Origin of the sequence: Kribbella sancticallisti (assembly GCF_039530625.1) — a bacterium.
GTDB lineage: Bacteria > Actinomycetota > Actinomycetes > Propionibacteriales > Kribbellaceae > Kribbella > Kribbella sancticallisti.
Map to the genome: position 1 here is coordinate 1 of NZ_BAAAOS010000066.1, position 97,816 is coordinate 97,816.

Consider the following 97,816-nt stretch of genomic DNA (forward strand, 5'->3'; position numbering starts at 1 on the left):
GTTCACAGCGCCGACGAAGTCGGCTCCTTCACCGGCCGCAGGCCGGCCGGGATCATGTCTGTAAGGGAGAGCGGCCCGCCGTCGTCAGCCCAGCGTTGAATCTCCGATCGGGCCACGGATCTACAACCCCACGTGCACCTACCAGCTGACGTGACCACCACGCGGCAGCTCGGAGCTGAGGGGCTCAATGCCCCGAAGATCCGAAACCGCGCGGTCGAGAGGGCTCGATGCCCCTCTCGGCCGCGGTACCGCCGCGCGATCTCGCCTCAGCGAACGGGATCGGCGGTGGTTGGTCGACGGCGTACCGCAAGGGCCGGGGACACTTCGGATGCCCCGGCCCTCGTGGCTACCTACTTCGCGGCGGCTGCTGCCAGCTGCATCGCTTCGACTCCCTGCGACTCGACCTCGGCGGCGACGTCGGCGTTGGTGATCGTCTGCGCGTACGACGTCACGGCCTGCATCACACCGCCGGCGGTGGTCTGCCCACCCTTGATGAAGTGATCGAGGATGCCCTCGATCTGCTCCTCCGAGAAGGCGAGCTTCTTCCCGACCGCCCGTACGACCTTGTCCGCTCCGCTGACCGGAGCGCCGGCGGTGACCTCCAGGCGCGCGATGGTCCGGTTGACGTAGTCGACGTTGAGGAAGGTGCGAACCGCGTCGCGCGCCTTGATCCGCATCAGCTCAATCTCCTTCTCTCGGGCCTCGTCGGACCAGTCGATGACTCCCTCCGCCATCCGGCTGCCAAGGTGGATGGCCTTCACGACATCCATGTTGATCGTCATCCCGTTGTCGCAGACCTGAACAACGAGCTGCGGAGTGATCGTCGAGGCACCGGCGCCCACCTCGCTGTTGGACACCAGGATCCCTGCGAAGACAGTCGGGTTCTCATCACCGGTTTTCCCGGTGAACGGGCTGCGGTAGTCCTTCAGGAGCTGAGGCGCGTAGGCCTGGATGCCCTCGGCCTGGATCCGCACATACATGCGGGACTCGGTCAGGTCGCAGCCACGAACCTCGATCGGCACGCCTGCTTCCTTGATGCCGTCGAGGGTTGCGAAGAGAGCATCGAGGTTGTCGAACCGCTTGTACTTGTCCGAAAGCAGCGCTCGGCCCAGACCAGGGCCTTCCTCACCTCGGAATGTCCGCATAAAGAACGACCTGTCATCGCCCGGCACCGCCTCACGGATCAGCTCGGCCCGGCCATCGCGCTGCCGAACCTTCGCCTTGCGCCCATGCAACCAGCCGTTCACGTTGGCATCGAACAGATCCGGGCGGGTCCGGTGCATACGCTTCAGGTAACCGACCGGCACGTCGAGCTTGCTGGCCAAACCGGACAGGAAGGTGTGGGTCGGGCGGTACTCGCCGTCGATCTGGGTCACACCGTCTTCAGACAGCTTCGCTTCAACGCCCTTGACGACGATCACGCCCTCCTCGGCGCGGATGGTTGCCGCCGGAGCGACAAAGTCCGCCTTCTGCACCTGCTGACGCTGCAGCATCGCCGTAAGAGTCTTCAGATCCTGGTTGCGCAGGGTGGTCTCGTCAGCGCTGGGGGCGGTCTGCTCGATAGTCATGGATTGCAAGCTCCGATCTGCCAGCAGCGGGGCCGTCAGCCTTCGGCCGACCGTTGTTCGCCCCCTCCTGGCGACGGAACTTCGGACCTGTAAGCGACTGCGGAACAGCCTCCAGCTGCGCGCGTGGGCGGAGCGCAGCGAAGAACACGCGCCTGGGCAGCTGGAGGTTGTGGAGCAGGCGTGTCGGGTCAGAATGGAGTGCCAGGAGGGGGAGAACAAACGCTGTTCACAGCGCCGACGAAGTCGGCTCCTTCACCGGCCGCAGGCCGGCCGGGATCATGTCCGTAAGCTGCCGCCGACCAGCCGACCCGAACCCCCCGCAGATGAAGAGTTACTTGCTGTACTGCTGACGCAGAGATCGAGCAGCCACCAGAGGGTCGTCGGCCGGGTTACCGCCGGCCGTGCCCGTCGACCTCACCGGTCACCGCCAGCGGTGACCGCGGGGTGACCGGCGCGAAGCTCGCGCAGGTCCGGAATGTGGTTGTAGAGGGTGCCGGGGCTGACGCCGAGCAGTTTCGCGATTGAGGTGATCGAGTGGGCAGGGTTGGGCAGCAGGTCGCGGGCAGCGGCGATGATGTCGGCGTTGACCACCGTCGGCCGACCGCCGACGCGGCCGCGGGCCCGGGCGGCGGCAAGGCCTTCATGGGTGCCGGCCACGATCAGCTCGCGGATGAACTCTGCGAGCGCGGCGAAGACATGGAAAATCAGCCGGCCGCCGGGGGTGGTGGTGTCGAGGTTCTCGTGCAGCGAGGTGAACCCGACGCCACGGCTTCGCAGGTCGGCCACGGTGGTGATGAGTTCCTGCAGCGACCGCGAGAGCCGGTCGAGCGCCGGTACGACGAGGGTGTCGCCGGGCTGCATGAACTCCAGCGCGGCGGCCAGCTCGGGGCGGTCGGCGTCGCGCCCGGACTTCTTCTCGGCGAAGATCCGCCGACATCCGGCTGCGGTCAGGGCGTCGAGCTGTCGCTCGAGCTTCTGCCCACCGGTGGACACTCGGGCGTAGCCGATTCGGATCTCGGTCAGGACGACCGGCTCGGCGACCAGAAGCTCACCGCGCTGATCGAGCCGGTCGGGTACGGGGCCGGGTCGCTTCGACATGCCTCGATGTTGTCAGAAAACGGTGGTGGGTCAGTTATTGAACACACCTGTTTTTGAAGGGGTTTTTGAAGGACCAGGCGGGCTCACCGCGACCTGGTGCTCCAGGTCTTCAATAAACGAAGGTTTTTTGAAGCCAACCGGCCAGGAGTTAGTCCTTCCCGGCTCACCGGAGCCGGAAAACCCGTTGCCGGTGCGACCTGCAGGGACGTGTCTGCGAGCCTCGCTCACCGGAACCGGGAAACCCGGCTTCGGTCACTGATGATGGGAGCAAGCACGAACACGCTGATCGATCGCCAGGAGACGCCCGATGCCGACTACGCTCTCTGGGCTGCTGCTGTTCGTCGTCTTGCTGCTGCCCGGGTTCGCGTACCAGGTAGGCAAGGAGCGCAGAGGGGCCGAGCGGGCCATTTCGGTGCTGCGGGAGACCGCCGCCGTTGTGGCCGCAAGCGTCGCTAGCGAGATTTTCGTGGTCGCTGCCATGTCGTGGCTGTGGTCGCGGCACATCGATTTCGGGCGGCTGGTCAGGGAACCGGGCAAGTATTGGCTAGACGACCCAGCGACCTTCGCGGGGTGGGGGATTGGGCTGTTGGCCGGTGCATGCGTACTGGCCTATCTAGTCACGCTGTTACGTGGGTGGGAGGTCCCTGGCTGGGGGCACCTGGTCGCAAAGGGCCTCAAGCGGGTTCGGATCAAGAAGCGCCGGCCGATCTTCGCCGCTGTGCGTTGGGTGTGGCGGCAGCTCACCTACGTACACCCGTCGACGCTGTCGGCCTGGGGCACGGTGTTCCGGGAGGCCAAGCGCTCAGAAGTCCAACTGGACATCACGCTCACCAACGGGGCCTACATCCGCGGCATGCTCATGAGCCACAGCACGGTCGGCGCGGACACGCCTGACCGGGACCTCATTCTTGGACCGCCGATCAAGTACCGAAATCCAGGGAGCAAGAACACGCACGACTACCCTGCCGGTGCTGTGGTCGTCTCAGCGCGGCAGATCGCCGTCATGTTCGTGACGCGGGAGGACAGCTAGAAGTGCGGCTGGCTGCGGGCCGTGGGGGTTGGTCAGTCGGCCGGCAGTTCTGGGGGGAGCGGCATCGGCGGGAGAACGAGCTTGTCGGAATCCTGCCCGGGCCGCGGCGCGTCGCCAGCGGGCAGGACCTGCTGTCCCTTCTCCTCGGTCCCCTTGAGCGGCCCCAACAACTTCTGGCCGTGCTTCAAGCTGTCGTCACTGCTGTCGACCATGTTGATCCTGTCGGTCACTTCGGTCCCTTCATCAAACTGGCCGGGCCGCTCTCCCCGGCCGGGAGGTCGTTCACCGCGTACAGACTGTTCTGACGGTAGCTCCTGCCCCCGACAAATCCTGGCCTATCGGTCAGCCGGCCGGGTGCCGTCTACTCCCGGGCACGATCGGCGCACCGGTCGACCGCCGTCGTATGCCAGCTGCGTCCAAGACGTTCGCGATTTCGCGCCAGGCCCTGTCGGTGAGTTCGCCGATCTCGCGCAGCGAGAGGCCTTCGTCGTACTTCGCGACCACGAACGCCGTTAGCTCGGCGGCACGTCCTGGTGGCAGCCACTGGCCAGCGGTGCCTTTGAACTGCGGGAGCGGATCCCGTCGCGGTCTGGCCGGGTAGGGCATCCCACCATGATCGTCGACGACCGGCCCGAGGCCGGAAGAGCTTGTTCGAGCGGCTTCGCCGCGCTGTAACCGGCGCCTCCGGCGCCGGGTGGTGCCCGGGTACTACACCGCCACTCGACCTCAAGGGTGCTCCGCATCGCCTTCGGCGACGGCCGCAAGCGTCCGCCCTTGACCCCGAGCCTCCAGCGGCGCAGTACCCCGGCAGTTGCCGGCAGGCACACAACGCCTGCCGACCCCTAACGGCCACCACAAACCCCCGCCGGAGGTACTCGTCATGATCAAGCGCCGCGCGATCACCACCATGGTGCTGGAAGCCCAGAGCGCTGGAGCAACCCACCTGTTCGTTGCCAAAGACCAGCTCGACCCCGAGCGGCTGTACGGGATCCGGGTCATGCCCGGTGAGAACCTTCGAGAGGTTCACGATCACAGCGACGACTGGCTGGTGGAGTGCTACGTGCTCAACGACGACACGATCCCGGTGCACCTGCAGCTGGCCGAGTCCCGGGCCTGGCACATGGGGCCGCAAGAACCTGCAGTTGAGCCGGCCGACCCGGTGTCACCCGAGCTCGTCGCCCTCCAGGACGTCGTCGCTGACTACCAGAAGGTCCGGGCGCTCACCTTCTCTCCGGCTAACCAGCCGCCGCGCTATGACCGCTTCGAGGCTGCTCGGCGCCGGCTGGTCGATGCTGCGCGGACGGCGTACGACGAGGGTGTGCTGACCGCGTTCCAGATCCGCCGTACGACCGGGCTGAGCCGAGCTCAGGTCGCCGTGGGTCGCCGGGGTGGCGCGGAGCTGGCGCCGGGCCATGCGCAGGATGCCCGGTAACGGCGTACTGGGGGAGTGCGGTGGCCGCGGTTGTGCGCTGCAATGGACTCATGAGCGAACCTGCAGAGGAGTCCGCGGCCGCCGAGCACGTCCTGAGTGACGATCCCGCGCTCGACGATGCGATCTGGGAGACGCTGCAAAGTGACATCGGTTCCGAGGACTAGTTAGCCGGTCGCAACGGCACGCGCCCTGCGTCAGCTGGGCTGCCAGGTGGTGCTGCGCCGGGCCAGCTCGTACAGCTCGTCGACGTCGGTGCGACTGAGGGTGCGGCGCCGGAACAGCAGCCACACCAGCAGATGCGACTTCGGCATGATCTCTACCCCGGCGCTCCGCGAGCCCCGAACGCTCTTTGCGCCCACGATCACCACAGCCGACAGGACGGTTACCGGGCGGCCGGCGGCAGCCGTGAGCAGCTTCGCGGCCCGGTTCGCCTCGTACTGGGCCGCCTGCCCGTACCTCTTCGCGGCCCCGCCGACGAAGACGACCTCGGGCTTCGCCCGGACCTTCTGGCCGGAGTGGTGCTTGGTGTTGATCGTGATTACGCCCGCGGGTCCGATCAGGACGTGGTCGATGTCCGATCCGCGAGCACCGACCGGTACGGCGTGCAGGACCCTCCACCCTCGCAGCCGGGCCCACTGGAGTGTCCGGGCAACGATCTGCTCGCCCTCGGCGCCGATGCGCCACGCCTGGTCCTCGGTCCGCATGCCCATGGCTCGGCCCAGACTGCGCCACCAGGTCGAGCGTTCCTGGGCAGCGGCGTATGCCGCGCTGCCGGCGCGGTTCTTCGCCAGGTCAGTGCCGGCGTTGGATCGCCGTCGCTGCGACTTGATGCTCAGAGCAACCGCTGGCTGTTGGTCGTCGTCGCGTGATCGGTCGATGCGGTCCAGGAACTCTTGGGTCGTGATCTCGTCGCCGCGCTTGCGGGGCTTCAGCTTGACCCGCAGATGCCCGAGCCCGTTGCTCGCCAGCCACTGCTGCACCATCCCCTCGATGGGGGAGGGCCAGCCGGCTGGGCTGGTCACCTTCACCCGGCCGGTCTTCAGGTCGATCCAGCCGATCTTCCTCGAGCCCGCGTTCACGTAGAGCCGGTCGTGGCCGTAGCCCTGCCAGCGGTTCAGGTTGTACGTCATTGCTTCTCCTGCCGGCCGATCATCCGGCGAGCTGGGTGTATCCCATCAGGGTCCGATCGCCCCTCAGCGCCGGTTCCAGCTGAGTGGGATCGGTGATCTCATGCGGGTCGACCGCATGGGTCATCAGCACCACCGCGCCACCCTCGGCCGCGACCAGATTGCGGGCCTCGTCGTTCAAGTTCACGTCGAACGGGCCCATCAGCCCGCTTCGGAAGCCGATGACCAGCTGGTTCCCGCGCAGCTCGACGACTGCTCCGGGTACCGGGGTCGACGTGAGCGGAGGGGGAGCGAACCCGGCGTCGACGAAGGCTCGATTGGGTTCGACTGCCCACTGCCCAAGGGCGGAACGAGCAAGGTAAATCATCTCCAGGCCGGGATTGACCAGGACGAAAGGCTTGCGACCTTCTTCGCCGTTGTCGCCGTAGGCGACTGGGAGGAGCGCGCACAAGGTGTGATGCGAGACCGTTTCGCCGGCTGCCGCTCGGATCTGGTCAGTCTCGTTCCAGGCCGACTGTCGGCACTCATGATGGTGGAGCGTCGCGCTGGCGAAGATGCTGAAGTCGTCCACGCTCAGCGCTGGGCGCCGGCCAGGCAACGGCTGGTTGCACGTCTGGCAGTCGATGGCCCACAGACTGTCGAGGATCTGCTGCAGGCTCGGTCCGAGCTTGTCGCGGACCGCAGCTGACACTACGACGTTTTCACGCACCGTCATGACCGTCCCTTCCTGTAATCACTCCAGGTCGAACCGTAGTGGCTGCTGGGGACAGTTTGCGGTGGGTCGCGGCGGGTCGGCCGCACGGAGCGTTGGTCGAGCCTTCGCCTTTCCACGTGCCAGTTCTGCGAGGCTGGACGCCATGCCGAAGAGCCACACGCGGAAGAAGAGTAAGGACGCGCGGGGTTCTATCCCGATGGCGCCCCAGGACCCTAGCCCCCTCGTTTCCTTACTGGGCAGCGATTGGAAGGCGCCGGGCGCAAGCTTCGCGGCCGCCATGACACCCATGGTTTCTCGGCCGGCAGCGGTCGACGACTCGTTCGATCGGGATTTTGTGATCAGGATCGGTCACCGCACGATCCGCTGGGAGTTCTGGCCTCAGTGTGTTGCCGCAACACGTTCCGGTACCCGCTGCCTGCAGACATCCGTCGTAGACAACCCCGGCCGGTCTCGCGACGGGGCCTACGACATCGAGAACCGCGAGACCTACGGATCGTGGGCAGCCGAAGCGCTCCGGCGACTGCTGACCCAGCGCTGCCATCTTCATGACAACTCGACCCCGGCCGCGGTCGAGTTTGAAGGCCAGGTTTCAGCCGGCAACGAGGACTGGCGCGGCGAGCTGCAACAGGTCGCGGCCGCCAACGCGATCCGGGCCGAGCAGACCAGGGAAGCCAACCGTCAACGACTCATCGCCACCAAGTGCCCCACCTGCGGGGTCGTGGACGCGCTGAAGTGCGTCCAGAGCTCGGGCCGGCCGAAGCTCAAGGGCTTCCACATGCCGCGCCTCCAGGCCGCCTTCGGCGAGACCAACCAGGGCCGCCTCCCGATTGTCTAGACCACACCAGGGCCAGCCAGTTTGCGGCGATCGCACAGGCGCCAGCAAGTAGGTGGGGTCGTCAGACCTTCGCCGATCCGGCGGCTTGTCCGCTGGCGGGGAGTGGCCTCGGCCGGGACGGACTCGCCGCCGGCCGGTACCGCTTCGCCGTCGGTCAGACGTCAGACGCTTGAATTCACCGCAGCTGCAGGTCGGTACGACGTACCGAGTTCCAAGCTGAGCACTTGGAGTCTTCAGCACCTCACGCACCGACAGGACGGGAGTTTGTCTCGGCGGGCAGACACGCGGGCGGGTCACCACTTCGTCATACCTGTGACCTACATCACCTTCGAAGGTACTCCAGGCGTACCAGCCGATACCTGCGGGCACGGCTATCACTCTCCGTAGATATGCGACCTAGGTAGGCAGTAACCCTCCGGAGTGGCGGAATGCATTCTTGGCGGCTGAGTAAACCGGCAGCCTAAGCCGTCGTATATCCTTATCGAAGGTGGTCAACGGTGACTGGGAAACCAGGATCCGGATCAACTCAGAATCGCAGTCACGCGCCCCCTTTGGGGCGAGCGCCGGCCTTGAGCTTCTCAAGCCCTGGCGCTCCTTCAAAGGAAAGGTGGTGATAATCGATGACCGAGGTGGTCGACCCCCCGTCAGACGATCCGGACAGCGAGAAGCCGTCCCGGTGGCGCCGCGCTCTTGAGCTAGTGACTCAAGCGGCACTTGCCGGAACGGCTCTCGTAGGCCTCTACGCCGCGATCCGTGGTCTATCTGGCTAGTAGTGCCTGTCGGGGGCCTTGCTCGATACCAGTCGAGCAGGGTCCTTGGCTTGCCTAGGCGCCCCTAGATGGCTCCCGACAAGTACTACTGTACACACCCTTAGCATTGCGCCATAGAAACTGGCGGAAAATTTTGCGGTTATTGCGCAGCATAAATTGCCACTGCTAGTGCTGCTGGAAGTGCGAAATATGACGCGAGTTATTACCTCTCTTGGTAGCGCGAAAGATGCCAGCTTTCTCAAGAGATGCTCACACGTTCTTAGCGTGGCGAATCTCCGAAAAATCTCAGCTCGCCCCTAGCAAACTTGTGGCTCGTCGCGCGTGAGGTTCTTGAGGCTCGAATCACGCCCCAGACCACCTTCAGGCTCGCCGGTTGCTGACGCTGCGCAACGTCGATTGAGCCTCAGACTGACCGCCGGCCAGGCGTTCCGACAGCACCGGCTGGAGGTTCAGTCCTGCGTGGCAGCGGACCTGGGGGAGTCGATCGAGCGCGGAGCGCACCTTGCCCGCGGACGACGGAAATGCCTGGAGTGGTGGCTTAGAGCACTCCGCAACTGGAGTCATCCCCACGCTGCCGAAGGGGTCGACCTTTCTGGAGTGAAGGGGTCGACCTTGTCACCACTGATCTCGGAGAGGAGCCCAGCAACCTCTCAAAGATATTTTATCCGCCGTTTCAGCGGGTGTAATGGCGACCAAGTCACCTCCCCCTTCGGTGTTACCGCGACCTACCTTTATCAAGCGGACCTGCCCCACATACGTGGATTGGCGGGTCTAGCTTTTTTAGGGCTAGATCTGTACTGGCCCGCCGTTGACGTCTGCGGCCTGCAGGTACTTGTCGTACCAGCCCCAGCAGCGCTTCTTCCCGGGATGCTTCAGCAGCGCCTGGTTCGCCGTCCACGCGATCACGTCTGCCATCTGCACCGGCTGCGATGCGTGCGACGCGTGGAAGATCGGGTCCTCGATCAGCCGGCGATCCGCCAGCTTGAGGTTGCGGTGTGCCCGAAGGTAGCTCAGATCCGTGCCGTCACCGTCCATGAAGATCAGGCCGTGCTCCCCGGCCGCAGCGAACCGTTGCTCCAGATAGGCGACGAAGTCGGCGTAGAACGCTTCCTTCTTCGCGCCGAAACCCTTGCCGGCCGCGACTCGGCGCCAGACAGTCCCGATTCGCAGCTCGGGGCAGTCGGCCATCGCCTCGAGCGCCCGTTTCACCACGAGAGCGAGGGCTGCCTTCGAGTCGTTGACCTGCTCGTTGTTGGACGGCCGGGACCGACCACCCATGAACTTGGTGGAGTGAATCTCTGTCGTGATCGGGATCTGGAAGTCCCGCACGACCTCCTTGCGGTAGTCGAGCCAGCGGCGCAGTACGGGACCCCAGCTCGCGGGTGACACCTCCAGCCACGAGTAGACCATCAAGCCCGTTTCGTTGGAGCCTGAATCGTCGACGTAGAACATGTTGAACGGAGCCGTGGCTGTCACTGCGTGGCCTTCCTGCGTGTTGCGGCCGCGCTTCCGCGCCGGCGGGTGGACATGCTGGGACTGGACTTACGTGGTGAGGCGCGGCCGGGCGCCTTCTGCCGGGGCGCGAACGGTGGGAGCAGGCGGTACTCGTTCACCTTGGCCAGGCCCGTAGGGCTGAGCGGTGCCTTGACGAGCCTGGAGTCCTTGCGCAGCAGGTTCGCGTCGACCAGCTCCGCGAATCCCCGTTCGGTGGTGTCCGCTGACCAGCCGTACCACCGTGGTGCGTGCTCGGCGGGCAGCCGGAAGCCGGGTTTTTCGTGGAGCGCGACGAGCAGCATCGCGATTCCGGGTAGATCGAGTTCCTCATGCCAGCCTTCGGTCCAGTAGTCGTTGCTCAACGCCAAGAAGCGATCCTGGTTCCCCGTGCCAGGCCGGGTATAGGGCTCGCCCGAGCCATCTTCACGGAGCAGCCCGACCTGGATCTGACGCTCTCGGCCGCGACGGGCGCGAGTGATGAGTTTTCGGTCTTCTAGCCGGGTGAGTACCTTCGACGCGGCCGCGGTGGCCGACGGTCCAGTGGTGGTGAGGTCGGTGTCAAACGCTCGAGCCCACACGGCCAAGGGGAGTCGTGTGTTCGGTCCGCTGGCGCCGGGGCCAGAGTCGCCGATGGCCAGCAGTAGCAGGTAGGCGTTCAGTGCGCGTTTGTCGCGGTGACTCACGAAGCCACTCAGTACCGAGGCCCGCTGGGGAGACCCCGGCGGCAGCTGGACGAACTCGCGGCGAATGAGGGCGATCTGACGCTTCGACCGCTCCAGCAGAGCGGCACGTGTTTCGTCGCCAGTGGCGGGTTCCACTTCCTCCGCGTCAGAGTCTGCCTGCTGAGTCATACGTCGATGATGTCACCCAGCAGCTGGTGAAGCGAGCCGGATACGCATCTAACAACCGGCACATGACGTTGAGCTGATTACCGTACTGGCGGGTCTATGTCTTCGGCTGACGTTCGAGGTGATGCCTCAGGTCGCGGGCTGAGGCCCAGTATCGCCAAAGCCTTCGTACTGGTAGACGCGGGTATTGCTGAGCCGGGAGTAGGTCCGCGGCGCTGGATGTTCTTCACAGGCATCTCATCAACAACGCCCGGTCAGCGGAGCTCATCACCAATGGGTTGCCGGTACACCGAGGGCAGGATCAAGTCCCGCAGCCCTGCGACTATCTGCGGCGCCACCGGGACTACGTGCTCGATGGCCATCTCGAGAATGAGGCTGGCCGAGGCATCTTGCAGCGCGTTGACGATGGATTCTGGTTCGGCAGTCGGACTGCTTGCATCGAGCAACCGCCTGATCGCCTCGGCAGCAGCTTTCAACTTTGCAGCTGTCGCCTCGTCTTCCGGCCATTCCGTCAGCGTTGAGTCGAATTCGCGCAGCGCTGCGGCGAGGTCGCGCTGGGAAGCTTGCGGCAGCGTCTTGTGCGCGCGGACTGCCCGCAGCGCTCGAGCCTCGAGTCCGGCACCAACGTCTGTAGCAGCCGAGTCGATGCGGCTCTGGACGGCTGTGGCGGTGCTCCGCGCGACGTCATCACCGCTGAGGGCTTCGCGGAGACCCTTGGTGATCATCGTGTCCACGCGGTCGCTGCCATTGGCAGCGCGTACGAGTATCCGTGCGACTGCGAGTGGGTCGACCGGGGGAGGCTGCTGCAGCACCCGCAGCCCGTGACCGACCAGTCGGTCGTGGAAGCGAGGGTGTGACGCTGCCATGCCATCGTCGACCAGGTCCAGCGCGAGCTGTGGGCCAATGGGGCAGATCGCTCCGAGACGCTGCGATGCGTTCATGTCGACGTTCTCTACGAGTTCCACGAGAGCGTCGTGCTGGTGCGCTTGCGGTTCGGCGAAGACGCGGCCGGCGGCGAACACCCAAGTGTTGCGCCAGTGCGGGCTAGGGGCAGCCTGCGCGAGGCGTGAGAGCACCGATTCGAAAGGACCAGTTGTGAGGTACATGGCTGCCATCAGCTCTTGTAGCGTCCGGACGTCAAACCCGAGGCCTTCGTCTCCTCTCGGAGCAAGAAGGACCAGCCGATGTGTGGCTGATGTGATGAACCGGTCGAGAAGATCGGCATCGGCGCCTGATGGCTTGAAGCCGGCGTCGTTCAGCACCTGCCATGTCAGATCTCGCAGCTCCTCGCGCGTCATCATGGCGGCAGCTCCGTCGCCTGTCTCGCTGCGTACCTGCAGCTGGAACCCGACGCGCTGATGCAAGGTGAGGATGTGCGGTGAGTTCTCCTGCAGCAGCCGGCTGAACGGTCCTGGCTTCTGTCGCTCGCGTTTGAACACGGTCTCGTAGTAGCCCCAGAAGAGGCTATACCGATCGGGTGAGAGCTGTCCCGAGCTCTCGACGATGATCGACATGATCAACACCTGCAGAGGGGTCTGCATCAGGTGCCGTAGCGCCTCGTTGTCACCAGCCTTCTGGAGGTGTCGTTCGACCCGTTCAACACGATCTGGGTCACCTTTCAGTCGAACGCGGACGGCACGGACGCCGTACTCGACGGCCTGGGTGACACTGAGTTGGGCCATGTCGATTCGTTCGAACTGGGTCGGAGCAATGTTTTCGGTGTAGCCCATCGGCCGAGTTGTAACGACCGCCAAGAGGTCGCACTTGTCTGCATCGGCCTCGGTCACGAACTCGGTGATCTGCTCGATGAGCCGCTTGCGCACAGTCGGTTCGGTGACTTCATCGAGCCCGTCGAGGACTAGCAGCCATGGCCATTGCTTCTGCCACGAGTCGAGCGCTCGGGGCGTCACCTTGCCGAGGACCAGTCGCTTCGACACCTTGTGTGAGATCCAGCGCAGCAGAGTGGAGTCCTCGGTTAGCCCACCCTCCTCGACGTACTCCGCCAAGTCGATCCGGATTGGCCATCTGCGGTGCTTCGGCAGGTCAGTCCCGAAGCGTTGCAGCGCAGCCCTCGTGCCCTCGATCACGGCCTGGTGGTCTGCGCTGAGGTCCTGACCTCCGTTGAGGAGTGCGGCGCGGTAGGCCTGGACCAGGAACTTCGAGATGGTCGTCTTGCCGTTTCCCGGGGCGCCGGCCACGACGATGTGTCGGGGCCCGGGGAAGAGGCCGAGCCGGGGATTGAGAACCCGTTCTCCGCGTTCGAGGATGTACCGGATCGCGCTGTGCCGCTGACCCGCTTCTCCGACCGTTACGGGCAGGTCGACGACCACTTTCTCGATCGGTGTACCGGCAGTGTCGGCATCGCCGGCCTCGTCGAAGTACAACCAGTGGTCGTTGATCAGTGATGCGCGCGCGTGCTTGCGGAGTCCCGTCTCGAGTTCCTGTAACGGGAGCTGGTCGGTGAATTGCCCCAGGTGCGCGAAGACGTCCGCCGCGGTGAGGAACGCGCTGAAGCCCTTCCGGACGCTGTCATGCGTAGTCAGTAGGGCGTCGAGCTGGTTGCCGTCCCAGATCCGCCAGGCCTTGAGACGGGCCATGCGCGTGCGCTTCGCCACGCGCGCCGCGGTGCTAGAAGCATCCACGTCACGTTTGCTGTCGTCCAGTGCCTCGATGTACTCGGCTATGTTCTTGTGCAGCATGGCCAAGCCGCCTGTGTGAGGGGTGGGCGTCAGGGGCACGTTGGTGATGATGACGAGATGGTTTGGCACTGGGTTCCGGCCCAAGTTTGTCGGGTCGGCCCACTTCTCCAGCTCTGCTCTCACTTGAGTCCATAGCCAGGCAGCGTTGTCCGCGGGCCGGGCCTCGAGCCGTTCCTTCTGCTTGACCTGGAAGACCGTGTAGCCGTCCCAGACTTCAGCTGGCACTTGGTCGGAAGCAGACCACACCAGGACGCCGTTGCAGTACATATCTCGTCCGCCATCACGCCCCGACCCCAGGACTTGGATCCGCGGACCGAACGTCGCGATCGTCAAGGCCGCGGCCAGATCCTGAAAACCGGATGACCCCAACTGTTCAAGGTTGTGCTGCACGCCTCGATGGTCTCAGGGATCACAGACAATCTGTGCCACTTGGGGGAGCAGCAGTCACATCCACGCCACTGTCAGTTGTTCCGCCGATAACGGGGTTCTATGTCGTCTCCACAGATCTAGCAACGGACGTCGTACTCCTGGACAATCGGCGAGAGCGGAGGGTAGCTGTGCGGAAATTCTGGTGGGACCTCGGTATTGGAGTTCTGGCGACAGGGGTGGCCGCGCTGATCGCAGGCGCAGCGCACAACTGGGAGGCGGCAGTGGCGCGGAGCGGCGGCCTGTACAACCTGATTGCCCTCTCTGCCATGGTTGTCTGCACCAGCGCGATCTTCTTCTGGCTGAGTGCGATCAGCATCCCGAGGCCGGGCAGACCTGACCAAAACGGTGATGAGAGCTGGGGAGCCGTGGCCGGTTGCTTCATCTTCGCCTCAACATGTTTAGGCGGTCTCATGTGGTGGATCCTCTCCGCTCCCGATTCAATCCGGTAGCTGGATGTTCCGAGGACTGTGAACCCCTCCCTCTGACAGGCAGGAACCGCGGCCGCCGATAAGTTATCTTATGTCAGGTGCTAAGTCTGCTTTTACTCCTGACATTAGTCCCGCCGGTTGTAGTAGAAGATCTGCTCACCCGGCTCCGGAAGTACGCCGCCATTGATGCCGAAGACGACGTACAGGTCCAAGGGGTGGCCGCTCGGCAGGACGGTGAAGCCATGGCCGCGGTAGAAGTCCGCGAGGCCACTGTCGGTGCGGAACTGACCGTAGAGGTAGAGGTAACGGCAGGCGAGATAGATGTCCTGGAACCGCGCGAGCAGGCCAGTGCCGATTCCGCGGCCGTGCCAGCCGGGGTCGACGGCGAGCGCCCGCAGCTTCGCGAGCGTCATGATGCCGCCGGCGATCGTCATCATGTTCTCCTTGTCGCTCGCCAGCGGCTGGGCGTTCAGGTACTGCTCAATCACATTCGGCGGTGGGTATGCGAGCAGCGCGCCGACAACGTCGCCCTCTGGTGTGACCGCTACCAACGGCAGGGTGGCGGCGAGGGTCGCGGCCTCCGGGCCTGTAGAACCAGCGAGCCGCCTGGCGAGCTCCAGCTGGAACCGCTCGTGACCGTGCTCGGCGCCGGCCAGCACGGCGGCGGCAAGATCATCGGAGTGCAGCATCTCGCCCAAAGAGTCGTCCGCATCGGCGCCGGTCAGGCTGATCAGGGCGTCGAACCGCGTCAGGTCGTCGGGGCGGGCCAGACGGGCCGTGATGCCAGGGCTGATCTCGGCCGCCAGATCCACCCGCCGCGCGATTCGTGAAAACGTTGGGAGCGAACCCGCCGGACTCACCGTTCGCCGGGTCGGCCGGCGCACGCGGTTCGGCTCCTTCTTGCGACCTCTCGACTTCGGCATGGTGGCCCACCCTCTTCCAGCGATCTCATCTGACCTGCAGGCGATCACACTACGTTTCGGCGCGGACACTTCCTGATAGCGCACGACCGAGGTTTGGCTGTTGTGATCGGCAGGCCTGCCCTGCTCGCCTCCCGCCGTACGCCGGAAGGCGCAGAGTCCAGGCCGGCAAGCGTGTCGGCCGTCGCTGGAGGCGATGCTGAGTCACTTACGCCGGTTCACGCATCGCGGACCCGGAGAGCGACGTTGCGCGCCTGGACCTGCCGAGCCAGCGCGGCCGCGGGCCGCAGGGCGTCGAGAACTTCGTCCCGGTACTTCGGCTCGCGTTCAAACTGATCCGCGAGCTCGCCGAACAGCAAGCTCAGTGAGGCGGCGTCGCCACTGCAGACACCACTGCATGCCGCCAACAGGTCGGCTTGCCCGTCGTCGTCGAACGTGACGGCTTCGATGAGGTCCAGGTCGAAGTGCTGCTCCAGCAACAGTGGAACCACCTCGGTCATGTCGGGGTCGAGCATGCTCGCGGTCCTCCGGAGATCAGTAGCGGCAGTGGGGAGGCCTCGGCGATCGGCAGCCAGTCGCGCACGCCGGACCAGGTGAAGCTTCTCGATGCTGAACTGCCAGTACCCCGCAGCGTCACGTTCGGCGGGGATCCGCTCCTTCGCCGCGAGTCGGCGCGCAGTTCCGACGCTGACCCTGAGCAGTTCCGCGGCACCGCGAAGGTCGGTGTAGCCAGCGGGCATCGGGTCCGGCCGGGGACGACCACGTTTGCGTTCTGGCACACCCCATGCGGCTGCGAGTTGCTGGACCTCCCGCAGGTACACCGGCCGGCGCGAACCTTGCACTCCGGTGAGCTTGCCGTCGGCAACCAGCTTCCGGACATCGCCGGTCGAGCAGCGCAACAACCGAGCGGCTTCCTTCAGCGGGATCGGGTCGCCGAGGTCCCGGTGATGTTCCACATCGGATAGGCGCAACTGCCAGGAGCTGTGACTGACGCCGGCGGTGGGAAGGCGTCCGAGTCTCATCAGCCTGTACACATAGGCGACCGGCTTGCCCAGGACGACTGCAGCTTGAGCAGGAGAGATCCGGGGATCGTCAACCATCCGCGGCTGGCCCAGTAGCGGGTCGACCGCCTCCTGCTCAATCTCGTCACCGAACGTCATGTCGACAAGCCTCGCATCCGAAGCTGGCGAGGGCGCGCGTGCGGGACCCGACTGAGCGGCTTCCCGGCAAGTAGAGTCGGTGCGTGACTCTGGTTCTACCGCCGGGTCCCCTCGGACCTCCCGGGCCAGCTCAGTACGACTGGTTGTTCCACTTCACCGGCCGGCCTGTGGGCTTGGCCGCAACTCCATCCCTCCCGGGGAACATCCGCGACCTCCATCCGGCCGCGCGGCTCGACAACATCCTGTGGGAGGAGCGGCTGCGTGGCTTCCCACCATTCAGCAGACCGCCGGTGACATCGCCGATGTTGTCCTTCGCGGAGAGCCCGCTCCCGCATGTGCAGTGGCTGATCGGACAGCGCCAGTGGCCCTCCTGGGCCCTGGTGGTGTCCCGACAGCACATCTACGACCTGGGGGGAGGTCCCGCCTTGCACGCGCGGACACCGCTGTACAACACGTTGAGCGACGAGCAGCGCGCCTGGGCAGTACGGCTTGAGACGAACAGCATCAGCCGCTCGGACTGGTTGCACGAACGCGAGTGGCGATTGCCGGTGCCGCCGGATCAGCCATGGCTAGACCTCAGTCCGTATCCGCGGCCGACGCCGGCGGCCGCGGTGCTCCTGGGCGATCCGAACTGGCAGCCCAGTACGCGGCTCGCGCCCTTCAGAACCGGGAGGTTCTTCAACGGCGAGACCGGCGAAGAAGTAGCCGGCGACCACCCGAACGCTCATCCCTACATGGAACAGCGCTGGGCGCTCCCGCGGATCTGGCCAGGGCTCCTGAAGCTGTACTACAACCCCCAGACCGGTGAAATAGTCCCGTTGGCCGGCTAACGCACGTGTCTCGGTCGACCCCAACGCCAAGCGGTTGCTCAGTTGGGATAGAGAAGGCCGCGGTTCTTCTCCCACAGCGTGCAGCACGGTGAGTCGGCGCAGGCCTGCGGCGGCGCGATCGGCCTCGGTGATGACGAGTTCCTCAGCGAGCTCGCGCACAAGGCGATCTCGGTCGTCGGCGCTCATCAGCCGACTGCTGGTGGGTTGCTGTCGCGGTCAGCGGTGAGCGGGCCGTACTCCTCGAGCAGGTTTGGCCACACGCGGATGCTTTCGATGTCGTCTGCGCTGTCGGCGTTCCTTGCGCGGTCGCGGTCACACATGCGGTAGCAGCCTTCGCCGGCGGCGGGCTGTTGCTCCCAGACATCGCCGTCGAGATCGGTGACCTGTTTAGGTGGAGGGTCGGGTAGGGCATCGCCTGGTCCGTAGGTGGGTCGCTGTGGTGAGCGTTCGTTGCGTACGACTGCCACGAGTTGCCGGGACACTCGACCGGCGGCTGGCGTGTCCAGACCGGCGGAGCGAAGCGGGTCCATCATCAGCGCCCACAGCCGTGAGTCGTTGAGCCTGGTCATCGGTCCCTCCGGGCAAGTCGTCTAGAACAGAGTCAGGTGGAGTTCGCCCTGAAGCTACGTGAGAGGTGGCCGTTATGCGCGGCAGGCCCCGCCTGCCCGCTTCTGCCGTACGCCGTGCCGGTCGAGGCTCGGGGACCAGGGCGGGCCGCTTGCGGCCCGTCGACGGAGGCGATGCGGAGCACAACCCTGGACGCTGAGTCCCGGCATGGTAGGCAGGCCAGCTCGCCTCGCCAGTCGACGTCCGGCACGCGGAGTTAGGCCAGTCGGGCGCGTAGCTCGGCGATCATGGCCAGGTTCTGTTGGTCTTGCTCAGGGGTGGAGAGCTCGTTGTCCGGCTCGGCACCAAGCGCCTCCAGGGCGGCCAGCTCGCTGGTTGCCTCGAGCGACGTGTGCATGCGCTGCAGCTCGTCGAGGCTCCAGCTCACGCCGGACGCCCGGTAGGGGGCATCGCCTGGGTTGCTGTACCAAAGGTCCAGGGCAGCGGCGGCCCGGGCGAGCTGGTCATCCGACAGGTTCATCGGCAGCACACCCATCCCGGGCCTTTGCCGCGTACGTCGGCCAGCTGGCGCCAGCCCCGGTCCGTCAGTGCCTCGGCGACCACCACCGGCAGGTCGGGCTCGCTGGCGATCGCAACTGCAGCCAGCTCGCCGGCCAGGAGAGGGCCGTCGCGGCAGATGCCGCAGGCAACGAGATACACGGTGCTCGGGCGGCACTGGCCGCAGTACTTCTGCTCCGTTGTCATCGTCGCGGGCTCGACCTGGCCGAGCGCCCACCACTCAGTCAGAAGCTCGTCTTGAAGCAGCTTCTTGTCCTCGGCCGAGTCGGCTTGCCAGCCGCAGGATGGGCAGTTCGACGGCAGGCGTCTCGATGCACCGGTACGACGGGCGTGTGCTCGGCGCGTGATCACTCCGGCTGCTCCTTCCCTCGGCGGCGGCGCGGTCCCTCCGGCTCCGGTCCCGCGGAGGCCTGCAGCTGCTGCCGGGCGGCAGCCAGGGCCTCGGTGAGCGTCGCAATCTGTGCCGCGCTCGCTTGCTTCAGCTCCGTCAGCTGGATCTGGTGGTCGGACCGGGTCTCTTCGCGAACCACCCTCGCGTCCTCGCGCAAAGCGGCCAGCTCCTCGCGGTGTTCTCGCTGAGCTGCGGCGAGCTGGGCGCGTAGCTGCTCGACCGTTTCCCGGTCGACCGCGGCTGCTGCCTGGGCGGCATCGCGCTCGGTCTCGGCCCTGGTCGATGCGGTACGGGCCTCGTCGCGTTCGGCCGTTGCAGCAGCGATCCGCGCCTCGGCGGCGCTGTCCGCCTCGGCGATCCGGCGGTCCGTTTCGGCCCGCAGCTCGGCGGCCGCCCCGGCGGCCTGCCGCTCGGCGGCCGCGATCGCTTCCCGGGCGCCGGCCTCGGCGGCCGCGACCTGTTCAGCGGCCTCCGTCCGGACTCGCTCCAGGTCGGTCCGGGCCGACTGTTCCGCGGCCAACGCCGCCTGCACCTGCTGCGCGGCCGTCTCCACGGCGGCCGCCGCTTCGGCGCGGACCTGCTCGATCTGCTCGGCTGCCTCGGCCTGGATCTGCGCGATCTGTGCTGCGGTCTCCTCCCGCAGCCGCTCCGCTTCGGCGATCGCCTCCTCGGCGGCGTCGTCGGCTTCTTCCCGCGCCTCGGCGGCCTGCTCGGCGCGCTTCTCAGCCTGGCGGGCACGACGTTCCGCTTCGCCTTGAAGCCGCTCGGCTTCCGCGACCGCCGCGCGGGCCTCGGTATGAGCCTGTTCCACCTCAGCGGCGGCCGCCTCGACGTCGTCAATGGTGTCCAGCCGCTCCATCACGGTACTGAGCGCCGTGTGCATGCCCTGCAGCTGATCACGCAGGTTCGGCAGCTGCGCGGCGAGTGACGTACTGGACGCCGTGACCGGGCGCTTGTCGAAGAGCTCCGCCGCGTCGTCCGGCGTACCGGCGTCCGACCCAGCACCGGCCGACGCCTTGACCTTCGCCTTGCGCTTGGCCTTCCAGGCGTTCCCCCGGTTGTGGATCGGCGCGCCCGGGGCGTCGGCCTGCTCGCAGTACAACGGCCTGCGGCCGGTCTTCGGGTCCGGCCGGCTCGGCCGGGGACACGGCTCATCGCCGGGGAACTGACACAGACCCGCCCGCTGCTCGGCGTCGGATCCATCCACCGGTACGCCGGACTCGCCACTCTCGTCGGTCGCCATGTCCCGGATTCTAGCGGCTTTCGTATCTAAAGTCACTAACGTAGCTTCAGTGACTTTCGTAGCGATGGATGCGAAACTAAAGATACGAAAGCTGGAAATGCACCCGCCGGACTGTCGGCGCGGCCGTGGACTATCGGAGGCATGACTGTGAGCAATCAGCCCGGTACGGCGGCCCGGCCACCGAAGAAGGCGCGCAAGCCTGCGACTCTCGGGCCTCTGCAGGTACTGGGGCACACCGGCCTGTCCGCGTGGCAACTGGCGGCCGCCGTCCGCGAGCAACTGGTTCCCGATGCTGGTCCCCCGTGGCCGGTCGACGTCGCCGACGGGATCCGGGACCGCAGGGACGAGATCGTCGCCGTGCTCGGCGAGGACCCGCCGATCGGCGGCCACCGCGCTGCACACCGGCTCGCCGCCCGGACTGAGCTGGCGGTGGAGAAGTGGGACGTCGGGGCGCTCGCCGCCGCCGGGCACCTGGCGATCGACTCGTACTACGACGAGTGGCCGATCTACGACTGCCGCGCTCTGGACGCCGTACCGGTCGACGTACTGGCCGCGATCGTTGGCGATCGGGTGGCCTGGTTCGACGCATCCGTCCACGTCGCCGACGCCGCGGGCTACCTCGGCTGGCGCCGCGACGAGTTCCGCCGGGTCGCTGCCGAGCGCGACCTGACCCCGGACGACTACAACCGGATCGGCAAGGCCGAGCTGGACGCGCTGGCCGGTGACGAGGACCTGGCCGAGCAGCTGCGCGTCGACCGGCTACTGACCACCCAGCAGGCCACGGAGAAACTGGAGCTGCGCTCAACCGACTTCAAGTACCTGATCGCGGCCGACCTGCTCGCACCGAAGACCTACACGTCGGTGCAGGTCAGCCGGTACCGCGAGGTCGACGTACCGCTGTACCGCGTCGGCGACCTCGAGGAGCTGCGGTCGCACCCGGCGATTGACTGGGAGGCGCTGCACTCGGTCAAGCCCGGTGACCCCTCTCCCCTGCGCGAGCTCTCGAACCGGCCCGTCGACCGGGCAGCCGCGATCCGGCGCTGGATTGCCCGGCTCGGCCAGAAGCACGAGATCGAGACCTGGGCCTGGTGGCATCCAGGCGCCGGCCGCTGGGAGATCGACTTCGAGCGCACCGGCGCCCTCACGGTCGACGACGTCCGGGCGGCGATCGCCGCCGACGAGACCATGTCGCAGTACGAGGACGACATCGCCGTCTCGACGCACGCTGGTGCCGCGCTGCGCTGGGCGCGTGTGATGCGCGAGCCGGGCGCCGCGGTGATCCTGGACACCGAGACCACCGACCTGGACGGGTACGTCGTGGAGATCGCCGTGGTCGACGCGGCCACCGGCCAGACGCTGCTGGACAGCCGAGTGAACCCGCGCTGCCCGATCAGCCCCGGGGCGCGCTGGATCCACGGCATCAGCGATGACGACGTCGCCGACGCTCCGGACTGGAGCGAGGTCCTCCCCCAGCTCCTCGCCGTCACTGCCGGGCGCACGGTGTTGGCGTACAACGCCGGCTTCGATCATGGCGTGGTCGTCGGCCACAGCGACCGCGACGGACTCGACCCCGCGCACCTCGCCGACTTCGCGAACTGGGCCTGCCTCATGGGCCGCCGTAGCGACTGGCAGCTGCGCCGCCGGTGGCTTCCCCTCAACGGCAGCCACAGCGCGCTCGGCGACTGCCAGTCGGCGTACGAACTCCTCCAAGCGATGACCAGCCCGTCACGCTGATTCGGTGCTCCGGTCGAGGCTCCCTCCACACCTGTTTTAGCTTGCTAAATAACCTTTAGCTTGCTATATTTCTGGCATGAACACCGAGCTGCCCGACCGGCAGCACGAGATCGTTGATCGGAGGCCAGAAGTGAAAATCACGATGCGCAGGGACGGGAACGCCCGGATTACGATGCGCCCACGGTTCGACCTGGACCTGCGGATGCTGACCGCGCTCGTGGCTCTGGCCGAGGACGAGGGCCAGGAGATCAGGTCTCCTTCGGCCCTGCGCGCGTGGGCTGAGCTGGAGCTGACCGCGCACGGGACCGACCGAATCGACTACGTCGGCGACACCGTCAGCGAAGACGACCGCCAGGCGGCCGAGCAGCACGTGCGGGAGATCTTCTTGGATACGACCTGGCACAGGTCGCCGGCGTAGTCCTCGCCGGGGGCAGAAGCTGCGGGGGCGCTGCCCCCACTCCCCCGGCCCTCGTTCTGAGAGTTGTCACCGGCAACGATCTCGCGTAACCAGGCGGGCAAGCCTGAGCACAGCGACAGAGACCCTGTCCAGACTCGCCGAGCTCGACCGAAAGGCAACTGGACAAGGACATTTGCCGCAGCGCGCACCCTGCGGGACGCCTGACCGACGAGAGATCTTCCCTCACCACCCGAGGCTGATCTTTAGATTGCTAAAGCAAATTTAGAACATTAAGGTCTTGGTATGGGTAAAGAGTTGACCGAGCGACAAGCCGAGCTGCTGCAGGCCGTCCGACTGATTTCCGAGCACCACAAGGCCGTCAAGGCCCAAGAGGCTCAACTCAAGATCTTGTACGACGCGGCGATCCGAGCTGCGGCCGTTGAAGGAGTACGGCAGACGCGAATCGCGGACGCCACGGACCTCAGCGACGGCCGGATCTCCCAGATCGTCAAGCGGCCCGACGTCAAGCTCTGGTGGAGTCCAGATCGCAACGGCATCTCTCCGCGCGACGAGTGGCTCGCCTGGCTGGACAAGCACCCTGAACCACCGCAGTAGCTCACCAATTCACCGCATCACCCAAGCGGTGACCGGACCCCGATTTTGCAGACCCGGGCCCGGCCACCAGATCCCACCACTGAGGCAGGAGCACACCATCATGTCATCGACCACGAACGCCGGGCCGAGCCATGCCCGGAACGCGCAGCGGTACGCCTCTGGCTACCGCCGCGCCGAGCAGATGCTGGCCGGCCACAGCCGCGACCAGCTCCGCGGCTACAAGCGGACCTTGAAAGCGCGTCTTCTCCGCGCCGAGTTCGGCAGCCCAACCTACGCCGTGGCGCTGGGCGCCTGGACCTACATCAATGACCGGCTCAACACCGGGCCTGGCCGGCGCACCACCCGAGCGCGTCGTCGCATCGCGCGGCGCTACCCCGTCCGCGGCTCCAAGTGGTGACGCCGCAGCGTCGCCGGCACCCGGCGAACGTGTCGGTGCTGGCCGGGAGCCTGAAAGCCACGACGAAGGGGAGGACGACATGACCGACGCCTCTGCTCTGGGCCCAGTAGACGAGCTGCTGCTGGCCTGCGCTACCTGGGAGAACCTCGTTGAGCAGCTCGACGGAACAGGCCTGGTGGCCGAGCTCGGACAGTTGCGGCGCGTCGATCTGGGGAAGGTGGTCGACGCCCTGAGCAAGACGCTCGGCGCGACCCAGCAGATCGCCGAGCTCGTCGCCGACCAGGTCGACCAGTTCAACGCGCAGCCGCACGAAATGGCTGAGGCGATCAGCGCGCTCGAGGGTGCCGGGATGTGTCTGTACGAGGTTCACCGTGAGCTCGACCCGCCCGCCGGCCCGAGAACTCGCTACTGACTGAGTGCGGCCGGGGCCGCCAGTAGCGTTCCCCGGCCGCCTTCTTTCCCGAGACTACGAGAGGCACCGAAATCTATGAACGAGATTCAGCCCAGTGACGAAGTACGGCAGCTGACCCAGGAACTCGGTGAGCGACTGGACCGGGGCCGGCAGGCGGCAGCTGCGACCCGTGGTGCTGCCGGCGTCCGCGCTATCGAGCTGTGGCGCCAGAGGGAGCTCGTACGGCGAGCCCGGGACAACTCCCTGGCCACCGATGATCCGACCGCAGCCCAACGGGTGCACGGGATCCACCTGGTCGAGATCGACATTGAACTGACGGAACTGCTCGATCGCGGCGTGCCTCCCCACGCTGCGCAGTCCGTAGCGCTGGCAGGGTCCGCGTCCGCGCTGCTGCGCGACCTTGTCACCACACAGGGCGTCGAGTCGCGGTCGGTGAATGAGTGGCTGGCCCGTTTCGACAAGTGGATGGCGAAGTACGGGGAGATCGAGCCGCCGCCGGAGTCGGCAACTGATGCTGGGGAAGCCGATGGTCGATGACGACCTCACGGCCCTCGAACTGGCCATGCAGCTACGCTCCGGCTCGCCGGCGGCTGTCGACCTGCCCGACGAACTGCGGTTGCTCGTGACCGCACCGGTTCGTGAGGCGATCGCCGCTATTCTCCTGGGCGAGCTCGCACAGCGGATCCGCCGCGAAACCACCACCGCTGACCTTCAACAGAACGGATATGCCTGATGCGACCGACCATGGCACCCGAGGTCGCCGAGCACCTCGGTGACGCCGCTGAACGGCACCTGGCGGAGGCCGAGGTGGGCGTCGGTATGTGCCGGGACTGCTCTCAGCCGATCGAGACCAGCAAGGAGGCCTCGTCCCTGGTATTGCTGATCTCCGACCCGGACGAAGCACCGGGCGAGCTCACCGCGCTCGCACTCACCCACGCCACCTGCTCCGGTTCAGAGGTGCGGCACCTCCCGCGCGCCGAGCTCCGCAACTACCTCGACGCGGCCGACCACCCGGCTCAGTCCGTCAGCGCGATGAGTGCCATTCTCCAGCTCCCGGGCGGGCCGGTACGTCCGGTGCTGTTCGTGTCGAACCACGGGGAAGTCACCCTCGTCACCGACGACGGACTCCGGATCGACGGTACGTCGGCGGCACTGTTCGACGCCGGCTGGGAACAGGTCACGCAGGTCCAGAAGGAGAACCCCGCCGCCCGGGTGGAGACGCGGGTCCGGTTCACGCCCATCAGGATGCAGCAGCCGTTCGTCCTAGGGCGTCTGGTGCTCAGCACCGGCCTGTCGGTGATGGCCGATCTGGAACTGGCCGTACACCCGATCTGGGTCCAGCTGGTGGCCGAGCACGGCCAGGTTGCCGTGTACTCCGGCCGGCTGTCGATCCAGCACTGGACCGGGATCGACTGGGACCGGATCGACCGCGAGATCAGCGCTGGGTTGCTGGCTGGCGCGATGCTCCCCGCCGACATGATCTTGTAGAACGACCACAACTGCGAGGGGTCCCCGGCGCTCGGCCGAGGACCCCTCTTTGGTGGCCCGAGAGATCCGAAGCAGCTCGGGACACGGCTCATGGTGGCTCAGTACATCGAGACGTGCACGTGGTTGAAGTGCCCGCCGTTGGGGTCGTTCGCGTCGTAGACGCCGCCGCCGCTGTACTTCTCCCACGTCCCACGGCTAGCCGACCAGATCCGGCCGTACCAGATCACGTAGCGCACGCCGGTCTGCCTGGCGGTACTGAGGGTCCAGGCCGCGATGCGATCTCCCTTAGCCTTCTCCGCTGCGTTCTTGCGGGCGTCACGACCGGTCATGAGGTCGCACGCGCGTCCACGGGGATGGTCGCTGGTCGGGTTCCACGCGTGCGCGTCCCAGCAGCTCATGCCCTGTCCTCGAAGGGCGGTCCGCGCCTGCATGATCCAGGCAGCGGTCCGCGGGGTGACGCAGCCACGCCCGTTGCTGGGGTCCGGTACGACGCTGCAGGACTCCTCGGGCCATGTTCCGTCGATCGGCCCGGTATCGCCGGGTCCAGTGCAGGGGTTGAGGATCGGCGCGCCGGATGGGCCGGTGGTCGCGCCTGGGCGAGATGGTCGGCCGCCGTAGGGGTCGCCCGGCCGGTCGAGGTTGATGCCCGCTTCGGCGGCGAGCTTGAGAGCGGTGCCTTCGTGGCGGGCGTAGGCGTCAGGGAAGGCCGAGACCTGCACGGCCTGAGCCGCTTCGGTCAAGGGCATGGTGTACCAGCCGTCGATATCGATCAGTCCTGGCGGCGGTGGGTCCTGGGGGCCGACCCCGAAGAACGCGCGGGTGGCGTACTCCTCGGTCTGGAGCTGCTGCTTGCTGCCCCAGCCGGTACTGGGGCGTTGCTGGAAGATGCCGACGGAGTCGGCGTGACCACCGGGCAGGTTGCGGATCTGGGATTCCTGCAGGGCCGTCATGATGGCGACCAGCGTCGCGCGGCCGGGCAGGTTGTTCTCGACGGCGATCCGGTCGAACATCTTCACGTACTCGATCTGCTGTGCGTGCAGTGGCCCGTCGGTTTCAGGCTGGTCAGTCCCCGAGCCGGGAACCTCGATCGAGCACCCGGCCGCGACGGTGTTCGTCTTGGCGGCGGGAGCGAGCGCGAACAGGGCGATGATCAGTGCGAAGGCGGCGAGGATGCCGACCTTGACCATGGCGCCTCGGCCGAGCAGCGCTGCTCCGGCGCTGCCGGCCTTGGCGAGGTCGCGTTCGTCGTACATCAGCCGGTCTTGCCGGCGATTGAGCTGATCCTCCAGCTACCGCGATCGGGCACCACCGTGACCAGCGCTCGCAGCTCGAACCGGGCGGGGCGTTTGCCGGTCACCTGAATCTGCGCGACCAGGAGGCGCGTGACTCTGGTCGGGGTGTCTGCCGGCGCGCCGCCAGTCGCCGGCGGTGCGGTGATGCTGACCTGCCGGACACGAGACGCTCCCTGATCGGTCGCGAGCGCGTCGTACGTCGGGTCACCGGCCTCCTTGAGTGATTCCTGCACATCGTCGGTGAAGTACGGCTCCATCCGGTCGACCAGGGCGTCGTACGTCTCGACGGCCGGTTGGCGGGCGTAGAACTGCTTCGCCCATGTCTGCAGGATGCCGTCGACCTGGGAGGCCTGCAGCACCGGCGTCGACGTCGTGGGCGAGCTCGTGACGCTCGAAGACGGCTGGACAGTCGGGCCGCCGGTGGCGGCCTCGGTCGGCCGCAGAATCGTCACCCCTCCCCCGTCGTCACTGCCTCGAGCAGGCTCGTCCTTGGTGAACCATTTCGGTACGACGTAGGCCGCGCTGAACACCAGCGCGATCACGACGACGACAGCACCGAGCATGGCCCCTGGGCTGACCGGCTCCTGGTTGCGGCGTTCCTCGCGGATCCAGGCGGCCCGCTTCTGCCGGTCGGCCTTGCGCCAGCGCCGCTTGTTGCGGCGCCGGCCTCGGCCCGATTCGGTATCGAGGATCTCGTCGGAGTAGTCGTAGTCCGGATTCAGCAGGTCACGCCAGTCGTTGGGGCGCTGCGGATCCTGCGTCATGACGTCCTTTCCGGGATCCGCTCACGAGGAGGCGGACCACTGGGCGGCTCGGCGTTGTAGACACGGAAGGTCCGCTGCTGGGGGCGCACCGGCCGTAGCCGGGCTCCGGGCGGCGGGGGTCCTTCGCGCAGAGTCGGCGTGCTCGGCCGCACGGTCTCGTAGCGCGTCGTCGCCCGACCGGGCCGGTAGGCCTTGGCCGGTGTGTGCGTCCGCTCCGCATCGCCCGGCCGAGTCGTGCCCCGGCCGGGACCTCGCGACGGCGTGTGCGTCCGCTCCGCATCGCCCGGCCGAGTTGTGCCCCGGCCGACACCTCGCGACGGCTGGTGCGACGGGAGTCGATCGCCCTCGGTCTTGCGGCGCTCCGACTTGCCGTCGTCACCCGGTGCGGGCTTAGAGGTCGAGGCGGTGGTCGAGACCGGGGTCACCGTGGCCGGGGGAACCGTGGCCGGCTTCGCGGCGATCTTGTCGGGGTCGCCGACGGTCACCGCGTGGCGGTCCTTGCCCGCAGGCTCGGCTGAAACTGTCCGTGGCCGGGGCACATTGATCTGCTCTTCGCGCTGAGCTGGGTCCTTCGGTACCTCGGCGCGCGCTGCCTCGGGCTGCTGACCTGGCCCGTCTCCCGGCCGGCCTCCCGGCTGGCCACCCGGCCGTGGCCGGGGTCCGCGGCTGTGCTGCGGTTCTTGGGGCGGCATCGGCCGTGGTGGCGGTGGCTTGATTCCATCCTCGTCGCCAGGGAGCCGCTCGGACTTGGGCCGGTCGCCGCCGTCTCGCCGCGACTTCGGCGTTCGCTTGGTCTGGCCGCGGCCGGTGGACCGAAACAGGCTGCCGATCCCCCGGGTGACCTGGCGCAGTGCCATCGCGCCGACGAGTCCGCTGCTGCCGTACCCGGGCCGCATCATCTGTGTGATGCCTTCGAGCATCCGCCGCAGTCGGAACGCCGCGAACAGTACGACGATGGCCAGGCCGTTGGTCGGCAGCCAGCCCATCGTTCCTGACAGGGAGTAGATCGCGGTCACCAAAGACAAGGTGGTGCCGAAGACCAGGAGGGCGAGGATCGACTGGAGCACAAGGCCGATGAGCATCTCGAACCAGTTAATGCCCCATTGCCGTGGCCGGCCGGGGATGACCCACAGACAGGCAAAGAAGACACCGGTGACGAGCAGGAGCAGTGCGCCGATGAAGGCCATCAGCGCGGCAAAGCACAAGGCGATACTGAGAGCGGCGAAGATCGCCGCGGCGATCATAGCCAGGGACATGATGCCGATGCGCTGGATGGGGCTGTTGCCCTTGGTCCACTGCACCGTCGGGCTGTCATCACCGCCCTCTGCCCGCTTCAGCTCGTCGTTGATGTACTTCTTGCGCTTGTCGGCGTCGGTGCCGCGGTCGAGGATTGCCTTGCCGTACCGCTTGCAGGCTTCGAGGGATCCGAACTCGGCCAGGCACCACGGTGTGACGACGAAGGCGCGCCAGGTGGCATCGGCCGATTGCCGCAGCAGCTTGTCACGCTCGCTCCCGCGCTCGTACGAGGGCGCCGGCGTCTCGAAGGGCTCCGTGCTGTTGCTCGTGATCGTCCTGGTCGACGCGTCCATGACGGCGGTCGCGCCGAGCTGCCGCGCGGAGTCCAGTCCGTTGACCCATGTCGCGGCGCCGATGGTGAAGCTGACGGCGAGCAGCCCTGACGCGATCACCCAGAGCACCTGCGAGAAGCCACCGCCCTCTCGGGAGCCGCGGTGCCGGGCGAAGGCGAGCACTGCACCGAAGGCCAGCGCCGACGGCAGCAGCCAGCTGGTCAGCGCCGAGCTCGCCGAGGTCACGATCCCGGACGTCGCATCGCTGACGGCCTTGATGTCGGTGAAGCTGAACAGCCACCAGCCGACCGTGATCGCTGCCCGGGTGATGGCCACCAGGTAGAACAAGAGCAGGTTCGCGTAAGCGTTCAGGATGCCGTTGATCCCGTCCGGAACCTTGCCTTCGTCGGTGTCGAGGCTGTAGCTCATGGCGCTGTAGGCCTCGAACATGTTGCGGGTGTCGCCGTGGGTCAGATCCGGTGTGGGCAACAGATCGCCGAGGCCGGTCGGGGTGGTCTGGGTCGGCTGCGGGTCGGCAGCGCCGGCCGCGTACGCCGTGCCGGCGGTGGCGATCGTCGCGGCGATCAGCACGGTGAGAGCTAGGCGTTGTCGGTTCACTGTGCTGCCCTCCGTTCGCCGAGTGCGGTCAGGATCGGGTCGTCGGTGGCCATGGTTGCGGCGTCGGCGCTTTCGGCCTGGTCGATGAGCCACGTTCCGTCGGGCTGCTGAAGCATCCGCAGGGCGTCGTGGCTTGGAGTGTCGCCTCCGGTGGTGAGGTGGTACTCGACCAGCACGCCGGTACCTTCCGCGAGCTGCCTGGACCGGATCACCTTCGGCTCGTCGGCTTTCACGTTGCGGTCGCGTAGGTACTTACGGTCTTCCGCGCACTCGGCGACTGAGTCGTCACCCCGCTGACGTGCCGTCTCCAGGCGGCAGACCGTCTCCGGGTCGCCGGCGTTGATGGCGTTGACGTAGGCGATCGCGGCTTGGTCGCGCTGGTCGGGCGTCGGCGTCGTCGACCCGTCCCCCTTGCTACCCGAGGCCGCGATGATCACGATGACGATCACCGCGATGATCAGGGCCAGGAGGGCGATGCCAATCAAGAGGCGTCGGCGGCGCGGGTTCTGGTCCGTGGGCGGAGCGGGGGTCATGCAACGCCCTCCTCGTCGGCGTACTCGTACTCGTCGAAGTACTCGTCCTCGAGCTCGTCCTCCGGCTCTCCAGGCCGGCCTTGGCCCGAGGTGGGGCTCGTGTTGAGTTGGCGCGCGATTTCGGCGTTCGGGTACTCCCACTGCACTGAGGCGACTTCGTCGCGCCGGTCGCGCATCAGGCAGTGACCGTGCCAGATGGAACGGTCGGGCTTGGTGTTGATGTTGCGGATCATGTTGTAGGTGCTCGGGTGGTTGGGCAGCCCAAGCAGCTCGGCTGCGCCGACGAGCTGGTCCATCGACCGCAGCGAGAACACGAAGATCGTGCGCAGCTGCTCGACCAGCCCCGGGTTGTTTGCGATGGTCTCCGAGTCCTGTGTGTCGAGCACGAGGGACGTACCGAAGGCGCGGCCCATCCGGGCACTGCGGTCGAGGTAGGAGGCTCCGTCGTTGGTCTTGGCCAGCAGGTGGACCTCTGGGATACCGATGACCTTGGCCTGACTCCGGATCAATGGGTTGCCGCTGGTGTTGATGAGCCAGGTCAGGAGTCCGCGCAGCGTGGCCATGCCGACGCGCTCGGGGGGTGTCCACTGGTCGGGGTCGCTGGTCGGTGTGGGCAGGCTCAGGTTCGGCAGCTGGACCAGCCACAGCCCAGGTTCGGTGCTCAGCGGATCCGCGACGTCGGTCGGCGGCCCGGCAACGATGCTGCCGATACCGTCCTGCGTCAGACCCCACAGCGCCCGGCCGAGCCTGGATGCCTGCGTGTCGTCGCTGCTCATGAGCCGCTGAATCACGCCGTTGGTCGTCGGCCGCGTGCTCTCGGCGGCCTCGGTCCGGACGGCCTCGACGATCAGCGATTCGGCGCCCGCTCGGAGCTCCCGCGGCGCGATCAGCATCAGCTGGGCTGGAATCTGCAGCACCGCCTGATCGGTGGCAAGGAACCGGAACATGTCGGCGGCCCCGGAGTACTTGGGTGAGATCTCCGTGACAGCCGAAGGAATGCCGTAGTCCTTGGCCACGTCGACGACGCCGGCGAGGTCGCCTTTCAGGTCGAGGATCACTGACCAGGCGCCGCTGATCGCTGCATCCAGGCCCATCAGCATGAGGGCCGTTGACTTACCTCGGCCCGAACGGCCGATGAGGGCGGTGGTCGTGGCGTCGTTCATGCTCGCGCCGGCCGCGACGTCGTACCGCACGATGCCCGGCGTGCTGCCAGTCAGGATCCCGATCGCCGGGCCGGTGTCTTCCCCGACGCGGCTGCCGCACCAAAAGGAGCTGCCGAAGAAGGCGCTGGCCTCGCGTACGTGACCCAGGTCGGTCACTCTGAGCCGGTCCCCTGGCATAGATTCGAGCCAGAGGTCGCGCTGCTCGTTCGCGCCGATGTTCACGGCGATGCCGCGCTCGGCGTAGTGCTGGATGACAGCGTCGATGTGGATCTCGAGTTCTTCGATGGAGCTGCCGGTCACGACGAGCCGCGGGTGGTCCTCGACCAGCGTGATGCCGTCTCGGCGGATGTCGCGCTGCAGCAGCGACATGACGTCTTCGGTTTCGGCGACTTCGTCGGACGGTGTGCCGGCCGAGCTGCGGCTGGCGCTGCGCGCCTGCTCCTTGGCCGATCTCTTCGACTCGCTGACGATCTTTCCTGCGTCCTTGGGGCGCAGCACGGTGAACCGCACGGAGGCATCCACGTTCACGCTGCGTTCGGTGCCTTCCCCGGTCACGTAGGAGACCTCGGACAGGGTCCGAAGCCACTCTCCCGGGCCCGGCACCTCCAGGACCTCGTCGAACTCGTCCATCGTGAGCACACAGGCATAGGCCGATACCTGGTCGCTGACGTCGAAGATCTCGATGTGGTCGCTGTAGGGCACGATTTTGCTGGCGACCAGCCGGCCGAGGGGTGCGCCGGTGATCAGGCCGGCGCGCGGGATCCCGACGGCGCCGCGGTGCATCTCGCGCGAGATCATCCAGGAGATCTCCTCGACGCTGGCCATGCGCGCCTGCCACGGCGACTTGGCCAGAGCCTGGCCGATTTTGCGGACCTGCTGTGACAGGTGGGCCATCTCTTCTTTTGGTACCTGCTTGGTCGTCGTACCGAGCGCCTCGGCCAGTACGCCACTCTTGCCGGCGCCGCGCGTGTTCCGGTCGGCCAGCTTCACGCCAAGGAGCACGTAGCGCTGAGGCAGGTCATCGGCGTCGATTCGTGCACCGCGCTGCTCGGCCCACGCTTCGCCGTCGCCGTTGACGAATCGGCTCGCGACTTCGGCGGCGTAGTCCATGCCCGAGACCCGGCCCCACACGACCTTCAGGTGGCATTCGCGGTCGACCAGGTACCGCATGGCGAAGCGCACGACGTTGTCGAGCTCGGCGTCACGTGCCGTCTCGGTGGCAAGGTCGGTGTTCGCGGTCGGGATCAGGAACCAGGCCTCGGCTTTGGTCTCGCTGACCAGGAGGCCGGGCGCGGCCGCGATCAGCCGGGTCGGCGGTTCGGATCGATCCTTTCCCAGTCCAAGGCTGGCAAGGCCTCGCGTCAGCGTGCGGTTCATATCTCAAGCTCCTTGGGGGAGGTCTCGGCGCTGCTTGGTGAGTTTGCGGACGGTGCTGTCCCGGGCGGCAGCGATCTGGTCGGCGTCGAACAACCGGACGGTCTGGTAGATCTCGACCGGCGCGGACGCCGGGCGCCGCTCGAGCTTGGTGTGGCTCTTGGTTCGTCCCCACGAGGTCCGGGGACCCTGACGGAAGTCCAGCACCTGCCACACCGTGTCGAAGGCGATCCGGTCCCTCAGCGGAATCAGCTCCGCCGAGGTGGGCTGGCGCGACCCCAGCGAGATGACCGGACGGTGACCGCTGACGGTGTAGCGCAGCTGCAGCAGCCAGTCGGTCAACCGTCGTCGACGCCCATCGTGGGTCGGGCTTTTCTGCCAGGCGAACCAGGCAAACACCATCGGCGGGACGATGTAGATCGCGGCCTCCCACCGGCCCGGCAGCCCCACGATGGGAGCCATGAGCAAGCACCAGATCACGAACGAGACGGCCGTGAGCGCTACCTGGCGCCGCGGGGCCCCTTCGTTCAGGTCGATCCCGAGGATGTCGTACTGCCGGGTTTCGAGGTTGAGGTGCTTGGTCAGCGTCCTGCCCTGCCGCATCAGGACGTCCCGAGGATCAGCTGGCCGATCTCCTTGAGGACGTTCACGAACGCTCCGGTGGCAAAGCAGATCACCGCGACCACGACGCTGACTCCGATGTGGCCGAAGAACGTTCCCCACTCCCTCTGGGCGTAGTACTGCAGGGATCGCAGCACCAGGATGACGGAGAAGAAGATGCCGGCCACCGTGATGATCCAGTCCCTGAACGCCGCGCCGGTCGGTGCAGCCAGGGACACCATTTCGATCAGCATTTCCTATGTGCTCCTTGCTAGTTGTTGGTGATCTCGGCGACCTGCCAGCGCTGCATTCCGTCAGCGGCGGTCGATCGGATGAGGATGAGGGCGTAGTTCTGGGTCAGCCGGGTCGTGCCACCGGGCAGCTTCCATGTCACGGTGGCCTGTGCGGTCCGTCGGTCCCCGTCACCGGCATCGACGGTCCAGGTCTTCAGCGACTCCAGCTCCACCGCCTTGTTCAGGCTTCGGATGCCAGAGCCGGGTGCGGTGATCGCCGAGGTGGCCTCGTCGCTGGTCGCGTAGGCGGAGAAGAACGCGCGAGCGTCCGACTGGGTCGTCGCCGTCAGCGCCTCGTCGGTTGCCGCCGGGCCGGAGGCGTTTTCCCGCCCGATGGCGGGGCCTTCGGGGACGTAGGCCGGTGCTCCGCTGACGACGACGCGCGCTGGGCCGACCTCGATCGGCACCGATAGCCGCTGCCAGATGGCCGGCTGCGCCTTCCAGGTCTGTCCGGATCCCTTGAAGGGGATGACCCGGGCCAGGACGACGACGTGGCCTTCGTGGTCGTTGTCGGTCTTCACCGCGCCCGGGTAGACAGCTGCGACGCTCTGCACGCCTTCCCCGCTCCACCCGGCCGTGACGTCGAGGCCTTGAACCAGATCGAGGCTGATCGCCGAAGCTCGGCTGTCCCGGTTCCGCTCGTCCCAGGTCAGGTACGAGGTGGTGAACCGTGCCGCGACCTGGCTGGCCTCGGCCGCAGGGAAGGATGACAGCGCTCCGCTCGTCGTCACCGGCCCGGACCGGCCGAAGCCGTAGGGCCAGATGATCGCCCGGACGCCGGTCACGCACAGCAGGATCACGAGCAGCAGTAGCAGGTACCGCAGTACCTTGGCCGCCGGGCTGGCCTTGCGCTCTTCCACGACCGGGAACGCGTGGCCGAGTTCGCGTGCCGACCCGGCATGGGCCTTCGCCGGAGTCCCCGCTTCCCGGGCGGACTGCTCTTCCAGTGGTTCGACGACGGCCTCGATCGTCCCGTCAGGGTAGAAGGTGAGGGCGGCCGAGCCGAGGTGCTCTTCGACGTTCACCAGGACGGGCTGGTCGATGGTGCGGGCCCATTCCAGGACCTGCTGGCGCGCGTTGGCTCGCCGGGTGTCGACGTCGGCACCTTCGAGAGGGTAGGTCTTGCCGGCGATCTCCATCCGCGGGTGAGGCTCCTCGAGGTAGACCTCGACAGCGGGCGCAGCGGCTTCGCTGTCCGCGTGCTCTTCGCGCGGCGGCATGGCCAACACCTTGCGCACCACGCTCATCGCGTTCACCGTCCCGGCCTCCTTGCTTGTCGCGTGCCGCAGGCTGCGGCGGCTGCCCGGATGTGTCCGGGTACCTGGGAATTGCGCAGGGAGGCGAGTACGCCGTGACCGGCGCCCTCCTGCCCCGGGTGCCTCACGCACCCGGTCAGGCCGGCTGACCGCTTCCCCGTGGTCGTTGCCTTCATCAACAAGACGTTCCTGCTGACCATATGTGGTGGCACCGACACTGTCTGGCTGTTTTCCCACGAACTCGTTCCCCCGTTCGGATCGTGCTGGGTCACGCCGTCACCGACTTCGGATCGGTGTCGGGCTTCTGGCGGTAGGGGTCCAGGTCCTGGGCGATCAGTTCGCCCCACCCGTCGTAGCTCACCCGCTGCTCGGCCTCGGCGGCGACTCGGTCCAGGTCGATCGTGTTCTTCGCGATCTCCGCACCGATCGGGTCCTCGGACCTGTCCACGATCCGCGCGACGATCGCATCGCCGATCGCCTTGAGGCGTGCCCTGCGGCGTTCCGCGGCTTCTTCTGCCTCGAGCTCGGCTTGGCGTTCCGCGGCCTCGGCCGCGTTGAGCTCCTTCGCGTGGCGCAGTGACTCGTAGGTCCCGTAGCCGAACTCGACCGCCAGACGGCGGGCCTGCCATGTCAGTTTGAAGTCGCGCAGCCACTGGCCGATCCCGTACACCGGTGCCGGCCGAGACATCATCCCTGCGTCGCGCAGTACGTCCCGTCGACGGGCTTCGGAGTACAGCAGCCACAGCACGAACGCGAACACCGACAAGCCGGTGAAGCCGATCGCGGGGAACCACTGTCCCCAGTGCCCGACCAGGTTGAATCCGGCAGCGACCGTTGCAGCACCGAACGACATCATCCGGAACCCTGTGGCCCGCTCCCCCAGGCGCCGGCGCAGGTCCGCCGCGTACGCCGTGACGACGCCGCCGAACTCGACCACGGCGAACGCCGGAGCGACAACCGCGATCTTCCACCCGATCGGCCAGCTGGCAGGGAACGGGATGTGCTCGACACCCGCCCAGACCTGACCCGTCAGGGCTGCCGCCGCCGCGACGCCGTAGAAGCCGTACATCAACCCTTGCAGCCATGTGTGGTGCGCGCTGGTGATCGTCGCGGCCAGGACCTCGGTCCGGGCCTCGTCCTCGGCCGCGCGGCGTACCGTCGGCGCGTTTTCGATCGCCTCTGCGACGCGTACCTCGGCCTCGGCCCGGACGCGATCGGTCTCGCGCCGGGCTTCGTCCAGGCGGGCGTCAGCCTTCTGCTGCAGCTCGGCCAGCTGCTGCTCGTGCTCGGCCTGCAGCCGCGCGGTTTCCGCTGCGGCCTGTTGCTCGCTCAGTCGTACCCGTTCGGCCGAGGCGCCTTCGAGGCCGGCCAGACGCCGGGTCGCCTCCTCTGTCGCCGCTGCTGCCTCGCGCTGCGCGCGCTGCACCTGCTCATCCGCCTCCTGCCGAATCTGGCGGATCTGCTGCTCGTGCTCGGCCTGCAGCCGCTGGACGGTTGCCATGGACTGCCGCTCGGATCCGCTGAGTCGTTCGGTCAACGCGCCTTCCAGCGCGGCAACGCGCCGGTCAGCTTCCGCACGCACCTCCGCAACCGTCCGCTCAGCCCGTTCCTGAATCCTTGCTGCGTTGGCCTCTGCCGCCCGCTGGGCATTCAACGCCTGCTCACGCTCTGCCTCGGCCCGCTCGACGTCGGCCGTCAGCTCGGCGAGCGTGTCCACGGTCTCTCCGGTGCCGTCGTCGGCGATCAGCCCTCGCATCCGCATCTCTTTCATGAGATCGCGGCCCCATCCGCGGGACTTGCCGTGCTCGTCGCCCACCTCCTGCTGGGTCGGCTGGCGACGGTGACGCTCGATGTAGTCCAGGACCCAGCGCTGGCCGGCTTCCTTGAGTTCGGCGGAGGTCATCGCGTCGTAGTTCTTCGCTCCCGGTTCAGGTACGAGGGAGATGTCGGCCTGGGCCATGAACAGTCCTTGTCTCGCTTTGGTGAAAAGGCTCCTGCGGTCGCTTCGCAGTTCTAGGCGTCGGCCCACTGCGGATCCGCCACCCCGGTCGGCGCCGGCCGCGCGCTCTGAGAGTTCGTCGTACCTGGCTGCGCGGTGTGGCTTCGCGGCTGGTCACCCAGCGCCGGGCCGACGTACCGCGCCTGGATCAGGCGCCGGCTCTTCTTCTCCTTGGTCTGCGGGTCCTCCCATGCCTGGTTGCGCAGTTCGCCCACGACAATCACCTTCGAGCCGGTGCGGAGGTGCGCCTTGACCGCTTTGGCCGGCTCTCCCCAGATCTGGACGGGCCAGTAGACGGGCTCGGTCTCCACCCAAGCGCCCTGGGCGTCGCGGTACCGGTCGCTGACAGCGATCCGGAACTCGGCCACGGACTTTTCGGTGGTCGTCGTGCGCAGCTCGGGGTCGGCGGTCAGGTTGCCGACGAAGTGGTGCTCGGTCATGACGGAGTCCTCTCGGAGTAGCTCGCTGGCTGGTGGTGAGGTGTGGTGGAGCGGCCGCGAGTAGTTCCGAGGTGGTCGGTGGGGACCTGTACGGCTACTCCACTGCCTTGCCGGGTCGGGGCGCTCGGCCTCGTCCGCGGCGATGTACCGATTCCGGCGGCGGCGGGAACGGCCGGCCGCCGTTGCGTTTCTTCTCGAGCCGGGTGACTTCCTTCATCACCGACTGCACGATGAAGTCGCTCAGGTCCGCATAGCCCTCGAGCCGGCCGACGGCCGCCTCGCAGTTGCGGATGCGTGAATCCTCGGTCTCGTCGTAGATCCAGGCCTGGATCCGCCACTTGTCGCGCGTCTTCTTCGCGTCGGGCGGGGTCTCGGAGTCGTCGCTCACGGCGGTGGATCTCTCTAGTTGGAGTGCGCGCCGGCACTCGGTCTCTTATTGTCTCCATTGTCTCTCTTTGTCTCCTGACAGATTGGGACGCTAGCGGGTGTCGCAGGTCCTGGTCGCGGTTTTTTGGACGAATTGCAGGTTGTTGCAACGGCCTGAGCTCTGGCTCGGCGGGCTCGCCGGTGGTACTGCGGCCGGCGCGGGAGGCTACGGCACCGCGCCCCCTCTCCCGAGCTGTCCGGCAGCTGACCGGCGAAGCCAGCCACCCGCGGGCCAACTCCTGAAGGTGCCTTTCCTTCCAGGTGGTGCTTCTTCGGCCGGTCGCTTTCCGACCAGGCCGGCCACCGCGCGACAGCTCGGAGCTGAGGGGCTCAATGCCCCGAAGATTCGACTACCGCCGCGCTGGGTCCCCTTCTGAGCGCCCCTCACGCCGCAGCCTCCTCGGTCTCGCCGATCGCCTTGAGCCGCACCACGGCGGCAATCTCAGCCTTGGCGGCGGCTATCTCGGCTTGCGCCGAAGCCAGCTCATCGCGGGCGGACCTGATCCGGCGCGCCCGCTCGGAAATCACCTCGCCGACGACGGCACGCGCGGCGTGCAGCCGCAGCGCGTAGTTTTCGGGCAGGCTCAGCCAGTGGTAGGCGAGGGCATCGACCACAAGCGCGGTCCGGCGGGTTGTCGCCTCGGGGGCACGCCCCGGCCCGGCGGCCCGGCCGACGTACATCCTTTCGCCGGTGAGGCGCTCGCGGCGGAGCTGCTCCAGGTTGACCCCGACGGTCCCTAGCAGCTCAACGCCGTTCACACATGGCAGGTCGGCGCGGTGCCGGTGGTGGCTGTAATACGGGTCGCCACCGTCGCGGCGGCCGAACTCGACCCGCAGCCGCTCGGAGTCCTGATCGATGAGCGCCGACCCTTCACCCGTGCGCGGCTCGATGCCGAGCACGAACACACCGGAGACCCATGCGGCGTTCACCCGGTAGGCGGTCACGCCGTACCGCCAGTCATGGGCGAACTCGGCCCGGATCAGTCCGACTTCGTCGGCCTGGATGTTCACGCGCTCCACGGTGTGTTCCTTTCTGGCACGTGGCGCGCCCGGCCCCGTGACCGGGCGCGCCTGGGATCAACGGACGGTGATGGTGGGGACCTGGTCGGCCTCGCCGGTCGGACGGGCGGCTCGTCGGGCCGCGCTCTCGGTGGCCTTCACGACAGCGATTGCGGCGATCTCCTGGGCGAGCTTCGACAGCACCTCGGCCGAGTCGGCCGCCTCGGATACTGCGATGCTGGCGGCTTCGTGGTCGACCTCTACCGCGCCCGTCGGGAACACGTCTTCGGCCCAGATGCTGACGTTGTAGCCGTAGCGCTCGGCCTGGTCGGCGAGACTCTGAAACAACGTCACCTCGCCCGCCTCGTCGGCAATGACGTCGGTCTCTTCCGGTCCCTCGGTCTGGGAGATCTCAAAAACGGTCATCACCCGGAACCGGGTTTTTCCGCCTTCCTCCTCCCCGGCTGCCTCCTCGCGTGGAAGCACAATCGCTTCTACCGCGTCGGCCTCGTTCGGCTCCTGGCCTCCGTCGCGACCGCGCGGCCGCACGATCTGAAGCCCCTTCTCTCCCTTGCGGACCTGGCGGCCCCGGCTTTGCCAGCCCTTGAAGGTGTCGACCTCGTGCAGGGACATCCCCCGCTCGGCGGCCTGCTTCATCAACAGGGCCTGATTGCGCAGGCTGTATGACAGCAGGCGGCTACCGCCGCCCAGCAAGGCCGCGACCCGCGCGCCGAGCTCCGGATCGGTCAGCGCTGCGTCAGCCTCCGCCGCTAAGGCGGCGTGACGCTCCTGGAACGCCTGGCGCTGCTCGTCGGTGTAGGTCTTGCGAGTCTTGCGACGGGTCTTGGTGGTAGCCATCTCTGGTGATCCTTTTATCTCTTGAAGTCTCTTAAATCTCGTGGGCAGATTCTTGTTCGACCGCTTCGCGCGCCCGACGGACTTGACCCAGCAGTAGGAATTCCTCGTACGCCAGCTCTTCACCGCGCGGGCAACGCACGCGGTGCTTGCGCATCCCCTTGCGCGTCCGCTTCAACTCGCGCTCCAGGACCGCGAGGTCCTTTTCCGCTTCCGTCCTGCGGGTGAACAGCCGAAGCCGCCTCACTGCTGGCCGTCCTGGTCGTCGGCCTCGTCGTGCCGGGGGGTGCCGTCCTGCCACTGGTCGGCCTCGTAGCGCTCGGCACCTTCGGTGAACCCGGAGACGTACGCGCAGCATTCGACTGCGGCGTCCGAGTACCTTTCCCAAGCGCGGCGCGCGGCCTCGTCGGCGAGCGACTCTCCGGACTGGCCGTAGGCGGCGGCGTAGTTGGCGGCGCTCCAGCCTTCGTCCATCCCCCGGGCGTAAGCCTCGGTACGTGCCGTCGCGGTCTCGTCGGTCTGCAGCATCTCGGGTCTCCTTCGTCTCTTGTCTCTTATTATCTCTTATTGTCTCTTAAAGGTCAAGCTTGGTTTCAGGGGCTATCCGGTAGACGTAGGCGAGATCTTCGCGGCTCTGCAGCCGGTGTGATCCGCCGATCTCGGTCACGAACGGCCGCAGTTGGTCGCTGGGCTCGGTCACGGCTTCGGTGCTGACCCACTGCACGACGCGGCGGCCGCGCAGCTCCTCGCCGCGAGCGATCACCCGGAATTCGGTGTCGTGCTCGGTGACGATGTCGCCCGCGCTCAGTTCGGCGTAGTGGACGCGCTGAGCCTTGGTCTGGCCGCGCAGGGCGGTCACGAACTCGTCCAGCAAAACCCGGGCCTCGGTCTCGTACCAGGACAGTTCCTCTTCGTACCTTTCCTGGCGGTCGTCGTCGCCGTCGATGGCCTCGGCCATCGCTGCCAGCTTCGCCCGGTCGGGCTGTAGCGCGTCGTAGGACTTGAGGCAGGCGGCGAGCGCTGCGGGGTCGTGGGGCTGGAATGGCTCGGGCTCCGGTGCGGACTGGGTGTCGCGGTGGCTCGCCCAGGTCGCCCAGCCGAACGCGAATCCGGCGCGGTAGTCGGCCGCCAGCGGCCCATCGGGGTATCCCCCGTTGCCGTGTTCCTCGGCGAGCTGGTCGCGGACTGCGGCGCTGTCGGGTCCGGCGGTTCGGGCCGCGTGGTGTCCGGCCGCGCGACCGTTGGCGTCGGCGTCAAGGCTGGCCCGGATCTGCTTCTCACGCTCGCCGTGCGCCCGCTCGGCGGCGGCCCAGGTGCTTTCGGTCTCGATTCGGCCGGCCTGCTCCACTCCCCCGGACATCTGCGTCTTGGTCACCCAGGTCACGAGGTGGCGCAGTTCGCGCACGTCCCGGTTGCCTTCGGCGTGGCCGATGTCGGCGAGTAGTTCACAGTGGTCGACCGCGCGGCCTGCCGCGAACGCGCCCAGGACCCGCCCGGCCACACCGGCCAGGACGGACGACTGGAACCAACCGGCGATCGTCACCGCAGCGGCGTCCGAGATGTAGCGCTGCTGGCCGTTCTCGACCTTCCACAGTTCGGTTTCAAGGTCGGTGGTCAGGAGGTGGGTTTCACGTACCTGGATCTTCATTCTTCATCGCCTATGCAGTCGGTGGGGGTACAGATCAGAAGGGGTCGCGCGCGCCGAGCCGGACCGCGATGGCCTCGGCTACCGGCTCGCCGGTTGTGTCGTGGATCCATGCGGCGAGCTGGCCAAGATCGGCGGTGGGGGTGATGCTGGCTTCCCGGCCGATCGCGTCGACCAGTTGGTCAACCTCGACCTCGCAGCCGGAAGCGAAGGCGGCGAACACCGCGCCGTATCCCCCGGAGGTCTGGTACCAACTCGCGATTGCTAGCGCGTGGTCGTCGCTGATCTCGGCGGCTTGCAGTCGCTCGGCTTCCATGCCGCTGGACAGGAGCTGGCCTCCGCGAACCTGGATGGTCAGTGGTGCCGCTTGCTCCTCGCAGGTCCTGGAGCAGAAACCGGAGCTTGTCCGTGCGCCGCCGGGGCGGTCGCAGACGGGGCACTCACGGCCGTATCCGTCTTCGATGCAGCTTGCACACAGGCGGCTTTCGGGACTGGAGGCGGGCCGCTTGCTGCTATGGATGTAGCCGTCTTCACACCATCCGGTCGACGGCTTGCCGGACTGCGGGGCGTCGGTCCAGCGGTTCTCGGTGCGCTGCTGCTCTGTGCTCATACTGAAAGTTTACCTCACTAAAGATTCTTTAGCAAGCTAAAACTCCTTTAGTGAGGTTACTCACGATGGGTTTTTCGTGGTACGGCTCGGGCGCTATTTGAGGTGTGTCTCTCGTTGGTCAGGTGCCCACTGGGGACCGCGCCGAGTGGTCGCCCGGAAAGGGTCTGCCCGACGCAGGAGGGATCGAGCTTGCTCGACCCTTGGAGGGTGGCCGCTCGGTGTGGTCGGCTCTGCCCACCTGACCAACGAGAGACACACCGGCCCTTCCCAGGCTCTCAGCAGGTTAGGGCGGGGTCCGGGGCAGAGCCCCGCGTCTTTCGCCGCCGGTGGTCACGGCATGTGGGGCATCACCCTCGGTCCGATCACCGGTCAGGAACCGCGCGGTCATGGTGGGATCGCACCACAGTTGAGCAAATGACAGTGTCAGGAGCACAAACGTTCGCTGTCGGCCTGGCCTGCGGCGCCGGTCTCGGCCCCGGTCGACTCCCCTACTTGAATTCCTGGGCCGGCGCCATACAGCGTCGTACCAGACCCTCATCCGGCGGTATCAACACTGCGGTCAACGGCAAGAGCATCCGTCACCTCGAGGACCACCAACGCCTGCTGGTCAGCGCGGACAGCCGCGCGGTCACTGCATCATGCGAGACCGCTGGGACAAGGCCGCCACCGTCCAGATCTCGACCCATTCGAGATCCGTAACCCGACGGCGTACCAGCGCCTGCGCAGCTGCTGTCTGAGGGGCAGGTCGCGATGAGTTGGTGGAGATCGTTGCGGAACGCACTTGCGTCGCGGATCCCGGTCGACTTCTCGATCACGTTCCGAACGCCTTGCACGGACCGCACCACTTGCCCAGAAGTTCGCCACCCCTCGCTGACCTGCGTGATAAGGCGCCGAATGCTTGACGACACAGGTGGATGGAAGGGGTCGTCCTCCTCTACGGTGCGTTCGGGGCCTCGACATGGTCGACGTCCCACCGCGAGCCAGCCGCCTGAAAAAGATCGGTTCTCGGCGCGACGTTAGCTATCGGGCCGGGGCATGTTCCTGTCGTGGCTGCAAGCAGAGACACCCACTCTCACCAGGAGCTGTTCGACCGCGGCTGTGTCACTCTGCGGCGTACCGTCGCCGCGGGCGGAGCACAGTGATGGCAAGTGAGGTCGTAGGAGCTGCTTGTTGTACCAGAGCGCCGAAGAAATCTCGGGGCTTGTTGTCACAGAAGGCCGGCTGGGAGGGCCTTCTCCGGATATCAGCGGAAAGAAGGTGTGGCGTTCGTGCTGGACATGACTATCAGATCGCCTGGTGGCTGGCGGGTCCGATAGTCGGTGCGCAGATGGAGGAGGCGGTCCGGGGTGCGACCCGAACCGCCTCGATGAACAACCAGTCCCCGGAGTCATTCGAGAACGGAGGTTCACTCGTGAGCCTAAGTCCAAGCCCGCCGGACGGGCCATCACGTCGGCCGGTTGAGTTGCTGCTCATTCTGGCCGCGACCGTGGTCGGGTGGGCGGCGATGGTCGTCAAACCCGAGGCGGCCGCGGAGATCGGTGCGACCTGGGCAGCCACGTGTGGCCTGCTGGGAACGCTCGCGCTGCGCCGGCGTTGACCGCGCAGGTCGGGCGAAGCGACGACGGGCGGTCCCCTGGTATGGAGACCGCCCGCGTGAGGTCGAGGCCCGGCTGGCTGAGCTGCTGGTGGCTATTTCGGTGGTTCGCCGAGGTCTTCGTCGTCGCTTTGGACGACGTCGCCGAACAGCTCGGCGAGCTCTTGCGCTGTCAGTTCGTCGTCATCCACTCCCCCGGCTTCGGGTTCCGTCGGCGAATGAGCCGCGTCCTGGACCCGAACCGGGGGGCCGGCTTCGCGGTCGGGCAGGGGCAACATGTCAGCCGCCGGGTGAACTGCCGGCACCGGTGAAGGTGGGCTGGGAGCTGGAGGCAGGAGCGTTGGTGCGGGTGGCAGTTGTGGCGGCGGGGCGATGTCAACGAGCGCTTCGGCCTTGGCGGGGTGGCCCATGACGATGATCGCTTTGCCTCGCTCGAGGGCTTTGATCTGATTCGGGTGGACGATGAATTCGTCGACGGCGCGGAGGCTGCCGACTCCGGTGGCGGCTGTTTTGGTGCCGAGTACGTCGGCGTCGTCGGCCACTTGGAGGGTCTCCTTGTAGACCTGGCGGGTGCCGATCCACTTGGCCCAGTCGTCGGCGGCTTCGCCTTTTTGCTGGTGGAGGATGATGACGTTGCCGTTGGTTTTGACGGCTTCTTCGAACTCGGGCGACACGACGCGGAGGTCGGCGACGCTCTGGGTGGAGATGGCGGCAATGATGCCGGCGCCTCTGGCTCGGGCGTAGAAGGCCTCGAGTGCGGAGCCTCCGAGGGCGGAGAACTCGTCGACGACGACGAAGCAGCTGCGGCCGGTGTTGCGGAACTGTTCCGCTTGCATCCGTCCACCGATGCCGGTGAGGTCTTGGAGGGCGAGGTTGCCGATGCGGCGTGCGGCGGCCTTGTCGGTTGCGGCGTCGAGGCTGAATACGACGTAGTCGCCGGCCTGGATTGCTTCGTACAGGTCGAGCCCGTCGGGCTGGTCGACCATGACTGCGCCGGCTGCGCTCTCGGAGATGGCGGCGTAGCGGTGGTAGATGCCGCTGAGAGATCGGGCGAAGTCCTTGTCTTCGCCGCCTTCGACGACGATGAAGTTGTGGATCAGTGCGGCGACCGGGGCTGACAGCTCGGCGGTGATTGCTTCCATCCGTACTGGGTGGAGCAGGCGGACCAGGTCGGGCAGGTCGCGCCGCCATGGGCGGCGACGCCGCAGGCCAGGGTCCATGAGCTGGACCTGGTGCTCAACGAGGTCGGTCAGCGCCCGGCAGGCCAGCTGGAGCCACCGGGTACCGATGGCGCGGTAGTACGGCTCGGAGAACCCGCCATCGGCCGAGGCCTCCTCGGACTGCATCAGCTTGTTGGCGATCTCGTCGGGGGTGCCGTGCTTGAGCGGGTTGTACGTACTGGTCGCGTTGCGGCCGTCGAGGGTGATGACGTGCAGCCGTTTCCCGGCGGCGGCTGCCATCCGGCGCCGGTCCTCGATCACGTCGACGTCGCCCTTGAGGTCGAACATGATGTGCGAGTTGCGAAGGTGCCGAGCCGACTCGGCCCCGGTCAGGACCCAGGTCAGCCGGTTGATGGTGGTCGTCTTGCCGAACCCGGTGGGGCCGATCACCAGCATGTGGAGCTGGACGGCTGCGCCGGCCAGCTCGAACACCGAGGCGTCGGAGGCGCGGCCTCCGATCCGCAGCCGAAGTTCGGCCGTGCTCTGCGCCAGCGGAGCAGGCGTAGCACCCGGAACGGGCTGGTCGATGGTGGCCACTGTGGCTGCCACCTCGGCCTGCTTGGCCAGCGGTGTCACCTCGCGGAAGTCGGCGTTGTAGCGCTGCCGGCGCCACAGAACGAACAGCGCGATCGAGATCGCGCCGACGATCGAGATCGGCAGCTGCTGCAGCAGCCAGACCGGCCAGCGGTCGGCCGCGGTCGCGCCGAGCGCCTCCAGGTGGCCGCCGACGCCCGCGCCTTCCACGCCGCCGATCAGCGGCGCGGAAAAGCTTCGCCAGGCCTCGATCCAAGGCTGCAGGTAGAGCCGGTACACGGTTCCCAGGACGACCACCGTGGCCGGCAGGACGGACCAGAAGAAGAGCTTGCGGGCCGGCAGGGCCCGAAGCGCTGGAACGCGATTGGCAGCCACGACGGCTGCCACTGTCAGCACCCCGGCTACCGGGTTCAGCAGCGCGAGCACGATCAGGAGGCCGCGGCGGATCGCCTCGACATCGGTGGTCTCCTTGTCGGCCACGGTGCCACGGCGTGGCAGCCGCGGCCTGTTGTCAACCTGCCCCCGCAGTTGATCACTCACTGTAGGCATCCTCTGGTGGTAGAGCCCGCCCCCGCGAGGTGGAGGTCGCAGGACGAGGAGAGATGTCGCGCCACGGCTGGACGAAGATCTTGCGTGGCCGGCCGATCTCGGCGGCGGCCGCGTTGGCCTCGGCCGCCGCGGCCTTCACCGTCGCCTCAACTTGGGGCACGGCGTAGTACCGCACGCCCGTGATGTGGTCAGCGTAGATGTAGGCCATCATCAGGCGGACCAGCCGCCGGCTGTCCTTCCTGGAGGCCTCCAGCTCGTGGGCCCAGGTCTGGCCCTCGGGTGAGACGCTGACGAGGTCGGGGTAGAGCCATCGCAGGGACCGGCCGGTCCCCATCATCCGGACGGAGTATTTCGGGTCCTTCAGGACCCCGCCGTCGGGGGTCTCCAGGCGGCGGATTTCGCGTTCGGTGACCAGCTGGTGGCTGGGTTTATCCACAGCCACCTGACGGGCGATCGCAATCACTTCGTGGTCGTGGCGGAAGTCGGCCAGGCGGGGCTTCAGAACGCGGCCGGCGACGCCGGCGACGTTCATTCCCTCGCGGGTCAGGGACCAGGCGCTCGGCAGGTCGTGGACCATCCGGTGCATCTCGGCCAGGCCGATCTCCTTGAGGCCTCGCAGGCGCCGGTCGACCACGGTCTTCGGGGCGGACTCGCCGCGGCCAGCGAACTCTGCCGAGACCTGCACCGACGTTGCCCCACGCCATCGGCCGATCCACGCCAACCAGGCCACATCCCGCTCCGTGACCTGCCACCGCTTACTCACACCCTGCATCCCGGCCACCTATTGCACCTCCGCTCTCCCAGCCCACCTACGCCACATCACTAAATCTCTAATCTTTCCTTCCTTCCCTTTGTTTTCCTTCCCTTTGTTTTCCTTCCCTTATCTTTCCTTCCCTTGCTTTCCTTCCCTTCGTCTTTCCCTCCCTTTCTCTAACTCCATTCATGTACTTCAACACTCACAACAACTTCACTTCTCTGACTCACACCCACCCCCGTCTCTCCTCGTTCAAGACCGACACCTCCGTCCTTGTCGTTGGAGGAGGGAGGTGTCGGTCTTGAACGAGGTTTGCCGCAGGTAGAGACGGGGGTGGGTGTGAGTCAGAGAAGCACCCTAGAAACACTCTAGAAGCACCCTACAGCAGCCCGGGACCTGTGGTCACGGGCTCTTTCAGTTCAATTTGACGCGCCTAGGCGGCGCGTGTTTCTAGGCCGCGAGCATCACCTCGCGGTCGTGCAGCTCCGCCTCGGCCCAGCGGGAGCGCAGGAGTTCCTTCCGGCGATACTGGTCGTACGGCGTGAGGCTGTTGTAGATCTCCTTCCAGACCCGCTTTCTGAAGGTTCGCTCGGCCTCGCTGAGGCTGTACCACCAGCGGGCCCGGCGGAGTCTGTCGGCCGAGGCGCGCTCCAGCTGGCAGCGCTCACGGCCGGCCGCCCACTCCTCGCGGTACCGGGTCCTGTCAGCGGCCCGGGCGGCGCGGAATTCGGTCCGCTCGGCGGCGTACTGCCGTCGGCGGCCGCGCCACTCGGACCAGCCCCGGGCGGGCGCGGCCGGGGCTCGCCGGGACAGCCGGAGCTCCCACCGGCCCTGGCGGGTGGCCAGCAGCCCGCGGTCTCTCAGTTGGTCCATCCGGCAGGTCAGTAGCTGGCTCTGGCGGGTGCTCAGGTTGCCGTTCTTGGGTTCCTGGTAGCCGGCTGATCGGCGGAGGTCTGTCAGTTCGGAGGGACCTTCGAGGACCGCACTTATCCACAGGCTGAGGCTGCCGGGGGGAAGGCCGATCCAGAGGGGGTGGGCCGGGGAGGGGGTGTGACTGCTCGGTGGGGGAGTTTGTGACCCGGTGGCGAAGTTCAGAGCCAGCAGGTTCGGTGCGTAGGTGTTGGCCCCTGCGCCTTGTCCGCGCTCTCGGCTGTAGTCGAACTGGTCGACCAGCACGAGCACGTTGGCGCTGCACAGGCGCCTGAGGGCCTCTCTGCAGGTCTTGCGGTCCAGGCCGGTGTCTTCGGACACCGATCGCTCCGCGGCGGGCACAGCGGCCAACGTGCGGGCAGCGGTGAGGTACTCGCTGACGACAGCCGCAACCTGTTCGCCGCTGTGGCGTTCTCGGGTCGACCAGCTCCCCCAGGCCGACCGGACGGCGCCGGCGACGGGCAGCGTCAGCCAGTGCCAGTCGTAACCGTCTGTGAACGTCCTGGGCAGGCGTGGCTGGCTGCCAGGCTCGACCGGAGTGGCAGCCGTGGCTGCCGACCAGACGTAGGTTTCCCACCAGTGGCGGCCCTTGCGGCGGGCGCGGCTGCCAACGACATGGGTCGGGTCTGCCAGGACCTTCCAGGCCTCCGGGCCGGTGTAGCCGGCGGCTTTGAGCTTGGCAGTCACGATGAGCTCGGCGCCGGACCGGTCGGCCCTGTACGTGGGGCCGGGGCAGCGAAGGCCGTCCCAGAAGGCCGGCGAGAGCGCGATCGGCTCCCCCGCTGACTCGGCTGTGGCAGCGAGCACGGCGAATGGGCGAGCTCGGCGGGGGGCAAGGACGCCGAGACGGTGGATCCCCCGCCGCTGCAGGTCTGTCAGGAGCTCTGGGAGCTCCGCCGGTAGGGGTACCTGTCCGGCGGCGCGGTGGGGCGCGGACAGCGGGCGAAGTGTGGCCCGCCAGTCAAGCTGGGTGGCCGATAGGCTCCACTCCTGGCGCAGCTCGAGGACAAGGCTCCGAAGTATCGGCAGCAGCTCGCCGGCGGCCGCGAGCAGGTGCCAGCGGCCGGGGCCGCCGCCCGAAGGGCGTGAACACCACCAGACTGAGTGGTCATCGCACCACTGCGCCAGGTGGTAGAGCAGGGCGCTGGCAGTCTCGTCGTCGTCCAGGTCGACGTCGACGGCAGCCACGCCGGGTGCCAGCTCGGCGAAATACGACGCGCCGAGGCCGGCTGCCACCGCCTGCTGAGCGGCTTCCAGGGTTCTCACGGTGGCCACGAAGTCGTTGGCCGAGTCGATCAGGCGTACTGGGGTACGGAACAACAGGCGATCTAGCTCGTTGGCTGCCGACACGTCGGCAGCCAAAGCTTGCGATTTCAGGGTCTCGTGAGAGACTGAAACCGCCGCCCGAGCAGGCGGCAGCACAAGACGGCCCCCCTTCAGGTGGGTCGAACGGTGGAACCGAGCGAGGCAAGGGCTGGTAACTCACACCTCGTTCGGAGACTTCATGTGGGGCGGCTGCCAACGAGCAGCCGCCCCTATGTAGTTGTCAGCCAGTTGCTACCGGCTTGACTCCCTTCTGGCTTCCTCGTGGCTGCCGCTGGCTGCCACGGACTGAGTGGGGATGCGAAAGTCCAGGACGTCGGCCGACTGGTCCGCGGAAGCCGACTGCTCCTCCTCGAACCACGTGGGGAGCGCTCCACCCTCTGCGAGATCACGGAGGATGAGTTCACGCATGTACCACGAGGCTGATCGGTTCATGGCCTTTAGTCGCCTGATGACCTCAGGCATGACTTCGGGCTCGATACTGGTCGCGACGCGGTGCTTGCCCTTGTCGCTGGGGTCGTACTCCGCGAAGGCGCCCGGTGTCGGGCGCCCGGCTGGTCTGCCTCGTCCTGGGCGCATGCCGAGCAGCATTTCAACATTCCAGAACAAAAATCTCAGCGGCGCGCCGATGTTCTGGAACAAAAAAAACGGGGGTCTCTGAGACTCAGATTGAGGCTGGCGAGGGCCAGACATGGCAGCCGCAGAATGCGGCGCAGTGACATCCCGGGGACACCATGGCTGCCGCCTCGCAGTGCTGCGGCTGCCGGTGCGCGGCCTACGTCCGCCACTATCCTTTTCGTCAACCGCCGACTTATCTCACGGACTATCTCACGGCACATCTCAGGAGATGTGTCACGAGATATCTTCCGAGAGCTGTTATGACACGTGGCACGCGCTGGCTGACAGCGGCTGCCGTGCCGCTGCTTCCTGGTTGCCACCCGCTAGGCGTCGCGCAACACGTCCCCCGGCTGGCTTCGCGGTTCGCCGCCCGAGGCTTCATGTCCTTAGCCCCGGGGCCTGCTGCCCGCTGTGGCATCGTCGCTCACACACGTTCGCCAGCGTGTTGCTGTAGACATCAGCTCACCCGGGCCTCTATACAAGGTGGGTTCACTCATCCGCCGCATTAGGGGATACGCCGCCGTGACCGACCTATCAGCCCCTGCCGGCAGCATCGCGCCGACCAGCCAGCCATCCGTCCCGGTCTCCGAGCTACGTCGGATTGAGCGCCTACGTGCGTGCGGCGTCGAGCTTCCTGACGGGCAACTCGCCGATCTGACACGCCGACTCATTATCGCCATCCACGCGGGCAAGGGCGGGGTGGGCAAGACGACCACCGCTCGCGAGCTCGCTTGGATCTTCGATGCCGTCCAGCTCGATTTCGACTGGGACGAGGGCGGCCTCTCGGGCCTTTGGGGCTACCGGCACGAGACGCGCGTAAACGCTCCGTTGTTGGACGCTCTGGAGACAGGCAAGGTGCCGCGGCCTCTGAAGGGGGATGCCTTCCGGGCGGACCTCGTCCCGGGCCATCCGGACCTGGTCGAGAATCAGCCGTCTGCAGACACCACAGCGTCTCTGCTCGAGAAGTGGGTGCAGCACTGGCAGCGGCCGGTGGTTGTCGACAACCATCCGGGTGGGGGAAGCATGGCGTACGGCGCCATGGCCGCTGCGCAGATAACGGTCATGCCAACGCCGCTGGAGTACCTCGCCTTGAAGGGGCTGGCTGGCACCTTGAGGGAGATGCGCGGCTACAACATCCTCATCGTCCCGACGATCGTTCCGCCGGTTCCTCCTGAGCGCATGATCGCCATGCTGGAGGACATCAGCCAGGAATACGGCGTCCCGGTCGGACCACCGATCTCTGAGGTAAAGGCCATCAAGCGTCGGACGCGGCGGCAGGCGCTCACGTCTATCGAGCCGGTGCCTGTGACATACGCCAATTTTGTCGGCGACATGAAGGCAGTAGCGAAGGAGGTGATCGACCATGCCGGACGCGCAGCCTGAGAGTTCCAGCTCCAACGGCATCGGTGCCCTTCGCAGCCGCCGGCAGAGCCGCGCGACTCGCACGCCTCCGCCGCCCCGTCATCCCGCGCCGGGTTCGCCTGGTGGGGACGCTGCCGGCCTGGATGCCTCCGGCAGCGTCGCAGAGACGCGTCAGCCCGACGAACTGACGCGGGGCACGTCCGAGGCAACGACGACAGCAGCACCCCCGGCTGAGTCCGACGTGGCGCCTGTGACCGTCTCGCCGATCGTTGAGGCGGCCGCCTCGGAGCCTGAGGCTCCCGCAGTCACCCCGGCGTCCACGGATGCGCCCGCCGAGCCGATTGCACCGGCCGAGGAGCAGGCCTCGACGGAGTCCGTCGTGGCACAGCCTGCCCCGCCCGTTGTCGTGGAGGTGGTTCGTCCCATCGAGGCGGCACCGGTCGAGGATCCGCCTGCACCTCTGACAGCAAGTCCCGTCAGTGGGTCGGCGGTGGCCGAGGTCGGCATACCCGCTGCGGCCGCGCCGACGAGTACGCCCGGCCTGCCGGATCTCCGAATCGATCCCACTGACCCCTCGATGACGATCGTCTCGGCGACGGTCCTGTCCATCCGTGGTCACTTGATGAGGCGTTTCGAACTGGCCCGGCCGACGGCACCGAGCCATACCGTCCTCATTCTCGAAGCGGTCAAGGCGACTGCCCAGGATCTTCCGAGCCTAGTTGCGGCCGCGCGGCCGTCGGCGGCGCCGGGGGACCTCTTTCCAGCGCGTCCGCTGGGATCGGCGGGTTCGTCGGCGGTGACCGATCCGCAGCTCGATCGGCCTGAGCCACTGCGGATCAGGCCGACGGTTGGCGAGCTGACGATCATTGACGGGCTGGCGGAATGGGTGACGTCAATCGTCAGGGCGAGCACACCGCGCGCTCCCAAGGTGACGCGCTCGGAGCTGGTGTCAGCAGCGCTGGACAGCTATCTGCCACCGCTGAAAGACCTCAGCAAGCCGCGGCGCTCCTGAAGCGTCTTCGTCTTGAGACCCGGCCGTGGTTCGCGATCGCGGTCGGGTTCCTATTTGGTCCCGGTACTGCTGCCGGCCGAGGTATCTACTGACCGAGGGGCCTTCTCACGTCGGCTCACTTGCAGCCGTACGCCGTCGTGACGCCGGGTGCGCGGGGCGGCGGGGTTGTCGACCCGGCATCGCTGCAGCTGGTCCCCACGATGCACCGCGGTCACGAGACGGAGCTGCCGCGCCTTGGGCTGTTCTTCGTGGCGACGACGTGGGAAAGGCGACCCGTTCAACGCCGAGCCGCACAAATGCGGGGCGATCGAGTTGTTCCGGCTCAATGAGCTACCGGCGGAGATGGTGCCGTACCCCGAAGGCCAGCCTCGACAACGACCTGAGCGGTACGGCGTACGCCGAGCTGGGCTGGTAGTCAGAAGGTCTTCTTCATCCCGGGCTGGCCTTCTATGACCGGCGGGTCTCCGACCAGGCCGGCCACCACGCGGCAGCTCGGAGCTGAGGGGCTCAATGCCCCGAAGATCCGAAACCGCGCGGTTGAAGGGGCTCGATGCCCCTTCAACCGCGAAACCGCCACAGCGGCCAAAACAGCCGGGGCCGGGACACTTCGGATGTCCCGACCCCTACAGGTTGGCGGCAGCTCTGGTCAGGCGTCGGCTGGCCTGGACAGGATCACGTCGGCGCGGAGCCTGCCCGTGTAGTCCTTTCCGAGCTCGGTGAACTGCGACAGGGCCCGGTCGGTCCAGGGCTTCAGGTCGTCGTCTTCCAAGAGCTGAGCCAGCCCGCGTGCTGTGGTTTCGTCGGGAGCGGCGAGGACCAGTTCGCAGTATCTGGCGCTGTCGGTGAGGTCGTTGGCGTAGTAGACGGTCATTGTCGGTTCGACCGCTGTCGGTGTGGCCCGTTCCTGCTGGTCCTCATCGGTTTCGCATTCGTCGGCCTCGGGGACGCTCCAGTGTCCGCAGTGGTTGCCGATGTCGTAGAGGTTGTTCTCGTCGGGCTCGATCCGGATCGGCGCGATCGACGGGTCATGGTGCTGGGTGTAGATGAGGACGTCTCCGTCCCACTCCATGCGGGTGATGTCGTCGTCCGGCGGGGCCATCAGGTGCGCGGCGACCTTCTCGGCTTCGGCCCGGTCGAAGCTCGGCACGAGCGATCCGTTCCAGCGCTTCTCGGGGTCGTAGTGGGCCTGGAACACTTCGACGCCGTCCTGTGTCACAGGTCCGTAGGTCGTGGTCATGCTGCTGCCGTCTCCGCCTGGCGCGCGTGCCAGGCGGCACGCGACATCCACTCCCGCAGCGCCGGGGCAGTGATGCGCGGCCGGTTGAGGGCGTGGACACTCTCGATGGTCCGCTTGAGGCCACCTAGGGCGAGCTGGTGAAGCGAGCGGGTGTCGGTGCTGCTGAAGGTCTCGCCGTGCCACACGCTCAGGATGGGGTCTTGGTCGGTGCGCTCCTGACGGCTCCAGATCGTCAGGTCGCCCAGCCAGCCCTCCCCGGCTGCGGTGGTCCGTACGACGTAGCGGTGTGCCAGATTCTCCGGCTCGTCCGCGTCGGTGGGGTAGTACTCGCGTACGTGGTCGCCCTCGGCGGTCACCACGTACTCGGCATAGGCGGTCGCGGTCGGCATGATCTTGTTGGCCTTGCAGTCCTCGACGAAGCGGGCGAACTCGGGGATGAACTTCTCCGGTGAGGCGCACTCGGCGTAGAACGTGCTGTCCTGGTCGTCGCTGATGATTCGCAAGATCACGGGGTCGCCCATGGGTGGACTCCTGTTCTGCCAGACGGCGTGGCCGTCAGCCTTCGGCCGACCGTTGTTCGCCCCCTCCTGGCGAACGCAGTGATTACCCGTAAGGGAGTGGAGGTCCACTGACGTTTACCGGGCTGGCGGCACGCGAGTTTCAGCGGAAATAAGGGAGCGTGCGACCGCCGCTGAAAGTCGTGGGACGGCTGGCCGGCGCCGAAGGCGCTCAGTTGACCTCCGCGAGTGTCGGGTCATCATGAAGTCGACAGGAGGGGGGAGAACAGCTCTTCTGCAGCGCCGACGAAGTCGGCACCTTCGGCCGCAGGCCGCCCTTGTTCCTAACCCGCCAGCCAGTCGCGGGCGTGAGGTGAGGGAAAGATGCGGGGCTCCGCCCCGGACCCCGCCCTCTCTCTGGGAGTCCCGAAGCGCCGGTGGGTCTCCCACCGATCAGGTGGGACAGGCCACCACACCGGGCGGCCACCCTCCAAGGGTCGAGCTTCGCTCGATCCCTCCTGCGTCGGGCAGTCCCTTTCCGGGCGACCACCCGGCGCGGTCCACGGGTGGCACCTGACCGACGGGAGACCCACCTCAAACCACCGCACGATTGCTGCTGCAGCCCTTATCCTCAAGAGATACACAAGCTGCAGGTTGTCGAGTGGGGGAGGGGAGTCATGTCGGATCACTGGGCTAGGCGATGGCAGAAGAACGGGCACGACCGCCTGTACGTCCACGGACCTGACGGTGTGGTGGGCTGGGTGGATCTGACCACAGGCCAGGTGCACGCCCAGACGCGGAGCTCGTGGTCGACGGCCGCCGACCGCGCGGTCGCGGACTGGAAGCGCAGCCACGTCACCACGACCCCTGCCACCACTTCGACCTCGGCCCCGGCGCCGGCCCCGATCGCTTCCAGCCGGCGGGGCGATGGCCTTTTCGGGGCACTTCGCCGCGGCCGAGCGTGACCCTGCTCTGAGCCGCTTCGCCGGTTCTGGGTACCTCTTTCATCTGGCCGTGTTCTACGACTGGCGGGTCTCCGACCAGGCCGGCCACCACGCGGCAGCTCGGAGCTGAGGGGCTCGATGCCCCGAAGATCCGAAACCGCGCGGTCGAAGTGGGCTCGATGCCCCTTCGGCCGCGGTACCGCCACAGCAACCCCCGTCGTTGACCGCTCAGCAACGGGATACTGCAGAGGGGCCGGAACACTTCGGATGTCCCGGCCCTCTGGTGTTCAGGTGTTACGCGGCGTCCGTGTCGGCCGGGGTGGCGTCGTCGGCTGGGTCCTCGGCGAATTCGGGCAGTCCGGCGGCAAGCCGTTCGGTTCCGCAGGCGTCGTATCCCCGGGCGATCAGAAACCGGAGGTAGTTCCTCTGGCCGCAGCCGTCCTTGTTTCGCCAGGACTGGCGGTTCAGGGCCTTCTCGTTGGCCGCCAGGACGACGGTGAGGAGCAGGACCTGGCGGCGCTTGTCGCTGACATCGTCGGCGAGCTGTTCGAGAGCGGAACGGCGCGGGGCAATCCGCGAGTCACCGGAGTACTGGGCGCTGCTGTCCGCCGCCACCCCGAGCCAGTCGGCCGCCAGCGGGTGACCGTCCTTGAAGCTGTCGCACAGGGCGTACTGCGACACAAGCAGTTCCTTGGTCAGGTACTCCACCGCTCCGGGCGGTGGGGTCATACGCGACACCAGCTCCTTCTTGACGAACGCGCGGCGGCGCGACACGGCAGCGTCCCATTCCTTGTTGCCCTTCATCACGCGGGAGCGGTCGATACTGGCGGCCTCTTTGCGTTCGGCTTCGCGCCGCTCGGCTTCCTCGGCCGCTGCCCGATCGGCCTCGGTGAGCTGCCGGACCGGGCCCGGGTGGCACTCGATGTGCTGCGTGCACACTGCCACCCCTTCATAGCGGCCTTCCACGGGCTCGGCACCGTCGCGTTCGTCGGCGGGCAGCATGTCGAGGTCCGAGGTGAGTGTCCCGTCCGGGGCCTTGTAGTACGGCACCTCCTTGACGATGAAGGCGTGGCCTGGGCACTCGGTGTGCTGTTCGACGCTGATGCCGTCGCCGTTCTCGTCCTTCAGCGCCGTGACGTAGCGCGCTTCGTTGTACCGGTCCCAACTGGCGCGAGCCTCGGTCACCGTGAGCCCCTGAGACTCCAGCGCCGCCTTGACCTTCGCCACTGTCGCAGCACGCTTGTCCAGGTCCTTGTAGTGACGGATCAGGGAGTCCAGACCGCCGCCGGTCCGATGCCTGATCAGCAGGCTGCGGACCCGCTCGGGGTCGTCCTCGAACTCGGCGATCTTGGCGGCCGTCAGGATGTCGAGGTCTTCGTGCTCGTCCAGCATGGCGGCTCCGCCTTCGGTCTTGGCGAGCTTCTTCGCTGCCCTGACCTGGGTCTTCTGCATCCGCAGTCCCTCGGCGATGTCGGTCTCGCTCACTCCGAGCAGGCTGAGTTGGTAAGCGGCGTCGGCGTGCTCGCTGTCCTTCATGCCCTGGCGGTACGTGTTCTCCGAGCGCTGGTTGATGATGCGGGCGATCTCCTCGGCTTTGTCGTCGCCCTCCGGGCCGGTCACGATGACCGGTACCAGGTAGTTCTCGGAGATGATCGCGGCCATGGTCCGGCTCTCGCCGTACCGGACACGGGTCTTCCCTTCGGCCGTCGCCATCGCGGGCTCGCCTTCCCCCTCTCGGGTCAGGAACACCGACTGCCCTTCGGCGGTGCGTACGGCGACGATGGGCTGCAGAACCCCGGAGGTTCCGACACTGGCGATCAGGTCGGCGTCAGGCTGTGCCTTACGCACGTTCCTGTCAGTCAGCAGCGTGCGTGCGTCGTGCCACTCCAGCCGCCATTCGGGGACCAGGGCGGCCATCTGCTCCAGATCGGGTGCGGCGTGTACTTCGGCTACCACGTGACTTGCTCCGTTCTGCCAGGCAGCGGGGCCGTCAGCCTTCGGCCGACCGTTGTTCGCCCCCTCCTGGCGACGAAACTTCGGACCCGTAAGCGACTGAGCCACAACCGCCGGCGGCTGCGAGTGCGTGTGGCGCAGCGCAGCGGAGACACCCGTACCGCAGGGCACACGACGGCGGTTGTGGAGCAGGCGTGTCGGGTCAGAATGGAGTGCCAGGAGGGGGAGAACAAACGCTGTTCACAGCGCCGACGAAGTCGGCACCTTCGGCCGCAGGCCGCCATCCCTAACCCGCCGGCCAACCACACAACCCCACCCCCAGCTGGAATCTCCTATCCGGCCAGGGATCTACCGGCATGGCCGGCTTTCATCACGATCGTGACCACCAGGCGGCAGCACCGTGGTTGAGGGCTCGATGCCCGAGAACACGGAAACCGGCGAACTGGGAAAATGGCGGTGTGGCGGCCTCGATATCAGCGGGGCCGCCACACCATCAACGTCAGGTCACCGCGTCCAGTTGCGGCAGTCGCAGCTTGTGTGGCACCGCGTACGGCGGCGCTGCAGCCAGGTAGGGATCCTGCTGGGACGCTGACCCTTCAGGATTCGCCGGGCCTGGCGCTGGCTCAGGGACCTGCCGAGCGGCAGCCGGACCTGGGCCACGATCAGGTTCGCCACGTCGCGCGAGCTCGTGATCTCCAGCTCCTCACAGGAGGTACCACGTCGGCCGCCGGGGGTGTCAGTGCCGATGCGGAAGTCGTCGGTGTCGGCCGTGCTGGGGTACTGGTCCCAGCCGAAGCGGCCTGGCCCGGCAACGGCCGAGTACGCCGTGCGGCTCCTGGACTCGTCATCGACCAGGTGCCAGGCGCCCGCGTAGATCGTTGCTTCCCCGTCGCCGGTCTCCGCAACGTAGGCGGACACGCCCTGTTCGTTGATCCGATCAACGACGTCGTCTAGGTGGAGCTCGGTTCCCATCTCAGGCCACCTCGCCCAGCCCGGCTGCTGCGCGTGAGTTGTGCCACGCGATCTGCTCCTTCAGCTCTGTCTCGGCGGCGGCGGTCTCTTCCGGGCGGTTCAGCTCCATCAGCTCGATCTGGCGGCGCTTCAGGTAGTACACGGCCCACTTGTGCAGGGTCGCCGTGTCGTCGGACCGGAACGGCATCAGCACCAGGTCCTGCAGCCTGTTCGACCGACGCTTGAGCTGCTGGCAGCGAACCTTCAGGCTGCCGACCCAGCCGCCTGGTACCTGCATCACGTTCAAGTCGTAGACGAACGCCGGGGAGCCGGACACGACCGGCTCCGGGTGGTCTGCGGCGTCGATGCGGTCTTGAGGGTTTGCGGCGGTGTAGTTCTCGTAGGCCGTGCCATCTGGTGTGACCTGCTGCTGCTGGCACCAGTCCAGGAACCGCACGATCGGCGGCACTGCCTGTGTCGGCGAGGCGTCGGCAGAGAAGTACTCGCTGCGGTTGGTACGTCGGCTCTCACCGGTTACTGCCTCGGTTCGGATTTCCAGCGTCGCGGGAACGCGCACGGCAAGCCTCCTGCTCCTGCCAGGCGGCGGGCCGTCAGCTCTGGTTGGCCGACTGTTGTTCGCCCCCTCCTGGCGAGCGGAGTGGCGACCCGTAAGCGGCTGTGGAGCGGCCTCCAGCGGCCGCGTGGGCGCAGCGCAGCGCAGAACGCGCGCCCGGGCCGAGGGAGGTTGTGGAACAGGCGTGTCGGGTCAGAATGGAGTGCCAGGAGGGGGAGAACAGCTCTTCTGCAGCGCCGACGAAGTCGGCTCGTTCAGGCCGCAGGCCTGCTGCATCGTCTCTTGTAACGGCGGTCTACGCGAGCGCGCGCTGGTATGAAGAAGCATCCCCCGTACGCCGGCGTACGGGGGATAGTCGAGATGGTCGAGCGGGCGGCGCGATCAGCAGCTCAGCGCCAGACTTGGCCGTGGTCCTGCTATCGGATGGTCGTTGTAGTCGCCGCCGCCGTTTCCGCGGCACTGGGGGCACCACGGCTGCAGCTGGGAATGGCGTGCAAGCGACAGAACGACCCACATGACCGGCCCGGCGTACAGAAGTGCTTCGATCTGTTCGGAGATGAGACCAGCATGCCGGGCGAGACCGAGCAGCCCGATGGTTGCTGCCGCGATGCCGATCCACCCCCACCGGTGCGTCCGTATCCAGTGGACCGTTGTCAGGTTCCGGCGGTACCGCTCGGCGCGGGCCGATCCGTCGAGTGGCATCTCGGCGATACAGCGCTCGCACAGCGGGCCGCGCGCATGCAGCAACAGCGCGAGGCCGGCGTGCAGGACGGTCGTAGTCCAACCGAGCTCGAGCCCGAAGGCGAGCCTGCTGGGTAAACCGACGAGCAGCTCGGCAGCTGTGTAGGCGACCTGCGCAGCGAAGGCGGTCAAAAGGATCCGGGACGCGTGGTGGCCGATCCAGGGACTGACGAAGAGGTCGTAACGCACGTGGTGCTATCCGATCTGAGAGCCCGGTACCTCGGGCTGTGGCTGGTGGTCAGGCCTTCTGGCCGATTCCGCCGGCGATGCAGTTCTCGATCCAACTGTTGTCGCGGGCGGTCTGTACTTTGGGCCACCACTGAACGCAGGGAACGACGCCGGGTGGCAGGAGAGCCTGGCCGGGGAACATAGCCTCGATCTCTTCGTGGCTCCGAAACCAGCCAGCTCCTATGGTGCTGGTGGTGAGTGTCTTCTCGATCTGGCGTACGACGCTGCTGGTGGCGTCTTCTGGGTCGAGGAAGTGTGTGATGACGGTGCACGAGCCAGTGGCGAGTGCGTCGACGTAGGTCTGCATCGTTGTCGCGACGTCGGGGGCGGCGCCGGGGTGGTAGTGCAGGACCGCGGTGCAGAAGATCGCGATCGGCGCTGACCAGTCAAGGAACGTGGTGAGCTCGGGCTGCTGCAGCAACTGGGCGGGGTCGAAGATGTCTCCGTCCACCACGAGGACGCGTTCGTTGACCGCCAGGAGCCCGTGTGCGTGGGCTAGGACGCTCGGGACCTGGTCGACGTAGACGACCTTCGCGTGCGGGTTCAGCGACTGAACGACGTCGTGCAGGTTGCCATCTGGTGTGGGCAGGCCGACGCCGAGGTCGATGTACTGGGTGATGCCGAGCTCGGACGTCAGGAAGGCCGCGGCGCCGCGAACGAAGTGCTTGTTCGCGGCCTCGAGGTCGGAGAAATGCGCGGTCGCCTGAGCGAGTCCCTCGTACAGCACTCGGTCGGCGAGGAAGTTGTCTTTGCCACCGCCTGCGAGATTCCAGAGGCGGGCCGTACTCGGCTGGCGCGGGTCGTCGATGCAGGAGCCAGTATCCGCGGGGGCTGACTTCGCCTCCGATGGGCTGGTCTCGTTCGGCATCGTGCGGGCCTCTTCCGTGGGTGGCGGGCGTGGGGACTGGGGGAGGAGCCCCCGGCAACCCGGGGGGAGTCGGGCGAGATCCACTCCACAGGGGGGGAGAGCAGATAGCCGGGGGCTCCGGTAGGTGGCGGCGACGCCGCTGGGTGTCGTCAGATCCGCCCGAACTGACTCGGCGCCGCCGCCGGCTCAAAGGTCTTCGTCGTGCCAGCGCCGGAACGTGTCGTTGAGCCGCCGCCACCACCGAGCAGCCCGGTGGTTCAGCAAGCGCACGAAGTCGCTCCAGCGCTGACGCATGCATCAGGTGTGGCAGCGGGGCGGGGTGGTCCCGCTTCGAGCCTTCATCTGACCTCCCTCGGATCCGGGCGCGTGAGCGCAACGGGGCGGGTAGCAGCGAGACCACCCGGAAGTAGCGCAGCGACTTCACTGCGTGACCAGCTTTGCTGGAGGCCGCCGGGCATGGGAGAGCGATTTACTGGGAGATCTACTGGGAGGATTACTGGGAGATATGGCGCAGCCACGCATTGGATGCTGTGCTGGCATCTGCCTATGGTGGAAGCGCGTGGCGTACGGGGAAGGTCAAGAAGTGGCCGCAAGGAGCGAACGCAACCTCAAGCTGAGGGATGCGCGCCGCGCACTGGGCATGACGCAGGCAGAGCTCGCGGAGCGGGTATCGCGGCGTCTCAGGTTGGATCCGCCGATCGATGGGAATTACCTGTCGAAACTCGAGCGGGGGATCTACACCTGGCCCACGGAGGCGTACCGCCAGGCGATGAGGGCAGAGCTGGGGGCCGGCTCCGATGCCGAACTCGGCTTCTACAGCAGCCGCTCTGCCCCGGAACAGGACCCGCCCAACGTGGATCGCCGCAGCTTCTTCGCACTCGGACCGGCCGCCGTGGCCGGTGGAATGATCGGTGGCTCGTCGGCCGCGGACTTCCTCGCCAGCATCGACTTGCCGGATCAGGCGCCGGCGCTGGTCGGCCGCGCTGACGTCGACCACATCGCCCAGAGCATCAGGGCGTTCAAGGCCTGGGACCGCAGCGTCGGAGGGGAGCTGTCGATCCATGCGGTCGCGGGACAGCTGCGGTGGGCCGCGAGACTGCTGGACGCTCGCGCTACCCAGCCTGGTGTCCGCGATGACCTGCACAGCGCGGTCGGCCATTTGGCGCAGGTGCTGGCATGGATGGTGGTGGACTGCGGGGCGCACGACGTCGCGCATCGATACTTCCGGTTCGCGGTGCACTGCGCGGAGGAGGCCGGGAACCACAGCCTTCGCTCGGTTGTGCTGTCGACCATGTCGCGCCACCATTTCCTCCTCGGGCAGTACGACGACGCGCTGAGCACCATTGAGCTCGCTCAGGTTCGCGCCGATCGACTGCCGGAGGCCGAACAATCGATGCTCAGCGTCGTGCGGTCACGGCCGCTGGCCAAGCTCGGCCGGCGATCGGATGCCCTTGCAGCGATCGGCACCGCCGAGGACCTGTTCGCCGCCCACGACCCGCGCCGGCATCAGCAGGTCGCGTGGATGGAGTTCTTCGACCAGGCCGAGCTCGCCGGCGACGCAGGCCACAGCCTTGCTGACCTGGCACTGGCGGGTGCGGCGCCCGAGCCGGCCCTGGACCAGCTCTGCTACGCCGTGGCCAGCCATACGGCCGGCTACAACCGCGCCCGGGCGTTCTGTCATCTCAAGAGCGCTGCTCTGTGGATGAAGGTCGATCCCGCGGTCGGCGTCCAGCAAGGAGCTCAAGCGATCGGCGACGCCGAGTCGCTGCGCTCGGGACGGGTCCGCAGCTACATGCGCGACCTTCACAGCGCGGCGGCCCCGCACAAGAAGCGGAGCGACGTCGCCGTACTGCGGCGGGACATCGTCCGGCTGGCTCAAGTGCCGGCGTGATGAGCGAAGTTCCGCACGACGAACTCGAACGTCTCAAGGCGGCTGTTGAACGGGCAGGGATCGAGCTGCGGGAGCCTCAGCTGCTGAGCCTCGGTGACAGCGCCACGATCGCGGTGAACGACGAGGTGATCGCGAAGGTCACTCGCTTCCCTGGTCAGCAATCGGTGGCCCACCGGGAGGTTGCGGTCTCACGGTGGCTGGCGGACGAGGGGGTTCCTGCGGTGACAGCCGTTGCCGATGCGGTTGATGAGGGCTCATACGCCGTGACGTTTTGGCAGCGAGTCCCTGAGCACCGCTCCGGGACGGCGGCCGAGGTTGCCGCGTGCCTGGCCCAGCTGCATGCGATCCCGGTCGACTCGGCGCCGGAGCTGGAGGAGGTTCAGCCGTTCGTGCGGGTCGCCGACCGGATCGACGCGTCCCCGCTCGACGTCGAGGACAAGCAGTTTCTGCACGAGCGCCTGGACGAGCTGCAGGAGCAGTGGCCGCCGCCTGCCGGGCTCGGTACGGCGATCCTGCATGGGGACCCGAACACCGGCAATGTGGTCGCGACACCGGACGGGCAGGTGCTGGTGTGGGATCTCGAGCGGTTCTCGATCGGGCCGCGCGAGTGGGATCTGACGCTGCAGGCGGTCAGCTACGACACCTGCGGCTGGCTCAGCGATAAGGAGTACGGCGAGTTCGTCGCCGCGTACGGCCACGACGTCACCGCAGCCGAGCACTACCCCATCTTTCGGGACGTTCGCGAACTGCGGATGACCAGCTGGCTGGCGAACAAGGCCGATCAGGATCCAGCAGTGCGGGCTGAGGCCCAGCGGCGGGTCGCGTGCCTGCGTGGCCGGCACGGCGAGCGGCCTTGGAGCTGGCAGGCGGGTTGACCAGGCCGAGACGAGCGCAGCTGCTCGCCCCGGCCTGGCGGAGTCCTCGGCCTCGGGGGGAGTACCTCGACGGGCCGGACAGGTCCGGCCGTTGCGGATCGAGGCTGCCGGAGACTCCGGTCAGGGAGGCGGGATCGGGAGCCGGCGTTGAGGATGGCGCCGGCTGCTTGGTGTCTGGAAGCTGAGGAGGCATCCAGTACGCCGATCCCGCCTCGGTTCAGGTGCCCACAGGGCGGATCATCGCGTTCGTGCGGCTCTCGATGCGCTGCTGCTTGGTCTCGGCAACGGCGACGAGGGCAGCGACATGGTCGAGGCTAGGCACCAGCACGTGCGCGGGGTTGTATCGCTCGATCGCCACGAGCAGAGCACGGAACATCGATCCGTCGGCGTCGGGCTGGTCGACGTAGATGCTGCCGAGCTGCAGGCGCGCGGCGATGGCGTACTCGCCCAACCGCGCCCGAACCTCGGCGATCGCCGACTCGTCGGTCAGTTGTGCAGCGTCGATGTAGCCGAGAACGAACGGGCGGGTTGCGTCGTCGCCGACGTTGCCGCCGACGGCATCGCTGGTGCCGGCTTCGATCACGCTAGGGAGCAACGCGGGACCCCGACGCCCATAGATGGTGTTCATGGCAGTCACCTCTGGATTCCGGCGGTGACCAGCTCGCACACGGTCGCAGGCTCGGGATCGATCCAGTGGACCTCGGTCTTGCCGCCGTGGCCGTGAACGGCCAGGAGGGCTTCGATGCTGTCCCAGACGGCCGTGCAGGGAGTGTTGGAGATCCACCGGACGGCGACCGAGCCATCGCTGTACTGGACGCCTTCGGCGACGTCGCCGGTGCCGCTGACGTCAGAAACGTCCACATAGCGATGGAGCTTGAATCGGCGCAGTGTCATCGTTCGGGGTCCGTCCTGTGAGGTGGGCGTGGCCTGCCAGAGCGGTGACCGCGGGTGCGGCCGTGGAGATCGGGGTCGTCGTCGCGGCGCCACGTGGACCCCTGGGCCGATGCCGTGAGGCGGACTGTGCCGACGCGCAGCACCACTCGGATTCCGGACAGCTTCTGCTCGAACGGCAGTGCGCTGTTCAGAATCCGTTCGACAGCAACGAGCTTGTCCGAGTCGTTCACCGTCGGGACTGGGACGCATCGTGGTCCTTCCCGCCAGGAGTAGCCGCGATCGTCGACGTCTGGTCGCGGCTACTGGCTGCTGCTGTTTTCACCGCGGGGTGTCCTTGTCGGAGCTCGGCATTCGGTGGTTGCAGGTGGAGCGGCGCGGCGGGCGCCGAAGTGTGACTCGTGCGCCCGCCGCACCGGCAGGGGACAGGTCCTCGACCATCCGGGGGCCTTCCATGGCCGAGGACCTGGCAGGGCAGAGGCGGGGATCGGGCTCAGCGCTGGGGCCGAGCTGGACGATGACGTGATCCCCGCCCCTGGTCTCAGGGCCGGGACGGACCGCCAGCTGGGGTCTCGCCCGAAGGTGCCGCGCTGTACGGGGTGTTGGTCACTCGGCAGCTGGCAAACTGCCGGCGCATGGCGGCCTCGTATACCGCCGCCTCGACCGGATCCGGCTCGAGGTGGTCGATAAAGGCGTGCTTCCCGAACCAGACCTGGATCTGTCGTACGGCCGGCGGAGCAACGACGATGGTTCTCATCAGCGCTCCGCAAAGTCGACGCTGATGTCGCGCAGGATCTGGATCCACGCGACGGCCGCGGCGGCGATCAGGCCGTAGAACACGATGGTGTGGAGCATGGCGTCCTCCCCGTTGGTCGATGAGCTGGATTCAGCTCGTCTGGCGGTCCGGGTGCGAAGTGTTTGTGGCGCCCCGACTGTCTCCCGGTCATTCGATCTTCGCTGGCAGCCACAGGCGTTCGACAGGACAGTCAACCCCCCTAAAAACCCCTCAGATTGACGCTCCGAGTGGGTCCGCACAGCTCGGCAGCGCGGGTCAACCCCTCTAAATACCCCTCAGATTGACGCTCCGAGCCCGTCCGAGACCACGGAACGTGGTCTAGCGTGAACGGTGAGCGAAACCCTGGGGAGGAGCACGCGATGGCTTCCGACGTAGCAGTGCCGAATGTCCGCCTGACCCGGCTGATTGCCGACCATGGATGGACTCAGGCACGCACGGCAGAGCTCATCAACGCTGCGGTGCAGCAGGCGACTCAACAGCCGGGAAACTACTCTGCAGAGCAGATCCGCCGGCTGGAGCGCGGCGAGGTGACGTGGCCTCACACCGTTTACCGAGCGGCGATCTGCGCAGTCTTCGGAGTCACCGAGGAAGAAGCTGGGCTGCGGTCCAAGCGGATGGTCTCCACGACGGTGGCAGACACCGACGAGTCCGACGAGAACCTACGCAGAGTCCAGTTCATGCGGGGCCTTCGAAGCGCACCCGCGATGGCGGGGCTGCCTCCAGCGCTGCACAACGGATCAGGCCCGGTCTCGGCGCGAGCGGAGATCCCGCTGCGGATCGGGCCGGAAGACGTTCATCAGGTCACCAAGGTCGCTGACGTGTTCCGGGCGGCCGACCATGCTGGTCATCCGCCGTCCGGGGAGGCGATGGCTGCGGAACTGCGGTCCGCCCTTCGTCTGCTCGAGGCCAAGGCCGATCGCGGGACCAAGGTCGCGATGCAGGTCGCCGTTGGCCGCCTGGCGAACGTGATCGGGTGGTCGCAATTCGATGCCGGCTGCCACGCTGAGGCCGACCAGTACTTCCGGATCGGTCTCTACAACGCCGAAGAGGCCGGTGCCTGGTGGTTGAGAGCCGACGTACTGACCCACATGGCTCGCCAGGCTGTCTACCTCGAGAGGGCCGATGACGCGCTGACGCTGATCGGTACGGCGAAGATCCGCGAGGACAGGCTGTCGTCACTGCGCCGCTCTGCGCTGTGCATCGTGGAAGCCCGGGCATTCAGCGAGCTCGGCGAAGCGCGCGAAGCGACCCGCTCGGTCGACCGGGCCGTCCAGTTCTTCCAGGAGGTCGACGACCGCGACGATCCGGACTGGGAGATCTACTCCGACTTCTTCTCCGAAGCCCAGCTCAACGGCGACACCGGCCATGGCCTGTGGGCCGTAGCCGCACAGGGACTCGAAACCGCGAACGCCATGGCACGCCTCGAGGCCGCGATCGACAGCTACCCCGACCGCTACGCGAGGTCCCGGCTGTTCTGTATGGCGCGGCTGGCCGCCCTCATGTTGCTGCAGGGCGATCCCGACGAGGGCGTCGCACTGGCGCGGCAGGCTTTGGCCGCTGCGCAGGAGGTCCGATCGATGCGGGTTCGTGACGACCTCGGCAAACTCCACAGCGCCACCGCAGCCAGGCGCGACAGCCATCCAGGTGTCGCCGGCCTGCGCCGCGAGCTTGCGGCCGCTCACCGCGGCAACAACTATGCCGAGATCGTCACCTGACCGGCGACGTGCTGGTCGTCACACTGTCAACCCCTCACCACGATCCGGAGGGATCCGCTCGTAAGATCACGACCCATGGCGCGCACCGTGGTGATCAGCGGCGGAGGATCCGGCATCGGGTTCGCAGCTGCGGAGACATTCGCAGCAGATGGCGACCAGGTCGTCCTCCTCGGCCGGCGCCAGGAGGTGCTGGCTGAGGCCGCCGAGAAGATCCCCGGCGCTGCGTTCTTCCCGGTCGATCTCACTGATCCGCGCGCCACTCGTGCTGCGGCCGACTTCATCTACCAGCAGTACGGCACCGTCGACGTGATCGTCCACAGTGCCGGTGGGAACGGCGTGCTCGAAACTCCGGTTGAGCATGCCGATCTGCTCGAAGCGATCGCTCACGACTGGACGCTGAACTTTCGGCTCAACACCCTGACGGCGGTGCTGCTGACAGAGGCTCTCAAGGAGCGCCTGGTCGATGGCAGTGGCCGGGTGCTGTTTATCAGCTCGATTGCGGCGTACCGCGGATCCGGCCGAGTCGCCTACGGTGCGGCCAAGGCCGGCCTTCACCCGTACGCCGTCAGGCTCGCCGGTGAACTCGGTCCGCGAGGGATCACGGTCAACGTCGTCGCGCCAGGCCTCATCGATCACACGCCGTTCTTCGGCGAACCGATGACTGACGAACGTCTGAAGCGCCGGGTCGAAGAGACCATGACCGGCCGGGTCGGCGTACCGAGCGACGTCGCCTCGACGTTGCACTTCCTGGCATCCCCGGCGGCTGGCCACATCACCTCGCAGGTGATCCAGGTGAACGGCGGAGCCGAGACAAGCCACTGACGGCTTCCGCGAGCCTCACCGGCACCTATCAGCGGAAGTCTCTCGAGGTCGTGCGTGCTGCGAGTGGTAGGCGTTCCAGTCGTTCGGCGACCAGGTTGGTGACGCCGTTGGCTCGTTCGAGCCGGCCGCGCACGATCAGTGCCGACGACTCCCTTGCAGTACGTCGATACCGCTTAAAACAGCCGGGGGACACGATGACGTTGATGAAGCCGGTTTCGTCTTCGAGGTTGATGAAGGTGACGCCGGACGCGGTCGCAGGTCGTTGCCGATGGGTGACGACGCCGGCGGCTCGTACCTTGCTGTCCGGTGTGGCGGTGCGCAGCTGCTTCGCAGACAGGATCCCGTCCGCGGTGAGCTGGTCGCGGACGTGCTGCATCGGGTGCTGGGCGGTGGTGATGCCGGTCGACGACAGGTCGGCCATGGTGAGCTCGACCTCGCTCATCCCCGGCAGGGTCGGTGGTGGCCCGAGGACGGTGACGCCGGCGAATCGTTCGGGGCGTTCTTCGGCGGCGCGGCCGGCTTCCCACAAGGCTTGGCGCCGGTCAAGGCCGAAGCAGTCGAAGACGCCTGCTGTGGCGAGTGATTCGACCTGGGGTGCGGTGAGGCCGGTACGGCGGACGAGGTCGGCCATGTCGACGTACGGGCCGTGGAGCTCGCGCTGCTCGACGATCTTCTCGGCGTCCTTGTCCCCGATGGTCTTGATGCCGGCCAGGCCGAGCCGGACGGCGAAGGCACCGTCGCGGCGATGCTGGGCGGTGGTGTCGGCCGCCTCGGCGTCGAATGGCCCGATCGGCGGTTGCACGGTCGCCAGGCAGGAGTCCATCCCGCTCGGTACTGCGGGCTGGCCGTCGACCAGGTCCTCCAGTTCGGCGTTCACGCCGGACAGCTGCAGGTCCGGGCGGCGTACCTCGACACCGTGCCGTTTCGCGTCCAAGACCAGCGACTGCGGGGAGTAGAAGCCCATCGGCTGGGCGCGCAGCAGCGCGGCCAGGAACGCGGCGGGGTAGTGCAGCCGGAACCAGGTGGAGGCGTAGACGAGCAGGGCGAAGCTGATCGAGTGGGATTCGGCGAACCCGAAGTTCGCGAAGGCCTCGATCCGCGCGTAGATCTGGTCGGCGGTCTCGCCGGTGATGCCGTTGGCCTCCATACCGGCGTACAGCTTGGTCTTCAGCGAGGAGATCTTCTCCACACCACGCTTGGACCCCATGGCCCGGCGGAGGAGATCGGCTTCGTCGCCGTCGATCCCGCCGACCGCCATCGCCATTTGCATCAGCTGTTCCTGGAACAGCGGCACACCTTTGGTCCGCTCGAGCACCGGTTCCAGCAGCGGGTGCGGGTAGGTGACGGCCTCTTGGCCGGTCATCCGCCGCACGAACGGATGCACCGCGCCGCCCTGGATCGGGCCGGGCCGGATGAGCGCGATCTCGCAGGCGAGGTCGTAGAACCGGCGCGGCCGCAGCCGGGGGAGCGTCGCCATCTGGGCGCGGGACTCGACCTGGAACACCCCGACGGAGTCGGCGCGGCAGAGCTGGTCGTAGACGCCTTGCTCTTCCTTGGGGATGGTGTGAAGCTCCCAGGCCTCGCCGAGCCTGCTCTCGACGGTGTCGATCGTGTACTGGAGTGCGGCGAGCATCCCGAGGCCGAGCATGTCGAACTTGACCAGGCCCATGTAGGCGCAGTCGTCCTTGTCCCATTGCAGCACGGTGCGTTTCTCTTTGCGGGCGTGCTCGATCGGCACCACCTCGCCGACCGGGCGCTCGGTGAGCACCATGCCGCCGGAGTGGATCCCTAGATGGCGAGGGAACTTCAGCAGCTCGCCGGCGAGCGCGACGACGGGGGAGGGGATGTCGTGGTCGGTCGACGTGATCTCCGGTGACCACCCGTCCACCTGTTTCGACCAGGCGTCTTGCTGGCCTTGCGAGTAGCCGAGCGCCTTGGCCATGTCCCGCACCGCGGACTTGGGTCGGTACGAGATCACGTTGGCGACCTGGGCGGCGTTGCGGCGGCCGTACTTGTCGTAGACGTACTGGATCACTTCTTCACGCCGGTCGGAGTCGAAGTCGACGTCGATGTCGGGTTCCTCGGTGCGGGTCGCGGCCAGGAACCGCTCGAACGGCAACCCGTACAAGATGCTGTCGACGGCGGTGATCCCGAGACAGAACACGACCGCGGAGTTCGCCGCCGAGCCGCGGCCCTGGCACAAGATCCTGCGCTCGCGGGCCCACCGGACGAAGTCCCACACGATCAGGAAGTAGCCGGGGAAGTCGCGTTCGGCGATGACGTCCAGCTCGCGCTCCAGGCGCCGGTAGGCGTCCGGGCGCTGCTCGCGGGTGCCGTACCGCTCGCGGGCGCCTTCGAAGGTGAGGTGCCGCAGCCACGACATCTGGTCGTGGCCGTCCGGTACGTCGATCTTCGGCAGGTTCGGTTTGGCCGCGCGCAGGTTGAACGCCAGCTGGTCGGCCAGCTCGACCGAGCGGGCGACCGCGCCGGGGAAGTTGCGGAACAGCTGGGTCATCTCGTCGCCGTCGTGCAGGAACCCGGTGCCGGCGGCCGGGAGCCAGCCGTCCATCTCGTCCAGGCTTCGACGGGCCCGTACGGCGGCGACCGCGGCGGCGAGCTTGTGGCCGCGCGGCTGCGTGTAGTGCACGTTGCCGGTCGCAACGGTCGCCAACCCGGCCTGCTGCGCGAGGTCGGCCAGCGCCCGGTTTTCGGTCGACGACGTCGGCATCTGCCGGTCGATCAGCTCGACCACGACCCGGTCCTTGCCGAACAGCGCGGTCAGTTTGTCGAGCTCGCGCCGAGCGGCGTCGACGCCGGCTGTGATCGCGGTGGCGCCGGTGAGGGCTTGGCGTACTGCTCCTTTGCGGCAGCCGGTCAGGATCAGCCAGTGGTCGCGGCCGTGGGCGGCCAGGTCCTCGAGGTCGTAGACCGGGCGGCCCTTCTCGCCGCCTGCCAGGTGGGCTTCGGTGATCGCTCCGGACAGCCGGTGGTAACCCTCCTTGCCTTCGGCCAGCACCAGCAGATGGGTGCCTTCGGGATCCGCGACGCCGTTCTGCGGACCGGACAGGCCGATCGACAGCTCCGCGCCGTAGACGGTGGTCAGGTCGTAGGTCGCGGCGGTCTCGGCGAATCGCGCGGCCCCGTAGAACCCGTCGTGATCGGTCAGCGCCAGGGCGTGCAGGCCGAGCTGGACTGCCTCCTCGACCAGGTGCTCCGGAGACGACGAGCCGTCCAGGAAGCTGAAGTGGCTGTGGGCGTGCAGCTCGGCGTACGGGGTGACCGGTCCGGCCGGACGTGTCGGGCGGGCCTCGGCCGGTGGAACGTACGGGCCGCGATTCTGACTCCAGGCCGGGGAGTCCCCGCCATTTGCCTCCGGAGGCCGACCTCCGTGGGAGTCCGGCCGGGACCGGTCGGACAGCCGCCGCTCCAGCTCCGACCAGGAGATCGGCGGATTCTGGTAACCCACCGCGCCACCTCCAAAACCCTCCGTACGGTCGCCCTTTGACAGGGGCTCCTAGCTACTCGGCCAGTAGAGCACATGTTCGAATACATGGCATTCTGTGGTCATGGTGGGACGATTCAATGTGCGACCAGGGACCGGAGAGGCTGACTGGTCGATCTGGGACAACGCTGCGAACGGCCTGAGAGGCTCAGGTCTGCACGAGGCCGAAGCGCATCGCCAGGCCGCCGAGCTCGAGCTGCAGTACGACGCGCACGGCTATCGGCCGGCCGAGACCTACCAGAAGGTGGATCCTCCGAAGCATGTCCAGGCGTGGCAGCCCGCGGGGGTGCTGGTCGCGTGGGTCCGCGAAGGCGGTGAATGGCTCGGCCAGGTCCGCGATGACGACGGGCGATATCACTGGGTGCCCGGCGACGAGCTGCGGGAGGCAAAGGACCGGCCCTAGTCGTTCCGTGACCGGGTGGTTGCAGTGGGCAAGGTTTGCAGGCGATGCGTGGCGGCGGGCCGGCGTCTCGGTGGATGTCGGTTTCGCCACGATCGGCGAATTGTGGAAACGGTTCAGGGCCTGCATCCGATGATCCGGCAGGGGAGGGGATTGGGTTCATGGGGATGGGTGACATCGCGCAGCGCCTGGTGCTGCTGCTGCAGCTGTTGGAGCGCTGCCCTAGTTCAGGGGAGCTTGCCGACGACGCAGTACTGGATGCCTGGTTCGGACAACGCTCGCCGGTTTTCGGCCGAGACCGCTGAGTCCCGTGTCGCATCACGTTTGTTGCTGTGTCGTCCAAATCAGGCGGCAGGTCGGCTTCGAGCACTGCTGAGTCGAGACAGCTGGCAAAGGTCGGGCGCATTCTGAGGTCATGACCTGGCAGTGCGGGAAGTGCGACGGGCTGAACGTTCCCGCGCACAAACGGGAGGAATTGCATCCGATGCAACACTCCACGCAGTGACGGGACGATTGTTTGCGCTGGTCATGCGGCCCTGCTGGGGCATCGGTTGCGCATTCATATCGTGCCATGACCTGCACCTCGACTCCTAGCAGCAACATTGATGCATCTGATACAACAGGTCGGTGACTACTGAAGAGCCCGGGGCAGCGCACCTGGTGTTGGCCCGCAACGTGGTCCACCTCGATCCTGCGTCGGCTGTGTTCGGCGCGATGAAGGAGGGTTGGGCGCGGCAGCAGTCGGCTCGGTTTCTGCGGTCGGAGACGATCGGCGCGCGGCTGCGGCTGATCGGGCGGATGGAGGAGTTCACTGGTTTGTATCCGTGGCAGTGGACGCCGGCAGAGGGCGAGGCGTTCATCGCTCATCTGCGAAGTGGTGACAACCCGATTCGTATGTCGACGGCTCGCAGTTACGAGGTGACGATCGGATTGTTCGTGGAGTATCTGCTCGACGCCCGGTACGACTGGGTGCGCGCGTGTTTGGAGCGGTTCGGTGAGGTACCGCAGCAGGTGTTCCACGAGGGAAACTCGGTTCTGCACACCGTCGAGTACGAGGGTGACGCGCGCCGGCGCCCGCTGGACTATGACGAGATCCAGGCCTTGTTCGATGCGGCCGACGCCCGGCCCGGCAGGATCCGCGGCCAGGGCCGGAAAGGTGCCTTGTGCGCTCTGCGGGACGCCGCGGTTCTCAAGGCGGTCTACGCGTTCGGGACCCGCCGGACGGAGTCGTCCCGGATCGACCTGGTCGATTTGCGGCGTAATCGGAAAGCGCCGCAGTTCGGCAGCTTCGGAAGTGTGATGGTTCGGTTCGGCAAAGCCCAGAAGGGCTCGCCGCCCAAACGGCGGACCGTGCTGACCGTGCCGGAGATGGACTGGGTCGTCCAGGTGCTGGAGCAGTGGATGGCCGAGATTCGCCCGCAATTCTCGCCCGGACGCCACCCCGCCCTCTGGGTGACCGAGCGGGCCGGGCGGCTGTCGCCTCGGTCGATCAACGAAGCATTCGTCGCCGCCCGTGAGTCCGCTGGACTCGACGAGGACCTGGATCTGCACTGCCTGCGGCACAGCTACATCACCCACTTGACCGAGTTCGGGTATCCGGCCCGCTTCGTGCAAGAGCAGGTCGGCCACTCGCACGCCGCCACGACGGCGATCTACATGGGGGTCTCGAACGAGTACCGCAACAAGCTGCTGGAGGCGGCGTTGAAGAACCGACTCGGCGACGACTGGGACGTGATGGCGTGATCAAGAAGATGGGATATCAGTGGCGGCTGCGGCACCTGATGGCCGAGCTGGACATGTTCCAGACCTCGGACCTGGTGCCACTGCTGGCCGAGCGCGGCGTCACGCTGTCGCGTGAACAGGTGTACCGGCTGGTGACGCAGCCCCCGCAGCGGATGAGCATGGATACCCTCGTCGCGCTGTGCGACATCCTGCAGTGCACCCCGAACGACCTGATCAAGCCGGAAGTCGTCAACGTCCAGGTCCGCAAGACCGCCGGCGGTGATGCCGCCTCAGCGCCGGTCTCACCGCGGCGGACGGTCATCCGCCGGCCCGGCAAACCGTGACCGATGACCGCCCATCTGGTAGGGAACTCGCTGCTGCCAGGGCACGGCTCATCGAATACCTGCAGGCGCAGATCGGCCCGGCGCTGACCGCGAAGTCGGCGCAAGCCGTCCTCGAGCAAGCCAAAGCATGGAACCCCGCCACGGCGCGCGAACTGGACCGGCACTTCGCCGAGCACACCGACGCGCTCACTGCGCCGTCACCACACTGCCCGGTCGCGCTGGTCCGGGTCCTGCGACAGCTCGAGGCTGACGGCTACGGTGACGCGGTCACCCCGCTGGCCTGCGCGCTCTGCGGCCGCGCCGGTCGCGAACTTCCACGCCGCACGCCACAGGGGTCGCTGCTGCGGCTGGTGTGCGGCTCGGACCGAGCTTCGGCCATGCGCTCGCTGCGAACGAGACGGCCACATTGTCCGACGGATCGACGAAGGGCCGATCTGCCGGCGGTGCTATCGCAGCGACAGCTCACTGTTCTGGAGGGAATGCGCCGGCTGCGGGCAGCACGCACCGCCGGTCGTCCGCCAGGACGACGCGGTCTTCTGCCAGACCTGCGCACCGCGCCCCCAAAGGGAATGCGTCCGCTGCGGTAACCGCCGTCCTGCACACGCCAACGCCGCCCAGGGTCCTGTCTGTCAAAGCTGCTACACGGCCCCTCCTCGGCTTTGCGGCCGCTGTGGCGAGGTGCGGCCCATCAAAGCCCGTGCGACTGAGAGACAACCTGACCTCTGCGCCAACTGCTACTGGGGACCTATTGGCGAATGCACTGTGTGCGGCCGCGATCGGCCCGGGCACCGCGTGAGCGAACGAGGAGGCACCTTCCATTGCCGGACGTGTCAGCCGCGGCCGCGCCGCCAGTGCAGTGACTGCGGTCGGAAGCAGCAAGTGCGCGCCAACTGGCCGGTCGGCCCGGTCTGCGATGCCTGCTACGCACGGCGCAAGCGCAACCCTGGCCCCTGCACACGTTGCCAAGCCTCTCAGGTCCTCGTCGGCCGCAGCGACGAGAACGGCGATCTGTGCGGACCCTGCAGCGGTACCGACATCGCCTTCGTCTGCAACCGCTGTGGGTTCCCCGGCGACATCTATGCGGACGGAGCCTGCACCCGCTGCGTCGTCGGGGACCGCGTTCGGGACCTGCTGAGCCACGACGAAGAAGGCGGCATCGCCCCGGCACTACGACCACTTGCGGACGGGCTTATAGCGCTCGATCCACCGGTGACGGTGCTGAGGTGGCTGCAGAAAGGAGCCGGCTCCAGAGTCTTGGCCCAGCTGGTCTCCCAGCGCACCCAGATCAGCCATGCAGCCCTCGACGTCCGGCCCCAAGATCTGACGACACGGCATGTCCGGGAGATGCTCGTGGCCACCGGCATCCTGCCCCGACGGCAGGAGAACCTCGCACGCTTGGAGCTGTGGCTCGACGATATTCTCAACCGGTTGTCACCGCACCAGAAGACCGTCATCGCTCCGTTCGCCGAGTGGAGCGTCGTTCGCGATGCCCGGCGCCGCGCGGCCCGCGGTCGCTATACAACCCGCGCTTGCACGCATGACCGCGCAGACATTCGCGTCGCCATCAACTTCCTGACTTGGCTCGACGCCAACCAGATCGATCTGACCGCTGCCGGTCAGGAGCAGCTCGACCTGTGGCTCACCACCCACCCCACGCTGCACCGCTCAATCGGCTCCTTCATCCGCTGGGCGGTCGCGCGGCGCCTGACTGGCCAGATCACCGTTCCTGCCAGACGGTCCGGGCAACCGTCTCGGTTCCTCGGCGATCAGGAACACCATCAACAGCTGAAACGCTGCCTCAACGATGAGAAGCTGCCATTGGAAGTACGCATCACGGGGGCACTGATCGGGCTCTACGCCGTACCTGTCTCCCGCCTCGTCGAACTGACTACCGACCGTTTCCACCGAGACGGTGGCAGCGCGTACCTCACCATCGAACGAAATCCCGTCCTGCTGCCACCCAAGCTCGCACACCTCATCGAGAACCAAATCGCACGGACTGCATCGAACTCCACGCTCCGATCGCCGCACGACACGGCAGGCCCTCTCTTCCCAGGCCGGCCGCCCACATGCCCGCTCAGCCCGGGGCGGCTCCAGGTCCTCATGAAGCAGCACGGCCTCGCAGTGATCAATGCACGCAACACCGCCATGCTCGAAGCAGCGGCCGACCTCCCGCCAATCGTGATCAGCGACCTGTTCGGAATCTCACCCAGAACCGCCTACCGCTGGGCACAGTACGCACAAGACAGCTGGGCCGACTACCTCGCTGTCTGCCAGGACAATGAGTAGCAGGCGCGTCGGCAGCACCGCTCACCAACGCTCGGGTGCGATTGCGCGAGCTGACCCCCACGTTTCTCTTGCGACGCTGAGCTTCCGGATCGTCGGCGCGCTCCGAGGCGGTGTCGCCGGCCCTGCGCGACTGGTCGGGCAATCCACCTTGGATCTCAGCCCGTGCCTTCTCGGCGTTCGTCTGGAATCAGCAGGTACCTCACCCGCTGGAGGCCGATGGCAAGGAACAATGTTGGCAACCGGGGTCCTCGTTCCCTACCGACTAGAAGTTCGTAGAGCAGCCGGAAGAACTGTTTCTGATCGGCTGCGATCTCAGCTGTCGGTTCCGCGTCTAACTCGAGGTTCCGAGCGAGCTTCGGCACGCCATAGACCAACCGGGTGACCTCATCCAGCCCTAGGCCGGCCTTTGGATCGAGCCGGGCGAGCAGCAGGTCGAGCCACGTCTGCTCGGACCGTGTGAGGTTGGATAGTCGCTCGGTGTCCGGCGCCTCCTTAACCTTGGTGCGCTCCCCCTCATCGACGTGCCGCTGGATCCAGTTCGAGGCCAGGTCGAGGCGCGGTTGAAGGTCCGAGATCGACTCATGGGGATAGCCCACGTCCCCGACGATTCGTGCGATTTGGTCGATCGAGCCCGCTGTCACGTCGGCGACGGAGGAAAGAATCCTGAACGGCACGACCACCTTTGGCGTCCGCAGCCGGCCCAGTGATGTCTGTGATGCCCGTTCGTAGGCAGCCTGCTGAGCCTCAGTTCGCTCGTGCTTCTGCTTGCGTACCAGACCGTCCCACTCGTCATAGAGGCGAACGACCTCCTGGCCAAGGTCGATTGTGAAGGACTGGTTCGGCTTTCGCCGGGCGTAAAGCCACCTGACGATCGACGCTTCCAAGACAGCCAGCGCGTCCGCTGGGGTCGGTACGCGGCCCGCGGAGCCGGACATCTTCGCCATCCCCTGCACACCGACGAAGGAGTACCCCAGGAAGGAGGGAGCCACACCGCCAAACACCTCCTGCACCATCTGAGTCCCGACGGTGAACGAGGAGCCCGGAGAAGCGTGGTCAACACCTGCCGACTCGAAGTCGACACCCTCGAACGCCCATCGCATCGGCCAGTCAACCTTCCAGACCAGCTTGCCCGCCCCATGATCGGTGTCCAGCTGCGCAGAACCGTGGTAGCAGCAATGGGAGCAGGAATACTCCGCCACGGTCGTCTCGTCGTCGTAGGCCTCGATCGTGGTCGAGTCATGTCCGCACGAACAGCAGTACAGCTTGTAGGGGAACCTCTCAAAGGGTCCAGCGGGTGTCGGACCATCCTCGTCGGCGGTGGCCTTGGTGCGGTAGCGGCTCAGTATCTTCTCGATGGTGTCCCGGTGCTGCACGGCCGTGAGGACTTGGTCGCGGTAACGCCCTGACTCGTACATCTCGGTCTGGCTGATCTCAACGACCTCGACGCCCATGTCTGCGAGCGCGTGCCGCAGCGGCGCTTTGAACCGCTCCGCCCAACTGGTGAACTCACCCTCGGGGTCCGGCACCTTGGACAACGGTCGGCCGATGAACTCGGCGAACGACGGCGGCAGTCCAGCTGGCACCTTCCGCAACCGATCGAAGTCATCCCAGGAAAGGATGTGGCGCACTGCGACGCCCATCCGGCGGATCTCCTCGGCCACGAAATGCGGTACCAGGATCTCTCGCAGGTTGCCCAGGTGAACCGGGCCGGACGGGCTGATGCCGGACGCACACGTGACGACGCCCGGGCGCACCCTATGGGCGATCGCCGCCTCAGCGGCTTGCCGTACCCAATCCTGTCGCTGCCTTGTTGCCATTGTTGCCTTATCTTCCCTCTGATTCCGATGCTGACTGGGTCGCGCTCGGTCGTTCGACGAGGCTACCGGACAGGGCTTCGACTCGTGGGTGGAGACCTCCCTTTAGAGGCGCGAGCGGGGTGGCGCAGATGCGACGGAAGATTGAGGCGAGTCAGGAAGGGCGCCGTTAGGATCGCCGGGGAGACGGCAGCCGCTCGCAGAGGTGAATCGGACACCGGGGATCAATAGGGGCACGTTGAGAGATTGCGGGGAGATCAGCCGACCCTGGCGGCCAAGCTAAACAACGGAAACAACGAATCAATATCTCTCTATGGTTGGGGAAATTCCGGTACTAAAGAAATTGCTGCAGCGGGCATGATCTATACCAAGGCCGCTCGACCATAAGTATCACGAGGTGCGAGATCGTCAGGATTACCGCAGATCCGAGCGCAGGTGTGGGCATGGGCGAGTGGTGCGGGTGCCTGACTCGGATGCGATGCGATCGACGTCGCCGGCTTTCTCAAGGACGGAACGGGCGTCGCGGTGTGTGGCGCGACAGCGTTCGTGGCCCGTGGGGCAAAGACTGGGACCCGCCAGGCCGGCGTTGCCAGATGATAGTCGGCTCCCGCGGCCTCTGCCCTGGCCACGGCGTTTCGCTGCAGCAACATGCAATCCAGTTGACGATGACACATCGGATCAGCACAATTACGTGGAGTCATAATCCAGTCTGGCAATGGTGCGCTGTAGCGGCCCATGAGTCCACTGATCGCGGTCGGCTGAGCGCGTTCACCATTGCCGGATCGCTCCGGATTCCGCCCGTCCGAGAGGAAACTGTGACCAGCCGTGCCCATTCGACAGAGACAACGCCGGTGTCGATCCGGCTCCCTAAAGAAGACCTCGACGTCCTAGCTCGGGCCGTTCGCCAGGTCCGGGCCGACGACCGCGATTTGTCGTCGGCCCAGCCCAGTGACTTCCAGGACTTGAGCCGCTGCCCCTGCGTCGGGCTGATCCGTGCCGCCCTCGCGAGGGAGGGGGTGGTCAAGGTCAGCGGCTTCCCGGTCGACGACGAGCGGGTCGAGCTGGGTTTTTGGGGGTATTGCACTGGCCTAGGAGATCCGCTGCCGCAGAACCGTAATCTGAGCAGGGTCGATGTGGTCGCGAACGTCGACCCACGATCGGTACGGGGAGCTAAGACCAACCGGGCGCTGGCATTTCACACTGATATGGCGAACACTACGCCGGACGTTTTCGCGCTTCTGACGGTACGACAAGCCACGGCGGGTGGCGCGTCGAAGTTGGCTCGGATCGCCGACCTGACCGATGCGTTGATGAGCCAGCCCGAGGTCTACGTGACTCTCCGTCAGCCGTTCATGTTCGACCGATCCGGTGACGTTTCTGACGGCGTGGAGCCTGTGTTCGAATCACCAATTGTCAGCGTTCGTCAGGGTGTTCCGTCCGTCGTCTACAACCGCGCCCGGATTCACCGAGGCCACCGCCTGGTAGGCCAGCCACTGACAGCCGCGCAGCAGGCCGCGCTCGATGCACTGGACGAGCTGCTGGCGACGTCGGACGCGGTTCACCGGTTCACGCTCCAGAGCGGAGACGTACTTTTCGTCGACAACCGGGCGGTGCTACACGCCCGCGAGGAGTTCGAAGACACCGCACCGCAGGGACGTCACCTGCTCCGGGTCTGGCTTCAAGCCCGGAACGAATTGAGGGAAGGTCGCCGGGAGGTGGCGTCGAGATGAAGGTCAGCCTGATGTTCTTCGCCGGCCGCGCCGCGCCGATCGACCAAGGCAGTCCGCTCTACCAGCTTCTCCTCGATGCAGCAGCGCTCGCGGACGAGGCCGGGATGACCGCGGTCTGGACGCCAGAACGGCATTTCTCGCAGTTTGGCGGAACGTTTCCCAACCCGTCGGTGGTGAGCGCTGCCGTCGCGGTGACGACGAAAAGATTGAGGATCCGGGCCGGCAGCGTCATCTCGCCACTCCACGATCCGCTCCGAATCGCTGAGGAATGGGCAGTGGTCGACAACTTGTCCAACGGCCGGGTGGAACTGTCGTTCGGATCCGGCTGGAACACCAACGACTTCGTCCTGGCACCGGACCGCTACGAAGATCGCCGGGAGGCGATGCGCCGGGACATCGACACCGTCAAGGCGCTCTGGTCCGGCCAGCCGGTGACCCGAAGGAATGGCTCGGGTCAGGAGATCGAGGTCCGGACACTGCCGTGCCCAGTCCAGGCGGAGCTGCCGATCTGGCTGACCGCACAGTCCGACGCGACCTTCGACTCCGCAGCCAGAAGTGGGCTGCCGGTGCTCACCAACCTGAACTTCAACAGCCCGGACACGTTGGCCAGGAGATGCGCAGCCTACCGTCAGGCAGCCGACAGCACCGGACAAAACGGGCGGACCAGTGTCGCGCTGATGCTGCCGACCTATCTCGCGCCGACCGACGCCGCCGCTCGCCGGCAGTCCGCTGAGCCACTCCGGGACTACCTGCGGCAGAACCTCAACCTCCGGGCCGACTTCGCCGCGGGCAAACGCCCCGCCACCCAGGCCAGTCCACCGACACCGGATGAGATCGAGCAGATCGTCGAGGCCGGGGTACGGCGGGTGCAGGACTGGGCCGGTCTGATCGGAGCACCCCCAACGGTAGCCGCGCGACTCGATGCGTTCGAAGCACAAGGCATCGACGAAATAGCGTGCCTGGTCGATTTCGGAACCGATCACCAGTCGACTATGGCCAGCCTTGGGCTGCTCGCCGAGCTGGCCACATCTAGTTCCGCCCCGACAAACTGAAGGGATACGCGTGCAGATCGTCACGGAAACAAAAGCCGAGTTTATTGACGACGCACCACTGGAAATCGTTGAACGCAAGGGCGCCGGGCATCCGGACACGCTGGCCGACGGGCTGGCGGAGGCCGTGTCAGTGGCGTACTCCCAGCGCTGCCTTGAGCGTTACGGTTTAATCCTGCACCACAACTCCGACAAGACAGCACTCCTCGGTGGCGCGGCTGAGGTGAGGTTTGGTGATGGAGTACTCACCACCCCGGTCCGCGCGTTGATCAACGGCCGGTTCAGCAGTGGTCTCGGCGATGATGATCTCGGGGTGGAGGAACTCATCGACCGAGTCACCCGCGAGTTCCTCGGCGAGCGGCTGCCCCGCCTGGACACCAAACACGACCTGGTAGTGCAGACTCGCAACAATCAGGCGTCCAGCCCAGGGCATGTGGGCGGCCGAGGCACAACCGGGGTTCGCTCCCGATGGTTCGCCCCACGGACTCCAAGTGACCTGCCTGAGGCGTCGCGGTTGTTCAGCAACGACACCTCTTGCGGTGTCGGCTACGCGCCGGTCGGCCGGACGGAGTTACTTGCCACTGGCATCGAGATGGAGCTCAACTCGCCGTCGTTCTCGGCGCGGCATCCGGAGTACGGATCCGACATCAAAGTGATGGCGTGTCGCGTAGATCAGGCCGTCGACATCACTCTGTGCGTACCCCAGATCGCTGCCCTGACACCAGATCTGGAAACGTACGTCGAGCGCAAACGCAGCCTGCTGGACACTGTCCACGAGATCGCTGCCAGACTGGCGCCAAGCCTTCGCCCGAGCGTCGCCCTGAACACGCGCGACGACCACGCGAAGGTCGAGCTCTACTTGACTGCCACCGGCTCGTCGATCGAATCCGGCGACGAGGGAGTCGTCGGTCGAGGCAATCGCATCACCGGCGCGATCTCGGTCCTCCGGCCGATGAGTGCCGAGGGATTCGCCGGAAAGAACCCCGTCTATCACATCGGCAAGCTTTACAACGTACTTGCGGTGGAGGCAGCCAACCGGCTTTACCAGTTGACCGGTCATCCAACAGTGGTCTGCCTTGTTTCCCAGAGCGGAAGGGATCTCAGCGATCCCTGGATCGCCTACGTCGAGCAAGCGCGTGCGACCACCGTCGACACAGTGCTGGTGAAGCAGGTCATCGATGACGTATTCGGATCGGTGGAATCGATCAGGACCGAACTGCTGACGGGAGTCCGGGCGATATGCTGAACTCCCGTCGGTTCCGGCGAATCGGCAAGGCAAGTCCCCGATGACTAACGGCGTCGAGGTTCCTGAGTCCCTATCGGCGATGCTCAAGTCAAACAGTGCTGTGGTCGGCCAGTGTCCAGCCATCAAGGCACCCAAGATGCCGCCGCTGACGCACAGCGGCCTGCTGCGCGAGGTTCTGCAGTGCGAAGAGATGCTGCGTGCAGCGGGAGTCGATGAAGGTGATCGCGTCCTGTTGATCTCGGACAACTCGGCGGTTGCGGCGATTTGGTCAATCAGCATCGCGACAGCCGCGACCTGTGTCCCGGTTCATCCTGGCCAGCCCCTGGCGGAACTCCGTCGGCTGGCCGCGCGCGTGGGTGCGCGAGCCGTGGTGAGCATGTCCCCAGAATCGCCGGCGGCGCGGCTGGCAGTCGAAGCTGGCCTCGGCCTCCTACTGGTCGGCCGAGGTGGAAGCTGGTCCGGCGACCCTGTGATCGTCGCGCGATGTCCAAAGACGTCGTCGTCTCGCGAGCCAAGCGGGAGCGGCTATGCGTTCGTCCTCGCCACCAGCGGCTCGTCAGGCAAGCCGAAGCTGGTACCGCTGACGGATCGCAACGTCCTGGCTGGTGCGGCCGCTTCGGTGCGCGCATACGACCTGGTTCAGCAGGACTGTCGGCTGAACTCGATGCCGCTGTTTCATGTACAGGGGCTGGTTGGGAGCGTCGTCACGTCGCTGCTCGCCGGAGGCTCGGTGAACTGTCTGACGGCCTTCGACGCCAAGACGGTGGCCGACTCGCTCGCCATTGGCCAAGTGGCTACCTGGTATTCGGCCAGCCCGACCATGTACCGGCGACTTCTTGCCGAAGTCGAGGGGCGGGAGGCTTACCGCTTGGCAGCGGACGTCAGATTCCTCCGTGTCGGTTCTGCCGCCTTGCCGGAATCGTTGCGCAGACGGCTGGAGCGGACCTTTCGAGTACCGATTGTGGAGTCTTACGGGATGACGGAGGCTCATCAGTTGGCGTCGACGCCACTGACCGGGGAGGGCCATCGCCAGGGTTATACCGGCGTGGTCACCGGTGCGGAGGTGCGTATCTACAGCGAAGACCGCGCCCGCATACTTCCGGCCGAAAAGAAGGGAGAGATTGCGGTCCGAGGACCGAATGTGGTCGCCGGCTACTGGGACGGACCGCCGACCGCTCACCGGGACGGTTGGTTCTTCACCGGCGACGCGGGTCTCCTGACCGGCGACGGGTACCTGGCCGTATCCGGCCGGATCGAAGACGTCATCAACAAAGGCGGCGAAAAGGTTTCGCCGGCTGAGGTTGAAGCGGCCCTGGAAGCGATCCCCGGGGTCTCCGAGGCGTTCGCGTTCGGCGTGCCCGACGCCGACCTAGGTCAGGACATCGGTGCGGTGGTGACGGTCGCCTCTGCGCCGGGTCTCGATCAGGAGGTGATCCGGCGAGCCTTGATGTCCGAACTCGCGGCCTTCAAGGTACCGAAGCAGATCGTGATCGAGGAGAGCATGCCCGAAGGCGTCACCGGAAAGCTACGCCGATCGAGAATTGGTGAGCTGGTTGGAGAGAAGATGTCGGACTCGACGAGAACGCCTGGTCCGCAACCGGCGACGGAGAGGAGCGCGGACGCCGATGAACTGGAAGCAATCGAGATTTCTCTCACTGGTCTGTGGCGTCAGGTCCTCTCAATGCCGGAGCTCGACCGGGAAGCAGATTTTTTCTATCTTGGCGGTGATTCGCTGACCGGCGTCCGGCTGCTGCGGATGGTGCAGAGCTCCTTCGGTGTGGAGATCTCCCCGTTCGACATGTATGACGAGGCGAACTCCGTAGCGCGGATGGCGCGGCTCATCCTGCAGAAGCGGCGCGATGCCTCGCCCGGTCAGGCCTGACCAGGATGCCGGTGACCGACCAGAACGCTCTGCAGGGATTCGCCGATCATTCCTACCGGGTCTCGGCCTTGCAAGAGCACGGCGTTCTGCAGGAGCGCGACATCCGCGCCGAAGGCAGACGTCAACACGACCAGGTTCAGCTGGTGTTGCGGTTCGACGGCCCGGTCGATCACGAGGCGCTGAACCGGAGTTTGACGACCATCGTGGGTCGTCACCAGCCGCTTCGCACCATCTTCCCCAACCAGTGCGATCCGCCCATGGCAGTCGTCACGCCACCCCAGACGAGCTACCTCGTCGTGGCCGAAGCTGAGAGTGCTGCTCCAGAACTGGACGAGATCCTGGGGCTCGGACACCAAGACTCGATCGACATCCAGTCAGGTCCCACGGCTTGCTTCGATCTTGTCGTGGTGACCGAAGTGGAGAGCTACCTAATTATCTCGATCGACCATTTGGCCGCGGATGGTGTCGCCTCTCTCCGTCTCATCGCCGCCGAGCTGGAGTCCTGCTATCGGGCCGAAGTGACAGGACGGCGAGCTGCGCTTCCCGCTCTCGCCGTCTCCTACGGCGATTTCGCGACAGCGCATCGGCGGCGGTTGGGGCCGGAGAACCGTCGTCGGCTGGTGGCCGAGTGGCGTGGCCGGCTGCCGCCAGATGTGCCGGAGCCGTCACTGGCCCTGGCGCCACGCCCTGGCGCCACCGGCGACGAACTCGGCGCGGCAGAAGTCGAGGTCGTCGAGCTGCCAAGATCGCTCGATGATCGGCTGCGTGACATCCGTGGCTCCTACCGGGTGACGAACTTCCAGCTGTTCATGGCTGCTCTGCTCGGCGCGCAGCAGACGATCGCCGGCGGTGACGGAGTCGGTGCCATGTTCCCTGTCGACATCAGATCGCCGTACGGCGCCGAGAACTTGGTAGGGCGGTTCTCCGACCTTTCGGTGATCTGGATCGAACCACCGCCGGACACCACTGCCGAGCAGTTGCTGACCGAGGTCCGAGCCCGGATCCTCCGCAGCCACGCCCTCGCCGACTTGCCCCTTGGCGAAATTGTCCGAACGTACTACCCGCAGGCATACGGTCGCTCCCGGTTTCCGCCGTACCTGTTCTTCTCGGTCCGGCAACCCGACCTGAGGGAATGGACGGCCGGAGCGTTGAGAGTGGCGCCCGTCGATCTGGCCCAGCGATCCCGTATCCACCTGCACCCCGGATTGAAGGTCTCACTTGTGACGAACCAAGGTTTGGCTCGGCTCGAGTGTCAGTACGCGACTGCCGCCTACCCCGCCGACGGCGTCAGGCGCTTGCTTACGCTGGCCGTCGAGTACGTGCGGCGGTTGGCCGATCGGCCAGACAGCCTCACTGGGCAGTTGGGGACGGCATGATCGAGCGTATCCGGGCGAGGTGGACCCTTGTCGCCCTGACGAGGCGAGCCGGTGCCGGGATCTACCCGCTGATCGCCCTCCTCGGTCTTCGCGCGGTCCTGCCGGCTGGTGTCGCCCTGCAGACTGGACAGCTGGTCGAGGCGGTCAGGATCGATGCGCGGAACCTGTCCCCGCTGCTCTGGTTGTGCGGCCTCCTGTTCCTGACACATGCGGTGGAGGAGCTTCTGCAACCCGCGAGGATGCTGGCGAACCGGCGAATCGACGGCTGGCAACGGCAGGCCGTGAGCAGAGCTGTGGTCTCGTTCCCAGATCCGGCTCGCTGGCTTGGCTCCGAGGCGGCCAAGTTGGTCGACCGGGCACTCTGCACACCCGCACAGTGGACAGAACGTACGGCGGGACCGGCCGCGACGGGTCAACTCGTGCTGATCGCGAGGTTCGTGGCCGGCGGTCTGACGACGGTGGTCCTTGCGCGGCAGTCGATCTGGCTGGCGGCCGTGGCCCTGGCCGCACTCGTCCTCATTCGGCTGGTCGGCTGCCGGCGGGTGAGCAAGCTTTGGCGGATCTGGAACGACACCTCGGCAGCCGCCGCGAGAGCTGAGTATTGGGGGCGACTCAGCACAGCCCCTGGTCCCGCGAGCGAGAGCCGAGTCCTCGGGTTGTCCTCCTGGCTCGCCGCCCAGTATCGGCGAAGTATTCGCCGCCGAATGATCCCCTACTGGTCCGAACGGTCACGGATGGTCGCCGACCAGGCGCTGAGCGGACTATGCGTGGTAGCTGTGATCGGGACAGTCTTCGGTCTGGCCTCGGCGCAGGTGGTTGCCGGACGAAGCACGCCAGAAGACCTTGCCACCACGATCAGCGCGCTCACTGCGCTGACCTTCGCATTCAGCCTCGTCGGGCAAGAGTTCTTCGACATTCTCGGTGGAATGCCAGCCGCGCTCGCGGGTCAGGAACTGCTCAGGCGAACGTCGCTCGCGGTCGCCAACGGAGTCTCCGACCTCGGCCACGCACCAGGCACCGTCCGCATCCAGGATGTCCACTACACCTACCCTGGCGCTAGAAGACCAGCTCTCGATGGTGTGAGCTTCACTATCGGCCCAGGAGAGACTGTCGCAGTCGTCGGCCACAACGGCGCAGGCAAGACGACGCTGATCAAACTCCTCACCGGGCTGCTCCAGCCCGATCATGGTGAGATCACCGTCAATGGCACCAGAATCAGCGATCTTGGCCTGCCGGTCTGGTGGCAGCACCTCTCGGTCGTGCCACAGCGTCCAGTTCGCTATCCACTGTCACTCAGGTTCAATCTGGATCCACAGCTGGCTATGGCAACGACGGACGAGGCGCCTGGGATCGAGGAGATCGTCCAGCGCCTGCCGAAGGGCCGCGACACGATACTCAGCGGTTCGCAACCAGGTGGAGTGAATCTGTCGGGCGGTGAGTGGCAGTTGGTGACCTTGTCCCGGGCAATGCACGCGGTCCGAGCGGGCGCTCAGTTTCTCATCCTTGATGAGCCGACGGCGAACATGGACGTCCGCACAGAGGAACGAACGCTGACTTGGCTGTCGCGGCAAGGGAAGGACTGCTCGGTCGTTCTCATCTCTCATCGCCTGTCGACAGTCCTGTCCGCGGACCGGATCATCATGCTCGCGGACGGCAAGGTCGCCGAATCCGGTAGCCACCAGGAGCTTCTGCTGGCAGCAGGCGCTTACGCCACCCTGTTCGCGGATACCGCGGCCGACGCGTTCGAGGAGCACAGGTGAGAACGTCAGCCTTCTCGGTGGTCCGGCCGGCGATTCGCCGCAGCTGGTACCTGGATCGCCGCGCCGTGACAGGACTCGCCGGCTTGTTGACTCTCGAGATGATCAATTCGGCTGGGCTGGTGTTCGGGCTCCGTGGCGTGGTGGATGCCGCAGCGGCCGGACGGGGCTGGGCTGCGACCGGCTGGGTGATCGTCTGTGCGGCTGGACTAGGCATCGCGACCGTAGGCTCCGGTCTGCGGATCGCGATCCGGGAAGACCTCTGCGAGCGCGTCGGCCGGGAGGTGTACGACGACGAGATCCTCCGGATCGCCATGACGGTACCGACCATCCAGCATGTGGAGACAACGGAGTTGGCCGATGCTGTGGATCGGCTCCGCGGTAGTGGTGGCGAGATCGCGTCGTACGCCTGGGTCACGGTAGAGTCGTTGGTCCGCCTCGCCAGCTTGGCGATCCTGGCGATCGCTCTGGCCGTCATCGAGCCGCTCGTGCTGCCGCTGATTGTTGTCTCAATGGCACCGGTCCTCGCCGCCCAGGTCGGCGCGGCCCGCTACCGTGCGACCCGGAGAAGACTTGCGACGGCTGAACGGCTGGAGCAGGAGCTGGTCGACCTGTGTGCCAGGCCGGACTCCATCGCCGACCTTTGGCTGAACCGGACCGGCCAGCTGATTCTGGAACGGTCCGCGCTGATCTGGACCTCGGTGACCCGAGACCTGGTCGGCTCCAAAGGCGCGAACGCGGCGGTCGCGTCCTTGGGCTGGCTCGTCTTCATCGTCGGCTACGGGTTCATGCTGGGGCTGATGGCCGCACGCTACCGGGAAGGCCTGGCGAGCCTGGGCGAGGTGTTCCTTGTGATCAGCCTCATCGGCATCCTCCGCGGCCGCTCCGAGGACACCGTGGAGGCGCTGCATCAGTTGACCGAGGGCAGCGTCGCCGCCGAGCAACTTGATTGGCTTCGCCAGTATGCCGTCGGCAACCGGTGGCCGGGTCAGCTCCCCGCTCCGGCGACCTTGCAACAGGGCATTGTGCTTCGAGACGTCACCCTGCGGTACGCCGGTCGAACACGACCAGCTCTCGACGGTGTCAGCGCAACACTGCCCGCAGGATCGGCAGTCGCGATCGTGGGTGAGATCGGTTCGGGTAAGACCAGCCTGCTGAATCTTCTCCTCGGCTTCTATCACCCGACTCATGGCGATGTGCTTGTTGACGGCGTGCCACTCGCGCAGATCGACATCGATGACTGGCGTGCCCGAACCGCCGGCATCCTGCAGGACTTCGGCAAGTACGAGTCCACCCTTGCGGAGGCGGTCGGTGTGGGTGATCTCGGCGGGATCGACGATCAGGCGCGGATCGCAGCGGCGTTGCGAGAGGCCGGTGGCGACACGGTGCGCCGCCGGTTGCCGAACGGCATGGGCACGCTGCTGGGCAGATCGGACGGAGCGGTAGGGCTCTCCGAAGGAGAGTGGCAGAAGGTGGCGCTCGCCCGGGCAAAGATGCGTTCCGCACCGCTGCTGTTTTTCCTTGACGAGCCCACTGCCTCGCTCGACTTGGCCACTGAGGCGAACTTGTTCCGCCGATACCTGCTGCAGACTTCCGCCCGTGGCCAGGAAGAGAACAACGTAACGGTCATGGTGTCCCATCGACTGAAGAGTGTCCGAACCGCCGATCTGATCCTAGTGCTGCACACCGGCCATCTGGTTGAGAAGGGCACTCATCAGCAGCTGCTGGAGCAGCGAGGGCATTACGCCGAGCTCTGGAAGATGCAGGAGCGCCTCGAGGAAGGGGCCGTCCGTGAGCTCGACTGACCACAAGCCGTCGACCGGTGTCACCTATCTGGTCCGGCACGGCCGGACCAGCCTCAGCAAGACCTACATCACCAACGGTGATCCCAGCGCTGCCGTCGTGATGGACAGCCATGGCCGTAGCAGCTGTGCCCGGGCGGAACGCGAGTGGGGCTGGTTGGCCACCGTGGCGAGTTGCCGAGTCAGTCAGTTCCCGCGAACGCGGGAGACGGCGGCCATGCTGCTCGTCGGGAGTTCCGTCGAGATCCTGCCAGAGCCTCGCCTCAACGAATTGGACTACGGCAGTTTCGAAGCCGGACCGTGGCTCGAGTACGGTCGCTGGCTGACAGTCGCCGGCCCGGACGCAGTTCCCCCGGGGTCCAGAGAGAGTTGGCGCAGTGCGGCCCGCCGGATGCTGGCGGGTCTCCGGGCGTGTCTCGACCTTCCTTCGCCGCGGCTGGTCGTGGCGCACGGAATGCTGCTCTCGCTCGTCGAGCGGGTGGCCTCGCCCGGCCACACAGTTCTCGACTGGCCACTGCCGGAGGCAGCCTACGTCACGCCGCTGTGCCTGTCCGACGACGAACTCACAGCCGTCGTCGAGCGAGGACTGAGCAATCTCACAGTGCCGAGCCGACAGCAAGTTCCCCCCACAACGCCAGGAGGCCATCTATGAGTTCCGGAACGCGCGCAGCGGGACAACCGACCAAACCAGAGCAGTGGGCCGAGTGGGTGCTGAGGCGACGATTCGGTGGCGATCCCGACGCTCGTCGGCAGACGGACCAATTTATCGAACCCATCCGAAGGCGACTGCTGGACCTAGCGGAGCTACGCCCAGAAGACGTGGTTCTCGACATCGCCTCACGCGACGGCTACATGGGCGTCGGGGCAGCTGAGCGACTGAGCGCCGACGGGCGGGTGATCTTCACCGAGTTGTCCGAGGACCTCCTGACCGCCTGCCAGACGAATGCCGAAGCCGCGATGGTGCCGGCTCAGTGCGAGTATCGCCAGCTGCCGCCAGATGATCTGTCGACGTTCGCTGATGCCAGCGTCGACGTGGTGATCGTGCGCTCGATACTCAACTACGTCGAGGACCGGATCGAAGCGCTGAGCGAGTATCGCCGGGTGCTCCGGCCCGGTGGACGACTCGCGATGATCCAGATGTTCCCGAACGAGACAAAGCCCGGCTGGCTCTCTGGGTACTACGTTCCGGAGGTGGCAGATCTCGCCGCCCGGGTTGGGGCCGTGCTGGACAGCTACTCGCCGAAGACCGAGACCCTCTACGAGGAACGGGTTCTGATCGCCGAGCTCGAGTCGGTCGGATTCGAAACCCTTTATATGTGGCTGAACCTCGAGATCAGCCGGAGTTCGGACTGGCCGCCGCCCCGATGGGAACTCGCCAAGCAGATGTCGACAGGTCCGGACCAGCCGACGCTCGATGAGGCCATCACCGAGGCGCTCGACCCCGCGGAGGCGGACCGGCTGATCGCCGTCCTCCGCGTCGAGGTGGAGTCGGGGCGGCGGGCGGTCAGGTTCCCCAAGGCGTTCATCCGAGCGATCCGCGACTGATGCGCCTTACGATCTTGGCCACCGGTGACTTGACCTCGTCGGCGAGTCACATCGTCAGGATGCGTTCGACGTTGCCGGACCTGGCTGCCCGGGATGTAATCCAGCTCATCGAGCTCGGTGGGAGGTCCGGCACACCGGCAGCCGGTTTCGTAGCCGAGCACGTCAAGCTGCCGATGGAGTTCCACGGTTGGCGCGTTCGCGGGCTCTCCGCGATGGTGACCGAGATCGTGAGGCATGTCCGAAGGTTCGGGGCTGAGCTGGTCGTCCTGCAGAGCGAAGTCTGGGACCTCATGAGGGAGCTGACCAACCGTCTAGGCAGCCGCTGCAAGGTGGCGGCCATTCTGCACGCGATGCCCTTCCTGACCACACCCGTGCGGCCCACCGGGGACTTTCCGCTTGATGTCGGAGACCGCCTACGAGGAGAGCAGCTGGACTACCGGCGGTCCTACATCGAAGCCCATCACCACGAGTTCTACGACGTGGCAGATCGGATGTCCTTTATCCCGGCCAACCGCACCGTGGCGTACTACCTGGACCTGTACCTGCCGCGCCCCGGCCGACCCGTGCTGGATCCGCCAGTCGCACTGCGCATGCCGACCAGGAACGAAACTGCGGTCGGCCGGACCAGTGCCGGCCAAGCCGGGATCCGGCTGTGCTATATGGCGAGAATCGAGCCTGGTAAGGGCCTGGAACATCTCGGGCCGATCATGGACCGGATCGCCGCTGTCCTGCCGGGCGCCCACCTGTCGGTGCTCGGGTCTGCTGACGATACAGTGAGCAGACTGCATCTCGACGAACTCCTGGCGGCGCGCCAAGGGTGGACAACCCGGGGGTACGGCTGGGCCGACGCGGACCTCAAGGCAGAGATGCTTGGCACCAGCGATGTCTTCCTTTATCCATCCAACTCCGACAGCTTGTCGATCAGCATGCTCGAGGCACTCGCACACGGTGTGCCGGTCGTCGCGTGGGAGTTGCCCTTCACCAGACTCAACTATCGCGCGACCCGAGCCGTGTCGCTGGTGCCGTTCGGCGACGTCTCGGCGTTCGGCATCGCGGCCCTGACCGCCTATGGAAACGCCGATTCACTGCGTAATGACGCTGTCCGGTTTGCGGGGAAATTCTGCAATCCCCGGGCCGCCGCGGCTAGCGAGCGACAGGCCTACCGCATGGTGGTGGCATCGTGATCTCGTCACCACGCCGCGATCTGCCGGCCGAGGTGTTCCCGGATGGAGAGATCCTGTTCCTCCACGCCCATCCCGACGACGAAGCGTTCCTGACAGCCGGCGTTCTGCTCGAGCTGGACGCGACCGGAAGGCGTTGTACCGTCGTTTACCTGGCGGCGGGACAACTGACCTCGGCACCCGCAACATTCCGACGGCAGGCGGAGGCGCATCAAGCCTGCGCCGCACTGGAGGTAGCCGAACTCCACTTCCTGGGGTTTCATGATTCCTGCTATGACGACCACCCCGGTGCGGTTAGCCTCGGGACTAGCCCGGACGAGGCCGTCCTCGCGGCGTTGACAATGGTTACTGGGCAACTCGGCCGATACTCGGCGATCGTCGGCTATGACCGCAATGGGGGGTACGGCCACCGGGATCATCGGCGAGTGCACGAGATCGCTCGCAGCGCGGCCAGAGAGTCCTCAATACCCTTGCTAGAAGCAACGATCGACCGCGACGTGGTCACCCGATGGTTGGCATCGGCTCGCTCCGGGGAAGAGCTTCGGCCGGACCTGGGCTTCTGGTCTCCGAGTTTCGGGTTGCCGGGCTCGCTGGTCGACTGTCGCTACGAGCTGTCCGCCGAACAGTTGGTTCGCAAGCGCGAGGCCCTGGCCTGTCATGCCTCGCAAATGAACCCTGGGCAGTTTCCGCTGGGACTCGAGCGTGAGCGGTTTGCTTCGCTGCTCGGTGTGGAGTCGCTCCACGTGCCCAAGGAGATGCCATGATGCTGGCGGGGCGGTATGTCGTCGGGCCCTGCCTAGGGGCAGGCACATGGTTCACCGTGTACAAGGCCGAGGACACGCTGACCGGCCGCTTGGTCGTCGCGAAGATGCTCCATGAGGAACTGGCCGAGAGCATCGTCGTCGCCGAGGACGTTCTGGCGACGATTGAGCAATCAGTGGAGTTGAAACATCGCAACATCGTCATGGTCCACGACGCGTTCGCGGTCGGTGGATCAGTCTGGCAGATCGACGAGTACATCGACGGTCGCACCTTGTTCGCGTGGCTCCGGGAGGGCCTCGTTACCACTTCGGCAGGCATCATCATTTTTCGGAGCCTGCTACAAGGAGTCGAGTACGCGCACTCGAAGGGTGCGGTGCACGGATGCCTGGATCCAACGAGTATCCGCATCGCCGTACCGGCAACCGCCAAGGTCGCCGATTTCGGCTTGACCGCTCTCGATCCCGGATTGGCCGCGGCTCGTACCCGGGGCACCCTGCACTTCTACGAGCCCTACTGGGCTCCGGAGACCCGCGCGGGGGAAGGACCCACGGCAGCAGGTGACGTGTACACCCTCGGCACTCTGTTGGAGGCGCTAGTACGGGACAACAACCAGAGAACCGCCCTCCAGGAGATCGTCGCTCAGGCAACCGCGCTCCACCCAGAGGTCAGGTACCAGTCCGCTGCCGAGCTGCGGGCAGCATTGGACGTGATATCGATCAGCGTTGACGGCGGGTCATGACGCGCCGGCCTGGACTGCCGTTGAATCGCACGATCACCGTTCTGACCTCGGGCTTGAGGCGCTCGTCCGCCACGCGTGTCCTCGCCGACAATCTCGCCCGAGCGACGTGCCGGGAACTGAACCGGCTCGGCGCTACAGTCGACCTGGATCTGATCGAAGTACGCGAGCATGGGCACGCGCTAGTGGACAGCCTGACGAACAACACTCCGTCCGCCGAGCTCGACCGCGCGCTTGAGAGCGTCGCTCGAGCAGATGGGTTAATCGCCGTAACTCCGACCTTCACGGCGTCGTACAACGGGATGTTCAAGATGTTCATCGAGGTGCTTGACGATACGGCGCTCGTCGGTAAACCAGTGCTAATTGGCGCGACCGGTGGCACCGGACGTCACCAGCTAGTCCTCGACCACCAGATGCGACCGTTGTTCTCGAATCTGTACGCCGTCGTCTTGCCCACCGGCATCTTCGCCGGGCCGGACGATTGGGCCGCCGAGGCCGTGGTCGGCACTGCTCTTGGGCATCGGATCGATCGTGCCGCCGCCGAGCTCGCTTGGGAGATTGACCGCCGCAGCGAATGCTGGGCGCTGCGAGCTCGAGGCGATCGGTTGCAATGAAAGCTCAGTCGTGTGGCTGCACGGCGTGGCTCCACCACATCGGGACGTCGCTGCCAAGCCAGTTCTGCTCGGCGCCGGTCCCAGGCAGAGAATCCGACATTGTTACGAAGGGACCGCCCGGGCGTAGTCACTCCGCTACCCGATGGAGGAGCACCTGCTGTTCGTCGAGTGGAATGTGGATAAGTGCATAGAACGACAGCACGGCATCAAAGGCGGCGGTAGCTTCAGCTCGGTCGCGTCAGCCTGGATGAAAGCGGCCGCCGGGACGCGAGATCTTGCCCGGCTTACCTGTCCTTTGTTGAGATCAAAGCCGGTTACTTTGGTGACCGGACTCCGTCAGGGCAAGGACTACCGGCACGTCCGATCCGCAGGCCAGTCGAGGACTCGGCTGTGTCGGGGCAGGCGAGTGAGGAACTCATCTAGTGTGCTGCGCCGGAAATTCGTGAGATATATCGTGCGAGGGAGTCTTGGATCTCGTCCGCGGTCTTGGTCCAGGTGAAGGGTTTGGGGTTCTCGTTCCATTCGGCGATCCAGTCGCGGACGTCTTTCTCCAGTGCCTGAACGCTTTTGTGGACACCGCGGCGGAGTAGTTGGTCGGTGAGGAAGGCGAACCAGCGCTCGACCTGGTTGATCCAGGAGGAGCCGGTGGGGGTGAAGTGCAGGTGGAAGCGCGGGTGCTTGGCCAGCCAGTCGTTGATGGCGGGGGTCTTGTGCGTGGAGAGGTTGTCGCAGACGAGGTGGACGTCGAGGTCCGGTGGTACGGCCTTGTCGATCGCGATGAGGAACTTCTTGAACTCCGCCGCGCGACGCCGGCGGTGGATCTCGGAGATCACCGTGCCGTCGGCGATGTTGAACGCCGCGAACAAGCTGGTCACACCGTGGCGGACGTAGTCGTGCGTGCGACGCTCGGGCATGCCGGGCATCATCGGCAGCACCGGATGCGATCGGTCCAGGGCCTGGATGCCCGACTTCTCGTCCACGCACAGCACCACCGCCTTCTCCGGCGGGCAGTGATACAAGCCGACCACGTCGACGACCTTCTCCACGAACAACGGATCCGCCGACAGCTTGAAACCGTCGCTCAGATGCGGCTTCAACTCGAACTTGCGCCAGATCCGCCCGATCGTCGACTTCGACAACCCGGAGCGCTCGGCCATCGATTTGCGCGACCAATGCGTCGCGTTCTTCGGCGTCTGCTCCAACGTCGCGGTGACCACCTCCTCGACCTTGTCCAGCAGGATCGAGGGCGGCCGGCCCGGCCGGGGCTCGTCGACCAAGCCATCCAGCCGCTGCGCCACGAACCGCCGGCGCCACTTGGTCACCGTGTTCGGCGCAACCCTGAGATCAGCCGCCACCTGCTTGTTCGTCGCCCCTGATGCGCAAGCCAGCACGATCCGCGACCGCAACGCCAACACCGACTTCGCCCGCCGCGACCAGCGAACCAACTGCTCCCGCTCACCATCGGTCAGCACCAACTCGGCCTTCGGCCGCCCAGATCTCGACACCACACCATCATACCGACTTAACGCACGAATTTCCAGCGCGGCACACTAGCCAGTCGCGGTACTTCGTTTCGCCGCCGTACGCCTCGTCGTAGCGAGCAGGCTGTGCGGCGTAGCCGCGCGGGACCACATCCTTGGCTGTCTCGTTGTCCACGGGGCGGAGGCTAGAGGCCAAGCTCATAACCGTCTTGTTGTTTTTCGTCAGCACACCTTCGGTCACGGTCAACTCCTCAGGCAGACACCGACGAATCCTGCACACTTCAAATATGCACTCGTTACCAGTCCATCGCTTCTGCCCAAGGCGCCCGAAGACCGACCGCGTGAAGCGGGTGGTCATGATCGTCTGGCCGCCATTCGGTCGCCGGGCAAAGACTCGGGGCAGCAGCGATGGCACCGGCTCGCCGAACTGAGCCGGGGCCCCGGCTACCGGAAGGCCTTGGCGGACCGGTCGACGTCGAGCTGGTCCGATCGGTCGCCGTCCTTCCTGGCCCGTCTGCGCTCCCGGGCGGCAGCCGGTACGAACCGAAGTGGGACGGCTTTAGAGCAATATTGATTCGGCAGGGAGAAACTGCGCGGATCTGGTCCCGCCAGGGCAAGGAACTGACCCACCGGTTTCCCGGCATCGTCGCCTCCGCGCTGCTGCAGCTGCCGACCGGAGTCGTGTTGGACGGCGAAGTTGTTGCCTTCGTCAACGGGAAGCTGGACTTCCAGGCGCTGCTGCGCGGGCGGGTGGGCTCGCCGCCGGCCTTGTTCATGGCCTTCGACCTGCTGGCGCTAGGCGGCGTCGACCTGCGTACTCAGCGGTGGTCGGTCCGCCGTACCCGCCTCGACGGACTGGCCTCGACCTGGTCGCCTCCTCTTCAGCTCTCGCCAGTGACCAGCGACGTCGACGAAGCCAAAGAGTGGTTCGACGTACTACCCGCGGCGCTCGGCGTGGAAGGCTTGGTGGTCAAAGGCGCCGCATCCCGGTACGTCGGCGGTCGCCGCGAGTGGCTGCGAGTGAAACATCGCGAATCGGTGGAGGCGATCGCCGGCGCTGTCACCGGCTCGCTCGACCGCCCGGACTCCCTGATCGTCGGCCGCTACCGCGGTAAGACGCTGGAGATTGTCGGGCGGACCGTGAAGCTGCGAGACGACCAAGCGGCCGACCTCAGCAAGGTACTGAGGCCGGCCGGGGCACGGCATCCATGGCCCGACGAAATCTCGACCCAATGGCACACCAGCAAGAGGACTCCGATCATCAAAGTTCGGCCCGGCGTAGTGGTCGAAGTCTCCGCCGACGCAGCCCAGGCCGACGGCCACTACCGGCACCCACTGCGCCTGGTACGCATGCGACCCGACCTCAGTCCAGACGATGTTCCGAACCTTGCCACGCCCGCCACCGGATGATCTCGCGGTCGCGGTTTCGCTGGTCGCTCATGGCTCCTCCCGGGTGATCGACTCCAGCAGGGTCAGCGGGATGCAGTGCGCACGATCCTGCCCGGTCCGGCGGACCACGAGGTGATCTCCGGCCGCGCCGATGGTGGTGGCCAGGTCGATCAGCACGAACTGCTCGAGGTACGGGCCGAGGACGGTTCGCCACCGGATCCACACCATGGGGCTGTGGGATGCCTTGACCTGCTGGACCAGCTGGTCGACGTCGTTGAATCGCTGCTCGGGTGGCCGGCGGCGCAGTGGCGGTCGCTGGCGCTCGGCCAGCGTGAGTGTGTTGGTCATGCTGGCGCCACCCCGCCTCGTGCCTCGAGTTCGGCTTGGCGGGCTTCCTCGCTCCGCTTTCCGTTGACGTAGACCGCGATCAACTGACCGTTGGCCCAACAGCCGACCTCTGAGCGGGTCTCCTTGCTCCAGCACTTGCCGTACCAGAGGACTGCGTTCTCATCCGCGATGCGTGGGTCGCGGTTCCGGCGCTCGTAGCGGATGCCCGCTCGGCGAACGACACAGTGTGCCGTGGCGGCGATCGCCTCTTGGGCGGCCACCTCTCCGAATAGGTCGAGCTGGATGTGCGCGGGGTTCATCGGATCTCGCGGACGGTGAGTTTGAACAGCCGGGTGGGCACCCAGTGCGAGTCGGTGTCGCCGATGCGGGCAACCAGCACGAGATTGTTGCCGTCGCCGATCTCGACGTCGTAGAAGACGTCGTCAACGTGGCTTCCACCGGACTGGATCATCGCGGCCATGTCGCGTGTCACCTGCCATGCGGTGACCTCGGCGAGATCGACTTTCTCGGGGTTCGGTCCGGGCTCGGTGGTCTCCGAAGGGACCATGGGCGGTTCGGCCTGTGCCGCAGCTTCCGTCAGTTCCATGTCCTTTTCCTCTACTTCCTATTGATCTGGTCTGTGTCTAATGCCGGGTTGGTTTCCGACCCGGCCGGCCACCGCGCGCAGCTCGGATCTGAGGGGCTTGATGCCCCGAAGATTCGATACCGCGCGGTCGAGGGGGCTCGATGCCCCTCGGCCGCGGTACCGGCCCGCGAACGGGAGGACCGGGACACTTCGGATGTCCTGGCCCTCCCTCCCGGTTTCCGGGGTCAGGCGGGCACGAGCGCTTCGAGCCAGCCGGGCACTGTCACTTCCCATGTGCAGTTGCGGCAGGCGAATCCGGATCGCTGGAAGCTGACGCCCTTTTCGATCAGGGTGTCAATCTCCTCGGTCTCGATGTCCCAGATGAGTTCGTTCCACTGCATGCCCGTGGCGAGCTCGCAGATCTCGTTCTCGGCGAGGCACTCGGGCCTCGGGCACACCAGCATCACCCGGTCCGGATCTTCAACGAACATGGGCAGTGCTTCGCCTGGCGGTGGCCGGTCGGCTGCCCGCCGCTCGACCAGTTCGGTGAGTGCCTCGCGCAGCACCCAGGCGGGGAACTGGCGGGGGTTCTTCACCATCTGGTCGAGGGTGGATGCCCTGAGCATCGACTTTCGCAGTTCGGCGCGGTCCCGGGTCACCTGCTGCTCTCTTCACGCGCAGCGAGGTCCCGGGTCAGTGCCTCGATGTTGGGGGACAGGCGCAGCGACGTCCGGTTGGGAGAGGCGGCGGTCGCCGGGTGCCACGTCTGCTCTGGTGACACCCAGTAGACGGCCGGTGTGAGCGGGCCCTGACCGGTTGCGTGGGATCTTGCTGCGAGGTTCAGGAGGTGTCCCAGGGCCGAGATGACGGACAGGTCCTCGACGACGTGAAGCATCAGGACATCTCGGGTCGGCAGAGCCGCGAGTACGCCGTACTGCGGGGCCTCGACGTTCAGAGAGTCGCGGAGGACGGTATCCAGCACGAGCGCTTTGGAAGCGGCGAACGATGTGCCCGTGACGAAGGTGATCCCTACGCCGTGGATCTCCTCGTGCTCGACGTGAGCGGCGAGTTTCTGCAGGTTGGCCAGACCGAAGCTGTCGGCGGCTGACCAGGTGAGACCGAGGTCAGCCGGGTCCAGGTACATCGTCACCGTGCCGTCGTTGATCGTCGCGGGAACTGCCACCAGCCCAGGCAGGAAGTCGGGTCGGTCGGCGGTCCAGTCGGCGGGGAGGGCGTCCCTCGGTACGAGGCGCTGGATCAGTTCGTTGACCGGGTCGGCGGGCGGCGCAGGCGGACCTTGACGCAGTTGCCGAGCGAGGCAGCCGAAGTGCTCCTCGATCAGCCGGGGCCATTCGCTCCTGTCGTGCTGGGCCACGGTCCGGGCCAGATTGCTGAGGCCCAGGACAGCGCCAGAGCTGTCGGTCGACACGAGCGCGACACCTCTGTCATAGGCCACGGTGAATCCGTGGGTGATTGCTGCGGCAAGGCTGAGCTTCACCAGCACGGTGGATTGATCGCGCGACAGCGGGGCGATCCGGGCAACTTCGGCCGAGTACATAGATGCGAGCTCCGTTCCGCCAGCCGGGGCCGTCAGCCTTCGGCCGACCGTTGTTCGCCCCCTCCTGGCGACGGAACTTCGGACCCGTAAGCGACTGAGCCACAACCGCCGCGATGTGCGTGGGCGCAGCGCAGCGGAGAACACGCGCAGCGCCGGGTACGTCGGCGGTTGTGGAGCAGGCGTGTCGGGTCAGAATGGAGTGCCAGGAGGGGGAGAACAAACGCT

The 97,816-nt window shown here is 66.6% G+C and carries 93 protein-coding genes; 39 read left to right on the forward strand and 54 right to left on the reverse strand.

Going from position 1 to position 97,816, the window contains the following annotated elements; genetic code table 11:
* Positions 1–350 precede the first annotated feature (350 nt).
* On the reverse strand, positions 351–1,568 hold the full coding sequence (locus tag ABD255_RS41040; protein WP_344222259.1) for a DUF932 domain-containing protein: 1,218 nt from the start codon (positions 1,566–1,568) through the stop codon (positions 351–353).
* 414 nt (positions 1,569–1,982) lie between these two features.
* On the reverse strand, positions 1,983–2,666 hold the full coding sequence (locus tag ABD255_RS41045) for a recombinase family protein (RefSeq protein WP_344222260.1): 684 nt from the start codon (positions 2,664–2,666) through the stop codon (positions 1,983–1,985).
* 307 nt (positions 2,667–2,973) lie between these two features.
* Here ABD255_RS41045 and ABD255_RS41050 point away from each other — a divergent pair, with 307 nt between their 5' ends.
* Positions 2,974–3,696, forward strand: coding sequence for a DUF6338 family protein (locus ABD255_RS41050; RefSeq protein WP_344222261.1), 723 nt, complete (start codon positions 2,974–2,976; stop codon positions 3,694–3,696).
* 32 nt (positions 3,697–3,728) lie between these two features.
* Here ABD255_RS41050 and ABD255_RS41055 read toward each other — a convergent pair whose 3' ends face one another.
* Both ABD255_RS41055 and ABD255_RS41060 read right to left on the reverse strand, forming a co-directional pair.
* On the reverse strand, positions 3,729–3,926 hold the full coding sequence (locus tag ABD255_RS41055) for a hypothetical protein (RefSeq protein WP_344222262.1): 198 nt from the start codon (positions 3,924–3,926) through the stop codon (positions 3,729–3,731).
* Between the two features lie 112 nt (positions 3,927–4,038).
* Positions 4,039–4,302: a hypothetical protein gene (locus ABD255_RS41060; protein ID WP_344222263.1), complete on the reverse strand. Its 264-nt coding sequence runs from the start codon at positions 4,300–4,302 to the stop codon at positions 4,039–4,041.
* A 274-nt stretch (positions 4,303–4,576) separates the two neighbouring features.
* On the opposite strand from ABD255_RS41060, the gene ABD255_RS41065 reads away from it, so the two are divergent.
* Positions 4,577–5,128, forward strand: a complete 552-nt coding sequence (locus tag ABD255_RS41065) for a hypothetical protein (protein ID WP_344222264.1) — start codon at positions 4,577–4,579, stop codon at positions 5,126–5,128.
* 194 nt (positions 5,129–5,322) lie between these two features.
* On the opposite strand, the gene ABD255_RS41070 is transcribed toward ABD255_RS41065, so the two are convergent.
* Both ABD255_RS41070 and ABD255_RS41075 read right to left on the reverse strand, forming a co-directional pair.
* Positions 5,323–6,258: a nuclease-related domain-containing protein gene (locus ABD255_RS41070; RefSeq protein ID WP_344222265.1), complete on the reverse strand. Its 936-nt coding sequence runs from the start codon at positions 6,256–6,258 to the stop codon at positions 5,323–5,325.
* Between the two features lie 19 nt (positions 6,259–6,277).
* Positions 6,278–6,826 carry a hypothetical protein gene (locus tag ABD255_RS41075; RefSeq protein WP_344222266.1) on the reverse strand — a complete coding sequence of 183 codons (549 nt, stop codon included), beginning with the start codon at positions 6,824–6,826 and terminating at the stop codon, positions 6,278–6,280.
* Positions 6,827–7,166: 340 nt separating this feature from the next.
* Here ABD255_RS41075 and ABD255_RS41080 point away from each other — a divergent pair, with 340 nt between their 5' ends.
* A complete protein-coding gene (locus tag ABD255_RS41080; RefSeq protein WP_344222267.1) occupies positions 7,167–7,805 on the forward strand; it encodes a hypothetical protein in 639 nt (212 codons plus the stop codon).
* Between the two features lie 1,556 nt (positions 7,806–9,361).
* Here ABD255_RS41080 and ABD255_RS41085 read toward each other — a convergent pair.
* From ABD255_RS41085 to ABD255_RS41095, 3 genes are all read right to left on the reverse strand, one after another.
* Entirely contained in the window at positions 9,362–10,051 is a 690-nt protein-coding gene (locus ABD255_RS41085; RefSeq protein ID WP_344222268.1) for a DUF3800 domain-containing protein, read from the reverse strand.
* The gene (locus ABD255_RS41090; protein ID WP_344222269.1) at positions 10,048–10,920 is read right to left on the reverse strand and encodes a hypothetical protein; all 873 of its coding nucleotides are present in this window, start codon (positions 10,918–10,920) and stop codon (positions 10,048–10,050) included. Before ABD255_RS41090 ends, ABD255_RS41085 begins: the two co-directional genes overlap by 4 nt.
* 251 nt (positions 10,921–11,171) lie before the next feature.
* Entirely contained in the window at positions 11,172–14,006 is a 2,835-nt protein-coding gene (locus tag ABD255_RS41095; RefSeq protein ID WP_344222270.1) for an NACHT domain-containing protein, read from the reverse strand.
* Positions 14,007–14,173: 167 nt separating this feature from the next.
* Between ABD255_RS41095 and ABD255_RS41100 the strand changes: the two genes are divergently transcribed.
* Positions 14,174–14,494 carry a hypothetical protein gene (locus tag ABD255_RS41100; RefSeq protein ID WP_344222271.1) on the forward strand — a complete coding sequence of 107 codons (321 nt, stop codon included), beginning with the start codon at positions 14,174–14,176 and terminating at the stop codon, positions 14,492–14,494.
* Positions 14,495–14,598: 104 nt separating this feature from the next.
* Here the strand turns inward: ABD255_RS41100 and ABD255_RS41105 are convergent, their stop codons facing one another.
* Together ABD255_RS41105 and ABD255_RS41110 are read right to left on the reverse strand one after the other, a co-directional pair.
* Positions 14,599–15,396 carry a GNAT family N-acetyltransferase gene (locus ABD255_RS41105; RefSeq protein ID WP_344222272.1) on the reverse strand — a complete coding sequence of 266 codons (798 nt, stop codon included), beginning with the start codon at positions 15,394–15,396 and terminating at the stop codon, positions 14,599–14,601.
* Between the two features lie 215 nt (positions 15,397–15,611).
* Positions 15,612–16,553, reverse strand: coding sequence for a MerR family transcriptional regulator (locus ABD255_RS41110; RefSeq protein WP_344222273.1), 942 nt, complete (start codon positions 16,551–16,553; stop codon positions 15,612–15,614).
* A gap of 83 nt (positions 16,554–16,636) precedes the next feature.
* On the opposite strand from ABD255_RS41110, the gene ABD255_RS41115 reads away from it, so the two are divergent.
* Complete coding sequence (locus ABD255_RS41115) at positions 16,637–17,383, forward strand: hypothetical protein (RefSeq protein ID WP_344222274.1); 747 nt, start codon at positions 16,637–16,639, stop codon at positions 17,381–17,383.
* Between the two features lie 185 nt (positions 17,384–17,568).
* Here ABD255_RS41115 and ABD255_RS41120 read toward each other — a convergent pair whose 3' ends face one another.
* The 4 genes from ABD255_RS41120 to ABD255_RS41135 form a co-directional block, all read right to left on the reverse strand.
* Positions 17,569–17,952, reverse strand: a complete 384-nt coding sequence (locus ABD255_RS41120; protein WP_344222275.1) for a hypothetical protein — start codon at positions 17,950–17,952, stop codon at positions 17,569–17,571.
* 254 nt (positions 17,953–18,206) lie between these two features.
* Positions 18,207–18,485 (reverse strand): hypothetical protein, encoded by a 279-nt coding sequence (locus tag ABD255_RS41125; protein WP_344222276.1) that lies wholly within the window; start codon positions 18,483–18,485, stop codon positions 18,207–18,209.
* On the reverse strand, positions 18,467–18,859 hold the full coding sequence (locus ABD255_RS41130; protein WP_344222277.1) for a hypothetical protein: 393 nt from the start codon (positions 18,857–18,859) through the stop codon (positions 18,467–18,469). The genes ABD255_RS41125 and ABD255_RS41130 overlap by 19 nt, the downstream gene beginning before the upstream one ends.
* Positions 18,856–20,142, reverse strand: coding sequence for a coiled-coil domain-containing protein (locus ABD255_RS41135; RefSeq protein ID WP_344222278.1), 1,287 nt, complete (start codon positions 20,140–20,142; stop codon positions 18,856–18,858). The genes ABD255_RS41130 and ABD255_RS41135 overlap by 4 nt, the downstream gene beginning before the upstream one ends.
* 141 nt (positions 20,143–20,283) lie before the next feature.
* On the opposite strand from ABD255_RS41135, the gene ABD255_RS41140 reads away from it, so the two are divergent.
* From ABD255_RS41140 to ABD255_RS41175, 8 genes are all read left to right on the forward strand, one after another.
* Complete coding sequence (locus ABD255_RS41140) at positions 20,284–21,876, forward strand: 3'-5' exonuclease (protein ID WP_344222280.1); 1,593 nt, start codon at positions 20,284–20,286, stop codon at positions 21,874–21,876.
* Positions 21,877–21,952: 76 nt separating this feature from the next.
* Complete coding sequence (locus ABD255_RS41145; protein WP_344222281.1) at positions 21,953–22,294, forward strand: hypothetical protein; 342 nt, start codon at positions 21,953–21,955, stop codon at positions 22,292–22,294.
* 282 nt (positions 22,295–22,576) lie between these two features.
* On the forward strand, positions 22,577–22,888 hold the full coding sequence (locus ABD255_RS41150; protein ID WP_344222282.1) for a hypothetical protein: 312 nt from the start codon (positions 22,577–22,579) through the stop codon (positions 22,886–22,888).
* Positions 22,889–22,988: 100 nt separating this feature from the next.
* Positions 22,989–23,285, forward strand: a complete 297-nt coding sequence (locus ABD255_RS41155) for a hypothetical protein (RefSeq protein WP_344222283.1) — start codon at positions 22,989–22,991, stop codon at positions 23,283–23,285.
* Between the two features lie 79 nt (positions 23,286–23,364).
* Positions 23,365–23,697, forward strand: coding sequence for a hypothetical protein (locus ABD255_RS41160; RefSeq protein ID WP_344222284.1), 333 nt, complete (start codon positions 23,365–23,367; stop codon positions 23,695–23,697).
* A gap of 75 nt (positions 23,698–23,772) precedes the next feature.
* A complete protein-coding gene (locus ABD255_RS41165) occupies positions 23,773–24,234 on the forward strand; it encodes a hypothetical protein (RefSeq protein WP_344222285.1) in 462 nt (153 codons plus the stop codon).
* A complete protein-coding gene (locus ABD255_RS41170; RefSeq protein ID WP_344222286.1) occupies positions 24,224–24,430 on the forward strand; it encodes a hypothetical protein in 207 nt (68 codons plus the stop codon). The genes ABD255_RS41165 and ABD255_RS41170 overlap by 11 nt, the downstream gene beginning before the upstream one ends.
* Complete coding sequence (locus tag ABD255_RS41175) at positions 24,430–25,185, forward strand: hypothetical protein (RefSeq protein WP_344222287.1); 756 nt, start codon at positions 24,430–24,432, stop codon at positions 25,183–25,185. The genes ABD255_RS41170 and ABD255_RS41175 overlap by 1 nt, the downstream gene beginning before the upstream one ends.
* Positions 25,186–25,283: 98 nt before the next feature.
* On the opposite strand, the gene ABD255_RS41180 is transcribed toward ABD255_RS41175, so the two are convergent.
* The 16 genes from ABD255_RS41180 to ABD255_RS41255 form a co-directional block, all read right to left on the reverse strand.
* Positions 25,284–26,438 (reverse strand): VldE C-terminal domain-containing protein, encoded by a 1,155-nt coding sequence (locus ABD255_RS41180; protein WP_344222288.1) that lies wholly within the window; start codon positions 26,436–26,438, stop codon positions 25,284–25,286.
* Complete coding sequence (locus ABD255_RS41185) at positions 26,438–27,241, reverse strand: hypothetical protein (protein WP_344222289.1); 804 nt, start codon at positions 27,239–27,241, stop codon at positions 26,438–26,440. Before ABD255_RS41185 ends, ABD255_RS41180 begins: the two co-directional genes overlap by 1 nt.
* Positions 27,238–29,427: a TrbL/VirB6 family protein gene (locus ABD255_RS41190; protein ID WP_344222290.1), complete on the reverse strand. Its 2,190-nt coding sequence runs from the start codon at positions 29,425–29,427 to the stop codon at positions 27,238–27,240. The genes ABD255_RS41185 and ABD255_RS41190 overlap by 4 nt, the downstream gene beginning before the upstream one ends.
* Positions 29,424–29,960: a hypothetical protein gene (locus ABD255_RS41195; RefSeq protein WP_344222291.1), complete on the reverse strand. Its 537-nt coding sequence runs from the start codon at positions 29,958–29,960 to the stop codon at positions 29,424–29,426. Before ABD255_RS41195 ends, ABD255_RS41190 begins: the two co-directional genes overlap by 4 nt.
* Complete coding sequence (locus ABD255_RS41200; RefSeq protein ID WP_344222292.1) at positions 29,957–32,500, reverse strand: ATP-binding protein; 2,544 nt, start codon at positions 32,498–32,500, stop codon at positions 29,957–29,959. Before ABD255_RS41200 ends, ABD255_RS41195 begins: the two co-directional genes overlap by 4 nt.
* 3 nt (positions 32,501–32,503) lie before the next feature.
* Positions 32,504–33,100, reverse strand: coding sequence for a hypothetical protein (locus ABD255_RS41205; protein ID WP_344222293.1), 597 nt, complete (start codon positions 33,098–33,100; stop codon positions 32,504–32,506).
* A complete protein-coding gene (locus ABD255_RS41210) occupies positions 33,100–33,351 on the reverse strand; it encodes a hypothetical protein (protein WP_344222294.1) in 252 nt (83 codons plus the stop codon). Before ABD255_RS41210 ends, ABD255_RS41205 begins: the two co-directional genes overlap by 1 nt.
* A gap of 17 nt (positions 33,352–33,368) precedes the next feature.
* Positions 33,369–34,637: a conjugal transfer protein gene (locus tag ABD255_RS41215; RefSeq protein WP_344222354.1), complete on the reverse strand. Its 1,269-nt coding sequence runs from the start codon at positions 34,635–34,637 to the stop codon at positions 33,369–33,371.
* Between the two features lie 277 nt (positions 34,638–34,914).
* Positions 34,915–36,606 (reverse strand): coiled-coil domain-containing protein, encoded by a 1,692-nt coding sequence (locus tag ABD255_RS41220; RefSeq protein WP_344222295.1) that lies wholly within the window; start codon positions 36,604–36,606, stop codon positions 34,915–34,917.
* Positions 36,607–36,659: 53 nt separating this feature from the next.
* Complete coding sequence (locus ABD255_RS41225) at positions 36,660–37,085, reverse strand: single-stranded DNA-binding protein (protein WP_344222296.1); 426 nt, start codon at positions 37,083–37,085, stop codon at positions 36,660–36,662.
* Positions 37,086–37,179: 94 nt separating this feature from the next.
* The gene (locus tag ABD255_RS41230; protein WP_344222298.1) at positions 37,180–37,473 is read right to left on the reverse strand and encodes a ParB family protein; all 294 of its coding nucleotides are present in this window, start codon (positions 37,471–37,473) and stop codon (positions 37,180–37,182) included.
* A gap of 422 nt (positions 37,474–37,895) precedes the next feature.
* Positions 37,896–38,531: a hypothetical protein gene (locus tag ABD255_RS41235; protein ID WP_344222299.1), complete on the reverse strand. Its 636-nt coding sequence runs from the start codon at positions 38,529–38,531 to the stop codon at positions 37,896–37,898.
* A gap of 57 nt (positions 38,532–38,588) precedes the next feature.
* Complete coding sequence (locus ABD255_RS41240) at positions 38,589–39,491, reverse strand: ArdC-like ssDNA-binding domain-containing protein (protein WP_344222300.1); 903 nt, start codon at positions 39,489–39,491, stop codon at positions 38,589–38,591.
* Positions 39,492–39,608: 117 nt separating this feature from the next.
* Entirely contained in the window at positions 39,609–39,893 is a 285-nt protein-coding gene (locus ABD255_RS41245) for a hypothetical protein (protein WP_344222301.1), read from the reverse strand.
* Positions 39,894–39,939: 46 nt separating this feature from the next.
* Entirely contained in the window at positions 39,940–41,013 is a 1,074-nt protein-coding gene (locus ABD255_RS41250; protein ID WP_344222302.1) for a hypothetical protein, read from the reverse strand.
* 34 nt (positions 41,014–41,047) lie between these two features.
* The gene (locus ABD255_RS41255) at positions 41,048–41,620 is read right to left on the reverse strand and encodes an RING finger protein (RefSeq protein WP_344222303.1); all 573 of its coding nucleotides are present in this window, start codon (positions 41,618–41,620) and stop codon (positions 41,048–41,050) included.
* A 1,411-nt stretch (positions 41,621–43,031) separates the two neighbouring features.
* Between ABD255_RS41255 and ABD255_RS41260 the strand changes: the two genes are divergently transcribed.
* On the forward strand, positions 43,032–43,217 hold the full coding sequence (locus ABD255_RS41260) for a hypothetical protein (RefSeq protein WP_344222304.1): 186 nt from the start codon (positions 43,032–43,034) through the stop codon (positions 43,215–43,217).
* Between the two features lie 92 nt (positions 43,218–43,309).
* Here ABD255_RS41260 and ABD255_RS41265 read toward each other — a convergent pair whose 3' ends face one another.
* The 4 genes from ABD255_RS41265 to ABD255_RS41280 form a co-directional block, all read right to left on the reverse strand.
* On the reverse strand, positions 43,310–45,508 hold the full coding sequence (locus ABD255_RS41265) for a type IV secretory system conjugative DNA transfer family protein (protein WP_344222305.1): 2,199 nt from the start codon (positions 45,506–45,508) through the stop codon (positions 43,310–43,312).
* Positions 45,501–46,289, reverse strand: coding sequence for a hypothetical protein (locus ABD255_RS41270; protein ID WP_344222306.1), 789 nt, complete (start codon positions 46,287–46,289; stop codon positions 45,501–45,503). Before ABD255_RS41270 ends, ABD255_RS41265 begins: the two co-directional genes overlap by 8 nt.
* A gap of 58 nt (positions 46,290–46,347) precedes the next feature.
* Positions 46,348–46,473, reverse strand: a complete 126-nt coding sequence (locus ABD255_RS41275) for a hypothetical protein (protein WP_344222307.1) — start codon at positions 46,471–46,473, stop codon at positions 46,348–46,350.
* 248 nt (positions 46,474–46,721) lie between these two features.
* The gene (locus tag ABD255_RS41280; protein ID WP_344222308.1) at positions 46,722–48,551 is read right to left on the reverse strand and encodes a hypothetical protein; all 1,830 of its coding nucleotides are present in this window, start codon (positions 48,549–48,551) and stop codon (positions 46,722–46,724) included.
* A 1,113-nt stretch (positions 48,552–49,664) separates the two neighbouring features.
* On the opposite strand from ABD255_RS41280, the gene ABD255_RS41285 reads away from it, so the two are divergent.
* Positions 49,665–50,525, forward strand: a complete 861-nt coding sequence (locus tag ABD255_RS41285) for a ParA family protein (RefSeq protein WP_344222309.1) — start codon at positions 49,665–49,667, stop codon at positions 50,523–50,525.
* Between the two features lie 556 nt (positions 50,526–51,081).
* Positions 51,082–51,516: a hypothetical protein gene (locus ABD255_RS41290; protein ID WP_344222310.1), complete on the forward strand. Its 435-nt coding sequence runs from the start codon at positions 51,082–51,084 to the stop codon at positions 51,514–51,516.
* 646 nt (positions 51,517–52,162) lie between these two features.
* Here ABD255_RS41290 and ABD255_RS41295 read toward each other — a convergent pair.
* The 7 genes from ABD255_RS41295 to ABD255_RS41325 all read right to left on the reverse strand — a co-directional run bounded on the left by ABD255_RS41295 (position 52,163) and on the right by ABD255_RS41325 (position 59,509).
* Positions 52,163–52,753, reverse strand: coding sequence for a hypothetical protein (locus ABD255_RS41295; protein ID WP_344222311.1), 591 nt, complete (start codon positions 52,751–52,753; stop codon positions 52,163–52,165).
* Positions 52,750–53,274 carry a hypothetical protein gene (locus ABD255_RS41300; protein ID WP_344222312.1) on the reverse strand — a complete coding sequence of 175 codons (525 nt, stop codon included), beginning with the start codon at positions 53,272–53,274 and terminating at the stop codon, positions 52,750–52,752. Before ABD255_RS41300 ends, ABD255_RS41295 begins: the two co-directional genes overlap by 4 nt.
* A 1,214-nt stretch (positions 53,275–54,488) precedes the next feature.
* Complete coding sequence (locus ABD255_RS41305) at positions 54,489–56,150, reverse strand: ParB/RepB/Spo0J family partition protein (RefSeq protein WP_344222313.1); 1,662 nt, start codon at positions 56,148–56,150, stop codon at positions 54,489–54,491.
* A gap of 501 nt (positions 56,151–56,651) precedes the next feature.
* Positions 56,652–57,119 (reverse strand): hypothetical protein, encoded by a 468-nt coding sequence (locus ABD255_RS41310; protein ID WP_344222314.1) that lies wholly within the window; start codon positions 57,117–57,119, stop codon positions 56,652–56,654.
* A gap of 1 nt (position 57,120) precedes the next feature.
* Complete coding sequence (locus ABD255_RS41315) at positions 57,121–57,675, reverse strand: hypothetical protein (protein WP_344222315.1); 555 nt, start codon at positions 57,673–57,675, stop codon at positions 57,121–57,123.
* Between the two features lie 378 nt (positions 57,676–58,053).
* The gene (locus ABD255_RS41320) at positions 58,054–58,602 is read right to left on the reverse strand and encodes a hypothetical protein (RefSeq protein ID WP_344222316.1); all 549 of its coding nucleotides are present in this window, start codon (positions 58,600–58,602) and stop codon (positions 58,054–58,056) included.
* A gap of 49 nt (positions 58,603–58,651) precedes the next feature.
* Positions 58,652–59,509: an SAM-dependent methyltransferase gene (locus tag ABD255_RS41325; RefSeq protein WP_344222317.1), complete on the reverse strand. Its 858-nt coding sequence runs from the start codon at positions 59,507–59,509 to the stop codon at positions 58,652–58,654.
* Positions 59,510–60,092: 583 nt separating this feature from the next.
* Between ABD255_RS41325 and ABD255_RS41330 the strand changes: the two genes are divergently transcribed.
* Together ABD255_RS41330 and ABD255_RS41335 are read left to right on the forward strand one after the other, a co-directional pair.
* Positions 60,093–61,400 carry a helix-turn-helix domain-containing protein gene (locus ABD255_RS41330; RefSeq protein ID WP_344222318.1) on the forward strand — a complete coding sequence of 436 codons (1,308 nt, stop codon included), beginning with the start codon at positions 60,093–60,095 and terminating at the stop codon, positions 61,398–61,400.
* On the forward strand, positions 61,400–62,275 hold the full coding sequence (locus ABD255_RS41335) for a phosphotransferase enzyme family protein (protein ID WP_344222319.1): 876 nt from the start codon (positions 61,400–61,402) through the stop codon (positions 62,273–62,275). The genes ABD255_RS41330 and ABD255_RS41335 overlap by 1 nt, the downstream gene beginning before the upstream one ends.
* Before the next feature lie 217 nt (positions 62,276–62,492).
* Here the strand turns inward: ABD255_RS41335 and ABD255_RS41340 are convergent, their stop codons facing one another.
* The 3 genes from ABD255_RS41340 to ABD255_RS41350 all read right to left on the reverse strand — a co-directional run bounded on the left by ABD255_RS41340 (position 62,493) and on the right by ABD255_RS41350 (position 63,923).
* Positions 62,493–62,903, reverse strand: a complete 411-nt coding sequence (locus ABD255_RS41340) for a hypothetical protein (RefSeq protein WP_344222320.1) — start codon at positions 62,901–62,903, stop codon at positions 62,493–62,495.
* 5 nt (positions 62,904–62,908) lie between these two features.
* Complete coding sequence (locus ABD255_RS41345) at positions 62,909–63,169, reverse strand: hypothetical protein (protein WP_344222321.1); 261 nt, start codon at positions 63,167–63,169, stop codon at positions 62,909–62,911.
* Between the two features lie 538 nt (positions 63,170–63,707).
* Positions 63,708–63,923, reverse strand: a complete 216-nt coding sequence (locus tag ABD255_RS41350; protein WP_344222322.1) for a hypothetical protein — start codon at positions 63,921–63,923, stop codon at positions 63,708–63,710.
* A gap of 398 nt (positions 63,924–64,321) precedes the next feature.
* Between ABD255_RS41350 and ABD255_RS41355 the strand changes: the two genes are divergently transcribed.
* A complete protein-coding gene (locus ABD255_RS41355) occupies positions 64,322–65,677 on the forward strand; it encodes an NsdA family TPR-like regulatory protein (protein WP_344222323.1) in 1,356 nt (451 codons plus the stop codon).
* A 75-nt stretch (positions 65,678–65,752) separates the two neighbouring features.
* Positions 65,753–66,499: an SDR family NAD(P)-dependent oxidoreductase gene (locus ABD255_RS41360; RefSeq protein ID WP_344222324.1), complete on the forward strand. Its 747-nt coding sequence runs from the start codon at positions 65,753–65,755 to the stop codon at positions 66,497–66,499.
* Positions 66,500–66,527: 28 nt separating this feature from the next.
* Here ABD255_RS41360 and ABD255_RS41365 read toward each other — a convergent pair whose 3' ends face one another.
* On the reverse strand, positions 66,528–69,965 hold the full coding sequence (locus ABD255_RS41365; RefSeq protein ID WP_344222325.1) for an error-prone DNA polymerase: 3,438 nt from the start codon (positions 69,963–69,965) through the stop codon (positions 66,528–66,530).
* 100 nt (positions 69,966–70,065) lie between these two features.
* Here ABD255_RS41365 and ABD255_RS41370 point away from each other — a divergent pair, with 100 nt between their 5' ends.
* The 5 genes from ABD255_RS41370 to ABD255_RS41390 all read left to right on the forward strand — a co-directional run bounded on the left by ABD255_RS41370 (position 70,066) and on the right by ABD255_RS41390 (position 74,756).
* A complete protein-coding gene (locus ABD255_RS41370; RefSeq protein ID WP_344222326.1) occupies positions 70,066–70,404 on the forward strand; it encodes a hypothetical protein in 339 nt (112 codons plus the stop codon).
* A gap of 164 nt (positions 70,405–70,568) precedes the next feature.
* Positions 70,569–70,706, forward strand: a complete 138-nt coding sequence (locus tag ABD255_RS41375; protein WP_344222327.1) for a hypothetical protein — start codon at positions 70,569–70,571, stop codon at positions 70,704–70,706.
* Positions 70,707–71,028: 322 nt separating this feature from the next.
* Positions 71,029–72,144, forward strand: a complete 1,116-nt coding sequence (locus ABD255_RS41380) for a tyrosine-type recombinase/integrase (RefSeq protein WP_344222328.1) — start codon at positions 71,029–71,031, stop codon at positions 72,142–72,144.
* Entirely contained in the window at positions 72,141–72,467 is a 327-nt protein-coding gene (locus ABD255_RS41385; protein ID WP_344222329.1) for a helix-turn-helix domain-containing protein, read from the forward strand. The genes ABD255_RS41380 and ABD255_RS41385 overlap by 4 nt, the downstream gene beginning before the upstream one ends.
* 879 nt (positions 72,468–73,346) lie before the next feature.
* Positions 73,347–74,756 (forward strand): hypothetical protein, encoded by a 1,410-nt coding sequence (locus tag ABD255_RS41390; RefSeq protein ID WP_344222330.1) that lies wholly within the window; start codon positions 73,347–73,349, stop codon positions 74,754–74,756.
* Between the two features lie 155 nt (positions 74,757–74,911).
* Here ABD255_RS41390 and lysS read toward each other — a convergent pair whose 3' ends face one another.
* Positions 74,912–76,573: a lysine--tRNA ligase gene (gene lysS, locus ABD255_RS41395; RefSeq protein WP_344222331.1), complete on the reverse strand. Its 1,662-nt coding sequence runs from the start codon at positions 76,571–76,573 to the stop codon at positions 74,912–74,914.
* Positions 76,574–77,385: 812 nt separating this feature from the next.
* Here lysS and ABD255_RS41400 point away from each other — a divergent pair.
* The 13 genes from ABD255_RS41400 to ABD255_RS41460 all read left to right on the forward strand — a co-directional run bounded on the left by ABD255_RS41400 (position 77,386) and on the right by ABD255_RS41460 (position 92,250).
* On the forward strand, positions 77,386–78,300 hold the full coding sequence (locus tag ABD255_RS41400; protein ID WP_344222332.1) for a TauD/TfdA family dioxygenase: 915 nt from the start codon (positions 77,386–77,388) through the stop codon (positions 78,298–78,300).
* Positions 78,297–79,352 (forward strand): MupA/Atu3671 family FMN-dependent luciferase-like monooxygenase, encoded by a 1,056-nt coding sequence (locus tag ABD255_RS41405; protein ID WP_344222333.1) that lies wholly within the window; start codon positions 78,297–78,299, stop codon positions 79,350–79,352. Before ABD255_RS41400 ends, ABD255_RS41405 begins: the two co-directional genes overlap by 4 nt.
* A gap of 10 nt (positions 79,353–79,362) precedes the next feature.
* Positions 79,363–80,595, forward strand: a complete 1,233-nt coding sequence (locus ABD255_RS41410) for a methionine adenosyltransferase (protein WP_344222334.1) — start codon at positions 79,363–79,365, stop codon at positions 80,593–80,595.
* A 40-nt stretch (positions 80,596–80,635) separates the two neighbouring features.
* Positions 80,636–82,477 (forward strand): non-ribosomal peptide synthetase, encoded by a 1,842-nt coding sequence (locus tag ABD255_RS41415; protein ID WP_344222335.1) that lies wholly within the window; start codon positions 80,636–80,638, stop codon positions 82,475–82,477.
* A gap of 11 nt (positions 82,478–82,488) precedes the next feature.
* Positions 82,489–83,853, forward strand: a complete 1,365-nt coding sequence (locus ABD255_RS41420; protein ID WP_344222336.1) for a condensation domain-containing protein — start codon at positions 82,489–82,491, stop codon at positions 83,851–83,853.
* A gap of 734 nt (positions 83,854–84,587) precedes the next feature.
* Positions 84,588–85,613, forward strand: coding sequence for an ATP-binding cassette domain-containing protein (locus ABD255_RS41425; protein ID WP_344222337.1), 1,026 nt, complete (start codon positions 84,588–84,590; stop codon positions 85,611–85,613).
* 443 nt (positions 85,614–86,056) lie between these two features.
* Positions 86,057–87,415: an ATP-binding cassette domain-containing protein gene (locus tag ABD255_RS41430; protein WP_344222338.1), complete on the forward strand. Its 1,359-nt coding sequence runs from the start codon at positions 86,057–86,059 to the stop codon at positions 87,413–87,415.
* A complete protein-coding gene (locus ABD255_RS41435) occupies positions 87,402–88,064 on the forward strand; it encodes a histidine phosphatase family protein (protein WP_344222339.1) in 663 nt (220 codons plus the stop codon). The genes ABD255_RS41430 and ABD255_RS41435 overlap by 14 nt, the downstream gene beginning before the upstream one ends.
* A complete protein-coding gene (locus ABD255_RS41440) occupies positions 88,061–88,957 on the forward strand; it encodes a class I SAM-dependent methyltransferase (RefSeq protein WP_344222340.1) in 897 nt (298 codons plus the stop codon). The genes ABD255_RS41435 and ABD255_RS41440 overlap by 4 nt, the downstream gene beginning before the upstream one ends.
* Positions 88,958–89,016: 59 nt before the next feature.
* Positions 89,017–90,141: a glycosyltransferase gene (locus ABD255_RS41445; protein ID WP_344222341.1), complete on the forward strand. Its 1,125-nt coding sequence runs from the start codon at positions 89,017–89,019 to the stop codon at positions 90,139–90,141.
* On the forward strand, positions 90,138–90,902 hold the full coding sequence (locus ABD255_RS41450) for a PIG-L deacetylase family protein (protein ID WP_344222342.1): 765 nt from the start codon (positions 90,138–90,140) through the stop codon (positions 90,900–90,902). Before ABD255_RS41445 ends, ABD255_RS41450 begins: the two co-directional genes overlap by 4 nt.
* Positions 90,899–91,639 carry a protein kinase domain-containing protein gene (locus ABD255_RS41455; protein ID WP_344222343.1) on the forward strand — a complete coding sequence of 247 codons (741 nt, stop codon included), beginning with the start codon at positions 90,899–90,901 and terminating at the stop codon, positions 91,637–91,639. Before ABD255_RS41450 ends, ABD255_RS41455 begins: the two co-directional genes overlap by 4 nt.
* Before the next feature lie 20 nt (positions 91,640–91,659).
* On the forward strand, positions 91,660–92,250 hold the full coding sequence (locus ABD255_RS41460) for a CE1759 family FMN reductase (protein ID WP_344222344.1): 591 nt from the start codon (positions 91,660–91,662) through the stop codon (positions 92,248–92,250).
* A gap of 419 nt (positions 92,251–92,669) precedes the next feature.
* Here ABD255_RS41460 and ABD255_RS41465 read toward each other — a convergent pair whose 3' ends face one another.
* Both ABD255_RS41465 and ABD255_RS41470 read right to left on the reverse strand, forming a co-directional pair.
* Positions 92,670–93,755 carry an IS630 family transposase gene (locus tag ABD255_RS41465; protein ID WP_344222345.1) on the reverse strand — a complete coding sequence of 362 codons (1,086 nt, stop codon included), beginning with the start codon at positions 93,753–93,755 and terminating at the stop codon, positions 92,670–92,672.
* Positions 93,756–93,762: 7 nt separating this feature from the next.
* Positions 93,763–93,972, reverse strand: coding sequence for a hypothetical protein (locus ABD255_RS41470; protein ID WP_344222346.1), 210 nt, complete (start codon positions 93,970–93,972; stop codon positions 93,763–93,765).
* A 167-nt stretch (positions 93,973–94,139) separates the two neighbouring features.
* On the opposite strand from ABD255_RS41470, the gene ABD255_RS41475 reads away from it, so the two are divergent.
* On the forward strand, positions 94,140–95,141 hold the full coding sequence (locus ABD255_RS41475) for an ATP-dependent DNA ligase (RefSeq protein ID WP_344222347.1): 1,002 nt from the start codon (positions 94,140–94,142) through the stop codon (positions 95,139–95,141).
* Positions 95,142–95,168: 27 nt separating this feature from the next.
* Here the strand turns inward: ABD255_RS41475 and ABD255_RS41480 are convergent, their stop codons facing one another.
* From ABD255_RS41480 to ABD255_RS41500, 5 genes are all read right to left on the reverse strand, one after another.
* On the reverse strand, positions 95,169–95,468 hold the full coding sequence (locus tag ABD255_RS41480; protein ID WP_344222348.1) for a hypothetical protein: 300 nt from the start codon (positions 95,466–95,468) through the stop codon (positions 95,169–95,171).
* The gene (locus ABD255_RS41485; protein WP_344222350.1) at positions 95,465–95,767 is read right to left on the reverse strand and encodes a hypothetical protein; all 303 of its coding nucleotides are present in this window, start codon (positions 95,765–95,767) and stop codon (positions 95,465–95,467) included. The genes ABD255_RS41480 and ABD255_RS41485 overlap by 4 nt, the downstream gene beginning before the upstream one ends.
* Positions 95,764–96,054 (reverse strand): hypothetical protein, encoded by a 291-nt coding sequence (locus ABD255_RS41490; protein WP_344222351.1) that lies wholly within the window; start codon positions 96,052–96,054, stop codon positions 95,764–95,766. Before ABD255_RS41490 ends, ABD255_RS41485 begins: the two co-directional genes overlap by 4 nt.
* A 224-nt stretch (positions 96,055–96,278) precedes the next feature.
* The gene (locus ABD255_RS41495; protein ID WP_344222352.1) at positions 96,279–96,632 is read right to left on the reverse strand and encodes a hypothetical protein; all 354 of its coding nucleotides are present in this window, start codon (positions 96,630–96,632) and stop codon (positions 96,279–96,281) included.
* 56 nt (positions 96,633–96,688) lie between these two features.
* A complete protein-coding gene (locus ABD255_RS41500; protein WP_344222353.1) occupies positions 96,689–97,591 on the reverse strand; it encodes a hypothetical protein in 903 nt (300 codons plus the stop codon).
* Positions 97,592–97,816 lie beyond the last annotated feature (225 nt).

Bases quoted from the DNA above. Each gene is read 5' to 3' on its own strand.
- ABD255_RS41295 (WP_344222311.1), bottom strand. From the start codon at position 52,753: ATGACCACGACCTACGGACCTGTGACACAGGACGGCGTCGAAGTGTTC.
- ABD255_RS41255 (WP_344222303.1), bottom strand. From the start codon at position 41,620: ATGAGCACAGAGCAGCAGCGCACCGAGAACCGCTGGACCGACGCCCCG.
- ABD255_RS41105 (WP_344222272.1), bottom strand. From the start codon at position 15,396: ATGCCGAAGTCGAGAGGTCGCAAGAAGGAGCCGAACCGCGTGCGCCGG.
- ABD255_RS41440 (WP_344222340.1), top strand. From the start codon at position 88,061: ATGAGTTCCGGAACGCGCGCAGCGGGACAACCGACCAAACCAGAGCAG.
- ABD255_RS41125 (WP_344222276.1), bottom strand. From the start codon at position 18,485: ATGGGTGTGCTGCCGATGAACCTGTCGGATGACCAGCTCGCCCGGGCC.
- ABD255_RS41165 (WP_344222285.1), top strand. From the start codon at position 23,773: ATGAACGAGATTCAGCCCAGTGACGAAGTACGGCAGCTGACCCAGGAA.
- ABD255_RS41050 (WP_344222261.1), top strand. From the start codon at position 2,974: ATGCCGACTACGCTCTCTGGGCTGCTGCTGTTCGTCGTCTTGCTGCTG.
- ABD255_RS41250 (WP_344222302.1), bottom strand. From the start codon at position 41,013: ATGAAGATCCAGGTACGTGAAACCCACCTCCTGACCACCGACCTTGAA.
- ABD255_RS41335 (WP_344222319.1), top strand. From the start codon at position 61,400: ATGAGCGAAGTTCCGCACGACGAACTCGAACGTCTCAAGGCGGCTGTT.
- ABD255_RS41340 (WP_344222320.1), bottom strand. From the start codon at position 62,903: ATGAACACCATCTATGGGCGTCGGGGTCCCGCGTTGCTCCCTAGCGTG.
- ABD255_RS41455 (WP_344222343.1), top strand. From the start codon at position 90,899: ATGATGCTGGCGGGGCGGTATGTCGTCGGGCCCTGCCTAGGGGCAGGC.
- ABD255_RS41500 (WP_344222353.1), bottom strand. From the start codon at position 97,591: ATGTACTCGGCCGAAGTTGCCCGGATCGCCCCGCTGTCGCGCGATCAA.
- ABD255_RS41135 (WP_344222278.1), bottom strand. From the start codon at position 20,142: ATGGCGACCGACGAGAGTGGCGAGTCCGGCGTACCGGTGGATGGATCC.
- ABD255_RS41195 (WP_344222291.1), bottom strand. From the start codon at position 29,960: ATGACCCCCGCTCCGCCCACGGACCAGAACCCGCGCCGCCGACGCCTC.
- ABD255_RS41495 (WP_344222352.1), bottom strand. From the start codon at position 96,632: ATGGTGAAGAACCCCCGCCAGTTCCCCGCCTGGGTGCTGCGCGAGGCA.
- ABD255_RS41300 (WP_344222312.1), bottom strand. From the start codon at position 53,274: ATGGGCGACCCCGTGATCTTGCGAATCATCAGCGACGACCAGGACAGC.
- ABD255_RS41490 (WP_344222351.1), bottom strand. From the start codon at position 96,054: ATGGAACTGACGGAAGCTGCGGCACAGGCCGAACCGCCCATGGTCCCT.
- ABD255_RS41150 (WP_344222282.1), top strand. From the start codon at position 22,577: ATGGGTAAAGAGTTGACCGAGCGACAAGCCGAGCTGCTGCAGGCCGTC.
- ABD255_RS41425 (WP_344222337.1), top strand. From the start codon at position 84,588: ATGGTCGCCGACCAGGCGCTGAGCGGACTATGCGTGGTAGCTGTGATC.
- ABD255_RS41350 (WP_344222322.1), bottom strand. From the start codon at position 63,923: ATGAGAACCATCGTCGTTGCTCCGCCGGCCGTACGACAGATCCAGGTC.
- ABD255_RS41445 (WP_344222341.1), top strand. From the start codon at position 89,017: ATGCGTTCGACGTTGCCGGACCTGGCTGCCCGGGATGTAATCCAGCTC.
- ABD255_RS41060 (WP_344222263.1), bottom strand. From the start codon at position 4,302: ATGCCCTACCCGGCCAGACCGCGACGGGATCCGCTCCCGCAGTTCAAA.
- ABD255_RS41110 (WP_344222273.1), bottom strand. From the start codon at position 16,553: ATGACGTTCGGTGACGAGATTGAGCAGGAGGCGGTCGACCCGCTACTG.
- ABD255_RS41225 (WP_344222296.1), bottom strand. From the start codon at position 37,085: ATGACCGAGCACCACTTCGTCGGCAACCTGACCGCCGACCCCGAGCTG.
- ABD255_RS41175 (WP_344222287.1), top strand. From the start codon at position 24,430: ATGCGACCGACCATGGCACCCGAGGTCGCCGAGCACCTCGGTGACGCC.
- ABD255_RS41205 (WP_344222293.1), bottom strand. From the start codon at position 33,100: ATGCGGCAGGGCAGGACGCTGACCAAGCACCTCAACCTCGAAACCCGG.
- ABD255_RS41045 (WP_344222260.1), bottom strand. From the start codon at position 2,666: ATGTCGAAGCGACCCGGCCCCGTACCCGACCGGCTCGATCAGCGCGGT.
- ABD255_RS41405 (WP_344222333.1), top strand. From the start codon at position 78,297: ATGAAGGTCAGCCTGATGTTCTTCGCCGGCCGCGCCGCGCCGATCGAC.
- ABD255_RS41375 (WP_344222327.1), top strand. From the start codon at position 70,569: ATGGGTGACATCGCGCAGCGCCTGGTGCTGCTGCTGCAGCTGTTGGAG.
- ABD255_RS41065 (WP_344222264.1), top strand. From the start codon at position 4,577: ATGATCAAGCGCCGCGCGATCACCACCATGGTGCTGGAAGCCCAGAGC.
- ABD255_RS41480 (WP_344222348.1), bottom strand. From the start codon at position 95,468: ATGACCAACACACTCACGCTGGCCGAGCGCCAGCGACCGCCACTGCGC.
- ABD255_RS41160 (WP_344222284.1), top strand. From the start codon at position 23,365: ATGACCGACGCCTCTGCTCTGGGCCCAGTAGACGAGCTGCTGCTGGCC.
- ABD255_RS41200 (WP_344222292.1), bottom strand. From the start codon at position 32,500: ATGAACCGCACGCTGACGCGAGGCCTTGCCAGCCTTGGACTGGGAAAG.
- ABD255_RS41270 (WP_344222306.1), bottom strand. From the start codon at position 46,289: ATGCAGGGTGTGAGTAAGCGGTGGCAGGTCACGGAGCGGGATGTGGCC.
- ABD255_RS41360 (WP_344222324.1), top strand. From the start codon at position 65,753: ATGGCGCGCACCGTGGTGATCAGCGGCGGAGGATCCGGCATCGGGTTC.
- ABD255_RS41185 (WP_344222289.1), bottom strand. From the start codon at position 27,241: ATGACGCAGGATCCGCAGCGCCCCAACGACTGGCGTGACCTGCTGAAT.
- ABD255_RS41355 (WP_344222323.1), top strand. From the start codon at position 64,322: ATGGCTTCCGACGTAGCAGTGCCGAATGTCCGCCTGACCCGGCTGATT.
- ABD255_RS41220 (WP_344222295.1), bottom strand. From the start codon at position 36,606: ATGGCCCAGGCCGACATCTCCCTCGTACCTGAACCGGGAGCGAAGAAC.
- ABD255_RS41485 (WP_344222350.1), bottom strand. From the start codon at position 95,767: ATGAACCCCGCGCACATCCAGCTCGACCTATTCGGAGAGGTGGCCGCC.
- ABD255_RS41070 (WP_344222265.1), bottom strand. From the start codon at position 6,258: ATGACGTACAACCTGAACCGCTGGCAGGGCTACGGCCACGACCGGCTC.
- ABD255_RS41215 (WP_344222354.1), bottom strand. From the start codon at position 34,637: ATGAGCGTGGTGCGCAAGGTGTTGGCCATGCCGCCGCGCGAAGAGCAC.
- ABD255_RS41155 (WP_344222283.1), top strand. From the start codon at position 22,989: ATGTCATCGACCACGAACGCCGGGCCGAGCCATGCCCGGAACGCGCAG.
- ABD255_RS41290 (WP_344222310.1), top strand. From the start codon at position 51,082: ATGACGATCGTCTCGGCGACGGTCCTGTCCATCCGTGGTCACTTGATG.
- ABD255_RS41475 (WP_344222347.1), top strand. From the start codon at position 94,140: ATGGCACCGGCTCGCCGAACTGAGCCGGGGCCCCGGCTACCGGAAGGC.
- ABD255_RS41120 (WP_344222275.1), bottom strand. From the start codon at position 17,952: ATGACCAGGCTCAACGACTCACGGCTGTGGGCGCTGATGATGGACCCG.
- ABD255_RS41210 (WP_344222294.1), bottom strand. From the start codon at position 33,351: ATGCTGATCGAAATGGTGTCCCTGGCTGCACCGACCGGCGCGGCGTTC.
- ABD255_RS41345 (WP_344222321.1), bottom strand. From the start codon at position 63,169: ATGACACTGCGCCGATTCAAGCTCCATCGCTATGTGGACGTTTCTGAC.
- ABD255_RS41310 (WP_344222314.1), bottom strand. From the start codon at position 57,119: ATGGGAACCGAGCTCCACCTAGACGACGTCGTTGATCGGATCAACGAA.
- ABD255_RS41090 (WP_344222269.1), bottom strand. From the start codon at position 10,920: ATGACTCAGCAGGCAGACTCTGACGCGGAGGAAGTGGAACCCGCCACT.
- ABD255_RS41080 (WP_344222267.1), top strand. From the start codon at position 7,167: ATGGCGCCCCAGGACCCTAGCCCCCTCGTTTCCTTACTGGGCAGCGAT.
- lysS (WP_344222331.1), bottom strand. From the start codon at position 76,573: ATGGCAACAAGGCAGCGACAGGATTGGGTACGGCAAGCCGCTGAGGCG.
- ABD255_RS41170 (WP_344222286.1), top strand. From the start codon at position 24,224: ATGGTCGATGACGACCTCACGGCCCTCGAACTGGCCATGCAGCTACGC.
- ABD255_RS41140 (WP_344222280.1), top strand. From the start codon at position 20,284: ATGACTGTGAGCAATCAGCCCGGTACGGCGGCCCGGCCACCGAAGAAG.
- ABD255_RS41180 (WP_344222288.1), bottom strand. From the start codon at position 26,438: ATGTACGACGAACGCGACCTCGCCAAGGCCGGCAGCGCCGGAGCAGCG.
- ABD255_RS41245 (WP_344222301.1), bottom strand. From the start codon at position 39,893: ATGCTGCAGACCGACGAGACCGCGACGGCACGTACCGAGGCTTACGCC.
- ABD255_RS41325 (WP_344222317.1), bottom strand. From the start codon at position 59,509: ATGCCGAACGAGACCAGCCCATCGGAGGCGAAGTCAGCCCCCGCGGAT.
- ABD255_RS41415 (WP_344222335.1), top strand. From the start codon at position 80,636: ATGACTAACGGCGTCGAGGTTCCTGAGTCCCTATCGGCGATGCTCAAG.
- ABD255_RS41040 (WP_344222259.1), bottom strand. From the start codon at position 1,568: ATGACTATCGAGCAGACCGCCCCCAGCGCTGACGAGACCACCCTGCGC.
- ABD255_RS41145 (WP_344222281.1), top strand. From the start codon at position 21,953: ATGAACACCGAGCTGCCCGACCGGCAGCACGAGATCGTTGATCGGAGG.
- ABD255_RS41370 (WP_344222326.1), top strand. From the start codon at position 70,066: ATGGTGGGACGATTCAATGTGCGACCAGGGACCGGAGAGGCTGACTGG.